This is a genomic window from Thermoanaerobacter sp. YS13, assembly GCF_000806225.2.
Classification (GTDB): Bacteria; Bacillota; Thermoanaerobacteria; order Thermoanaerobacterales; family Thermoanaerobacteraceae; genus Thermoanaerobacter; species Thermoanaerobacter uzonensis.
This window is the reverse complement of record NZ_JOOI01000001.1, coordinates 519,044-634,386: the sequence shown is the minus strand read 5'-3', so window position 1 is coordinate 634,386 and position 115,343 is coordinate 519,044. Positions and strand designations below refer to the sequence as shown.

Genomic DNA, 115,343 nt, shown 5'->3' with positions numbered 1-115,343 from the left:
ATAAAAATAGTGAATAACCCTCACGGTTTAGGAATAGGCGGCAGGCATATAACTATATCTACTTGTGGAATAGTTCCTAAAATTTATCAATTTGCAGATGAAAAACTACAGGTTAATTTATCTATTTCATTACATGCTCCTAATGATGAATTGAGAACTCAACTAATGCCAATAAATAAGGCTTATCCATTAGAGGAATTGATGAAAGCTTGTAAGTATTATGTAGAAAAAACAAGGCGCAGGATAACTTTTGAGTATTCGTTGATTGAAGGAGTAAATGATAAAAAAGAACATGCGTATCAATTGGTTGATTTAGTAAAAGGGATGTTGTGCCATGTCAATTTGATACCTATTAATTATGTAAAAGAAATAGGTTTTAAAAAAGCAAACAATGAAAAAGTCATGATGTTTAAAAAAATTGTTGACGATGCAGGGATATCTTGTACGGTTAGAAGGGAATTGGGAAGCGATATTGAAGCTGCCTGTGGACAGCTGAGGAGAAAGTATTTAAAGGAAAGGTAGGGTTTTTATGATTGTAGCTGCCCTAACTGATATTGGCAATGTGAGAGAAAAAAATGAAGATTATTATTATGCCTCAGAGGAAAAAGATTTGCCACTGTTTATTGTAGCAGATGGAATGGGAGGCCATAATGGGGGGGAAGTTGCAAGTAAGTCTTCAGTTGAAGCCATTGTTGATTATTTTAAAAAGAATTATTTTAAACTACATGATAAAGAAATTTTCTCTATAGAAGGTTTTATAGAGAAATCAATTAAATATGCTAATAAAGTTGTTTATTCTCAAGCCTGCTCAGAATGTGAATTAACTGGGATGGGTACTACCCTTACTTTGTTATTTTTTGAAAAAAATCATTTTTTTATAGGACATATTGGAGACAGTAGGGCTTATTTAATAAGAGATAACCACATAAAACAAATTACAGAAGACCATTCATTTGTAGAAGAACTTGTAAAAATGGGTAAAATAACTCATGAAGAAGCCCGAGTTCATCCTCAAAAAAATATAATAACCAGGGCTTTGGGAGTTGATGAGGATGTAAAAGTAGATATATTTCATGACACTGTTATGCCAGAAGATATTTTACTTTTATGCACAGATGGGCTTACTAATTTGGTGACAGACCAACAAATTTTGGATGAATTTACTAAGAATGAAGATATAAATACCTCTTGTGTTAATTTGGTAAATCTTGCAAAGGCTAACGGTGGATATGATAACATAACTCTTATTGCTGTTAAGGAGGTGACGTCATGATTGGACGTATATTAGGTAACCGCTATGAAATATTAGAGAAAATTGGCGAAGGCGGAATGGCTAAAGTTTACAAAGCAAAGTGTCATCTCCTTAACAGAATAGTGGCAATCAAGATTTTGAGGCCTGAATTTGCAGCAGATGAGGATTTTGTAAAAAAATTTAGAAGAGAATCTCAGGCAGCGGCAAGTCTTTCTCACCCTAATATAGTGAGTATATACGATGTTGGGCAAGAAGGGGATATTTACTACATTGTGATGGAATATGTAAAGGGACGTACTTTAAAAAAGCTTATAAGTGAAAATGGAGGGCCTTTAGAAATAGGCAGAGCAATAGAGATAACACAACAAGTTTGTAAAGCTCTAGATCATGCCCATAAAAATCGAATAATTCACAGAGATATAAAACCTCAAAATATTCTTGTTACTGATGACGATGTGGTGAAAGTTACTGATTTTGGAATTGCACGAGCTGCTAATGGTTCTACTATAACTTACACTGGAGATGTAGTAGGAACTGCTTATTATTTTTCCCCTGAACAGGCAAGGGGTGGAATAGTAGATGAAAGGACGGATATTTACTCTTTAGGAATCGTCCTTTATGAAATGTTAACAGGAAAAGTGCCTTTTGAGGGCGATAGTCCTATTTCTGTTGCTTTAAAACACATTCAAGAAGATATAATCCCCCCTTCAAAACTAAATGACAAAGTGCCGAAAGAATTAGATCAAATAGTTTTAAAAGCTACCCAAAAGGATGTAAATCTAAGGTATCAAACTGCAGCAGATTTTCTTAAGGACTTAGATACTTATTTGCGAAACCCGAAAGAACTAAATTTCAAAGAGGAAGAAATCACAAAAACACGGGTGATTCCTTCTAAAGATGTAGAAGAGTTAAAGAGAACTGCACAAAGGAAGGAAAAAGAAAAGAAAAGAAAAAATATCATAAAGAAAATAGCAACTGTTTTGTTAATTTTCTTGCTACTGACTTCTTTGGCTTATGGTACAATGTATGTCCTCAATAACTTTTTCAAAGTAAGCGATGTAGTAGTTCCAAATGTGGTAGGTTCGCCATTAAATCAGGCGAGTAAAATTTTGTCAGACCATAATTTAAAGATGGAGATAAGTGAAGAGCGGTATAGTGATAAACCTGAAAATACTGTTTTATCTCAAGACCCTTCACAAGGGAGTGTAGTAAAAGCAGGAAGTACGGTCTACGTGGTGATTAGTAAAGGTAAGCAGGTTGTTGTGGTGCCTAATGTGATAAATAAAGATTATTTAGAGGCTAAAAATATTCTTGAGAATATGGGCCTCAAAGCAAATATTATAGAACAATATAATGACCAGTTTCCTAAAGAGTATGTTTTTGACCAAAATCCAAGACAGGGAGTACAGGTAGAATATAACACAGTGATTGATCTGTATGTTAGCAAAGGTCCACAGCCTGCAATAATGCCTAACGTAGTTAATATGACATTGGAGGAAGCGACAACTGCCCTAGAAAATGCTGGTTTAAAATTAGGTAAAGTCATTTATAAAGAGACAACTAATGCACCAGAAAACATTGTGTTAGAGCAAAGTGTTCCTCCAAATAGTGAGGTTCAAAAGGGAAGTCCGATAGATTTAATTGTTAGCAAGATGCCTCAAGATTCTTTACAACAACAAACTAAAAATGTTATTATTAAATTGCCTGACAAACCAGGTACTATGAAAGTGGATGTGTATGTAATACAAAACGGACAAAAGAATCTAGTATATTCTGCCGAGCACACTTATCAAGACAGCCCTCTTACTGTTCCTGTAACGGCATATAAAGGAAAAGCTACAATTGAGGTGGATATAGATGGACAGGTATATAGTACAGTGGAGGCGAGATTTTAATTGACAAGGATTGAAGGAAGAATTGTACGAGGAATAGCTGGATTTTATTATGTAGCTACAGAGCACGGCATTATAGAATGCCGTGCTCGTGGAAAGTTTAGAAAAGATAATATTACTCCCTTAGTAGGTGACATTGTAGAAATTCAAATGATAAACGATAGTGAAGGGTATATTTTAAACATTCTACCCCGAAAAAATGAACTTACAAGGCCTCCAGTAGCTAACGTAGACCAGGCGATAATAGTATGTGCTATTGCCAGGCCAGAGCTTAACAGAGTTTTATTAGATAAAATGATTGTATTGGCAGAGAGCAATGATATTGAACCTGTAATTTGTATCAATAAGGTGGATTTAAAAGAGGATAGAGAAGCTTTTGATTTGGTGACTATTTATCAGAAAATAGGATATAAAGCAGTGGTTACTTCTACAGTTACAAAAGAAGGAATTGAGGAATTAAAATCTTATTTAAAGGACAAGGTTTCATTTTTTGCAGGCCCTTCTGGAGTTGGGAAATCCTCTTTGATTAATTCTATTCAGTCAAATATAAAACTACAGACAGGGGAGGTAAGTGAAAAGCTTCTAAGAGGTAGACACACAACAAGAAGTGTAGAACTTTTATCTCTTGATTTTGGAGGATATGTTTTAGATACGCCAGGTTTTACTGCTTTGACGTTGGATATTGATAAACAAGACCTTCGATACTATTTTAAAGAATTTTTAGAGCTTCAAAAGGGATGCAAGTTTTCTTCTTGCCTTCATGTAAATGAGCCAGATTGTAATGTTATAAAGGCTGTGGAAGAGGGATTAATAGATAAAAACAGATATTTGAGTTATCTTTTTCTGCTAAAAGAATTAAAGGAAAAAGAAAAGAGGAGGTACTAAAAATTGAAAATAGCTCCTTCAATATTATCTGCAAATTTTGCGAATTTATTAGAAGATATAAAAAAAATAGAAAAAGATGCTGACCTTTTACATATTGATGTAATGGATGGTCATTTTGTTCCAAACATCACCATTGGACCAGTAGTTGTAAAGTCACTTAGAAAATTTTTTTCTCTTCCTTTTGATGTCCATTTGATGATTGAAAATCCGGATTTGTACATAGAGGAGTTTGCAAATTCAGGAGCGGATATTATAACTGTCCACCAAGAGGCTTGTATACACTTGCATAGAACAATACAAAAAATAAAAGGCTACGGCAAAAAAGCTGGGGTTTCTTTAAATCCAGCTACCTCCTTAGAGACTTTAAAATATATATTGCAAGATGTTGATATGGTGTTGATTATGACAGTAAACCCCGGTTTTGGAGGACAAAAGTTTATAGATTCAATGCTTAAAAAGATTGAAGAATTAAGCAGTATAAGAGAAAATTTAAATTTAACTTTTGAAATTGAAGTAGACGGTGGAATTAATATTCATAATGTAAAGCAGGTTGTTGAGGCAGGGTGTGACATAATTGTAGCAGGTTCTGCAATTTTTGATTCTTCAAATCCTGCCCAAACTATAAAAGAATTTAGAGAGGCAATAGAAAAATGAAACTCTTAATTATTTCTAATGGAGATATAAAAGATTATAATTTTTATGAAAAGCTATTAAAGGATGTAGATATGATAATATGTGCAGATGGTGGAGCAAATCATGCCTACCGAATGAAACTAAAACCTCATTTAATAGTGGGAGATTTAGATTCAATAGAAAAAGAAGTTTTAGAATTTTATGAAAAAGAGGGGGTAAGGATAGAAAAATATCCCCCAATGAAGGATGAGACAGATACACAACTGGCAATGTTAAAAGCGATAGAATTAGGTGCAACAGACGTTACTTTTATAGGAGTGATTGGAGAAAGATTTGACCATTCTTATGCAAATCTTTCACTTTTACTCTATCTACTAAATCGCAATATTAAGGGTAAAATTGTAAATGAAATGAATGAAATATATTTGATTAATAAATTTATAGAAGTTGAAGGTAAAAAAGGAGAACTTTTATCTTTATTGCCTTATTCAAAGGAAGTAAAGGGAATCTACACTAAAGGTTTGTTTTATGGTCTTTCAGGTCAAAGTATGGATTTAGAGATGCCTTACGGTATAAGCAATGTTTTTACAGAGGATAAAGCCACTATAGAAATAGAAGAAGGACTTTTATTAGTGATAAAGCCAAGAGAATAGTTTCAAAATCCCCTTCCAATGAATAGTATATAGTAACTAAAAAGGGAAGGGGTGTTTTTATGGATAGATTTTTTTATAAGCTGAAACGATTAAATAGGCAATTGAATTATTCGCTGGGATATATATTGATGGCTTTGGGTGTATTGATATTTGTTATGTATATTCCTGCCTGGTTGTGGATGATTTTTCTAGGAATTTTTCTTGTAATAGCCGGTTATTATGTAAACATATATTTTAAGTGAAAAAATAAAAAAGCGTGCAAAAATGCACGTCTTTCTTTATAATGCTCTTTGTACTTTTCCTGCTTTTAAGCATTTTGTACATACATGAAGTCTAACAGGAGTACCATCTACTATAGCTCTTACTTTTTTTATGTTAGGTTTCCACTTTCTTATAGATTTTCTGTGGGAGTGGCTATATTGATAGCCTGCTAAAGGCCCTTTTCCACAAATATCGCATTTAAGCATAGTTGCACCTCCTTTGAAAGACAATAATATTTTATCAAAAAATAGTTACCTCCACAATAGATAAATTAACACAACGATATTATTTTATCATCATCTTTTGTAAATGTAAATACCTTTACAATAAAGCAGGTGTAAAATTTTAATAGGTGAGTAATATAGCAGACATTTTGCTTAAGCTTCTCCCGTGATATTGCAGGCTAGTTGATGTTATTGAAATATTCAGGTAAAATATAAATTAAGATTGATTTGGAGGGATATTAATGATTCAAATAAAAAACAAATATGGAGTAATAAATATCTCAAATGATGCAATTGCTGCTATAACCAGTAGAGCAGTAGCGGAGTGTTATGGGATAGTAGGCTTGGGGAGGAGAGGAGCAAATGGATTAATAGAAATATTTAAAACAGAAAATTCAGGAAGAGGAGTCAAAGTTTTAGCTACAGAAGATGGTGTAACACTGGAAGTTTATATAGTTGTCCTATACGGTGTAAATATAAAAACTGTTTCAGCGAATGCTATTGAAAAAGTGAAATATGCTGTCGAGAAATTTGTAGGAGTAAAAGTGGAAAATGTAATAATAAATGTTCAGGGAATTAAAGTTGATAATTGAGGAGGAAGTTATGTTGAAGTACTTAGATGGGAAAACTTTAAAGAACATGATGATTGCAAGCTCTAATTATCTTTTTAACAATAAAGGAGAAGTTGATAAACTTAATGTTTTTCCTGTTCCAGATGGTGATACTGGCTCTAATATGGCGTATACAATGCAATACGCTGCCAAAGAGTTAGAAAAATCACAAGATACGATAAAAGACGTTTTAGATGCTATTTCTAAAGGCACCTTGATGGGAGCAAAAGGTAATTCTGGAGTTATTTTGTCCCAGATTTTTAGAGGCTTTTCTAAACGACTTGGAGATACAAAAAAGATAACTCCTTGCGATTTTGCAGAAGGCTTGAAAGCTGGTGTGGAGGTAGCTTATAAAGCAGTTATGAGACCTGTAGAAGGTACTATTCTCACAGTATGTAGGGAAACTGCAGAAGAGGCTGAAAAAATATGTAAACAAGTTGAAAATTTTGAAGAATTCTTCACGAAGATTATTGAAGCTGCAGAAAAGTCCTTAGAAAACACTCCCAATCTCTTACCAGTTTTAAAAGATGCTGGAGTAGTTGATTCTGGTGGAATGGGATTTGTGTATGTATTAAAAGGGATGTTTGAAGGGTTTAAAGGAAACAAAATTGAGCCGATAGAAGTTTTAGAAGGGATAGTAACAAATAAACAAGTTGTGGAGGATTTAAGATTTTTATATTGTACAGAAATATTAGTCAAAACAAAAAAGACTTATGCAGAAGCTATTTTAAAAGAGAAATTTAGAAGATTTGGAAATAGTCTGGTGGTAGTTTCAGATGATGACATTTTAAAAGTCCATGTGCATACCAACAATCCTGGATTAGTATTAGAAGAAGGGCTTAAAATAGGTGAACTTATAAAAGTAAAAATTGACAATATGAAAATACAACATGAGAGTTTAGTAAGTGAAGAGAGAAAGCCTGAGAAAAAATATGGAGTTTTAGTTGTAGCTAATGGAGAAGGAATTAAAAATCTTTTTTCAGAGCTGGGCTGTGATGTTATTATAAATGGTGGGCAAACGATGAATCCTAGTACAAATGACATTTTAGATGGTATAAAAAAGATAAATGCGGAAAATATTTTAGTTTTTCCTAATAATAAAAATATAATAATGGCATGCGAACAAGCAAAAGCCTTATCAAATAAAAAAGTAGAAATAATCCCAACAAATAATTTTAATGAAGCTATAACTGCCATCGTAAATATTGATACTGAAAAAAGTTTAGAGGAAAATGTAGCTAGAATAAAAGAAATATTAAGTAATATAAAGACAATTGAAGTTACTTATTCAATAAGAGACACACAAATAAATGGTTTTGAAATCAAAAAAGGAGATGTGTTAGGTTTTATAAATGACAGTCTGGAATCAGTAGGAAAAGATTATAATAAAGTAGCACAAGAATTGATTTATAAAGCTTTAGATGAGGATTCTTCATTAGTCAGCATATATTATGGGGAGGAAGTTACAAAAGAAAAAGCGGAGGAATTGAAAAATTCTCTTTCCGTAGAGACAGATGTGGAAATTTATTTTGGAGGTCAGCCGCTTTACTATTATGTTATATCAATAGAGTAAAGGTGAAATGAAATGCCTTTAAATCTGGATATTCAGTACGTAAAAGGAGTTGGACCTAAAAGGGCAAAACTTCTTAAAAAATTGGGAATAAACACGGTAGAGGACTTATTATTCTATTTTCCCAAAGATTATGAGAATAGAAGCGATATTTTAAAGATTGAGGACCTAAAAGTTGGGGAAAAACAAACTTTTAGAGGTTATATTGCAGGTAGTCCCCGAGAAATAAAGACTTCAAAAGTCATCATAACTAAAGTGCCTGTAAAAGATGGGACAGGTGCAGTAGAATTAGTGTGGTATAATCAACCCTATATAAAGAATAATTTTAAAATTGGTGAAGAATATATAATAAACGGCAAATTACAATTTAAATATGGACAGTTAATAGTAGAAAACCCTGTTTTAGAAAAAAGTGAAGATTTTAGATTAAACACGGGAAGGATAGTTCCTATTTATGGGCTTACAGAAGGGTTGACGCAAAATGCTATTAGGAAGATAATGTTTAATGCCTTTAAGGATTATGTACAGGAAGTAGAAGAGTTTTTTGATGAGGAATTTCTATTTGAAAAAGGTTTAATGGACATAAAAAATGCACTAATTAATATAAATTTTCCCCAAAATGAAGCATATTTAGAGCAGGCAAAATACAGATTTAAATATCAAGAACTTTTTTTGCTGCAAATGGCCCTATTTTTAATGAAAAGGTCTGTTAAAGGGAAAAAGGGGATAAAATTTGAAAGAGTGGAGTTAAAACCTTTTCTCATGGGATTACCCTTTAAATTGACTTCGGCGCAGATAAAAGTTTTAAAAGAAATAATTGCAGATATGAATTCTCACAAAGTGATGAATCGCTTAGTGCAGGGAGATGTGGGCTCTGGTAAAACAGTTGTTGCAGCTTGCAGCATGTACATTGCTGTCAAGAATGGCTATCAAGTGGCAATGATGGCTCCAACGGAGATATTGGCAAAACAGCATTATTATACGTTAAAAGAGCTTTTTAGAAATACTGATATAAAAATTGGGCTTTTATCTGGCAGTATTTCACCTTCTAATAAAAAAGAAGTACTAGAAAAAATTAAAAATGGAGATTATGATATTGTAGTAGGGACACATGCACTAATAGAGGATGATGTGATTTTTAAAAATTTAGGACTTTGTATAACTGATGAGCAACACCGATTTGGTGTGAGACAAAGGGCGCTTTTGACACAAAAAGGTGAAAATCCTGATGTTTTGGTTATGACAGCTACACCAATTCCTCGTACATTGGCTCTCATTCTATATGGAGATTTGGATATATCAATAATTGACCAATTACCTCCCGGGAGAAAAAAAGTGAAAACCTACGTTATTTCTTCTTCTGTGAGAAAGAAAGCCTACGAGTTTGCAATGAAGGAAGTGAAGAACGGAAGGCAAGTTTACGTAGTTTGTCCCTTAATTGAAGAATCGGATAAAATAAATGCGATGTCTGCCGAAATAGTATATAGAGAAATTTATAAAGATGCTTTTAAGGAAGCTAAAGTAGGACTTTTACACGGTAAAATGGAGGACAGCGATAAAGAAAAGGTTATGGAAGAGTTTGCAAATGGAGAAATCGATATTTTAGTTTCGACTACAGTAATAGAGGTGGGAGTAAATGTACCTAATGCAACAGTGATGATTGTAGAAAATGCAGAAAGATTTGGACTTGCACAGCTTCATCAACTTAGAGGTAGAGTCGGCAGGTCAGAATTTCAGTCTTATTGTATTTTGATTAGTTATTCTAATTCTGACATAGCTAAAAAAAGACTGGGGGTTTTAGCTCAAACTTCTGATGGATTTAAAATTGCAGAAAAAGATTTAGAAATAAGAGGGCCAGGTGAATTTCTAGGATTAAGACAGCATGGACTTCCTGAATTTAAAATTGCTAACATTTTTGAAGACATAGATATTATAAAGACAGTGCAAAAAGATGTAGAAGAGTTACTGGAAAAAGACCCTAAACTTGAAAGCTATCCAAAGCTAAGAAGTATTTTGTTTAATCAATTTTATCAAAAATTAGAAGGAATAATATTAAATTAGAGAAGGAGAATAGTACTATGGAAAAGATAGCAATTGTTACAGATAGCTTGTCTGACATACCTGAGGATTTAGTGAAAACTTATAGGATATTTATAGTTCCTCTGACTATCAATATTGATGGTGCAAGTTATAAAGATGGGGTAGATATAACAAAAGAAGAATTCTATGAGCTTTTAAAAGAGGGGAAAATGCCTACAACTACTCAAGCTTCACCAGTAGAATTTATGGAAGTTTTTAAAGATTTGTTAAAAAGTTATGATTACATAATTGCCATAATTTTATCTTCAAAATTAAGTGGTACTTATCAATCAGCTGTGATTGCAAGAGATATGGTGGACTCAAAAAGAATTGAGATTATCGATTCAAGACATTATTCCTTAGGAAATGGTATGTTAGTTCTTCAAGCTGCTAAAATGGCAGTTGCAGGAGCTTCTAAGGAGGAAATTGTTAAAAAAGTGTATGATTTAATTCCTAAAATTAGGTATATAATGGTTTTTGATTCTTTGGACTATCTATATAGAGGAGGGCGTCTACCTAAATCACAGGCTTTTATAGGAAATATTTTGAATATAAAGCCTATTTTAATGAATGATGATGGGGAATTAAAAATAGTAGATAAGGTTAGAGGTCAAAAAAAGGTTATTCGCTGGATAATTGATTACATGAAAAATACAGGAATAGATTTTACAGATAGAGAAGTTGGATTAATTCATACGGATAAAGAAGAATTTTTAAATGAAATAGAAGCTGCTTTAAGAAGTGAGTTAGGAATAACTAAGTTTTTAAGGTCAAGAGCTGGCTGCGGAATAGGCACCCATGCAGGTCCTGATGCGGCAGGAGTGTTTTTTGAGGGAAAATAAATTTTTATTATTTGCCATTTCAATCACTTTTATACATTTTTGAAAACAATTTTATAGTTTATAAAAAAGCAATTTGGTTAAATTAATAATACAAACACAAATGGAGGTGATTAAAATGGCAGCAGGATCAGAAACCAAAAATCCTCTTGTGGTAAAAGAGGCAAAACAGGTTATGAGCCAATGGAAATATGAAATAGCAAGAGAATTAGGAATAACTCCTCCAGCTGATGGCTACTGGGGCAACCTTACATCAAGAGATTGCGGTGCTGTAGGTGGCCATATGGTAAAGAAAATGATACAAATGGCAGAAAGTCAGATGGCCAGCAAAGGAACTTGGAAATAAATCATATTATTAAATATAAAAAAAGGATATCCCTTTGGGATATCCTTTTTAATATCAAAAGGTATATATAGCAATTGTTTACAGGTATATAACCTAAATAGCGGGTTAAATTAATAATGGAACATGATTTAGGAGGTGATTAAAATGGCTGTAGGATCAGAAACTAAAAATCCTCTTGTTGTAAAAGAAGCCAAGCAAGTTATGAGCCAATGGAAGTATGAAATAGCTAATGAATTAGGGATAACTCCTCCAGCTGATGGTTACTGGGGCAACCTCACATCAAGAGATTGCGGTGCTGTAGGTGGCCATATGGTAAAGAAAATGATACAAATGGCAGAAAGCCAGATGGCCAGCAAAGGAACTTGGAAATAAAATATTTATAATAAAAAAGGGCAGTCCTTGTGATTGCCCTTTTAAAATTTTAATCCAGGTAGTTGCCTACCTGGACTGGGAGAGGAGAAATTGAAGGAAGAATTTTGGGGAAATTTCTGTTCCCATAAATATTATTTGCCATTTTGAAAAAATTTTATACATACTTTTTGTGATATTTTTAAAAAATATGCTAAAATAATTGTTGAAGTGGGGGTAATGTCTTTGAGAGTGATAGCAGGTAAGTTAAAGGGAAGAAAGGTAAAATCTTTAGAAGGCGATGAAGTGCGGCCAACTGCTGATAGAGTTAAAGAATCGCTGTTTAATATATTGATGAACAAAATAGAAGGGAGTATTTTTTTGGATTTATTTGCGGGTACAGGGAATATAGGTATCGAGGCATTAAGCAGAGGGGCCCAGTTTTGCTATTTTGTAGATAAAAGCTTAAAAAGCATAAAATGCATAAGGGAGAATGTAGCTGAATTAAATTTAATACCTTTTGCTAAAATACTTCACCGAGATGTGTTGAAAGTTATTGAAATATTAGACAAAAATAACACAAAGTTTGATATAATATTTTTAGATCCCCCTTATTATCAAAACCTTGCCGAAAAAACTCTTATAAAGCTTGGAGAGGCTAAAGTTTTAAAGGAAGACGGTATTATCATAGCAGAACACCATAAAAATGATAAAGTAAGAGAAAGGTATGAAAATTTAGTAAAGATAAGAGAAAATAAATATGGGGAGACAATATTATCATTTTATAAGGAGGAAATATGAAAACTGCAATTTATCCAGGGAGTTTTGATCCAGTTACCTATGGACACATTGATGTTATAAAAAGAGGAGCAAATTTGTTTGATAGGCTTATTGTAGCTGTGCTTTTAAACCCGTCGAAAAAGCCTTTATTTTCAGTGGAAGAAAGGGTAGAGCTTTTAAAAGCGGTAACTTATGATATTTCTAATGTAGAGATTGATTATTTTGATGGTTTGTTGGTGGATTATGCTAAAAAAGTCAATGCTAATGCTATAATAAAAGGCTTAAGAATGGTATCTGATTTTGAATATGAGTTTCAAATGGCGCTAATCAATAAAAAATTAAACCCTTCTGTTGAAACTATTTTTTTAATGACTAATGCAAAGTATGGATATTTAAGTTCCAGTGTAGTAAAAGAAATTGCACAATTTGGTGGTTGCCTTTCTGAGTTTGTGCCTGACATTGTGGCTCAAAAATTAAAAGAAAAATTTTCAAGATAATTAAAGGGGGTTTTATTTTTGTCAAATTTTGATGGTTTAGAGGTTCTTAATCTTTTAGAAGAATTAGAAGACATTATAGAAAACAGTTCTTCTATTCCTCTTTCTAACAAAGTTTTGATAAACAAAGAAGAAGTTTTGGACTTAATAAAACAAATCCGAATAAAATTGCCAGATGAATTTAAAAGGGCGGAATGGATCAAACAAGAAAGGCAAAGAATTCTTTTAGAGGCACAACAGGAAGCAGAAATGATAATAAAAGAAGCCGAACAAAAAATTAAGGAAATGGTGAGTGAAAGTGAGATAGTTAAAAAGGCGGAAAAGACGGCAGCAGAAATAATCTCTACTGCCCAAGCTAATGCAAAGGAAATAAGGTTAGGAAGTAGAGAATATGCTGATGAATTGCTCGCTAAAATTGAGTCCCAGGTGTCTGAAATATTGGAAACTATTAAGAGAAATAGAGAAGAATTAAAAGGCAACAAATAGTTAATGTTGTTGTAGATATTGTTTTATAGCTATTGCAAAAAGTAGGATAGTCAAAGTGATAATTATAAAAATTACTAAAGAAAATTGAAATAGGTCCCAGGGATTCTTGTAAGTATATGGGTTGAAAACGTGGGAAATTGCATTTTCTTCTTGAATTCTTATTACAGAGAGTAAACAATAGGAGTATAAAGCGGCAAGAAAAAATTGGATTGTTTTTGCAATAAAATAAGGAAGATATTTTATTTTTGTTTTTGCTATTACTCCTAACACTTGTCCATGTATCGATATTCCGCCCCATGCTATTATAGCGCTTACTAATACTACTTTTTGTTCTAAAGGTGCAGAAACTTGGCTTATTAAGTTTGAACCTACTGTTATTTCTAAGAAGCCACTTAAGAGAGCAGGTATTAGACTTTTGTCAAAACCTAATAATATGAATATAGGAGATATGAAGTAAGAAAGAAAATCCAAAATTTTATACAGTTTTAAAAATTCTATTACCACTGAAAAAAGTATAACATAACCTCCTATCATGATAATAGTATTTGTTGATTTAAAGACAGCTTCTGACAGGATAGTACTTAAGCTTTTTTTATTCTGCTCTCTTGTATAATACATTTTTTTGATGGCAGTATTTAAAAGGTTTTTTGTTGAGGGGAGCTTTTTATAAAAATTTTTTTTGTAGAGACGAAAGAGAAGTCCAGTGGTTATAGCTGCTAAGTAATTAGAAGCCATGATTATGTATCCGGCTTTTGAACTACCGAACATGCCGATTGCGACGGCCCCTAACATAAAAAGGGGGCCTGAATTATTGCAAAAGGACATGAGTCTTTCTGCTTCTTCTGTTGTACATAAATTTTCTTCCCAAAGTCTTGATATCACTTGAGCCCCCACGGGATAACCGGAAGTGTATCCTATTGCCATTGCAAAAGAGCCACTTCCAGGCACGTTAAATAAGGGTCTCATTATAGGTTCTAAGAAAGTGCCTAAAAAATGCACTACTCCTAATTGCAAAAGAAGCTCTGAACCTATGAAAAAAGGAAGTAGAGAAGGAGTAATAGTAAAAAGCCAAAGGTTTATACCGCCTCTGGCGGCTTCTAATACTTCTTTAGGGAAAAGTATTAAAGATAGTACCATTAAAATTAAAAAAGAAATAAAGATATTTAAAAAGGTATTTTTCAAGATTTATCCCCACCTTGTGTTGGTATCATTACTATATTATTTAGAAAATCCTTTAAAAATGAATGGTGGGGAATTTAAAGTTTTATTAAAGGATGTATGAAGTCTAAACCAGCGATAGAGGAGTTTTTATAAGCTAAAGTATAGACATCAGTAGCAAATAAATCTTTTTCAAACATTTTAGTATTAGATAGTTTGATTTTATATTGTGATACTTTTGTGATTATAGGAAGGGGAGATTTTTTCTTTATTTCTCTTAGCATTTCTTTGCCCTTTTCATTAAAACCTAAAACCCTTATATAATTAGGGCCATCAAATTCTTTAAAAATTTGTTTATCTATATTAAGTAATAAATGAATGAGTATATGTCTTATTCTGCTTTCTGTATATCGCTTTGATTTTACAAGTTTTATAAGTTCCTCAACATTATTAGTTTTATAAGAAGCTTTGTAAATTTTATTTTCTAAACCTTCTGAGACATCAAATATGTGATTGAGAGGAATATGATTTCTCAACAGATAAATTAAAATATTAGAAAATTCCTCTAAAGATATGGGCCCTTGTTTTTTTTCAAAAGAATTTTGCAAAATTTCTTTTGTAAAGTCCGGTATATATTTTTCTAAGCCTTCTAGTCCATTTTCAAAAATATGCTTTCTTATAGAAGAAGCACTGGCAAATTCTCCTTTTAGCTCTAACGAAGTATATAAAGAGCCTCTTCGCTTTATAGTAAAAGGTATAATAAAACTACCTATTTTCTTTAAAGCTTTAAGGTATTCTATTGCCAATATGTTATTGGATGTTTGTAAAATCTTTTCTATTTCATTATTATTTATAACTTTTTGTAATGCTAATTCTCTGGCTTTTGCAAAAGTTATGCCGCTTTTTAAAAATTCTTTTAATACCTTTTTGTAATAAATTGGTTCTTCTAAAAGCATTGCAGCAATTTTTGTGAGTTCATTTAAATCGCCTTTTTCACTCCCAAAAGAGATGCGATCTACTATTTTTAAAGAATCTAATAATTTCACTGCTCCATAAGCAAAATTTTCTGCAGTGGAAGTAGCGTATACTACTGGTAATTCAATGACTAAATCTATACCTGCTCTTAACGCCATCTCAGTTCGTTTCCACTTATCAACAATAGCTGGTTCCCCTCTTTGTACAAAGTTTCCACTCATTACTGCTATAGTATAATCGCATTTGGTTAATTTTTTTGAAGTTTGCAGATGATAAAGGTGGCCATTGTGAAAAGGATTATATTCGACAATAATTCCTAAAATCCCCATACAACTTCTTACCCTTTCAAAAAATTTTTTAAGATATACTTATTATTTTACATAAAATATGATAAAATGTAAAAGGGAGATCGTGTATACAATATTATAGTGATAAAATTGGAAAAGGAAGGGAGATTTTAAATGGCAGTAATGGATAGTATCATACAAAAAGCTAAAGCTAATAAAAAAAGAATTGTGCTTCCTGAGGGAAGTGAAGCGCGGACTTTAAAAGCTGCCGAAAGAGTTATCAAAGAAGGTATTGCCGATGTGGTTTTATTAGGGAAGGAAGAAGAGATAAAAGAAAAAGCAAAGGGATTGGATATCGCGAAAGCAGAAATTATAGACCCTGAAAAGTCGCCTCTTTTACAAAAATATGTTGAAGAATATTATAATTTGAGAAAAAACAAAGGAGTTACAGAAGAACAGGCATATCAAATTATGAAAGACCCTATGTATTATGGGTGCATGATGGTCAAATTAGACGATGTTGATGGTATGGTATCTGGGGCCATTCACGCTACTGCTGATGTTTTCAGACCGGCTTTTCAAATTGTAAAGACTGCTCCTAATGTGAAAGTAGTATCCAGTGCTTTTATTATGGAAGTGCCCAATTGTATTTATGGAAGTAATGGGGTATTTATTTTTGCTGATTGTGCGATAAACCCTAATCCTAATGAAGAGGAATTAGCAGCAATTGCCATTGCTTCTGCCCATACTGCAAAAGTCCTTGCTGGAATTGAGCCTAGAATTGCTATGCTGTCATTTTCTACTAAAGGAAGTGCAAACCATGAATTAGTAGATAAGGTGAAAAATGCGACTAAAATCGCAAAAGAATTGGCGCCTGATTTGCTAATTGATGGTGAGCTTCAATTAGATGCTGCGATTGTCAAAGAAGTAGGGGAGTTAAAGGCTCCAGGAAGTCCTGTAGCAGGAAATGCAAATGTGCTTATTTTCCCAGACTTGCAAGCTGGAAACATTGGGTATAAGCTAGTGCAAAGACTTGCTAAAGCTAATGCTATCGGACCAATTTCTCAAGGTCTTGCAAAACCTATCAATGACTTGTCAAGAGGTTGTAGTGTAGAAGATATTGTTAATGTTATAGCAATAACTTGTGTACAAGCTCAAGGGGTGCAAAAATAACTTTGAGGAGGCAGCGATTATGAAAATTTTAGTCATGAATTGTGGAAGTTCGTCATTAAAGTATCAATTATTGGATATGGATAATGGAAAAGTGTTAGCGAAAGGATTGGCGGAAAGAATAGGTATCAATGATTCTCTTTTAACTCATCAAGTAGAGGGCAAAGATAAAATAAAGATACAAAAAGATATGAAAAATCACAAAGAAGCTATACAAATTGTTTTAGAGGTTTTAGTAGATAAAGAAATCGGAATATTAAAGGATATGAAAGAAATAGATGCAGTAGGACATAGAGTTGTGCACGGGGGAGAGTTTTTTACTGATTCTGTATTGATTGACGATGAAGTAATCAAAAAATTAGAAGCATGTATTGACCTTGCACCTTTGCACAATCCTGCTAATATTGAGGGAATAAAAGCTTGTCAGCAGATAATGCCAGGGGTGCCAATGGTAGCAGTTTTTGATACGGCTTTCCATCAAACAATGCCAGATTATGCGTATATTTATCCCATTCCTTATGAATACTACGAGAAATACAGAATAAGAAGATATGGATTCCATGGCACATCCCATAAATATGTATCTTTAAGAGCTGCTGAAATATTAAATAGGCCTATTGAAGAGTTAAAAATTATTACTTGCCATTTAGGGAATGGGTCTAGTATCACTGCGGTTAAAGGCGGTAAGTCGATAGATACAAGTATGGGATTTACTCCATTAGAAGGGCTGGCTATGGGTACAAGGTCTGGGAATGTTGATCCTTCAATTATAACTTTCTTAATGGAAAAAGAAGGCTTGACTGCAGAACAGGTTATAGATATACTTAATAAGAAATCAGGTGTGTACGGAATTTCAGGAATAAGTAATGACTTTAGAGATATAGAAAATGCAGCTTTTAAAGAAGGGCATAAAAGAGCTATGTTGGCATTAAAAGTTTTCGCTTATAGGGTGAAAAAGACAATAGGTTCTTATACAGCTGCTATGGGTGGTGTTGATGTAATTGTGTTTACTGCTGGAGTTGGAGAAAATGGACCAGAAATGAGAGAGTTTATTTTAGAGGATCTAGAGTTTTTAGGTTTTAAACTGGACAAAGAGAAGAATAAGGTAAGAGGAAAAGAGGAAATTATATCTACAGAAGATTCAAAAGTTAAAGTTATGGTTATTCCTACAAATGAAGAATATATGATTGCTAAGGATACTGAAAAATTGGTAAAAGGTTTAAAGTAGATAATCTTGACAACAGGTTGTGGGGTTAGTATAATAGGTGATGTCAATTATTTTAAGGTGTGTGAAGAAAAATGAAAATCGATCTATTAAAAATCAAAGGACAGCTTGGCCGCAGCGTAAATATCGACTATGTAGAGGACATAGAGAGCATTGAATTTAAAGGGGAAGAATACAAAGTTGTAACTCCTCTACATGTAAAAGGTACTATTACCGCGCAAAAAGAAGGGCTTTTGGCAGAACTTGATATGACAGGTAGTATAAATGCCGTCTGCGACAGGTGTTTGGATGAGTTTGTTTATAATTTAGACCTTAAATTACGGGAATATGTAGAGGAGTCAGTAGACGAAGAAGTAGATGACAGTTTTTATGAAAATTTTGATTTAACTACTTTTGTAGTTCATTTTGTGATATTGTCATTGCCAATGAAATTTTTGTGCAAAGAAGATTGCAAAGGCCTGTGCCCTGTTTGCGGCACTAATTTAAACCACCAAACCTGTAGCTGCAAGCGGGAAGATATTGATCCGCGGCTTACCGTCCTTTCTAAATTACTGCAATAGATGTAGGAGGTGTTAAGATGCCAGTTCCAAAGAGGAGGACATCAAAGGCGAGAAGAGATACTAGAAGGAATAATAGTTATAAAATAGCTGCACCGGCTTACGTGTTGTGTCCAAGATGTCATGAGCCTAAACTACCTCATAGAGTATGTCCAAACTGCGGTTATTACAAAGATAGAGAGGTAATAAAAGTAGAAGAGTAACACAAAAAAGTAGTAATAGGAAAGGACCTATTACTACTTTTTTTAGTTGATTTTACAAAAAAAATAATTTATAATTTTGGGTAGGCCATAAAAACAACTAATATCTGGAGCTGGTAATATGGCTGTGCGAATGAGTAAAGTAGAAAGACAAAGACTTTTAAAAGAAAAAATAAATACTAACCCCTTTTATACTGATGACGAGTTAGCAGAAATGTTTGGAGTAAGTGTACAAACTATAAGACTTGACAGGATGGAATTAGGAATCCCTGAAGTTAGAGAGCGTATAAAAAGTGTTGCAGAAGAAAATTATCAAAAAGTGAGAACTATTACAGGTACTGAAGTAGTTGGAGAATTAATAGACTTAGAATTAGGAAAAAGGGGTATTTCGATTTTTGAGCCTACAGAGGATATGGTTTTTGTCAAGACAAAAATTGTGAAAGGGCAATACATTTATTCTCAAGCTGAGTCTTTAGCTATGTCTGTTATTGATGCCTCTGCTGCTTTAATTGGAGTTGCAAACATAAAGTACAAGTTTCCCGTTAAGGTAGGAGATAGACTTGTGGCGAAAGCCGAAGTGATACGTCAAAGAGGAAACAAATATTTTGTCTGGGTTAAGATAAAAGTTAAAGATAAGGAAGTATTCAGAGGTAAGTTCATTTTAGTAGCCATTGATGAGGATTTTCTAAAAAAAAGGAGTGACACTGTTGAGGTTAGCAATTGATGCTATGGGTGGTGACCATGCTCCAGAGGAGATAATTAAAGGCAGCTTAGAGGCACTAAATTATTTCAGAGATATGGAAATTATCCTTATTGGAAAAGAAGAAGTTTTACGCGGCCTCCAAGGAAAAGAGGAAAGGCTGAAGCTTGTTTATGCTTCAGAAGTTATTGAAAATGATGAAGCACCTGTTACGGCTGTTAGAAGGAAAAAGGATTCTTCAATGATAGTAGGTTTAGAACTTCTTAAAAAGGAAGAAGTGGATGCTTTTTTGTCAGCTGGCAATACAGGAGCTCTCATGGCAGGAGCATTGCTTAATTTAGGACGCATTAAAGGAATTGAGCGACCGGCTTTGGCTCCAATACTTCCTACTTTAAATGGGGCTACTGTGTTATTAGATGCAGGTTCTAATACTAATTGTGATGCTCAAAATTTGGTGCAATTTGCTGTCATGGGACATGTTTATGCACAAAAAATGTTTGGGATAGAAAGGCCAAGAGTAGGGCTTTTTAATATAGGAGTAGAAGAGGAAAAAGGTAATGAAGTAGTAAAAAAGGCTTTTGAAGAACTTAAAAAATCAAAACTAAATTTTATTGGGAATGTAGAAGGAAGAGATATTCCTTACGGCGTCTGTGAAGTTGTAGTCTGCGATGGGTTTGTGGGAAATGCGATATTAAAGTCTATGGAAGGAATTGCCTCTGTAATTTCACAACTTTTAAAGGAAGAGTTGACACGAAATATTTTTACTAAACTGGGTGCTCTTTTGATAATGGGGGGACTAAAAAGAATAACTAAAAAAATGGATTACACCGAATACGGAGGAGCTCCTCTTTTAGGAATTAAAAAGCCAGTCATAAAAGCCCATGGCAACTCAAAAGCAAAAGCTATTTTTAATGCGATAAAACAAACTAAAAATTTTGTAGATAATGATGTTTTAAATCATATAAAAGAAGAAATTGAATCAATGGGGGATGAGTTAAGTGTGTGAAAAGATTGCTGCAGGAATTTTAGGTACAGGAAGTTATGTTCCCGAAAAAGTTCTTACTAATTTTGATTTAGAAAAAATGGTGGATACTTCTGATGAATGGATTACTACAAGGACAGGAATTAAAGAAAGACGCATAGCAGATCCTTCACAAGCAGCTTCTGATTTAGGAACTGAAGCTGCAAGGAAAGCATTAGAAGATGCAAAGGTAGACCCATCAGAAATTGATATGATTATTGTTGCTACCATTACTCCAGATATGAATTTCCCATCTACTGCTTGCATAGTTCAAGCTAATTTGGGTGCAGCCAACGCAGCTGCTTTTGATATCTCCGTCGGATGTTCAGGCTTTATATACGGACTTGCTATTGCTCAACAATTTGTAGAGACTGGTATGTATAACAAAGTATTAGTTATTGGAGCAGAAACTTTGTCTAAGATTACTAATTGGAAAGACAGGAACACTTGTGTTCTCTTTGGAGATGGAGCAGGAGCAGCTGTGGTAGGAAGAGTAGAAAGTGGATATGGAATATTAAGTACTTATTTAGGATCTGATGGAACTGGAGGAAAATACTTGTACATGCCAGCAGGAGGTTCAAGAATGCCTGCTAGTGAAGAGACTGTAAAAAAGAATTTACATACTATTTTTATGGAGGGACAAGAAGTATTTAAATTTGCAGTAAAAGTAATGGATAGTGCTACTATTGAGGCTTTAAACAGATGTGGTTTAAAACCAGAAGACATAGATATGCTTATACCTCACCAAGCAAACACAAGGATAATTGAAGCGGCGAGGAAGAGGTTAAAACTCAGCAATGATAAAGTTTATATAAACCTTGATAAATATGGGAATACTTCTGCAGCCTCTGTTGCTATAGCTTTAGATGAAGCCTATAGAAAAGGACTGATAAAAAAAAGCGATGTCATACTAACTGTCGCTTTTGGTGCAGGTTTGACTTGGGCATCAAGTGTTATAAGATGGAGCAAGTAAGGGGTGAAAAATATGTTTAAAACGAAAATAGTAGAAATGCTCAATATAAAATATCCAATATTTCAGGGTGGAATGGCATGGGTCGCAACTGCAGAACTAGCTGCTGCAGTGTCAAATGCAGGAGGTTTAGGAATAATAGGAGCAGGTAATGCACCTGCCAGTTTTGTAAGGGAACAGATACGGAAGGCAAGAGAACTTACTGATAAACCTTTTGGCGTCAATGTAATGCTTTTGTCTCCTTTTGTTGATGAAGTTATGGAGGTTATTTTAGAAGAAAAAGTACAAGTTATAACTACTGGAGCAGGGAATCCAGGTAAGTACATACAAAGACTTAAAGAACGGGGTATTAAAGTTATTCCTGTCGTCCCTTCAGTAGCATTAGCAAAAAGAATGGAGGACATTGGGGTAGATGCTGTTATTGCTGAAGGAACAGAATCGGGAGGTCATATTGGAGAATTGACAACTTTGGCGTTGGTACCTCAAGTAGTAGATGCTGTTAAAATTCCAGTCATCGCTGCAGGAGGAATTGCTGACGGACGAGGTTTTGCTGCGGCTTTTTGTTTAGGTGCTTCGGGGGTTCAAATGGGAACTCGGTTTGTATGCTCTACTGAATGTACTGCTCATCCTCGTTACAAAGAATATATTGTAAAAGCAAAAGACAGAGATGCCGTTGTTACAGGGAGAAGCACAGGTCATCCAGTCAGGTCATTAAAAAACAAACTGACGAGAGAATTTGAAAAGTTAGAACAAATGGGTGCTCCTAAGGAACAATTAGAAAAATTAGGAGAAGGAAAATTAAGAGCAGCAGTAGTAGACGGTGATGTAGAATACGGGTCTGTTATGGCAGGGCAAATTGCGGGACTTATAAATGATATTAAACCTGTTAAAGAAATAATAGAGGACATAATAAAACAAGCGGAGGAAGTAATTGACAATTTGAATAAAATGAGGTGAAAAAATGAAAGTAGCTTTTATTTACCCCGGGCAAGGTGCCCAATATGCTGGAATGGGCAAAGAAATATACCAAAAATACCAAGAGGCAAGAGAAATTTTTGAAAGAGCAGATGAAGCTTTGGGGTTTAGCATATCTGAACTTTGTTTTGAAGGACCAGAAGAAGAACTTATGAAAACAGAAAATACTCAGCCGGCCATTTTAACGGTTTCTGTTGCTTTAACAAAGGTTTTGCAAAATAGAGGGATAAATGCTGAGGTTACTGCAGGATTGAGTTTAGGAGAGTATTCCTCTTTAGTATTGGCTGGAGCTTTGGATTTTGAAGATGCAGTTAGACTTGTGAAAAATAGAGGGAAATATATGCAGGAAGTGGTACCCCAAGGAGTGGGTACTATGGCAGCAATACTGGGACTTGAAAATGAAGTAGTAGAAGAGATTTGCCGTATTTCGTCACAAGTTGGAATAGTAGAACCTGCTAATTATAACTGCCCTGGACAATTAGTTATATCTGGAGAAGTAAAAGCTGTGGAAAAAGCTGTCGAGCTAGCTAAAGAAAAAGGTGCAAAAAGAGCAGTAGTATTGGCAGTAAGTGCCCCTTTCCACTGCAGCATGTTAAAAAAAGCAGGAGAACTTTTGAAAAAGGATTTAGAAAAAATAGAAATAAAAGAGTTGAAAGTTCCTGTAATATCAAATGTAACAGCTAACTATGTTACAAAGGAAGAAGTTAAAGATTTGCTCATAAAACAGGTGAGTCATCCTGTGCTATGGGAACAATCTGTAAAAAGAATGATTGAAGATGGAGTAGATACTTTCGTTGAGATAGGACCAGGAAAGACTCTTACAGGTTTTGTTAAAAAAATTGATAGAACCAAAGATGCTTATAATTTTGAAGATGAGGAGTCCCTTTTAAAGACTCTCTCTGCTTTGGGGGTATAAGTATGGAAACTGAAAGAAAAACTGCTTTTATAACAGGTGGCTCAAGAGGAATAGGACGAGCAATTGCTTTACGTTTAGCAAAAGATGGTTTTAATATTGTCGTCAACTATTCGAAAAGTGATAAAAGTGCTGAAGAGGTTGTAAAAAAAGCAAAAGAGTATGGGGTAGAGGCAATGGCTGTCAAATGTGACGTCTCTAAATACGATGAAGTGGAAAAAGCAATAGATAAAATTGTAGAAGAATTTGGTAGTATAGATGTTGTAGTAAATAATGCGGGAATTACAAAGGATAATTTAATTTTGAGAATGGATGAAAATGAGTGGGACCAGGTAATAGCTGTAAATTTAAAAGGTACATTTAATGTAATAAAATTTGCATCAAAGTATATGATAAAAAAGAGAAAAGGGAAAATAATAAATATTACATCAGTTGTTGGAATAATGGGAAATGCAGGTCAAGCTAATTATGCTGCTTCTAAAGCAGGAGTGATAGGACTTACTAAATCTGTTGCAAAAGAGTTAGCGAATCGTGGGATAACAGTAAATGCTGTAGCTCCTGGCTTCATTGAAACAGATATGACAAATGTGTTAAAAGATGAAATAAAAGAAAATATGTTAAATAGCATTCCTTTGAAAAGAGCTGGAAAACCGGAGGATGTAGCTGAATTAGTTGCTTTTTTAGCTAGTCCAGCTTCAGATTACATTACTGGGCAAGTAATAAATGTTGACGGAGGAATGGTTATGTAATATTATCATAATGTATAATTTTTGAGAGGAGGTGAAGAAGGTATGATTTTTGAAAAAGTAAGGGACATAATAGCCGAGCAACTCGGCATTGATCCAGAGGAAATAACGATGGAGTCATCTTTTATAGATGATTTAGGAGCAGACTCTTTGGACATAGTAGAGCTCATAATGGCTCTGGAAGAAGAGTTTGATATTGAAATTCCTGATGAAGATGCTGAAAAGATTAAGACAGTAGGTGATGTAGTAGAATATTTAAGCAATCTTGAATAATTGAGGTCCCGCGTTGCGGGACTTTATGCAATATAAAATTTTACTCTATTTTGGGGGTTTTAACTGATGAACAGAGTAGTTGTAACGGGAGTAGGAGTTATTACACCATTAGGTAATACTGTAGAAAAATTTTGGAATTCTTTAATAAGTGGTGAGTCTGGAATAGATACTGTTACTAAGTTTGATGTGTCGGAGTTTCCTACTAAGGTAGCAGCAGAAGTAAAAGATTTCGAACCCACTTTATATATAGATAAAAAAGAAGCAAGAAGAATGGATAGGTTTATCCAGTTTGCTGTTGCCAGTGCGAAATTGGCATTAGAGGATTCGCAAATTGACCTTTCTAAAGTTGATTTAAAAAGGTTTGGGGTCATTTACGGTACAGGCATAGGAGGAATTGAAACTTTTGAAAACCAGTTAAAAATTATGTATGAAAAAGGTCCTGGAAAAGTAAGTCCATTCTTCATCCCTATGATGATAGCAAATATGGCAGCAGGTCAAATTGCAATAACTTTTGGACTAAAAGGGATAAACGAGACTATAGTAAATGCCTGTGCTTCCAGTACTAATGCTATAGGAGAAGCTTTTAAAGCTATTCAAAGGGGAGATGCAGACCTTATACTTACAGGTGGTACTGAAGCAGCTATAACTCCTATGTCTTTCGCAGGTTTTTGTGCAATGAAAGCTATGTCCACAAATGAGGACCCTAAAAAAGCCTCTCGTCCTTTTGATTTGAATAGAGATGGTTTTGTAATGGGAGAAGGGTCTGCAAGCTTAATTTTAGAATCTTTAGAACATGCGCAAAAAAGAGGAGCTAAAATTTATGCAGAGATAATAGGTTATGGTGCCACAGATGATGCTTACCACATAACTGCTCCTGCGCCAGAAGGAGAAGGAGCTGCTCGTGCAATGGAAGCAGCTTTAAAGGACGGAAAAGTAAGTTTTGACATAATAGATTATATCAATGCTCATGGAACTTCCACTGAATATAACGACAAATTTGAAACAATGGCTATAAAGAAAGTCTTTAAAGACCATGCGTATAAACTCTATGTAAGTTCTATCAAGTCTATGATAGGTCATTTATTAGGAGCAGCAGGGGCAATAGAGGCTGTTGCTACTGTTTTGACTATAAAAAATGGCATTATACCTCCTACTATTAATTACGAAACTCCTGATCCAGAATGTGATTTGAACTATGTGCCTAACAAGGCTATAGAAAAAGAAGTAAATTATGCGATTTCTAATTCCTTTGGCTTTGGAGGACATAATGGGACTTTACTTTTTAAAAAATTTTAAAAGAGGTATGGAAGTGAAAAGAGGAAATTTGCCTGAATTAGAAAAGAGGATAAACTATAGTTTTAAAGATAAAAATTTGCTTATAGAGGCTTTAACTCACAGTTCATGGGCTCACGAAGGTAAAAATAGCAAGATTAGCAATGAAAGATTGGAGTTTTTAGGAGATTCTGTCCTAAGCCTTGTAATAAGCGAGTATTTGTATAAGAATAGAAAAGATTTAGAAGAAGGTTCTCTTTCTAAATATAGAGCTGAAATAGTTTGTGAGCCCTCCCTTGCCAGATGTGCAAGAGAAATAGAATTAGGCAACTTTTTGCGCATTGGCAAAGGAGAAGAACTGACGGGAGGAAGAGAAAGAGATTCTATTCTTGCAGATGCTATGGAAGCGATGCTGGCTGCTGTATATCTGGATGGAGGATTAGAAGTTGTTCGCAATGTAATTTTAGAATTGTTCAAAAATATCATTGAAGAAGTTTTGGAAGGGCTTATTTATCGCGACTATAAAACAAAGCTGCAAGAAGTTGTTCAAAGCATGGAAATAGGGAAAATTATCTATGAGTTAATAGAGGAAATAGGTCCTGACCATAATAAAACTTTTGTAACTCAAGTGCGGATTGGTGATGTAATATTAGGAAAGGGTTATGGTAAAAGTAAAAAAGAAGCTGAGCAAGCTGCGGCTATGGAAGCATTGATCAAATTGGGGATATTAAAATGAAAAAAAAGATGTATATAATACCACTTTTTATACCCCATTTAGGTTGCCCTTTTAAATGTGTTTTTTGCAATCAAAATTCAATAACAGGCCAACAGCAGGAGATAACAGAAGAATACGTAAGGCAAACTATAGAAACCCATTTAAAAACTCTTCCAAGGGATGCAGAAATAGAGGTATCTTTTTTTGGTGGCAGTTTTACTGGAATACCACAGGATATGCAAAATCTCTACTTGGGAATTGCGAAAGAATATTTGGACAAAGGCAAAATAGATGCTATTCGTTTGTCTACTCGTCCTGATTATATAGACACCGAAATTTTACAAAATCTTAAGAGATACAAAGTTTCAATAATAGAACTTGGAGTACAGTCAATGGATGAAGAAGTGCTTTTAAAAAGTAGAAGAGGTCATACAAGTGAGGATGTCGTAAAAGCTGTGAATCTAATTCGACAGTATGACTTTAAATTAGGATTACAAATAATGATAGGACTACCTGGAGATAACTTAGATAAATCTTTAAATACCGCTTATAAGATTGTGGAGTTGAAACCTGATTTTGTGAGGATTTATCCTACTTTGGTGATTAAAAATACTTATCTTGAGAGAATGTATAAAAAAGGAAGATTCTTCCCTCTGACTTTGCAAGAGGCGGTTGAAATTTCAAAGAAAATGTATATAATTTTTATTAAGAATAATATTGACGTCATTCGTATTGGACTTCAAACGACAGAAAATATTAATTACAATAAAGATATAGTAGCAGGTCCTTTTCATCCTGCGATGGGGCAATTAGTTGAGTCCAGTGTTATTCTTGACATTCTCCTAAAAGTATTTGAGGATAAAAATATAAGGGACACAAATGTTACAATTTTTTCTAATGAAAGACGGATTTCAACAATTATAGGGCAAAAAAAATTCAACAAGTTGTTTTTAGAAAAAAAATACAATGTAAAAATGGAATTTACAATATTAAATAGTCTGACTGACGACAAAGTAGTTGTTTGCATTGATAAAAAGATTATGCGTATTTCTATAACCGATTTTATAAAAAATAATTTTTAAAAAAATTTTATAAAAAAGAAGGAAATATTGGTTTTTTATCGAATATATAAATATATATCAAATGTATTCATTTTCACAATAATGTATGAAGGAGGTTATTTTACAGTGGAGGTTCTAAAAGTATCAGCTAAATCTAAACCTAAGTCTGTAGCAGGTGCATTAGCAGCCGTCTTAAGAGAAAAGTCTTCAGCAGAAATTCAGGCGGTTGGGGCAGGTGCAGTAAATCAGGCAGTTAAGGCTATTGCAATAGCGAGGGGATTTGTGGCGCCAAATGGCATAGACTTAATTGCGATTCCTGCCTTTTCAGAGATTGAGATAGACGGCGAAATGAGGACAGCGATAAAATTTATTGTAGAACCAAGATAATCTAAACCTGCTTTTTTAGCAGGTTTTATTTTTATATAGAGGTGATTTTAATGGAAGGCTTCGTTAAAATTTTAGTGTTGGAAAATGAAATAGAAGCGAAATTGATAGAAGGCATTTTAAAAGAAAAGGGGATACCACATTTTATAAGAAGTTATCATGATACGGCTTATGATGGATTGTTTCAAATGGTAACAGGATGGGGAGAGATACTAGCACCTTCTTCTTATAAGGAAGAAATAGAGGAGATTGTAGAAGAAATACGAAAAAATGAAGATGAAATTTAAATGTAGATGTGGTAAAATGGAAGGTGCATAAGGAGTGGTGGTATGTACCTTAAGAAACTTGAACTTCAAGGCTTTAAATCTTTTGCAGATAAAGTAACTCTTAATTTTGAAAAAGGTGTAACAGCAATTGTAGGTCCAAATGGAAGTGGCAAAAGTAATATTTCTGATGCTATTAGATTAGTTCTGGGAGAACAAAGTATCAAAAGTTTAAGAGGTTCTAAGTTAGAGGATGTAATTTTTGCAGGTAGCGAGAATAGAAAACCTTTAGGTTTTTGTGAAATAAATCTCACCCTTGATAATTCCGATGGTTATCTTCCTTTTGATTATACAGAAGTAGTTATTACCAGAAAAATTTTTAGATCTGGCGAAAGTGAGTTTTTTATAAATAAAACTCCTTGCCGTCTTAAGGACATATACGAGCTTTTTTTAGATACAGGAGTAGGAAAAGAAGGCTACTCAATAATAGGACAAGGGAGAATAGACGAAATCCTATCTTCAAGACCAGAAGACAGAAGGCAAATTTTTGAGGAAGCAATAGGTATTTCAAAGCACAGATATAAAAAAGAAGAAGCAGAAAGGAAACTCACAGCAGCTAATGATAATCTACTTCGTTTAAACGATATAGTTGTAGAACTAGAGAAGCAGCTTACTACTTTGGAAACACAAAAAAGCAAGGCAGAAGAGTTTTTAAAACTCCACAAGGAAAAAAGAAAAGCAGATATAAGTTTATATATTCAATTAGCAAAGAGGTCTATGAATCAGTACGATGCTTTAAAAGGAAAATATGAGAACTTAAAAAGTCAATTAGACGTAAAAAAAATACATAAAATCAATCAAGAGGAGAATTTGTTATATAAAGAAAAAGAAATTCATGACTTAAAACAGCAATTGGACAGTAAAAAAGAGGAATATCACAATAAGTTAAGAGAGATAGAGATAGTCTCAGGAAAAAGGGAATTAACAATAGAGAAGCTTAGAAATTTAGAAGAAACCACAGAGCTTTACAGGGATGAGTTAGAAAAGGCTGCAAAACGGGAAGAAGTTTTAAAAGAAGAACTTAAAAAGATAGAGTCTAATGTAGCCCTTTTACATGAAAACAAGGAAGAATTGGAAGAGAAGTTAAGACAATTTCAAGAAGAATATGTAAGTTTGCAAAAGAAACAAAAGAATGAGATAGAAGAAGTTGAAAAAGCTAAGGAAGATATAATTGAAATTTTAAATAGCATAGCAGATGTGAAAGGAAAATTGTCTTTGAACAATTCTCTAAAGGAAGAGGCAATAAGTAGGCAGAAAAATTTAAAAAAGCATATAGAGGAAATTCAAAATCGAATAGAAATTTTGGATAAAGAAAAAAATAAAATTGTTGAAGAATTACAAATTTTACAAAAAAAACTGGATAAAAAGAATCAGCAAAAGTTTATTAAACAGAAAGCTTTGCAAAAAATTGATAATGAGCTGATTTTGAGGGAAGATACTTTAAAAGTTATTAAAGAAGAAATTGAACGAAAAAGGTCACGACTTTCTATTTTAGAGGAAATGGATAAAAATTACGAAGGCTATAGTGGAACTGTGCGTAACTTGTTAAAACTCTCTGAAAATATTCCTTCTTTTAGAGAAAACATAATAGGAGTAGTGGGGGAACTTTTAGAGGTTGAAAATACGTATAGCACGGCAATTGAGGTAGCCTTAGGCTCAAGTATACAGAATATAGTTATAAAATCTTCTGAGGGAGTAGCGGAAATAATTGAAAGGTTAAAACAAAAAGATTTAGGAAGAGCTACTTTTTTGCCTCTTGATTTAATTCGTGGGAGGGGGCTTTCTCAACAGGAAAGCAATATTTTGATTGAGAAAGGCGTAATTGGAGTTGCTTCTAAGCTAATAAAGTATAACGATAATTTAGAAGAAATTTTTAATTTTTTGCTAGGCCGTGTTATTGTGGTAGAGACCATTGAAAATGCAGTGAGGTTATCTAAAAAATATAATCAAGCTTATAAAATTGTAACATTAGAAGGAGAAGTTATAAATCCAGGGGGTGCAATAACCGGTGGCAGTTTAAAACCTAAACTTCAAAGCATCTTTAAAAGAAAAGAAGAGATAACTAAACTGAAAAAAGAAATTGATAGTTTAAAAAATCGACAAGAAATATTAGGGGAAGAAATCGGTCAAAAAATAAATGATAAAATTCATGAAGAGGAGCAGATAGAATTATTGAACAAAGAAATTTCTGATATTAGTTACAATATAACTTCTAATGATCAAAGGAAGATTTCATTAGAAAAAGAAATAGGAAATTTATTAAATCAACTAGAAAATTATACTTTAGAAATTGATGAATTAAAGGGAAATGTTAGAAATTATCAACAAGAAATTGACCGGTTTTTAAAAGAGTTAAAAAGCTTAGAAAAAGAAAAAGAACGATTGGATGCTTTGATCAATGGCTTTAAAGAAAAAAATAATAAAGAAGAGGAAAATTTGGCAATTTTAGATAAAGAAATCACTGCTTTGAAAATTGAAATAGCTAAAATCGAACAAAAGCTCCAGAATGAACTTCATAACTTAAAAGATAAACGGCAAGAATTTGATAGAGAAAAAAACAATATAGTAGAGAAGGAAAAGAATATTAAAGAAATAGAAAGCGTAAAGGTCAATTTGAGTTCAGATAGGGAAAAGTTGCAGGGAGAAATATATAAATTACAGCAAGAAGTAGAAAAAATTCAAAAAGATATTTCTTCTTTAGAAGATAATATTTTCCAAGAAGAAGAGGATTTAAAAAAGCGTAAAGAAAAATTTTCGATTTTACAACAAGAATTTACTAATATAAATGAAGAATTTCATAAGATAGAAATGGAAATGCAAAGATTTCAGATGGAGATTGACAATATCAAAAATAGGCTTTGGGAAGAATATGAATTGACCTTAGACAGAGCTTTTGAAGAAGCTGAAGAAGGCGAGATTCCAAAATTACGACAAAGAGTAGATCATTTGGCAAAGGCTATAAAAGAATTAGGTAATGTGAATATGGATGCTATTGAAGAATATAAAGAAGTAAAGGAAAGGTATGATTTTTTAAAATCTCAGATTGAAGATATTATAAAGGCAAAGGAATCTTTGATTTCTGTAATCGAAGAAGCAAATAAAATTATCAAAACAAAATTTAAAGATGGTTTTGAAATCCTACAGATTCAATTTAAGGAGACGTTTAGGCGACTTTTTGGAGGGGGTAATGCAGAGTTAATACTTACTGATGAAGACAATCTTTTAGAAACAGGCATAGAAATTAAAGCACAGCCCCCAGGAAAGAAATTGCAAACCCTTTCTCTTCTTTCAGGAGGAGAAAAGGCATTAGTTGCTATTTCCCTTTTATTTGCAATGCTAAGTATAAAACCTACTCCTTTTTGTATATTGGATGAGATAGATGCAGCATTAGATGATGCAAATGTGGAGAGATTTGCTGAGTTTCTGAAAGAATTGTCAAAAGATACTCAGTTTATAGTTGTAAGCCACAGAAAAGGTACAATGATGGTAGCAGATGCGATATACGGTGTAACAATGCAAGAAAAAGGAGTTTCCAAATTGTTATCCCTTAAACTAAATACTGACGACAAAATAGGAGGCTTGATAAAACATGCTTAATTTTTTTGACAAATCTAAAAAAGAATCAGAAACTGCTGAAGAAAAAAAAGGTTTTTTTCAAAAGATTAAAGAAGGACTTTTAAAAACAAGGGAAAATTTGACTTCTAAAATAGATAGTATTGTTACAATAGGTAGAAAAATTGACGAAGAACTTTTGGAAGAATTAGAAGAGATTTTAATTTTAGCTGATATAGGTATTAGTACTACTTCTAAGATTATAGAAGGAATACGTCAAAAGGCAAAAGAAAGAAAGAATTATGATGCCTCTCAAATAAAAGAACTTTTAGCTGAAGAAGTTTATGAAATTTTGCAAAAGGATGTAGAACCTTTTACCTTGACTTCTCCTATGGTGATATTGGTAGTAGGAGTAAATGGAGTAGGAAAGACTACTACAATTGGAAAATTAGCTTATTTGTACAAAAAAGAAGGCAGAAAAGTTATGCTAGCAGCAGGTGATACTTTTAGAGCTGCAGCTATTGACCAGTTAGAAATATGGGCAGAGAGAATTAACTGTCCAATTATCAAACACCAAGAAGGCTCAGATCCAGCTTCTGTTATTTTTGATGGCATTCAAGCCTCAAAAGCCAGGGGAATAGATATACTTATTTGTGATACTGCAGGCAGACTGCATAATAAAAAGAATCTGATGGAGGAATTGAGGAAAATTCGCAGAGTTATAGATAGGGAATATCCTGAAGCGAGAGTAGAAACCTTTTTAGTTTTAGATGCTACAACTGGGCAAAATGCTCTTCAACAGGCGAAAATATTTAAAGAAGTTTCTGATATAACCGGGATTGTACTTACCAAATTAGATGGAACGGCAAAGGGTGGAATTGTGGTAGCTATAAAATCAGAATTAAATGTACCCATAAGATATATAGGAATTGGGGAAGGAATAGAGGATTTGCAAGCTTTTGATGCAAAATCTTTCGTTTCTGCTATTTTTCAGTAAATTAAATCGCAAAAAAATGAAAAAACACAGCTTGACAAAAAGCAGCCCTTCATATAAAATCTTAATGTAAAGGTTAGGACCTTAACGGGTGGGATTTTTGTGGATGATGATTTTTTATTTATGACTCTTTTGTATGATTTTTATGGTGCTTTGCTTACAGATAAGCAAAGGGAAATTTTTGAGATGTACTATTTAAATGATTATTCTCTTGGAGAAATTTCCGAACTTTTGGATATTTCACGACAGGGTGTTTATGACACTTTAAAAAGAGCAGAAAGCTCGTTAGAGTTTTTTGAGGAAAAATTAGGGTTAGTAAAAAGACATCAAGAAATAATGAATAGACTGGATAAGATAAAAAAGGGCATTGAAATAATACGGCAAAGAGAAAGAAACCCAGAAATTTTAAAAATTATTGAGGAGATAGCTCATGAAATAGAGGAGCTAAATCTGTAGGAGGTAAATTTTAATGGCTTTTGAAAGCCTATCTGAAAGGCTGCAGGAAATCTTTAAAAAGTTAAGAGGAAAAGGAAAACTCACAGAAAAAGATGTAAAAGAAGCTATGAGGGAAGTAAAAGTTGCCCTTTTAGAAGCAGATGTCAACTTTAAGATAGTAAAAGACTTTATAAACTCTGTTACAGAAAAAGCTTTGGGGCAAGAAGTGATGGAAAGCCTGACCCCGGGGCAACAGGTGATAAAGATAGTCAATGATGAGCTTATAGCTCTTATGGGGTCTACACAAAGCCGGTTAAATATAGGGAATAAAATTCCTGCAGTTATAATGATGGTTGGACTTCAAGGTTCTGGAAAGACAACTGCTTGTGGAAAATTGGCAAACTTATTAAAGAAACAGGGGAAAAATCCCCTCCTAGTAGCCTGTGACGTCGTCAGACCAGCTGCCATAAAGCAGTTACAGGTTGTAGGAGCTAATGTAAATGTACCAGTTTTTACAATGGGGGACAAAGCAAACCCTGTTGATATTGCAAAAGCTTCTATTGATTATGCAAGGTCTCATAACTCTGACGTAATTATCATAGATACTGCGGGTAGACTTCACATAGATGAAGAATTGATGGAGGAACTTGTAAATATAAAAAAGGCAGTACAACCAGATGAAATTTTGTTAGTAGTAGATGCTATGACAGGTCAAGACGCAGTAAACGTAGCGTCTTCCTTTAATGAAAGGTTAGATATAACAGGAGTTATATTGACAAAATTGGATGGAGATACGAGAGGTGGAGCAGCCCTTTCTATTAGGGCTGTTACACAAAAACCTATAAAATATGTGGGCACAGGCGAAAAGTTGACAGATTTAGAGCCTTTTTATCCTGATAGAATGGCCTCTCGTATTTTGGGAATGGGAGATGTTTTGACTTTAATTGAAAAGGCCCAAGCAGCAATTGATGAGAAAAAGGCACAAGAGTTAGGACAAAAGCTTTTAACAAAACAGTTTACACTGGAAGATTTTTTAGAACAATTGCAGAGTCTTAAAAATATGGGGCCTTTAGACCAACTTCTTAGTATGATTCCTGGAATGAACAAAAACCTGTTTAAAAATGTAGACATTTCAGAAAAAGACTTAAAGAGGATAGAAGCAATTATTCAATCTATGACTAAAGAAGAAAGGCAAAACCCTTCTATTATAAATGGCAGTAGAAAGAAAAGAATAGCTAAAGGCAGCGGTACCACCATCCAACAGGTAAATAGCCTCTTAAAACAGTTTGAAGAAACTAAAAAGATGATGAAGAAGTTTGCTGATATTGACAAAGACCTAAAGAAAGGTAAAATGAGGCTGCCTTTCTTTAGATGATATCGGAAGGTGGGCAACTTTTGAAGGAGGTGAGAAAGTGGCAGTCAGAATAAGATTAAAAAGGTTTGGGGCTAAGAAAAGACCTTTTTACAGGATAGTAGTAGCAGATTCAAAGTCACCAAGAGATGGAAGATTTATTGATGAGATAGGATATTACAATCCTATAGCCCAGCCTGCTGAAATAAAAATAGATGTTGAAAAGGCTAAAAAATGGCTTGGTGTTGGTGCCCAACCTTCAGATACTGTAAAGTCACTGTTTAAAAAAGAAGGTATAATTGGCAATAGTGCATCTCAATAATCCTCTCTTGTGAGGAGGTGTAATAATGGGAGAATTGGTTAAAACTATAGCTAAGGCGTTAGTTGACAATCCTGATGCAGTAGAAGTTAATGAAATTGAAGGACAGCAATCTGTTATTATAGAGCTTAAAGTTGCTCCCGAAGATATGGGAAAGATAATTGGGAAACAGGGAAGGATTGCTCAAGCAATTCGTACATTGGTTAAAGCTGCTGCCTTAAAAGAAAAGAAACGTGTGATTGTTGAGATAATCTAGGTGGTGGTATGGCTGATTACTATAATGTAGGGAAGGTTACTTCTGCCCATGGCATTAAGGGCGAAGTTAAAGTATATCCTCTTACCAATGTTCCCGAAAGGTTTTATGACTTTGAGCATGTATGGATTTTTGATGACCAGCAAAGGCCCCATAAATATGACATTGAATATGTCAAAATTATATCTAAAAGAGTTTGTGTAAAATTGAAAGGAATTGATACTAGAGACGATGCAGAAAAATTAAAAGGGGCCTTTTTAAAAGTTAACTCTCAAAATGCTTTGGAGTTAGAAGAAAATGAGTACTTCATCAAAGATTTAGTCGGGATGAAGGTGTATACAGAAGAAGGAAGTTTTTTGGGTACATTGGTAGAGGTACTTAAGACAGGTGCAAATGATGTGTATGTAATAAAAACTGAGAAGAGGGAAATACTAATTCCTGCTATAAAAGAAGTGGTCAAAAAAGTTGATGTTGACAATAAAGTAATGGTGGTCCACCTTCTGGAGGGGCTATGATGATTTTTGATGTTTTAACCCTATTTCCTGAAATGTTTGATAGTGTTTTATCCTATAGTATATTGAAAAGGGCTATTGAAAAAGGGAAAATAAAAGTTAATTTGATAAATATAAGAGATTTTTCAAAGGATAAACACAAAAGAGTAGATGATTATCCTTATGGAGGCGGGCCAGGAATGGTGATGATGCCTCAGCCTCTCTTTGACGCAATTGAATTTGTAAAAAGTCTAGGAAATATCCCTGTATATTACCTTGGCCCTAAAGGTAAAATTTTTAATCAGGAAATGGCGGTTAAGATGTCTAAATTAGAAAGGATAGCCTTTTTGTGTGGCCACTATGAAGGAATAGATGAAAGAGTCTATTCTGTCATCGATGAAGAAATTTCTTTAGGAGATTTTATATTGACAGGCGGAGAAATAGCCGCCATGGCTATCATTGACGTTGTAACAAGACTTATTGAAGGAGTACTTTCACACCCTCAAAGCGCTATAGAAGAATCCTTTGCTAATAATTTATTGGAATATCCACAGTATACAAGGCCAGAATTTTTTAGAGGTATGAAGGTGCCAGAAATTTTGCTAAGTGGTAATCATGCCGAAATAGCTAAATGGCGAAGGCAAAAGTCTTTAGAGATAACTCTTTTAAAACGGCCTGATTTGCTTAAAAAGGCTGTTTTGACTGAAGAAGATAAAAAGTTTTTAAGAGAAAAAGGGTTTGACATTTAGAAGGTGGAAGGAGGGAAAGATAATGGACCTAATAAAAGCAGTTGAAAGCCAGCAGATGAGAAAAGACTTAACTCCTTTTAATGTAGGAGATACTATAAGGGTACATTATAAGGTTATTGAAGGAGATAGGGAAAGAATTCAGCCTTTTGAAGGGATAGTAATTAAAAAGAGTGGATCAGGTTTAAAAGAGACTTTCACTGTAAGACGTGTATCTTATGGCGTTGGAGTTGAAAGGACTTTTCCACTTCACTCTCCAAGAATTGAAAAGATAGAGGTTATAAGGAGAGGTAAAGTCAGAAGAGCAAAATTGTATTATTTGAGAAAGAGAGTAGGAAAAGCTGCTACAAAGATAAAGGAATTAATGTAAAAAAGGGGTTAAACCCCTTTTTTAAATATGTGGAGGAATTGGACATGATACAGTGGTATCCTGGCCATATGGCAAAATCTAAAAAGGAGATAGTTTCTAACATTAAGTTAGTGGATGTAGTATATGAAATAGTAGATGCGAGAATACCTAAAAGCAGCAGAAACCCAGATATTGATGACATTGTAAAAAATAAAAAAAGGATCATTCTTCTCAATAAAGTTGATTTGGCTGATGATGTAATTACGGATTTATGGATAGAATATTTTAAGGAGAGGGAAATAGAAGCGGTAAAAGTTAACTCAATTACAGGATTTGGCCTTAAAGAGATAAATGAAGCAACTAACAGAGTTTGTCAAAACATTTTGGAGGAAAAAAAGCAAAAAGGAATGATTCCAAGGTTGAGAGGAATGATTGTAGGTGTTCCAAATGTAGGTAAATCTACTTTTATTAATAAATTAATTGGCAATAAAAGGGCAAAGACTGGCGATAAGCCGGGGGTGACAAGGGCTTTGCATTGGATAAAAACTCCTTATTTCGACCTTTTGGACACTCCTGGCATACTCTGGCCAAAATTTGACGATAAAAAAGTAGGAATTATGTTAGCAATTACTGGAGCTATAAAAGATGAAGTATTGGACATAGAAGAAATAGCATTAAATTTAGTAGCAATCTTAAAAAAGTATTATCCCAATTATTTGATGTCCCGCTATAAAATTGATAAAATAGTAGATAAGGATTTTGAACTTTTAAAAGAAATAGGTAAAAAAAGAGGTTGTTTACTTGCAGGGGGAGAAGTAGATACATTAAAAACTTCTCATATTTTGTTGGAGGATTTTCGAAAAGGGAAATTGGGGAGGATTTCTCTGGAAAGACCATAAGGGGGATTTTTATGCTTTCGAAAGTAAAAAGTATGGCAGTCTTGGGGTTAAATGCCTATGTTGTAGAGGTGGAAGTAGATTTATCAACTGGAATTCCTTCTTTTGATATTGTGGGCTTGGGCGATACAGAAGTTAAGGAAGCAAGAGACAGAGTAAGGTCTGCTATTAAAAACAGTGGTTTTGAATTTCCCCTCAAAAAAATTACTGTAAATTTGGCACCAGCTGATACTAAAAAAGAGGGTACTGCTTTTGATTTGCCTTTGGCAATAGGAATTTTAAAATGCACAGAGGAGATAAAAGAGGAAAAGGAAGATATAGCCTTTGTAGGTGAACTTTCTTTGGACGGAAGCCTAAGAGGTGTAAATGGTATACTGCCAATGGTAATAGGGGCAAAGGAAAAAGGTATATCTTCTATTGTTGTTCCTTATGAAAATGCCCATGAGGCAGCAGTTGTTGAGGGGATAAAAGTATATCCCATGAAAAATTTGAAAGAAGTAGTTGAATTTTTAAATGGAGATAGGGAAATAGAATCTTTTACTTTAGATATTAATAGTTTTTTTGATAATGTAGAATACGATATAGATTTTGCTGAAGTAAAGGGACAAGAAAATGCGAAAAGGGTACTTGAGATTGCCGCTGCCGGAGGCCACAATGTGCTAATGATTGGCCCTCCTGGAGCGGGTAAAACTATGCTGGCAAGGCGTTTTCCTACTATTCTTCCTCAGTTAAGTTTTGAAGAGGCTTTAGAAGTAAGCAAGATATACAGTATAGCAGGATTGCTTCCAAAAGGTACACCTCTTATCACTATTCGACCTTTTAGAGCTCCTCATCATACTATCTCTACAGTTGCTTTAGTTGGGGGAGGAAAATATCCTAAGCCTGGGGAAGTATCCCTTGCCCACTATGGAGTGTTATTTTTAGATGAGATTCCTGAATTTAAAAAAGATGCAATAGAAGTTTTAAGGCAGCCGTTAGAAGATGAAGTGGTTACAATTACCCGTGTAAATGGTAGCTTTAGTTATCCAAGTAAATTTATTTTAATTTTATCCATGAATCCTTGCCCTTGTGGCTATTATGGCGATGATACTCATGAGTGCCATTGTAGTGTAAATGAAATAAGAAGATACCAAAATAAAATTTCAGGACCTTTGTTAGATAGAATTGATTTACATGTGGAGGTAAAACCTCTTAAAAAAGATAAATATTTCGAAGAAGAAACGCCATCGGAAAGTTCCAAGAAAATTCGCGAACGAGTTATAAAAGCGAGAGAAATGCAACTTAAAAGGTATAAAGGTACTGGTATATACTTTAATTCACAATTAAAAGGGAATATGTTAAAAAAATATTGCAAACTTGATGAAGATACTAAAAAATTTTTAAATGAGGCTTTCGAGAAGTTTTATTTAAGTGCAAGAGGATATAATAAAATTTTAAAAGTTGCTCGTACAATTGCTGATTTAGAAGGTGCAGAAAATATTAAGTTTGAGCATGTAGCAGAAGCATTACAGTATAGAATAGTTGATAGCATATATTGGTATAAATAAAAATTACAATAAAAATTTTATGTTAAGTAACTAAGTTTCAAATGTAATAAGAAGGTGTTAGCTTTGGAGATAACAAGTTTTTTTAATAGGGAAAGTATAAAAAATATTTTCTTTATTCTTATAGGGACTCTACTATCTTCCATTGGTATTAACATGTTTATTGTTCATGCTAAACTTTTAAGTGGAGGAGTCTCTGGTATTGCACTTATTATACAGTATTTAACCAAGTTTCCTGCAGGATACACTATATTTTTGCTAAACATCCCACTTTTAATTTTGAGCTATAAAAAAGTAAATTTAAGATTTACAATTTTTACTATTATAGGTACTGTATCACTTTCTTTGTTTTTGGTACTTACTTATGCGATAAAAAATATATTACATATAAATGATCCATTACTTTTGAGTTTATACGGCGGAGTGTTAAATGGTTTAGGTATGGGAATAGTTTTTAGTAATCACGGGTCAACTGGCGGGTTAGATATAATTTCTGTAATTGTAAAAAAGAAATATGATAATTTTGAAATTGGGCATATTTCTTTTATTGTTAACTTTTTTATCGTAGCAATTGGAGCTATATTTTTTGGTTTGACCAGTGCTCTTTACACTCTTGTTTCGATGTACATTACTTCCTACATGGTGGATAAAACCATAAAAGGTTTTAATAGACAAAAAATGGTACTTATAGTTACTGACAAAGTAGAAGAAGTGAGTAAAGAGATAATGACCACATTAAAAAGGGGGGTTACTTTGTTACATGGAGAAGGAGCTTATACTAAGGAGAGTAAAAAGGTTTTATACTCTATTGTGTCTTTAACACAGCTTCCACAGCTTAAGCTTATTGTGCACCAAATAGATGAAAATGCCTTTATCTCTATATTAGATGTAGCCGAAGTCCATGGAAAAGGATTTATGAGGGAATTATTTTAAATTTCATTGCAAATTCTGAAATTTTCTCTTATAATTTTTTCTAAACGACATAAAATACTCAATTGAAAAGGAGTTGATAGCTTGAAAAGAGTTTTTTCAGGAGTACAACCCTCTGGAGACATTCACATAGGTAATTACTTGGGAGCAATGAGGCAATTTGTTGCGCTACAAGAAGACTATGAGTGTTTTTTTTGTGTAGTGGATTTGCATGCTTTGACAGTACCCCAAGATCCAATAAAATTAAAAGAAAACACTATTGAATTGGCGGGTCTTTACCTTGCAATAGGCTTAGATCCTAAGAAAGTTACCCTTTTTGTTCAATCTCATGTCTCTGCACATGCAGAATTAGCATGGCTTTTACAATGTATGACATATTTTGGTGAGCTAAGCAGAATGACTCAGTTTAAAGAAAAGAGCAAAGGAAAAGAAACAGTTTCTGTAGGACTTTTTACATACCCTGATTTAATGGCAGCAGATATACTTTTATATAATACCGATTATGTTCCTGTAGGAGAAGACCAAAAGCAGCATTTGGAACTGACAAGGGACATTGCACAGCGCTTTAATAACAGATTTGGTGAAACTTTTGTTGTGCCCGAGCCTATGATATTAAAATTTGGTGCGAGGATAATGAGCCTTACTGACCCTACTAAAAAAATGAGTAAAAGTGACAGTGACCAAAATAACAGAATTAATCTTTTAGATGAGCCTTCTACAATCAAAAAGAAAATAATGAGAGCAGTAACAGATTCTGAGACTGAAATAAGGCTTGATTGGGAAAATAAACCAGGAGTCAGCAACCTTTTGACTATTTACAGTTTATTTACAGGTATGGAAATAGAAGAAGTTGTAAATAAATTTAAAGGAGAAGGTTATGGCACTTTAAAGAAAGAATTAGCAGAAGTTGTAATAGATAAATTGACTGTTATACAAAAAAATTATAAAGACCTCAGTAGAGATTATGTTTTGAAGGTTTTAAAGGAAGGGGCAGAAAGAGCTCAAGCTGTTGCTGAAAAAACTTTGAAAGAAGTAAAAGAAAAGATGGGATTGATATTAAAAGATTGAAAAAGCGTTGGGGAAATGACTTAGTTTTTCAAAGGCTAATGTATCAGGATTTAAATAAACCTCAATTACGTCGAAGCGAGGCTGAAAATTTCGAAATTTTTCTGTTGAAGCCAAGTACAATTGGGCAATTTTCAATATTCTTTGTTGTTTATGAAAATTTACAGCTTCACTTCCAATTCCAAAAGAGGTAGAGGTTCTTGTTTTTACCTCTATAAAAACTATTTCTTTTTTGAATAGAGCTATTATATCTATTTCCCCAATTTTGCATTTAAAATTTTTCTCTAAAATTTTATAACCTGATTTTAATAGATATTGGGCAGCTATTTTTTCTCCTAAGCTGCCTATTGTTTTTTTGTTCAATGTTTTTCATCCTTTCAGAATTTTTTCGATGAAAGTCTTTCTGTGGATAGGACAGGGACCGTATTTTTTTAAAGCTTCAATATGTTCTTTTGTACCATAACCTTTGTTTTTTTCAAAATTATACTGAGGATAGATTTTGTGATATTCTTTCATCATTTTATCTCTTTCAACCTTTGCCAGTATAGAGGCGGCAGCTATAGAGATACTTTTTGAATCTCCTTTTACTATAGCTTTTTGATTTATCTCTATTTGAGGAATAGTAATAGCATCTATTAAAAGGTAATCAATTTTTTGTTGTATTTTTGAAATAGCAATCTGCATGGCTTTGTAGGTAGCATTTAATATGTTTATTTTATCAATTTCTTCACAATCAACTATTCCAATGGCATACGAGATAGCTACTTTTTTTATTACCTCTGACAATACTTCTCTTTTTGCTTCAGATAGTTTTTTCGAGTCATTTATCTCAGGGATGAAAACTTCTTTAGGAAGTATTACACAGGCGGCAACTACTGGTCCTACTAAAGGACCTCTTCCCGCCTCGTCTACTCCAGCGATGAAGTTTAAATTTAATTGATATAATTGGTTTTCATAGTATTTTAGGTTATTTATTCTTTCTATTTCTTTTTCAAGCCACTTTTTAGCTGCTTCATTTAAGCTGAGAGATTGAAAGTCACAAGAGGGATTTTGGTATAAATAGTTTTTTAGTTGGCGTAGGTTGTATAAGTTTGACATTGTATCACCTTTCTTTTTTCTTTATTTTATCACAGGTTATGTATTATAATAAAGATAATTAGGGAAAACGATGTTAAAGGGGAGCAATTATGGAAAGAGAAAAGATTTTCAAAATATGGTTAAGTACTGTCAAAGGAATAGGGTATAAAAGTTTTGTTCAATTGATGGAATTTTTCAAAACTGCGGAAGAGGTGTATAAAGCAAAAGAAATTGATATTTTTAAAGCAATAGGAAATAGAAAATTAGTACAAAATATAATAGAAGCTCAGAAGTTGAACCCTTTTGACTATATAGAAAGATTGCAAAATTTAAAAATGAGTGTATATACATTAGAAGAGGAGGAATATCCGAAAGAATTAAAAAATATTTATGACCCACCTCCTGTTTTATATTTGAAGGGGAATATAAATTTAAAAGATAATTTGTGCATTGCCATGGTGGGCTCAAGAAATGCTACTTTTTATGGGAAACAAGTGGCACAAAAATTAGCATATGAGCTATCAGAAAGAGGCATAACAGTTGTAAGTGGCATGGCAAGAGGAATTGATAGTTTTTCTCATATAGGAGCGTTGAAGGAAAGAGGAAAAACTATTGCTGTTTTGGGAAATGGCATAAACATAGTTTATCCAAGAGAAAATAAAAAGTTGATGGAGCAAATTAGTGAGGAGGGATTGCTGGTTTCAGAGCTTCCTCTTGATGCTCCTCCGCTGCCACAAAATTTTCCTCTGAGAAATAGAATCATAAGTGGGTTATCTCTTGGGGTAGTTGTGATAGAAGCAGGAATAAAAAGTGGATCTTTATTGACGGCTCAATTTGCTTTAGAACAAGGAAGAGAGGTTTTTGCGGTACCTGGGAATATAACGAGTGTTTATAGCAGAGGAACAAATGAGCTCATAAAACAAGGTGCGAAAATTGTAATTGGTGTTGAGGATATTTTAGAAGAATTTAATTTAAGAGAGGATGTACAACAAAAGATTGAGGAAAATCTTATGTCTTCTCTGACGGAGGAAGAGAAAGAAGTGTACGATTTTATTTGTGAAGCTCCAAGAGATATAGAAGAAATAGCAGGCTATGTGAAAATAAAAATCTCAAAAGTTAATGCAATTTTATCTTCTTTAATGTTAAAAGGTATGATTGAAAAACTTCCTGGCAATAAATATGAGAAAAAAATATTTTGATAATTGTCAAAAACTTTGATATAATTATAAATTGTTTTGGAGGTGTAGAAATGGCAAAATCTCTAGTTATTGTGGAATCTCCAGCTAAAGCTAAGACCATCTCTAAATTTTTAGGCAAAAATTTTAAAGTAGCAGCTTCCATGGGACATGTGAGGGATTTGCCTAAAAGTCAATTAGGTATCGATATTGAAAATAATTTTGCTCCTAAGTACATAACTATTCGTGGAAAAGGGACTATTATAGAGAATTTAAAAAAAGAAGCAAAGGATGCAGATAAAATTTTTTTGGCCACTGACCCTGACAGAGAAGGAGAAGCAATTTCCTGGCATATTGCCCAATTGTTAAATTTGAATATTGAGGAGCCTTGTCGCATAGAATTTCACGAGATCACAAAAAATGCAGTGCAAACTGCTCTTAAAAGCCCCCGCTCTATAGATTTAAATTTAGTAGATGCGCAACAAGCAAGGAGAATTCTTGATAGATTAGTAGGATATAAGATAAGTCCCCTTCTTTGGAAAAAAATAAAGAGGGGATTAAGTGCAGGCAGAGTTCAATCTGTAGCAGCTAGGCTTATCTGCGACAGAGAAAGAGAAATAGAAGCTTTTGTGCCAGAGGAGTATTGGAGTATTACCGCGATTTTCTCTGATGAGAAAAACTCTGGCAAATTTGAGGCAAAATTCTACGGTACCAAAGAGGATAAAGTTGAGTTAAAGACAAAAGAAGATGTAGACAAAATATTAGCAGCATTGTCTGAAGAATACATTATAGATAAAGTAAAAATAGGTGTCAAAAAGAGGAACCCTTCTCCACCTTTTATCACTAGTACTTTACAACAAGAGGCTTCGAGAAAATTGGGATTTACTGCAAAAAAAACTATGTTAATTGCACAACAATTATATGAGGGGGTAGAAATCAAAGGAGAAGGCAGCGTAGGTCTTATTACTTATATAAGAACTGATTCTACAAGAGTCGCAAATGAGGCTAAGGCTGAAGTCTATAAATACATAGTTGAAAAGTTTGGAAAAGAGTATTCTAATCCTGAAGCAAATTATGCGTCTAAAAGAGCCAATGTGCAGGATGCTCACGAGGCTATAAGACCTACTTCTATTTATAGGGATCCGGAAAGTATAAAAGATTCCCTAACACCAGACCAATATAAATTGTACAAACTAGTTTGGAGTAGATTCCTAGCAAGTCAAATGGCACCTGCAATTTACGATACTGTTTCTATGGACATAGTAAATAATGGATATGTTTTTAAAGCCTCTGGTTCTAGCATTAAATTTTTAGGTTTTATGACAGTGTATGTAGAAGGAACAGATATGCAAGAAGAGGAAGAAAAAACTGTACCTGTGCTTCAAGAAGGAACCAAATTGTTTTTAGAGGAATTAAAGCCAATGCAACATTTTACCCAGCCTCCGCCTCGATATACAGAAGCTTCTTTGATTAAAGAATTGGAAGAAAGAGGAATAGGTCGTCCTAGCACTTATGCTCCCACTATCTCTACTTTGTTAGAAAGAGGATATGTGGTAAAAGATAAAAAGAATTTAAAACCTACAGAATTAGGTTTTATTGTGACAGACGTATTAAAAGAGTTCTTTTCAAAAATTGTAGATGTAAAATTTACTGCTGAGATGGAAGAGCAGCTAGATAAGATTGAAGAAGGTCAAGCGAAATGGTATGAAGTGGTGGAAGAGTTTTATGAGGACTTTTATAAAACTTTGAAAATTGCTGAAGAGCAAATGGAAGAAATAGATGTTAAGGAAGAAGTAGAAGTAACCGACGTTAAGTGTGAACTTTGTGGGAGAAATATGGTGGTAAAGAAAGGCAGATATGGGAAATTTCTTGCTTGTTCTGGTTTTCCTGAATGCAAAAATACAAAACCCTTATACGAAAAGGTTGGTGTGAAATGTCCTAAATGTGGTGGAGAAATTGTAAAGAAAAAAAGTAAAAAAGGGCAAAATTATTACGCTTGCGAAAATGCACCTAATTGCGATTTTATATTGTGGGATAAACCTGTTGATGAAAAATGTCCTGTTTGTGGTAGCCTGTTAGTAGAAAAAAATACAAAGAATGGTCATATACTAAAATGCTCTAATCCAGAATGTGATTATCAAAAAGAAGTTAAATGAATTTAATAAAAATTTTGAATTAATTCTTGAAGCATTGTGAAAAATGTGTTAATATTAAACTATCTAAAGGGGTGTAAACATGTTTAAGGGTACTACCATAATTGCTGTGAGAAAAGGCGATAAAGTGTCAGTGGCTGGTGATGGACAAATTACCTTTGGAGAAAATACAATTTTAAAACATGGAGCAAAAAAAATTAGAAGGCTATATAATGGAGAAGTAATAGTAGGATTTGCTGGTTCGGTAGCTGATGCTTTGACTCTTTCGCAAAAATTTGAAGAAAAACTGGAACAATATGGTGGGAATTTAAAACGGGCTGCAGTAGAGTTGGCACAGGAATGGAGAAAAGATAAGATTTTAAGAAAGTTAGAGGCTCTTTTGATTGCGGTAAATAAAAAAGATACTTTACTTCTTTCTGGTACGGGTGAAGTTATAGAACCAGATGAGGATGTGATTGGGATAGGATCTGGAGGAAATTATGCTATGGCTGCAGCTTTGGCGCTACGGTATAATACTGATTTAGATACTGAAGATATAGCAAAAAAAGCTTTAGAGATAGCTTCGAAGATTTGTGTTTACACTAATAACAACATAACAGTTGAGACTTTATAGGGGGTGCTCTAAATGAAGAATTATACTCCCAAGGAGATTGTAGAGGAATTAGATAAATATATTGTAGGGCAAAAGGAAGCTAAAAAGTCAGTAGCGGTGGCTTTACGAAATAGATATAGGAGAAATCTTTTACCTGACGATTTTAAAGAAGAAGTGACCCCCAAAAATATAATTATGGTAGGCCCTACTGGAGTAGGAAAGACAGAGATTGCTCGAAGAATTGCGAAATTAGTAGAAGCTCCTTTTGTAAAAGTGGAGGCTACTAAGTTTACTGAGGTAGGATACGTAGGACGAGATGTAGATTCCATGGTGAGAGACCTTATAGAGGCTGCTGTAAGAATGGTAAAAGAGGAAAAATTAAAAAAAGTTACTGAAAAAGCGAAGAAAATTGCAGAAGATAGGCTAATTGATTACATAATTGGAAAAAGAAAAAAACAAACTAAAAATCCTTTTGAAGTATTGTTTAATTATCCTTCTGCCGAGAAAAGTGAAGAGACAGAAGAAGAAAGTATGCAATACAAAAGAGAAGAAATAAGGCAAAAGTTAAGAAATGGCGAGCTAGATAATTATGTAGTGGAAATAGAAGTAACAGATACATCTACACCAATGCTTGAGATGTATACTAATTTAGGGTCCGAAGAAATGAATATAAATTTGCAAGATATATTTGCTGATATTTTACCTAAAAAGAAAAAAATTAAAAAAGTTCCTGTTTATGAAGCAAAGAGAATTCTAGAGTCTGAAGAAGCTCAAAACCTTATAGATATGGATGAAGTAATCGAAGAGGCTATTAAAAGAGCAGAAGACGATGGGATAATCTTTATAGATGAAATTGACAAAATTGCCAGCAGCGGTTATACAGCAGGACCAGATGTATCAAGGGAAGGAGTTCAAAGGGATATTCTTCCTATAATTGAAGGTTGTACAGTAATGACAAAATACGGTCCTGTTAAGACAGACCATATATTGTTTATAGCAGCTGGTGCTTTTAATGTTGCAAAAGTGACTGATTTAATCCCTGAATTACAGGGAAGATTTCCTGTAAGAGTTAATTTAAAACCTCTCACAAAAGAGGACTTTATAAGAATATTAAAGGAGCCTAAAAATGCCCTTACAAAACAGTATCAGGAGCTTTTAAGAACAGAAGGAATAGAAGTTAAATACACTGATGAAGCAATTGAGGCTATTGCAGAAGTAGCATATCTTATAAATCAACAATCGGAAGATATCGGTGCAAGAAGATTACACACTGTCATGGAGAAGTTATTTGAAGAATTATCATTTAATGCGCCAGAATTAGGAGGGCAGCAAATAGTGATAACTGAAGAATATGTAAAAGAGCAATTAAAGGATAGTTTAAATAAATATGAAGTTAATAAATACATTTTATGATAATAAAAAATAAAAACATAGGAGGATTAGAAATATGAGCACACTATTAGAAAAAACCAGAAAAGTAAACCGAATTTTACAAAAAACAGGAATTCAACCAGTTGATTTTAATGAAATGGCTAGTATACTAAAAGATGTCATTGAAGCCAATGTATATATTTTGAGTAGAAAGGGTAAAGTATTGGGCTATAGTATATTAAGAGATTATGGAAATGACATTTTTACTCAAAGCAAAGTAATACCTGAAGAATATAATGACAAACTTTTGCGAGTGACTGAGACGCTGGCTAATGATAAAGGTAACCTTTTTAAAGAGGATAAAGTTTTATCAGATTTAATTTTGACTATAGTACCTGTCAATGGCGGTGGAGACAGGTTAGGAACTTTAGTTTTATCAAGAGGGGTAAAAGAATTTACTGACGATGACTTGATATTGGCAGAATACGGTGCTACAGTAGTTGGCCTTGAAATTTTAAGGTCAAAAAATGAAGAAATAGAGGATGAAGCGAGAAAAAGAGCAGTTGTTCAAATGGCACTAGGAACACTTTCTTACTCCGAATTAGAAGCTATAAAAAATATTTTTGAAGAGCTAAATGGAAAAGAAGGATTATTAGTTGCAAGTAAAATAGCAGATAAAGTAGGTATTACAAGGTCTGTAATTGTAAATGCACTTAGAAAGTTTGAAAGTGCTGGCATAATTGAGTCAAGGTCTTTAGGAATGAAAGGTACCCATATAAGGGTACTAAACGATAAATTATTAGAAGAGTTAGAGAAAATGAAAAGATAAATTTAAACCTTTATTGAAAAATATAAGTCTCCGCTTTTATGCATGGGGTTGTACTTTAGCATGAAAGTAGGAGACTTAATTTTATGTAAAAGAGTCCTATAAAAATAGGACTTTTAGTTTGTTGACAAAGTTAAAAAATATTCAAAGGAGATATTTTGCATCGTCACTCCAATGTTCCAAAGCGACAAAACTAAACTCGACCTTCGGGTTCCGGCAGGGTACCGGGCACATTCGACATCCTTGTCTTAGTGCCCGCCTCCGCCATCCGTGGCTACGGCCCTGCCTCCACCCTTGGTCTCGCTAAGTTTCCCGGCACTCAAGTAAGCATGCTTGTTTTTTCTATTTTTGTTTTATAAACTTTCTTGCTTGAGTGCCGGGCCGCTTTGTCACAAGTCGTTCCCTATGCAAAATATCTCCTTTACGAAAGTTTGTCTACAGTCTGAGAGTCCTATAAAAATAGGACTTTTTTCTTATGGTGTAAACTATTACGGCATGATATAATATTATTCGATAAAAATTGATATTATTTTACAAAAAAGGCAGTGTTAAAACAAAGTTAAATATTTATTTTTTGGCTTATTTTAGCAGGATTTTTGATTTTTTTGTCGAATTAAGTATATTGTGGTCGAATAAGAGGAGGCGAGAAAATGCTGGATTTAGGAATTGAAAATATAGATTTGCTACAAAAAGGATTATACGCAGCTACTGTAAGAAACAATGTGATTGCCAATAACATTGCTAATGTGGATACTCCTAATTTTAAAAGGTCTGAAGTCAAATTTGAGGATATTTTAAAAGATGCTATAAATGGTACAAAGTTAAAAGGTTATGTTACAAATCCTAAGCACATTCCTATTGGCCCACCTGCTATTGATTCCATACAACCGGAAATTGTTCAAGTAAATGACACTTCCATGAGGCTAGATGGAAATAATGTAGACATAGATGCTGAAATGGCAAATTTGGCTAAGAATCAGTTGTATTACTATGCCCTTGTTCAAAGAGTGAACGGAGAACTTAATTCTATCATGACTGCTGTAAAAGATGGGAGGTAATTTAAATGAATTTATTTAGCTCGATGGACATAAGCGCTTCAGGTTTAACTGCAGAACGAGTGAGGATGGATGTAATATCCCAAAATATAGCTAATGTAAATACTACAAGGACAAGTCAAGGAGGACCCTATAGGAGAAAATTAGTGGTTTTGAAAGAAATACAACCTGACAGTTTCGAAAGCATTCTTAATAAAGTTAAAGGCAAATACAGTGGCAAAGGTGTAGAAGTTGTCCAAATATCAGAAGATGTCCAAACTCCTTTGAGAAGAGTATACGATCCGGGTCATCCTGATGCTGACCAAAATGGATATGTGGAGTACCCAAATGTAAACATTGTTTCTGAAATGGTAGATATGATTTCTGCTACTCGTGCTTATGAAGCTAATGTAACAGCCTTTAATGCTTCAAAAGCCATGTTTCAAAAGTCTTTAGAAATTGGCAGGGGGTAGACGTTAATGGTTAATCAAATAACACCGGTTAATCCAGTAGCTTTGGATAGCACTTTAGAAGCAACACAAAATAGCAGTAAAATAGATACTTTTAGCGACTTTTTAAAAGAAGCTTTTAACAAGGTAAATGATTTACAGTTAACGGCAATGAAAAATGACCAAAAACTTGTAACTGGTGAAATTGATGATATAAATCAAGTGATGATAGATGCCGCAAAAGCTGATATTGCACTGCAGCTTACAATTCAAATAAAAAATAAAGTGCTGGAGGCCTATCAGGAAATAATGAGGATGCCATTGTAATGTCTTTAATTGAAATGAGGTGAATTAATGCCAGAGTTCATTGCCAATTTTAGAGAGCAACTGACAAACTTTTGGAATAAGTTTGATAAAAAACAAAAGATACAGTTAGGAATTATCGCTATTTTGCTTTTTATAGGCATTTCTTTATTAGTTTACATAGTTAATAGGCCTAATTATGTAGTTTTATATTCAGATTTAAGTATAAAAGATGCGGGAGCGGTAGTTGAAAAATTAAAAACTGAATTTAAGATTCCATATAAAATATCGAACGATGGGACGACAATTTTAGTACCTGCACAATATAAAGATGAAGTGAGAATGAAACTTGCGACAGAAGGAATCCCCCAAGGGGGATTTAGCTTTGAAGAGGCTATGAATAACTCTCTTGCCACAACAGACCAAGAGAGAAGACAAAAGTATCTGTATTTTCTTCAAAATGAAATACAAAATTCTCTAAAAACTATAGATGGAGTGCAGGATGCTATTGTCAACATCGTAGTACCTGATCAAAATGCCTTTGTACTTTCAAATACTACTAATCAAGCTACAGCAGCTGTGATGCTAACTTTAAAGCCAGGTGTAACTTTATCTTCTTCTCAAGTCAAAGGAATCATAGATTTTGTATCTAAAAGCGTAGAAGGTTTAAAACCTGAAAATGTTACTGTAATTGATAATAATGGTAAAATCCTTACTGCAGAAAGTGATACTACTGCTGAAAATACTAATACTCAATTTGCTCTTCAAAAAAAAGTTCAAGAAGATTTACAAAACAGTCTTCAAACTCTTTTAGAACAAATTTTTGGTCCTGGAAATGTTGTTGTTAGAGCTAACGTAACTTTAAATTTTGATAAAAAGACGGAAGACAAAATAGAGTATTTTCCTGTTCAAGGTAATGACAATAAAGGAATTGTAAGAAGCGTACAAGAACTTAAAGAAAAAGCTACAGGTACACAGGGGACAAATCCAACAGGTACTGCGTCAAATAATCCTCCTGTAACTTCAACAACTAGCAATAATACTTCTGATTACAATAAAACAGAAACTACTATAAACTACGAAATAAATCAGATTAAGACAAGTCTTGTTCAAGCGGAAGGTAAGATTGAAAGTATTTCTGTTGCGGTTGTTGTAAATCAAAATCTCAATAATTCTATGAAACAACAAATTGCTGACTTGGTTACAAAAGCTGCAGGTGGAGATTCTCTTGTAAAAGTATCGGTTCAAGGAATGCAATTTAATCAAGACCTGTTAAAGACAATGCAGCAGCAGGCAAAAGTTTCAAAGGGAGTACCAGCGTATGTATGGGCTATATTAGCAGCTTTAGTGTTAGGAGGCATGCTATTCCTTATTATGATGAAAAGGAAGAAAAAAGAAACCTCTTTAACTACAGCTAAGCAGGAGGTCTTAGCTACTGTAGAGTCTATCGAAGAAATAGATTTCTCGGAGAAGGACGAAAAGAAAAAACAGATAGAAAGACTTATAAAAGAAAAGCCAGAACTTGTGGTGCAGGTAATTAGAACATGGCTTAATGAAGAGTAGGTGGTGGTATTATGGCGAGAGGTGCACTTACAGGTAGGGAAAAAAGTGCAATGCTTTTGATTGCATTAGGGCCAGACCTTTCAGCTCAAATATATAAGCATTTAAGGGAAGATGAAATTGAACAATTAACTTTGGAAATAGCTAGTATACGAAATCTTTCTCCTGAAGAGAAGCAAAAAGTTATAGATGAATTTTATAACATGTGCGTAGCGCAAGAGTACATAATAGAAGGCGGAATAGAATATGCAAAAGCAGTTTTAGAAAAAGCTTTAGGTACTCAAGAAGCTTTTGAGGTTATAAATAAATTGACTTCTACTTTGAAAGTAAGACCTTTTGATTTTATAAGAAGAGCGGATCCATCGCAAGTTTTAAATTTTATACAAAATGAGCATCCTCAGACTATTGCGATGATTTTGTCCTATTTAAAACCTCAACAAGCAGGAGCAATTCTATCCTCATTGCCTGAAAATTTACAGGCAGAAGTAGCTATGCGAATAGCGACAATGGAGAGCACTTCTCCTGAAGTAGTAAAAGAAGTTGAGAGAATTTTAGAGAGAAAATTGTCTTCGTTAGTTACACAAGATTATACTTCTTCAGGTGGTATTCAAACAATTGTAGATATACTAAATTCTGTAGATAGAAGTACAGAGAAAAATATCTTGGATACTCTTGAGACTATAAACGTTGAGCTAGTAGAAGAAATTAAGAAGAGGATGTTTGTATTCGAAGATATTGTCACATTGGATTCCAGATCTATACAGAGAGTATTGAGAGAAGTAGACAATCACGATATTGCTCTTGCTCTTAAAGGTTCCAGTGAAGAAGTGCAAAAAGTTATTTATAGTAATATGTCTAAGAGACTTGCCGATATGATAAAAGAAGACATACAATATATGGGACCTGTAAGATTAAAAGATGTAGAAGAAGCACAGCAAAGAATTGTAAATATCATAAGAAAATTAGAAGATGCAGGGGAAATTGTAATATCAAGAGGAGGAGGGGACGAAATTATTGTATAGAGTATATAAACAACAAGAAATAAACCTTTCTTCTCCCATAGTTTTAAGAATTGTGGAAAATGGCAATTACAAAGAAAAAGTGGAGAAAGTAATTGAATTGAGTGAACAAAGAGAGGATATAAAAAAAGAAAGTGAGATTTTAGCAAAGCAAATAATAGAGAGGGCGAGACAAGTCCAGCAAGAGATACTTAGAAAGACTAAGGAAGACGTAGAAAAAATCTTAATAGAAGTAGAGAAAAAAGCGAAGAAGATTGAAGAAGAGTATAAAGAAAAGGGTTATCAAGCTGGATATACTGTAGGATATCAAGAAGGATACAAAAAAGGAGAAGAAGATGCTAAAGCTATAATAGAAGAAGCAAAGGCTATCAAAGAAGAGATTATTAGAGAAAAACAACGAATGTATAAAGAAGTAGAAAATGATATTGTAAGTGTAATTTTGCTGGCAGTAGAAAAAATTGTGGGTAAATATCTAGAAGAGGACAAAGATATAATATTAAATCTCATCAAAAAAGGAATGGAGAATTACAATGCTTTTGACAAAGTCACGGTAAGAGTTAGTGAAGAGGATTATGAACACTGTATTAAAAACAAAGATAAAATTCTTAAAGACATAGAGTTTTTAGATGATGTAAATATCCTAAAAGATTTATCATTAAAAAAAGGAGATTGTGTAATTGAAACAAATTCTGGAGTGATAAACTCTGGTGTTAGTACACAACTTAAAGCTTTAAAAAACTTATTTGTGGGTGTGCTAAATGAGTAATATTGTTTTGGATAAATATAGAAAGGCTCTTCAAGAAAAAAGGCTGATTCAATATTATGGAAAAGTTTCTCAAGTAATAGGATTGACAATCGAAAGCACAGGGCCACTTTCTAACATAGGAGAAATATGTAATATCAAGACTATTAATGGAAATACAATTTTGGCAGAAGTTGTAGGTTTTAAAGAAGAAAAAGTGTATCTTATGCCATTAGGAAATATGGAGGGAATAGGAGCAGGCAGTAAAGTTATAGCTACAGGTCAAACCCTTAGAGTTAATGTAGGAAATGAACTTTTGGGAAGGGTATTAGACGGTTTGGGCAATCCTATAGATGGCAAAGGAGCAATAAAATTCGAAAAATCTATTCCTATTAATAATGTGCCACCTGACCCTTTGGAAAGAAAGCGAATTAGAGAAGTTATGTCTCTTGGTATAAAAGCGATAGATGGACTACTTACCTGCGGCAAAGGGCAGAGAATTGGTATTTTTGCAGGAAGTGGTGTGGGAAAAAGCACGCTGTTAGGCATGATGGCAAGAAACGCGAAAGCTGATTTAAATGTAATAGCTCTCATTGGAGAAAGGGGAAGAGAAGTAAATGAATTTCTAGAAAAAGATTTGGGTGAAGAAGGCTTAAAAAAATCTGTAGTTGTAGTAGCTACCTCTGATACCCCAGCTCTTATAAGAGTAAAAGGCGCTATGACTGCAACTGCCATAGCTGAATATTTTAGAGACAAAGGGTTAGACGTCCTTTTGATGATGGATTCAGTAACTCGTTTTGCTATGGCGCAAAGAGAAGTAGGACTTTCTATAGGAGAAGCTCCTGTTTCACGAGGGTATACTCCTTCTGTCTTTTCAGTTTTACCTAAGCTTTTGGAACGCTCTGGATGTTCTAAAAAAGGTTCTATTACAGCCCTTTACACTGTGCTAGTAGATGGAGATGATTTAAATGAGCCAATTGCTGACGCAGTAAGGGGTATACTTGATGGGCACATAGTGTTGTCAAGGAAACTTGCTAATAAAAACCATTATCCTGCTATTGATGTGCTAGCAAGTGTTAGCAGGGTGATAAATGACATAATTACAGAAGAACACAACGAATTAATAGCGAGGTTTAAAGATATTTTAGCGACTTACACAGAAGCGGAAGATTTAATAAATATAGGAGCATATAATTTTGGCAGTAATCCTAAAATTGATGAGGCCATTGAACTAATTGACAAAATGAATAGTTTCTTAAGGCAGAGAATAGACGAATCTTATGACTTTGAAACTACGATGCAACTGTTATATGAATCTATTAAAAGGTGATAAAATATGAAAAAATTTGAATTTAATTTGCAGCCAATATTAAATTTAAAGCAACAATCAGAAAAAATAGAAAGAGAAAAATTATCCAAAATTATGGCAGAGATACATTTTCAAAAAGAGAAATTAAATGAACTTATTAATCACCTAAATGAGATTTTAGAAAAGAATAACAAAGCGATCAATGAGGGAACCACAGCCATTAAAATAGCGGAATATGATGCTTATGTTAAAAAAATACAACGAATAATTGAAGAGAAAAAGGAATTAATCAAAAAATTAGAGGAAGATGCTGATATTATAAAAGAAAATCTTTTGAAAATTTCAAAAGAAAAAAAGGCTTTGGAAAACCTCAAAGAAAAACAATATTCGGAATATCAGTATTTATTAAATTTAGAGCAGAACAAATTTATAGACGAACAAGTAAGCTTCAGAGTTGCCAAATCCTATTAGGAGGATATATATGCAAAATCAAGATACACAAGTGAAAAAACGGCCAAAAAGACTTTTAATAATTTTGATAGTATTACTATTGGTTATAAGTGGTGCAGTAGCAATAGTGTATTTTAATGTAGGAGGAAATCAAACGTATCTAACAAACCAGTTAGCTAAAATTCCAATTTTAAAGGGATTGGTATCTTCAAAACCTGTACTAAATAAAGATGAGGAAATAGCAAGACTTACCAATCAACTGAAATCGAAAGAGGAACAAATCGCAAGCTATGAAGCTAAGCTGAAAGAAAAAGAGGACCAAATTAAGACCTTGAAGGAAGAGTTTGACAAAGTGAAAAATGAAAATAGTATACTTAAGCAACAATCGCAAAATAGACAGACTAGCTTAAAAGACATAGCTAGTTATTATCAAAACATGGATCCACAAAATGCAGCACAAATACTCAATAATATGTCAGATGAAGATGTAATAAAAATATTGAGTTACATGAACAAAGATAGCGCTTCAAAAATATTAGAATCACTAAAAGCTGATAAGGCGGCAAGAATAACAAATATTTTATTGAAAAATGCTACAATGATTCCTTAGAAAGGAGGTGAAAAGAGTGATAGAAGTGTTACCGGATACTAATTTGTTACCATTTAACATACAACAGCCAAGGACTGACAGAAGCAAAACAGTTGCATCTTTCCAAAAAGATAATAAGTTAAATAAATTTTCAAAAATGTTACAGCAACAGGTGGCAATTAATGAAAATAATAAAGAAAATTCAACAGGAAAAGAAGTATCCGATAGCAGTGTTGAGTTAAATAGTCTTTTTTCAACAACACAATCACTGAAGGAAGAAAAAAATTTAAAATCATTCCAAACAGATGATTTATCGTTAGCAGACGTTTTCAATGCGTTGCAGCAGTTAATAAGTGCGTTAAACGTGGCAATTCAAAGTGATGATGGTAATCAGCTAATTGAAAAACAAAATTTTTATCTGGAAATGCAAAAAGAAGTACAAAGACTGATGCAAGATTTTTTAAATAATGGTGTTTTGGATGTTGATAAACTATCGCAAAAAATAAGCCAGTTATTAGAAGGAAAATTTGGTGTTAAATTACAACCAGATGCAATAGCTACAGCAATTAAAAGTAACAACTTTAAGGAAGTTTTAAAGGCCTATAAAGATGAAAATGTGGATATAAAAAACATGAATACTCAAAAAACAGACTCAAATGTATTTTTGCAACACATAATTAAAAAAGAAGTGAGAGAAAATTTAACTCCAACTACCAAAAATGAAGATTCATCTGTGATAGACAATCAGCATATCCCTGAGAGAAATAAAGAAGACATACCCAAAACAAAGGATTCACAACCCGAGTTAAATAACACGATTAAAGAAGAAAGGAATACTGGGGAAAATCAGCAATTACAACAAAATGATTTTACGTTTTTGAAAAATGATGGGAAGACTTTTGGAAACCAACTGATTAACCACCAAAATTCAAAATTAAAAGAGGTTCCAGAATCGCAAATTTTTGACCAAATAGTAAAGAGTATGAATTTTTCAAAAAACGACATATCTTCTACCATAAGTATACAATTAAAACCAGAATTTTTAGGAAAGCTTCAGATAAATCTTAAATCTATAGATGGAAATATTATCGCTACTATAATAACTGATAGCGAAAAATTGAAGCATCAAATTGAATCTAATATAGGAATTTTGAATACTCAATTAGATTTAAAGGGAATTAAAATAGACAGTTTTAATGTGACTGTGGATAAAAACATGCAGTTTACTTCTCAATACAATGGACAACAGCAAAGTTACAATGACAACTCCCAAGAACAAAATTTGCACAGAGCATATGGTGGATATTTACACTATGATTTGGCAGAAGCAGAAGAGACAGAAACTTTACAAAGAATTTACAATCTCTCACAAGAACATATAGATGTGAGGGCGTAGAAAGGAGGGAATTTTGTGAACGTAAATACCAATTATAGTTTCTCAAATATATACAATAACAGTAAAATTACTTCAAAAAATCAATTAGGTAAAGAGGATTTTTTGAAACTTTTGGTCACACAGTTAAAAAATCAAGACCCTTTAAGCCCAATGGATGACAAAGAGTTTATTGCACAGCTGGCTCAATTTTCAACCTTAGAACAAATGCAAAACATTAACAACAGTTTTAATGCGATAAGAGCTATAAATTTAATAGGAAAAAGTATTAATGCTAATATCAATGAAAATGGGAATGTTCGCACTGTAATGGGGAAAGTAGATGCTATATATAAGCAAAACGGCGAATATTTTTTGGAAGTTGGTAATGTGGACGTACCCTTGGATGCTGTCACAAGTGTTTCAGAATGAGGTGATAAAATGTCTGAGATAGTGAAAATCCCTCAAAATCTAAATGTTAATTATTTAGCTCAAAGGATAGCGAGTAACAATGGGACCTCTACGGCTTTTAAAGAGGTTTTAAATGAAAAAATTGACGAAATAAAATTTTCCAAACATTCTCTCATGAGGATGGAAATGAGAAACGTCAAAATTACTCAAGGTGAATATCAAAAACTATTAGAAGCAGTGAATAAAGCTTGTGAAAAGGGAATAAAAGATTCATTAATTATAATGAATAATAAGGCTTTTGTGGTTAATTTAAAAACTAAAACGGTCATAACGACGATGGATGGGGAAATGTTGCAAAACAGTGTTTTTACAAATATAGACGGTGCTGTAATAATTTAAGCCGGACCTTGACAGGGGGCTTATCGCTTTTGACTGACGGATAAAGCGAGCAGTACCGAAAATAAAGGGAGGAGAAAAAATGTTAAGGTCAATGTATTCTGCAGTTTCAGGGTTGAAAGCTCATCAAGCGAGGATGGATGTAATAGGAAATAACATAGCAAATGTCAACACTGTTGGATATAAAGCCAGCAGAATGACTTTTAAAGAAATATTTAGCCAGACGATAAAAGGGGCTTCTGCGCCTCAAGGAAATGGTGGTGGAACTAATCCTCAACAGATTGGTCTGGGAGTAGCTATAGCTTCAATTGACACATTGTTTACAAGAGGCGGTGCACAAAGGACAGATAATCCTACAGACCTTTCAATTGATGGAAACGGATTTTTCATAGTTTCCAATGGAGGAGCAAATTTGTATACAAGGGCAGGAAACTTTAGTTTTGACTCTCAAGGTGATTTAGTAACCCCTGATGGATATAAAGTTTTAGGTTGGATGTCAACAGATGGGAAAACAGTAAACACTGATACAGGAAATTTAGTACCAATAAGCCTCAAAAATTGGTCAAGTATAAATCCAGCAACGACTACGCAATTAGAAATAGGAGGAAATTTAAATGCTTCAACAGCAATCAATGGTACCATAAGTTATAACATATTAGTATATGATTCACAAGGAGGAAGCCACATAGCTACACTTACTTTTACGAGAACTGATGCTAGTACATGGAATTGGAGCGTATCTTCTTCAGATCCTGCTATTTCTTCTGTAACTGGTTCGGGTACACTTACTTTTGGTGCTGATGGAAAGATTGCACCTAATACAACTGCGACGGGTACACTTACTTTTAATATGAATACCACTGTAACAAATGCAAGTATTGGGCCAGTTTCTCTTGACCTTTCGCGTATTACTATGTTTTCAACTGAGACGGACCTAAGAGAGCTCAGCAAAAATGGAAATGAAGCAGGTTCTTTAGAGAGCATTAATATAGACAAATACGGAGTTGTCTCGGGTATTTATTCCAACGGTCGTAGGCAAATAATTGGACAGATTGCAATAGCTGATTTTCAAAACCCAATGGGTCTAGAAAAAATAGGAAATACAATGTTTATTAATACAGTAAACTCAGGAGACCCTATGATAGGAACTGCCGGAACTGCTACAAGGGGGGCAATAAATCCTGGAACTTTAGAAATGTCTAATGTAGATTTAGCCAATGAATTTGCTGATATGATTGTTACTGAAAGAGGTTTTCAAGCAAATGCTAAAGTTATAACTACTTCTGACGAAATATTGCAAGACCTTGTGAATATGAAGAGATAACTACGGTCTGCTGGGCTTTCGCCCAGTAGACTTGATGGAGGAGTATTATGATTTATGTTACGCGTCTTAATAATGAAGAATTTGTGGTGAACGCAGACTTAATTGAATTTATTGAAAAAACTCCTGACACTGTTATAAGTCTTACTACAGGTAAAAAGATAGTAGTAAAAGAAACACCTGAGGAAATTATAGAAAAAGTTATTGCTTACAAAAAGAAAATTTTCACAATAGTAAAAGACAAAGAGGTGTTAGAATGAATAACAAGACAATTTTAATAGTTATTGTTGCAGTGATTTTGTCTTTTGGTGTAGCTTTTTTGTATTTTAACAATTTTGCCTCTACTAATAGGCCTCAAGAAATCACTTATTATAATTACTCTCCTGGCGGAGAATTTATAACTAATTTAAAAGGAGATGGAAAATTTGTTAAAGCAACAATAGAATTGCAAGTTGCAGATAAAAACATTTTAAAAACCTTAGAAGAGCGAAATCCCCAGATTAGAGATTTGATAATCCAAATTTTAAGAGGGAAAACAGAACAAGATGTGGAAGGACCAGAAGGACAGGAGAAGTTAAAAAACGATATAAAAAATGGAATAAATAAAATAATAGGTGAAGGAAAAATTGTAAATGTATATTTTGATGAATTCATTGTTCAATAGGGAGGAGGGGATTTTTTGGCTGAAATATTATCACAAAGCGAGATAGATGAACTATTAAAAGCTTTTAGCTCTGGCGGATTAGATATCCAAGAAATTGAAAAAGTAGAAGAGACCAAAAGTAAAAAGATAAGAAATTACGATTTTAGAAGGCCTAATAAATTTTCAAAAGAACAACTGCGAACTCTTCAGATGATTTTTGAAAATTTGTCAAGGTCTTTGACTTCCTTTTTGTCAGGATATTTGAGAACGATAGTAGATGTTACAGTGGTCTCTGTTGACCAGCTAACTTATTATGAGTTTAGTAATTCTTTAAACAATCCAGTTTTCATTGCTATTATTGATGCAGCTCCTTTAGAAGGCCCTTTTCTCTTGGAATTTAATAATAATACTACTTATGCAATACTTGATAGAATTTTGGGAGGAATAGGAAAAGGCGAGCTTTTGGATAGAGATTATACTGAGATTGAAATCAGCCTTTTGACCAAGATTGTAAAGCAAATGCTTCCACTTTTCAAAGAACCATGGAGCAATATATTAACGATTAACCCCTCTTTAATAAGGGTGGAAACTAACTCTCAGTTTGCTCAAATAATATCTCCCAATGAGACAGTAGCCTTGTGTACTTTATCTATAAAAATCAATGAAACAGAAGGAATAATGAATTTTTGTATGCCTCATTTAACGTTAGAACCTATTGTGCCCAAATTAACGACAAAATTTTGGTTTTCTAGCATGAAAAAAGAAGAGAAAGTAAATCCTGAGCTTATAAAGAGTAAAATAAGCAAAACCTATATACCTCTTACTGCTCAACTTGGTTCTACCACCATTACTGTAAAAGAATTTTTGGAGTTTGAAATAGGAGATATAATCGTGTTGGATAAACATTTCAAAGAGCCTGCAGATATAATAATCGATAAAAAAGTCAAATTTCGAGGTATACCTGGAATCAAAAATAACAAATACAGTGTAAGAATAACAGAAGTTATTTACAAAGGAGATGAAGAAAGTGAATGACTTTTTATCACAAGAAGAAATAAATGCACTACTAAAAGGCTTAACTGAAGAATCTAAAGAAAATCAGTCCCAAAATGGAAAAGATTTAACAGAAGAAGAACAAGATATACTAGGGGAAATTGGGAATATAAGTTTTGGCACATCAGCCACTACTTTATATACGTTATTGAGAAACAAAGTTACTATTACTACTCCAAAAGTTTCAGTATTATCTTGGGAAGAGTTAAAAAAAGAATTTAATATTCCTTATATTGGAGTTGAAGTAGAGTATACGGAAGGACTAAAAGGTCATAACCTTCTTATTTTAAAAAAAGAAGATGTACTTAAAATGACAGATTTGATGATGGGGGGAGAAGGAAAAGTAGAAGATGGAGAAATTACTGAACTGCATTTAAGTGCAATAGGAGAAGCCATGAACCAAATGATAGGTTCTGCTGCTACTTCTCTTTCTACCCTTCTCAATAAAACTATAAATATTTCACCACCTAAAGCTTTTGTTGTTGATTTTACTGTTTCTTTACCAACAGATATTTCATTCCCGGAAGGCGATGTAGTAAAAATTGCCTTTAAAATGGAGGTAGGAGAAATAATTGATAGCGAAATCATGCAGCTTTTGCCTCTTGATTTTGCTAAAGAACTAGTGCGAAGCGTTTTGTCGAAAAATGAAGAAAAATCACCAGCGGTGACTTCCCAAGAAGAGAGCTCCAGTGCTATAATAGAAAGGGATGAAAAAAATGTCGAGACAGGTAACAATATCTCAACAGATGAGAAAGCTACCAAAAAGAAACAAAAAATTAACGCAAGTCCTGTAGTTTTTCAAAGTTTTGATGAAGAACCTTCATCTAAAAGCAAGGAAGAGAAGGGAAATTTAGAGCTGATCCTAGATGTGCCTCTTACGATTACTGTTGAACTAGGCAAGACTAAAAAACTTATAAAAGATATTTTAGAATTAGGTGAGGGTTCTATTATTGAATTGGACAAATTGGCAGGTGAGCCAGTAGATATTTTAGCAAATGGAAAGTACATAGCTAAAGGGGAAGTAGTGGTAATTGATGAGAATTTTGGGGTTAGAATTATAGATATTGTACACCAAAGCAAAAGAATTAGCAATATATAATAAAAATGAGGAGGAATCATTTGTGAGCAAAATAATGATAGTTGATGACGCTGCTTTTATGAGGATGATGATTAAAGATATTATTTCAAAAAATAATTTGGGGAGTGTGGTAGAAGCTGAGAATGGTGCTGTAGCAGTAGAAAAATATTCCCAAGAAAATCCAGATTTGGTCATTATGGATATTACTATGCCTGAAATGGATGGAATACAAGCAGTGAAAACAATCCGTGCAAAGGATCCCAATGCAAAAATAATAATGTGCTCTGCTATGGGACAGCAGGCTATGGTTATCGAGGCGATTCAAGCAGGAGCAAAAGACTTCATCGTAAAGCCTTTCCAACCTGATAGGGTGGTAGAAGCGATTAAAAAATTGTTGAAGTGAGGCGCTTAAAGTGTCTAATGGCACAGAATATGTTTTTCAATTGATATGGTATTTAATTGTCTTTCTTTTAGTAATTGGAGTGGCTTTTTACATAACTCGATTTATAGGACAAAGTACTTTAAGATATACTCGCTCTACTAATTTACAGGTGATAGATTACATCATTTTAGGTAGAGATAAAGGTCTATATATAGTAAAGGTAGGAGATAAATTTTTACTAATTGGTGTTAGCAACAGTAATATAACCTATCTTACAGAGATAAATAAAGAAGATATAAAAACTCTGAGCAATGATAAAGATTTTGTGACAAATTTGAATATTTCAATAGAACGATTAAAACAGCTAAAAAACAGATATTTGTCTAAAAAAGATGGTGAGCAAAAATGAATTTAGGAGATTTGGTTTCATCAGTGACAGCTCCTTCAAATATGGCTACAAGCCTGCAAATAGTTCTTCTGCTAACAGTTTTGACATTAGCTCCATCTATTTTAATAATGATGACTTCTTTTACTCGGATAGTGATTGTATTATCTTTTTTAAGAAATGCACTAGGACTACAGCAAATGCCTCCTAATCAAGTACTAATTGGTTTGGCATTGTTTCTCACTTTATTCATAATGGCACCTGTGGGACAAGATATCAACAATAATGCTATTAAACCTTATACAGAAGGAAAAATAACTCAACAGGAAGCGTATCAAAATGCTATCAAACCATTGAAAAATTTTATGCTGAAGCAAACAAGGCAAAATGATTTAAATCTTTTTGTAAGTTTAGCTAAAATTAAAGTAAATAATCCAGAAGACCTTCCTATGAAAGTGGTCATTCCTTCTTTTATCATCAGTGAATTAAAGACTGCTTTTGAAATTGGCTTTATAATTTATATTCCCTTTTTGATAATTGATATAGTAGTTGCCAGTGTTTTAATGTCAATGGGTATGTTTATGTTGCCACCTGTTTTGATATCTCTTCCTTTTAAAATTTTACTTTTTATTTTGGTAGATGGATGGAACTTGGTTGTCAAATCTTTGATTTTAGGTTTTAGATAGGAGGCAAAACAAGTTGAATACGGGAGTGGTTATAGATATAGGAAGAGAAGCTTTAACTGTTGCCTTAACAATCGCTACTCCATTATTAGCAATAGCATTAGGGGTAGGACTTTTAATTAGCATTTTTCAAGCCACTACACAAATTCAGGAACAAACCTTATCTTTTGTTCCTAAAATTGTCGCTATACTTATAAGTCTAATTCTATTTGGACCATGGATGCTTACTACGTTGGTCAACTACACTCAAAGATTGTTTTTAAATATTAATAATTTTATAAAGTGATGTAAAATGGATATAATTCAGTATTTACTTCAAAATGTTCAAATTTTTATATTACTTTTCGTCAGAATGCTGGGTATTTTTATACTTACGCCTTTTTTTGGTACAAAAAATGTTCCTACTATTTTTAAAATAGGTTTAGGTTTTTTTGCGGCAGTAATTGTTTTTGATACCATGGAACCGGTAGATTTGCAAACAAATAATGTTTTTGATTACTTTATCGTTGTCATCTCTGAGTTCATTGTAGGACTTGTGATAGGGCTGGCATCTATGATATCCTTTAGCGCTATACATTTAGCCGGTCAGCTGATTGATTATCAGTTGGGGTTTGGACTGGTAAACATTTTAGATATTCACAGCGAAACCCAGGTTCCTTTGATGGGAAATTTCATATATATTTTGACAATCCTTATCTTCATGCTTTTGAATGGTCATTATATATTATTTACAATGTTGGCTAAAAGTGTTGATATAATTCCTGTTGGGAAAGTTGTCTTTAATTTACCTGGTATGTCTCAAGTCTTAACAAAAATGGTTTCTGATATGTTTATATTAGGTTTTAGAATAAGTGCTCCTATAATTTTAACAACTCTTTTGACAGATTTAGTTTTGGGAATAATCTCCCGTACTATACCTCAGCTTAACGTCTTTATGATAGGAATGCCAGCTAAGATTTTTGTTGGAATCTTTACTTTGCTTATTATGTTGCCAATGTATTTGGCAATTATAGATTTTATGTTTAATGGAATGGATGCTGACATTTTTAGATTGATGAAATTTATGACAAGGTGATAGTTTTGAGTAAAATAAATTTACAATTGTTTGCTGAAGAAAAAACTGAACCAGCTACTCCTAAAAGGCGACAAGATGCAAGAAAAAAAGGGCAGGTCTTCCAAAGCAGAGAAATAACTTCTGCTTTAGTAATTGTAGCAGGTTTTTTGGCAGTAAATATACTTGCAATACCTTTTTTAGGAAAAATGATGGCTTTAACAAAGTATTTGCTTTATACCTATTCTGGAGCTAATGACGATGTTTTTAATATAGTAGGTATACAAAATCTGTTTACATATCTCTTGCAACAAGCAATATCAATAACTATGCCTATAATTTTATTGATTTTTATTGTTTCTCTTGCATCAACTTATCTCCAAGTAGGCTTTGTATTTACAATTGAGCCCCTTGCCTTTAAGTTGGAAAGATTAAATCCTGTGGAAGGCTTCAAGAGAATTTTTTCAAAAAGAGCATTGGTAGAATTAGCTAAATCTATTGCTAAAGTGGTAGTTATTTTCTATATAATGTACTCTTTTTTAGCTTCTCAATATAAAGGTATACCAATGCTTCTTGATATGTCAGTTCAAGATATATTAAAATACGCTTTAAACATACTTTTGGGAATTACTACTAGAATAGGAATTGTACTTATTTTTCTTGGAGTATTAGATTACTTCTTCCAGTGGAGAGAGTATGAAACAAGCCTTAAAATGAGTAAAGAGGATATAAAGGAAGAGTTTAAAGAGACGGAAGGAAACCCTCAGATAAAAGCAGAGATAAGAAGAAAACAGCGACAAGTTTCTATGAGAAGAATGATGCAAGACTTAAAAAAGGCGGATGTCGTAATAACAAACCCAACTCATCTTGCTGTTGCTCTTATGTACGATAGTAATGTAAATGACGCACCTGTAGTGATAGCTAAAGGGCAAGACATTATTGCCCTCAGAATAAAAGAAGAAGCTAAGAAGTTAAATATTCCCATAGTTGAGAATAAGCCATTAGCTCAGGCACTGTATAGGTCTACTGAAATAGGAGATATGATTCCACCAGAGCTTTATCAAGCTGTAGCTGAAGTTTTGGCTTATGTCTACAGCTTGAAGGGAGAATAGGAGGGATAATTTGAAATCCTCTGAGCTTACTGTAGCTCTTTTTGTAGTAGGAATAGTGTTACTCATAATAATTCCTGTATCACCCGTTATCATGGACTTTTTATTAATATTTAACATAACTTTGTCTATAATAATACTTTTGACTACTATGTATGTAAAAGATGCTTTAGATTTTTCTATATTTCCTTCTATATTATTAATAACTACTCTTTTGAGACTGGCTCTTAACATTTCGAGTACGAGACTTATTTTAAGCAATGCCTATGCAGGTGGCGTAATACAGGCCTTTGGAAGTTTTGTAATAAGTGGAAATCCAGTTGTCGGATTCATTATTTTCTTGATAATTGCAATTGTACAATTTATCGTCATAACCAGAGGAGCAGAGAGAGTATCTGAAGTGTCAGCAAGATTTACTTTGGATGCAATGCCAGGAAAGCAAATGGCAATAGATGCTGATTTAAACGCAGGCCTTATAACAGAAAAAGAAGCTAGAGAGAGAAGAATGGAAATACAGCAAGAGGCAAAATTTTATGGAGCAATGGATGGTGCTAGTAAATTTGTCAAAGGAGATGCAATTGTTTCTATAATTGTTATAATTATAAATATTGTGGCAGGTTTTACTATAGGTATGGTGATGAAAGGAATGGATGTAAATCAGGCTTTACATACTTATACCATACTGACAGTAGGCGAGGGTTTAGTAAATCAAATACCGGCACTTTTGATATCAACTGCTACTGGAATGATTGTTACTCGTTCAGCTTCTGAGTCAAATTTAGGAGGAGATGTAATAAAGCAGCTCTTCAATCAGCCTAGAATTTTAAAAATAGCAGCTGGATTGCTCTTTGCACTGGTATTAGTACCTCTTTTACCTAAACTTCCACTTATCTTAATGGGTTCATTGTTTGCATATCTTGGATTTGCAGGGACTCAAAAAGTAACAGTAAAAGAAGAAGAACAAGAAGAAAACATAAAAGAGTTAGAGAATATAAGAGATCCTAAGAAAGTATATGAATTATTGCAAATTGACCCTATTGAACTGGAATTTGGCTATGAATTGATTCCTCTTGCAAGTGGAGAATTATTAGATAGGATTGTTATGATAAGAAGACAAATTGCTCTTGATTTGGGTATTGTGGTCCCAATGATTCGTTTAAGAGATAATATTCAATTAAAGCCTAATGAATATGTTATAAAAATTAGAGGGAATGAAATTGCCAGAGGCAAGGTATATATTGATAGGTATATGGCTATGACAGCAGGAGAAATAGATGAAGATATTTCTGGAATTCGAGAAAGAGAACCAGCTTTTGGATTACCTGCAATTTGGATAGATGAAAACGAAAAGTCAAAAGCAGAAGCAAGGGGATATACAGTAGTAGATGTTCCTTCTGTTATTGCTACACACCTCACTCATATTATAAAACAGCATGCCCATGAACTTTTAGGAAGGCAAGAAGTACAGAGTTTAATTGACAATATAAAAGCGACGAATCCTGCATTAATAGAAGAATTAGTACCTAAGCTTTTAACAATAGGTGAAATAGAGAAAGTACTTTCTAACCTTTTAAGAGAGGGGTTATCTATCAGAGATTTAGTTACAATATTGGAGACTTTAGCAGATTATGCTCCTATTATCCGAGATACAGATGTTTTAACAGAGTATGTAAGACAGGCTTTAGCTCGTGCTATTTCCAGTAAATATGCTGCAGGTGGTAAGATTGAAGTTATAACGTTAGATCCAAGTGTTGAACAGTTAATATCCTCCAGTATAACTCAGACAGAACATGGTTCTTATTTAGCATTGGAGCCTTCTTTGGCGCAAAGGGTTTTAAAAAGTATCCATGAATTAGTAAAAAAGGTGACTTTAAAAGGTGGACAACCTGTAATTCTGACAGCGCCTGTAACTCGATTTTATCTCAGGAAGTTAGTAGAACAAATTTCTCCCGATATTGTTGTTTTGTCATATAATGAGCTTTTACCAAATATTGAAGTTACATCGGTGGGGACGGTGAGATTAAATGAAAGTTAAAAAATATATCGCTAATGACTATCAAGAAGCTTTACGAATGATAAAAGCGGAAATGGGAAGTAACGCTGTAATACTTCATCAGAACAGAATTAAAGAAAGAGGGATCATAGGACTTTTTAAGAAGAGTAAAGTGGAAGTAGTAGCAGCAGTAGAAGATTACCCACCGGTAATCCCTAAGGAAAATATTACAAAAAATGATATAAACGAACTTAAAAATTTAATTAAAACTATAACTATCAATAAAAATGGAACGGTTACAGAAGCTAGGGAGAAAAATTTAATTTCTAAATTAATAGATTATGGAATAGAAAAGGAAGTGTCTCAGTTATTGGGGGAAGGAATTGATGAACTTGATAATAAAGGAATAAAAATTTTGAAGGAACGACTAGAAACTTTTATGGGACCTCCTCAAAAATTGAATTCTGAAAAAAGCAAAAAAATTTTGTTCATTGGACCTACTGGAGTGGGGAAAACTACAACCATTGCAAAAATTGCTTCTAATTTGATATTGAATGGAGGTAAAAAAATAATGCTCGTTACAGCAGACATTTTCAGAATAGCGGCGGTAGACCAGTTGAAAACCTATGGAGAAATTTTAGGAGTGCCAGTAAGAGTAGTAAATAATATTTTTGAACTTCATAAACTTCAGCCAGAGTTTGAAAAGTACGATGTAGTTTTAATAGATACAGCTGGAAGAAGCCATAAAGATGAAAGGCGAATAAGTGAATTAAAAACTTTTATCAAATATGCAAACTGTGATGAAACTTTTTTATGCTTGAGTGCTACAACTAAATCGGAAGATTTAAAAGAAGTAATAGAAAGATATGAATTTGCAGGAAATTATAAGTTAATTTTTACTAAATTAGATGAAACTGATAATTATAGTTCTATTTTAAACGCTGTTTACTATTCAGGGCGACCAATTTCTTATTTTACAAATGGACAAATTGTTCCTGATGATATAACTTTAGCAGAAAGCGAAATTATCGTCTTAAGCATAGTAAAGGGGAATTAGTGTATGATGGACCAGGCTGAAAGTTTAAGAAAATTGGTTTCCCAAAAGAAGAAGATAAAAAAAAGCAGGGTTATTACAATTACAGGTGGAAAAGGCGGAATTGGTAAAACATGTATCTCAGTAAATCTTTCTTTGGGACTTAAAAAATTGGGCTATAATGTTACGATTATTGATGCAGATTTGGGATTTTCAAATGTTGAAATTGAATTAGGAGTTACTTCTAAGTATACTTTATTAGATGTTTTGTACAACAACAAAATGATAACAGAAGTTATAAATGAAGGGCCTTTAGGTGTAAAATACATATCTTCTGGTGGAGACTTCAACCTTATTAAAGAAGGAGTAGATTTAAGTCTTTTTCTAAACAACATTAAAATTTTAGACTATTATTCCGATTTTATTATTATAGATACGGGTGCAGGCCTCAATAACGTAGTTAGCAATTTTTTAAAAGCAACCGATGAAGTTTTACTGATAGTAACTCCTGAACCAACGTCTATTATGGATGCTTATACTCTCACTAAGTATTCGCTGGTAGGTGAAAGCAAAAAAATTAATGTAGTGATAAATAGAGTAAAAAATTTTAATGAATACAGAAAAATTTACGATAGGTTTGAAACAGTAGTTAAAAACTATTTAGGTGTATCTTTGATTGATTTAGGGTATTTAGAAAATGACGAAAAGATGATGGAGTGTATAATTGAGCAAAATCCCATTGTCCTTAAATATGAAAATAGTAAAACATCAAAAAAGATATTACAAATTGCAGCTCAAATTGCTAATCAACCTCCTCCTGTAGAAAATAAGGGGTTGTGGGGTATTTTTTCTAGACTTATCAATAGAGGAGGATTTAGATGAATGAAATAAATTTACTACCGGGGCAAAAATTGAGGATAGGTTTAAACAATGGTAAAACCATGTACTCATCTCAAGTACAAGATATTTCTAAAAATGGGACTATATTAATTGATACTCCAGTATACAGTGGTCATTTAGTTCCTGTGAGAATAGGTTCAATAGTTCAAGTAATTTATTTTACAAAACAAGGTTTGTTTACCTTTTATGCTAAGGTTCTAAATAGATTTTCTGGAAAACTTGCTCTTTTAGAGATAATGCCTATAAGCAATGTGGAAAGATTACAAAGGAGACAGTATTTTAGATTAGAGAAGGTGATTCCATTTACTTATACCATTAGTGAAGAAGAAGATAAAGTTTATAAAGGCCTTATTCAAGATATAAGTGGTGGAGGATTAAAATGTAAGGTAGATAAAAAATTAGAGGTAGGGACTATCATAAATTGTGTTTTTACATTAGATCAGGAGATAACAGTAAGCGGAAAAGTAGTGAGATATGATGAATCATTAGAAAAAGGATATGAAGTTGGTATTTGTTATGTGGACATTGATGAAAAAGTAAGAGAAAAGATTATAAGCTATATCTTTGAAGAACAGAGAAAAAGTAGACAAAAAGGGATTGAATGATTTATGAGAAATGATTGTCTTGTTATAATTGGGGCTTCTACTGGGGGGCCTAAAGCATTGCAATATATATTGACTAATTTGCCAAAGGACCTTTTTGCTTCAGTAGTTGTAGTACAACATATGCCAGAAAAGTTTACTAAAATGATGGCAGAAAGATTAGACCAAAATTGTAATCTCAAAGTAAAAGAAGCAGTAGATGGAGAGGAAATTTTGAAAAATGTAGCTTATATTGCACCTGGCGATAAAAATTTATTATTAATTGAAGAGAATGATAAAGTAAAAATTAAACTTTCTACTGATTTTGAATCTGTTTATAAACCTTCCATTGATGCTACTTTCATAAGTGCTTCCCAAATAAATGCTTGCATAATAGCTGTTATTTTGACAGGCATGGGAAGTGATGGTTCAAAAGGCCTCAAATATTTAAAAGAGAAAGGAAGCTTTATTATATGTCAGGATATTGATTCTTCTTTGGCAAAAGGAATGCCTTATAACGCTATAAAAACAGGATTTGTTGACAAAGTTCTTCCTTTGGATAAAATTCCAGTAGAAATAATCGAGAAGGTGAGGGAATTTTATGGAAAATAATCAATATATCGATATATTTATTGAAGAATCGCAAGAACATATAGAAAATTTAAATAGCAATTTATTGCTTTTGGAAAATGACCCTAAAAATAAGCAAATAATCGATGAAATTTTTAGATCTGCCCATACTTTAAAGGGTATGGCTGCTACTATGGGCTTTGAAAACATGAATAAATTAGCTCATAAAATGGAGGATGTATTACAAGAGGTAAAAAATGGCGAATTAAACATTTCTCATCCTATCATGGACATTCTCTTTAAGTGTGTAGATACTTTAAGTGAGATGCTGGATTCAATATCACAAACAGGAGAAGATAATGTACCTGTTGATGAGTTGATATTTTTACTTTCGGGTGTGAGTTCTAAATCTAAAAATAAAGAGGCTGTTGTAGAAAAAGAAGATAATATATCCAGTAGCGATACATTATTGAATGTATACGAAGAAGATATAATAAGAGAGGCAGCAAAAGATAATTACAAAGCCTATAAAATAACAGTACATATTGACAAAGGGTGTGTTATGAAATCAGCACGTGCTTTTATAATTTTTAATAATTTAGATGAAGTAGGAGACATAATAAATTCTTCTCCCTCTGTAGAAGATATTGAAGATGAAAAATTTGAGGATAGCTTCACTGTTCACATTATTACAAAAGAAGATAAAGAAAGTATTGAAGAAAGGTTATTGTCTATTGCTGAGGTTAACAAGGTGGAAGTGGAACCAATAAACATTGATTTAAATAAAGAAGGGGGAAGATTTGTCAAAGAGGTATCTTCTTCACAATCTCAAAGTTTTGAGAACATAAAGAAATCTCAAAGCAGTAATAAAACTTCAAAAAGTGTAAGAGTAGATATAGACAGATTGGATAATTTAATGAATTTAGTAAGTGAACTTATAATCATAAAAACCCGCCTTGAGGGATTAGAGGCAGATAACAGAAACTCTGAAACTGCAAGTGCTATTGAATATCTAGAAAGAATAACTACTAATTTACATGATGCTGTTATGAAGGTAAGAATGGTACCGGTTGAAAGAGTATTCAATAGGTTCCCAAGGATGGTAAGGGATTTATCTTACGAGTTAGGCAAAAAAATTATTCTCAATATGTATGGACAAGATACAGAAGTAGATAGAACTGTTATAGATGAAATTGGTGATCCTTTAGTTCACCTCATAAGAAATTCTATCGATCATGGTATCGAAATGCCACAAGAAAGGTTGCAAAAGGGGAAACCAGAACAAGGTACCATTAATTTGAGAGCTTATCATGAAGGTAATAATGTCATAATAGAAGTTAGTGATGATGGGAGAGGAATTGATATAGAAAAAGTCAAAGCAAAAGCAGTAGAGAAAGGTATTTACACCGCTGAGCAAGTAAATGAGCTTTCTAAAGATAAGATTTTAGACCTTTTATTTAGGCCAGGTTTTAGCACTGCTGACAAAGTTACAGATATTTCTGGCAGAGGCGTAGGATTAGATGTAGTAAAAAATAAAATCGAATCTTTAAACGGCTCAATTGAAATATTATCAGAAATAAATAAGGGAACAAAATTTATAATTAAACTTCCTCTTACTTTAGCAATTATACAAGCTTTATTAGTAAAAGTGGGAGATGAAAAATTTGCAATTCCCCTTAATTCAATTTCGGAAATAGTTCATAAAAAAGAGGATGAAATACACAATGTTCAAGGGAAGGAAGTAGTTCTTTTTAGAGGAAAGGTAATTCCAATAATAAGATTAAATGAAGTATTAGAAACCAAAAAGACTTCTGACAATGGAAATTTGGTGTGTGTAATTATCAAAAAAGGCGAAAATTTAGCATGTTGTACTGTAGATGAATTAATTGGTCAGCAAGAGATAGTCATAAAACCATTAGGGAAGTATCTTTCTAATGTCAAAGTTATTGCAGGAGCTACAATATTGGGAGATGGCCAAGTGGCCTTGATTGTCGATGCCAACAATTTGTTTTAATAAGGAGGGAGAACTTTGAGCCTATATGTTATCGCCAAAATTGATGAGGAAGAATATGCAATAAACATAGAAAAAGTGCAGACTATAGAAAAAGTAATGCCTATAACAAGAGTTCCTCAGACTGAAAGTCATGTAAAAGGCGTTATAAATTTAAGAGGCGAAATAATTCCTGTGATTTCTTTAAGAGTAAAATTGGGTTTAGTTGAAAAAGAGTATGATGAAGATACAAGAATTGTGGTTTTAAAGGCTTACGATATGTTAGTAGGCATGATTGTAGATAATGCTAATGAAGTGGTTGATATTGCGGAAGAAAATATTGATAACCTAGTTTTTAATGAGGCTTCTGATGAATTTGGAAAATTCGTCAGCAAAGTAGGAAAAATTAAAGATAAGGTATTTCTCATTTTAGATTTAAAAAAATTATTAGATGTCAGGGTGTGAGAAATGTGGATATTAGTCGATTAAATGAAATGTACTTAGACATTTTAAAAGAATTAGGAAATATTGGAGCAGGAAATGCTATAACTGCTCTTTCAACAATGATTGGCAAAAAAGTGGACATGCAAGTGCCAAAGGTAAAAATTCTAGATTTTCAAGAAGTATCAGATATATTTGGCTCTGCTGATACGATCATTGTTGGTATTTATTTCGATCTAGATGGAGATGTAAATGGTAATATTCTTTTTGCACTTGATATAAAAAGCGCTGCTTCTCTTATTTGGAGCCTCATGGGATTGGAAGTAAAAGAAGAATTTGATGAGTTAGAAAAATCCGCTTTAGAGGAAATAGGAAATATTATGGCAGGTAGCTATGTAGCCTCATTATCTACTCTTACTTCTTTAAATATGAAAATTTCACCTCCCGCAATAAGTATAGACATGGCAGGAGCAATTTTGAGTGTTCCGGCTATTAAATACGGAGAAATTTCTGATAAGATTTTGTTTATTGAGACCCAATTTATAGAGGGAGAAAAACTTATAAAAGGTGATTTCTTCTTAATACCAGATATTAACTCTTTTGATTTAATACTAAAAGCGCTTGGAGTTGAAGTGAATGGAAAATAAGATTTATAGGGTTGGAATGGCAGATGCAAAGGTCACACAAAGCCCAGGAATTCTTACAACCATTGGGCTGGGGTCTTGTGTCGGAATTGTTCTTTATGACCCAATTACAAAAATATCAGGTCTGGTACATATTATGTTACCTTATAGTAACAAAATATCTGATAATTCTAATAAACTTAAGTTTGCTGATACCGGTATCCAAGTTTTGATTGAAGAGATGGTAAAATTGGGCGCTAATCCTAAAAGGTTAATTAGTAAAATTGCTGGAGGAGCGCAAATGTTTTCTTCGAAGATAAATTCTGACATTATGAACATAGGAGAAAGAAATGCAGTTGCTACTAAAGAAGTACTAGGAAAACTTGGTATACCGGTCGTTGCGGAAGATATAGGTGGAAATTATGGACGAACTATTGAGTTTTATTCTGAGGATGGAAGACTATTAGTTAAAACTATTGGTTATGGAATAAAATATATTTAAAAATTGGGGGAATTTTGTATGGCATTAGTGGAGGAGGATATATGGAAAACTTATAATTCTAGTAAAGACCCAAATCTACGAAATGAAATAATAATCAAGTATATGCCCTTAGTCAAACATATTGTCAAAAAACTCATCATTTCTGATATTACTCAATCTGAGTATGAAGACTTGATAAATCAAGGAGTACTTGGCCTTATCGATGCAATTGAAAAATATCAGCCTAGTAAAGGTGTAAAATTTGAAACTTACGCTACTTTAAGAATAAGAGGAGAAATAATAGACTATTTGCGGAAAAAAGATTGGATGCCTCGAAGTCTCAAAAAAAAGTACAGAAAAATAGAAGAAACCGTAGAAACACTTCAACAAAAATATAATAGGGAACCTACAGTTGAAGAAATAACAGAAGCTTGTGGCTTAAATGAAATAGACGTTTTAAAAACTTTAAGTTATATCAATGTTTCTAATGTTAATTCTTTAGAGGAAGCTATTGAAAATAATTTTAAGTTACATGCTATTTCAGATGTCGAATTAAAAAACCCAGAAGAGGAAGTATTATACAAAGAACTGAAAAGAAAACTAGCAAATGCTATTAAAAATTTACCAGATAAAGAAAGATTGGTAATAACATTGTATTATTATGAAGATTTAAACTACAAAGACATAAGCAAAATTTTAAATTTAACAGAATCTAGAATATCACAAATTCATACAAAAGCTATCAAAAGGATAAGGGAGATATTAAGTGGATACTTTTAAAATGGGGGCTTTAAAATGGATGAAAAAAAGTACAAAGTACTTATTGACGTATCGAGAGATAAACAACAAGCCTATTTGACTTTAATTGAAGACCCCAATGGTATTAGTATTAATAAAGAGGTTTTATTACAAGAAATCTCGAAACATAATATAGTATATGGAGTAAAATTTGATGTTATAGATAATATTTGTAAAGATTTGAAAAATGCAAAAGGTGTATTAATTGCAGAAGATAAAAAGCCTATAAATGGAGAAGATGGAAAGATAATTTTTGAGATAGACATAGAAAAGGCTGCAACCCCAAAAATTTTGGAGGATGGAAGTGTAGATTATAAAAATTTAGACTTGTTTAAAAACGTTAAAAAAGGTCAAATAATAGCTCGAAAAATAAATCCTACTGCAGGACAACCAGGAATTAATGTTTTTGGACAAAAAGTTGATGCTCTAGGCGGGAAAGATGTAAGACTTCCTCTTGGGAAAAATACTTATATTGATGATGATAAGCTTGTAGCTTCTGTAGATGGTCATATCGTGGTTTTAAACAACAAAATAGAAGTACATACTCTTTTGGAAGTAAAAGAAGTCGACACTTCTGTAGGAAACATAAAAACGGTAGCAAGTGTAAAAATTACTGGAAATGTTAAATCAGGTTTTACTGTTGAAAGTGAAGGTAATATAGAAATTTTTGGAGTAGTGGAAGCAGCGACTATAATAGCAAAAGGAAATATCAGTATTCATAAAGGAGTACAGGGCGCTGGAAGGGCAAAAATTATTGCAGAAGGAAATATTACAGCAAAGTATTTACAAAACTGCAGTGTAGAAGCCGGAGAAGATATATACAGTGAAGCGATAATTTATTGCGATGTAAAAGCAGGAGGGAGTGTAAAACTTTTAGGAAATAAAAGCCAAATTATTGGCAGTAAAATTGTAGCTGCAAGAGAAATTTCAGCGGCAAATATTGGTTCAAAAATGGGAACGTATACAGAATTACAAGTAGGTATACTGCCTCAAAAGAGACTGAAAATAGCGGAATTAACTTCCCAAATGGAACAAAACAATGCCCAATTAGAAAAAATAGGAAAAATTCTTAAGTACATAGAAAAAATCGAAAACTTACCTCCTGATAAAGAAGAGATTTATCATAAAGCTAAAAAATCTTTCCAAGATTTAATTTCTCTAAATCATCGTCTAAGTGAGGAATTAAATTCTTTAAAGGAGGAAATAAAAAGTTCTAGTATTGGAATTATAAAAGTTTTTGATACAATATTTCCAGGAACTAAACTCGTTATTGATGACGTTACTTTAAAGATACAAGAACCTATTAAATATGCTATGTTTATAAAAAATGAGGAAGAAATAAAATTTTTTCCTCTAAAATAAGGAGATGAATTTTATGTCTTCCAATGTCCCTATTGACTTAAAATCTATTCTACCTCGTACTGTAGAGGTAGGAAACTTGAAACAAATTGATCTTCAAAAGCCTGTCATTTATTCTCAGCAAATAACAACCCTTTCTAATAGAGAAAATGAAATAAAGAAGACAAAGCCTAATGAACTCGAGAAAACAGAAAAAACTCTTATAAAAGATCGCCAAAACTCTGAACAAAAAAATAAGCAGGAAAAAGATAAAGATAAAAAAAGCAAAAAAACTATAGGGCATATAGACATAAAAGTGTGATAATATATTGACATTTAGCAAAATATATAATATAGTATTCATTGGCAGTCAATAACACACGCCTAATGATTGCAAAAAGGGTGCCTGAAAAGGTCTTTTTGCAAGATGATTTAGGCGGAGGAATAACCATAGGAGGTGGATGTATGTCGGTAATTTCAATGAAGCAGTTATTAGAAGCAGGGGTACATTTTGGTCATCAAACGAGAAGATGGAACCCTAAAATGGCTCCTTATATTTTTACAGAAAGAAATGGAATTTACATCATTGATTTACAACAAACAGTAGAAAAACTGGAACAAGCTTATGAATTTGTCAAAAAGTTGGCCATGGAAGGGGGCACTATTCTTTTTGTTGGGACCAAGAAACAGGCTCAGGATTCTATTAAGGAAGAAGCAGAAAGATGTGGTATGTTTTATGTAAATCAAAGGTGGTTAGGTGGAACCCTAACTAATTTTAAAACAATTAGAGGAAGAATTCAACGATTAAAAGAACTCAAAAAAATGGAAGAAGATGGAACTTTTGATGTTCTTCCTAAAAAAGAGGTAATAAAACTTAGAAAAGAAAAGGAAAGATTGCAGAAATTTTTAGGCGGAATAGAGAATATGCAGTCTCTGCCTTCCGCTTTATTCATCGTTGATCCCAAAAAAGAAGCTATCGCTGTGGCAGAAGCTCAAAGCTTGGAAATACCAATTGTAGCTATTGTAGACACTAATTGCGATCCTGAGCTAATCGATTATCCTATTCCGGGGAATGATGATGCTATAAGAGCTGTCAAGCTTATTACTTCCAAGATTGCAGATGCAGTGATTGAAGGCAATCAAGGCGAACAATTTGCTGCTTCAGAAGAGTGAAAATTTTTGTCTAGTGGTAAGGAAAAAGGCAATGCTCCTTACCACTATTGTATATCATTTATCAATCTAAGGAGGTTTTTCTAATGATATCAGCACAAGCTGTTAAAGAATTAAGAGAACGAACTGGCGCTGGAATGATGGATTGTAAAAAAGCTTTAATGGAAGCAAATGGAGATATGGAAAAGGCCATAGATATTTTAAGAGAAAAAGGATTGGCTGCTGCTGCTAAAAAAGCAGGTAGAGTTGCCAATGAAGGCTTAGTTGATGCCTACATACACAGTGGTGGAAGAATAGGGGTTTTAGTAGAAGTAAATTGTGAAACAGATTTTGTGGCGAATACTGATGAATTTAAAAATTTTGTTAAAGAAATATGTATGCAAATTGCTGCCGCAAATCCAAAGTATATTTCTCGTGAAGATGTGCCACAAACTGTTTTGGAAAAAGAAAGAGAAATTTTAAAAGCACAGGCGTTAAATGAAGGGAAACCACAAAATGTCGTAGATAGAATAGTTGAAGGACGTATTGAAAAATTTTACAAAGAGAATTGCTTGTTAGAACAAGAATACATTAGAGACCCAGAAAAAACAGTGAAAGATTTGTTAAATGAGACGATTGCAAAATTAGGAGAAAATATTGTGATAAGAAGATTTGTTAGATTTGAAAGAGGAGAAGGTATTGAAACTTCCTCAAATGAGTAATAAAATTAAATAGGCAACCACATAGGGACACGGTTGTGTCCCATTTTTATAAATTACTTAAAAGATTAAGAAGGATTTTCAAAATTTTTATAGAACTTATAAGAATGGGGTGTTATTGTGTCGTCAGTTGTTTACAAGCGAGTAGTTCTGAAAATCTCAGGAGAAGCTTTGGCAGGAAATAAGGGATTTGGAATCGATTTTGACACTGTTAATCGAATAGCAGACGAGATAAAAGAAGTGAAAGAAATGGGAGTTCAAATTGGTCTTGTAGTTGGCGGAGGAAATATATGGCGGGGAAGAGAAGGTATTGGGATGGACAGAACTACTGCAGACCACATGGGAATGCTCGCAACTGTAATTAATGCTCTTGCACTGCAAGATGCTTTAGAGCAACGGGAAGTTCCTACAAGAGTTCAGACCGCTATTGAGATGAGAGCAATTGCAGAACCCTATATACGCAGAAGAGCAATAAGACACTTAGAAAAAGGACGAGTTGTTATATTTGCTGCTGGGACAGGGAATCCCTTCTTTTCAACTGATACTGCTGCTTCATTAAGAGCAGCAGAAATAGATGCTGAGGTCATACTATTAGCTAAAAAAGTAGATGGAGTCTATGACAAAGACCCAAATAAATACAAAGACGCTGTAAAATTTAAAGAATTGTCTTATTTAGATGTTTTAAACAAAGGTTTAGGAGTAATGGATTCAACAGCAACGTCTTTATGCATGGACAATAAAATACCAATCATAGTTTTTGACCTTACTACCTACGGAAATATAAAGAAAGTAGTAACAGGAAAAGATATTGGTACAATAGTGAAGGAGGTTTAAGTATGAGTGATTATTTAAAAGCTAGCGAAGAAAAAATGCAAAAATCTTTGAGCGTTTTAAAAAACGAATTAGCTGCTATAAGAGCAGGTAGAGCAAATCCTGCACTACTTGACCGAATTATGGTAGATTATTATGGTACTCCAACTCCTCTTAACAGATTAGCCACCATTACAGCTCCAGAGCCAAGAGTACTAGTTGTACAACCGTGGGATGTTTCAAAAATAAGTGATATTGAAAAAGCAATACAGAAATCAGATTTAGGAATTAATCCAGTTTCTGACGGTAAAGTGTTAAGATTAGTTTTTCCTGAATTGACTGAAGAAAGAAGAAAAGAATTGGTAAAGTTAGTTCATAAAAAAGCAGAAGAGGCAAAAGTAGCAGTAAGGCAAATAAGAAGAGATGCTAATGATGCTGTAAAAAAAATGGAAAAAAACGGTGAAATTTCGGAAGATGAAAGAAAAAAGAGAGAAGAAGAAATTCAAAAATTAACTGACAAATATATTAAAGAGATAGACAAAGCAGTGGAAGCTAAAGAAAAGGAGATAATGGAAATTTGACAGATTATTATAATAATTTTATAGGGATGGATTTACATAAAATAATAGAAAAATTACCTAAGGACTTAAAATTTAACGTTGTAGAGACAAAATCTATTTTTAAATATGAGGGTTCTCGTTTAAAAGTTGCCAGGATAAAAGAACAAAATAACATTCTTGAAATTACTGTTATTAGAATTTAATCCCCCCTCTGACGAGGGGGCGCCCTTATAAAATGAGGAGGAAAATAAATGGTGTTTTTTGGACAAAAAAATAGAGACTTGAGTGACAAGATTGATAAAAATAAATTGCCTATTCATATAGGTATTATCATGGATGGAAATGGAAGATGGGCTCAAAAAAGAGGGATAATGAGATTTTATGGCCATAAAGCTGGTGTTAATGCTGTAAGAGAGGTTGTAAAAGCCTCTAGAGAATTAGGAATAAAATATTTAACTTTGTACGCTTTTTCAACCGAAAACTGGAAAAGACCTAAAGAAGAAGTAAATTTTTTAATGGATTTACTCGTTGAATTTCTCTCTAAAGAAGTAGATGAATTGAATAAAAATAATGTATTGATTAACTTCATAGGTGATATTTCCGTTTTACCACAGAAGTGTAAAATTGAAATAGAGCGGGCGCAAAATGTAACAAAAAACAACTCTGGCCTTGTACTTAATATTGCGTTAAATTATGGCGGAAGAGATGAAATAGTAAAGGCTGTGAAAAAAATTTGCGCAAAGATTTTAAATAAAGAATTGTCCATTGAGGAAATTACAGAACAAACTATAAGTGAAAATTTGTATACTAAAAACCAGCCAGATCCAGATCTTATAATAAGAACAAGTGGAGAAAAAAGATTAAGCAATTTCTTATTGTGGCAATCTGCTTATTCTGAGCTTTGGTTTACAGAGGTACTGTGGCCGGATTTTGGCAAAGAACATCTTATTGAAGCAATATTGTATTACCAAACTCGCCAAAGGAGATTTGGGGGAGTATAGTAAGACAAACGGTAAAATGTCAAGGGGGTAATTAAAAATTTTTTGAGACATTTAAAGGGCAAAAAGACAAAAAGATACCCTTCTTCCAATATACCAATAAATGGTATTGGAAGTTCCAGAACTAAATTCCTTATTAATTTTTAACAAAAAAGTATTTAAATACTAGCAACACCTCTTTCTTGATATATTTGACCTTTGCTGAGCATTGCAAAGATCAGAGGGATTAATCTTCTAGCAGTTAAGACGAGGGCACGTTTATGTTGGTGTTTAGGTACCTCGCGATACTTCTTGTTGTAGTAGTCTTTAAACCTCACTGTGTGCACCCTAACACAGTTAGCGGCTTCAACAAGATAGTATCGCAGGTACTGATCACCACACTTAACCAAAGAAGTATCCTGGGCATTGAAATTACCTGATTGGTATTTATTCCAGATGAGGCCAGCATATTTGGCAACAGCAGCCTCGTTATTAAACCTTTTAATATCACCAATTTCGGCGATGATACCAGCAGCAAGGACGTCTCCAATACCGGGGATAGTAGTTAGAGTTTGAGAAAAAGCTTTAAGCTGTCTTGATATCTCGCCGTCGAGCTTTTTAAGTTGAGATTCGAGGAAGCGAATATTTTCGAGTGTCATAGAAAGAGCTAAGTCGTTTGCTTCAGCAAGATCAGGGTGAAGCCTGTAAGCTCTGTTAGCAGCAGCTTTTAAAGTTTTGGCGATTTGAGTAGGGTCTGAGAGTCTGTTATTGCCGTTTTTCACAATAAAGTCGATCAGGTCATCAAGAGGCATGGAAGCAATATCATCAGGAGTAAAATTTTCAATGATAGCTAAGGAAGCCTTACCAAATATGTTGCTAAAAGGGCACTCTGAAGGATAGGTTGAGAACTTGAAAGAAATAAGGCTTAGGGCTCGATTTTTTTCACGGACCAAGCTGCGGACGATATGATAACGCATGCGAGTAAGTCTTTGCAGTGCAGCGTATCTCAAGTCTGGGAGAGGAGTTGGTTTGACCTGTCCAAATCTTACACATTCAGCAATAACAGCTGCATCAATGGAGTCTGTTTTAGGAAGATGTATATAAGCGCCTTTAAAAGATTTAATGATAGAAGGATTGATGACGTAAAATAGAGGATTAAAGGGAGCAAGTTCAGGAGAAGAAGCTAGGAAAGTATGCAAATGCCAGGCATAGTGTGAAGTAGCTTCCATGCCAAATTTAATGGATGAAATATTGTATTGTTGAGCAAGAGAGATAGTAAAGTTTAGAAGCTGCTGAGCGCCATCCAAATTATTAGGGAAGAAGAAAGTTTTTTTCACTAAGCGGTTGCCGGTCTCATCAATAAAAGAAGCAGCATTTAATTCACTTGAAATATCAATGCCAACGATAAGTGTAGAGCTCATGGTAGATTCACGCTCCTTTTTGTAAAAAGTTTTTTGAAGGTCCTTTGTCTCTGAGAGTTATTTGTAATACACCCTCGCCGTGATTAGTGCTCAGATTTAGCTTATAGGGTGCCTGACCATCGATGCTCAAGCGATGGACAGATAAGCTAAAGAGGCACAACAAACGAGTATGTATTACTCAAATAACTCCAGAGGTTCAGTCTTATTCGAGTGGTGATGCTGATTTACCAGCATGCCACAGGAGTGAGCCAAAAATACCTCAGTAAACATAAAAGGGACCTTCTACTTTTAAGTTTATCAGAGACAAAGGACCATTTAAATAAAAAATGAGAGATTTAATTATGAGATTGTTTTACCAGGGTAAAAATGGTTTTTAAGGATTTAATTTATGTGTTTATTATTAAATTTTTGATGTGAATTACAATCATATTATACGAGGAGTGGTAAATAAATATGCTAAAAACAAGAGTTATAAGTGCGATAGTAGGCTTGCCAATTTTATTTTTCATTTTAATAAAAGGGGGAGATATGCTTAAAATTGCATTAGTTTTAGTAAGCATATTAGGACTTAATGAATTTTATAATGCTACAAAAAATATTGGGATACGGCCTGTAAAAATTTTTGGATATTTGTCAGCAATCTTTTTATATTTTTTAGAAAGTAAAATCGCAAAAGTAGATGTATTAGTTATAATCACAATGATGCTTTTTTTGCTATTTTTGACTAATAAAAAATATAATCTCAAAGATTACGCTCTAACTTTAATGGGAATCATTTATATACCTCTTTTCTTTTTGTACATACAAAAACTTAGAGAAATGCCTGAAGGAATTTACATAGTATGGTTTGTTTTTATAGTCTCTTGGATGACAGATACTTTTGCCTATTTTACCGGTAGATTTTTTGGAAAGCACAAACTTGCTCCTACAATCAGTCCCAAAAAGACGATAGAAGGAGGAATTGGAGGAATCATAGGCTCTGTCATCAGTTGTGGTGTATTTGTTTGGTTATTCCCTCAATCGAATGTTACTATATATCTTTCTGTAATTATAGGCTTATTTGGAAGTATAATCGCTCAATGTGGAGATTTAATTGCTTCCTTTGTAAAAAGAAACTGCTACATTAAAGACTTTGGAAATATAATTCCTGGTCATGGAGGAATTTTAGATAGATTTGATAGTATTTTATTTGTTTCTCCTTTTATATACTTTATTTTTCAGTACTTAATTTAGAAAGGGATGTACTTCATGAAAAAGATAATAATTCTCGGCTCGACTGGTTCTATCGGTACACAAACATTAGAGGTAATAAAAAATTTCAAAGAAAATTTTGAAATAGTAGGACTTACAGCTTATAACAACATAGAACTTTTATCTAAACAAATTAAAGAATTTAATCCTAAAGTCGTAGCAGTTAAAGATGAAGATAAAGCTAACCAATTAAGGGAGAATCTAAAGAAAAATGTCGAAATTCTAACTGGCAACAAAGGGCTTCAAGAAATTGTAAAGTACGACGCAGATTTAGTGGTGGTAGCTGTAGAAGGAATTGCTGGCCTTATTCCAACAGTTACAGCTATCCAGATGGGAAAAGATATTGCTTTAGCGAATAAAGAAGTGCTTGTAACAGCTGGACAAATCGTAATGGATTTGGTAAAAAAGAAAGATATAAGTCTTTTACCTGTAGATAGTGAACACTCTGCTATACTCCAATGTTTAAGAGGAAATGACAAAAAACAAGTATCTCGATTGATTTTAACAGCCTCTGGAGGTCCTTTTAGGGGAAAGAAAAAAGAAGATTTGAGAAAAGTAACTGTAAATGAGGCTCTAAATCATCCTAATTGGAAAATGGGGAAAAAAATCACGATAGATTCTGCCACTTTGATGAATAAAGGGTTTGAAGTAATAGAAGCAAAATGGCTCTTTGACATTTCTGAAAATAAAATTGATGTGATTGTGCATCCCCAGAGTATAATTCACTCAATGGTAGAATATATAGATGGTAGTGTAATTGCACAATTGGCTGCTGCCGATATGAGGATACCTATTCAGTATGCATTAAATTATCCTACTCGCAATTACATAAATGGAATAAATTTTTTAGATTTTTTTCTTATAACTCAGCTAACTTTTGAAAAACCCGATTTAGAAACTTTTAAATGTTTGTCGTTAGCATATGAGGCTTTAAAAATTGGAGGAACTATGACTACCGTATTAAATGCAGCTGATGAAATAGCTGTATCTTTGTTTTTAAATAAAAAAATAGAATTTTTGCAAATAGCTGAAATCATAGAAGAGAGTATGAAAGAACATAATAATATACAAAATCCCACTTTAGATGATATAATAAATGTGGATAAAGAGGTTAAGGAGAAAATAGCAAAAAAATATATGAGGTGATACATTTTGACAATATTGATAAGTATAATTGTTTTAAGCGTTTTAGTAATGTTTCACGAATTTGGACATTTTATCGTCGCAAAACTTTCTGGAGCTAGAGTAAATGAATTTTCTATTGGCTTTGGTCCACGACTTTTTAAAAAGAAATACGGAGAAACAGAGTATTCTTTTAGAGCATTGCTATTCGGTGGTTATGTTGCTTTAGAAGGTGAAGATGAAAAATCTAATGACCCGCGTGCTATAGTAAATAAGCCTTGGCCTGTAAGGTTAGCTGTCTTTGCTGCAGGTCCTTTAATGAATATACTATTAGCTTTTTTATTGCTTTTTATTGTATTTTTTAATATAGGAAGTCCGATACCACAGGTAAAATCCGTAATGGAAGGATATCCCGCTGAAAAAGCAGGAATTTTGCCGAGGGACAAAATTGTAATGGTAAATAATACAAAAATAAATACATGGGAGGAGTTAGAGAAAGCCATAAGTTCTAATGGAGAGCGAGTATTGACAATTGAAATTCAAAGGGGAAATCGGATTTTACAAAAACAAGTAAAACCAATTTTTGATAAAAACGCTTCAAAGGTAATGATAGGAATTGTTCCAGACTATGAGCGTTCTATCTCTCTTGCCTTTAAAACTGCCATCAATCAGACAATATATTTTTCAAAACTTATTATTTTATTTTTTGTAATGTTAGTAACCGGAAAGGTCTCTGTCAATGATATTATGGGACCTGTGGGAATTGTTCAAGCTGTTGGAACAGTGGCTAAAACAGGTGTTATAAATTTACTAGCTTTTTCTGCTCTTATAAGCGTAAATTTAGGCATTTTTAATCTATTGCCACTACCGGCTTTAGACGGTGGAAGGATTTTGTTTGTGTTAGCAGAGGCAGTAAGAGGTAAAGCATTGCCACCTGAAAAAGAAGGCTATATTCATTATTTAGGGTTTTTACTGTTGATTGCTTTGTTGATTTTTATAACCTATAGAGATATTCTGCGTATTTTTTAAAAGGTGATAAAAATGAGAAAAATTACTCGCGAAGTCAAAATAGGCAATAAAAAAATTGGAGGAAATAATCCAATTTTGGTTCAGTCTATGACTAACACGGATACCCATGATATTGAAAAAACAATAGAGCAGATAAAAAGGCTAGAAGCTGAAGGCTGTGATATTATAAGAGTTGCTGTTCCGGATATGGAAGCAGCTGAAGCATTAAAAGAAATAAAGAAAAATATAAATATTCCTTTGGTAGCAGATATTCATTTTGATTATCGATTAGCTATAAAATCAATTGAAAATGGAGCAGACAAGATAAGAATTAATCCCGGAAACATAGGAAGAGAAGAGAATATCAAAAAAGTGGTAGAAATAGCAAAAGAAAAGGGTATTCCTATTAGAATAGGTGTAAATTCTGGTTCTTTAGAAAAAGAAATATTACATAAATACAAGGGAATAACTGCTGAAGCAGTTGTGGAAAGCGCTTTAAAAAATGTTTTAATTTTAGAAAAGTTAGGCTTTTATGATATAGTTATTTCACTTAAAACTACAAATGTACCACTTACTATAGAGGCTTATAAGCTAGCTTCTTCGAAAGTAGACTATCCATTGCACCTAGGCATAACAGAGGCAGGTACCATTGAAGCGGGCACTATAAAATCTGCTATAGGAATAGGAACATTGCTTTATTTAGGAATAGGAGACACAATAAGAGTTTCTTTAACGGGTGACCCAGTTCATGAGGTGAGAGTAGGAAAGCAGATTTTACGTTCTTTAGGTCTTTTAAAAGAAGGAGTCGAAGTCATTTCCTGTCCTACCTGCGGCAGAACAAAAATTAACTTAATAAAGTTAGCAGAAGAAGTAGAAAAAAAGACGAGGAATATTAAAAAGCCTTTAAAGGTCGCTGTTATGGGATGTGTTGTAAATGGGCCGGGGGAAGCAAAAGAAGCAGATATAGGAATAGCAGGGGGAGATGGAGAAGGAATCGTTTTTAAAAAAGGAAAAGTTTATAAAAAAGTTAAAGAAGAAGAGTTAGTAGAAGAATTGATGAAAGAAATTGAAAAATTACTTGAGGAGGATTCTTAATGATTTCTGTTGTAATCCCAGCTTTTAATGAAGGAAAAAATATTGGGAGAGTTTTGTCAGTCTTAGAAACAATAGACCTGATTGATGAAATCATAGTTGTAAATGATGGTTCTACTGATGATACAAAAGAACAAGCATCAAAATACAATGTGAAGCTTGTCAATTTAGAAAAAAATCAAGGAAAAGGAAAAGCATTAAAAGCAGGAATAGATAATTCTAAAGGTGATATTATTGTTATGTTAGATGCCGATTTGATTGGACTTACTGAAAAACATTTTGTAAATCTCGTATCTCCTGTATTAAAAAATGAAGCAGATATGACAATTGGAATTTTTTCTGGTGGAAGAAAATCTACAGATTTTGCACAAAAAATAGCACCTTTTTTGTCAGGACAAAGGGCAATAAAAAGGCAATTTTTAGAAAACATTGAAGAGATGGAAATCAGTAGATTCGGAGTAGAAATTGCTTTAAATAGACATGCTGAAAAGAATAAGTTAAGAGTGGTAAATGTGCCTCTTGAGAATATGAGTCATGTCATGAAAGAAGAAAAGCTGGGATTAGTTAAAGGCTTTTATGCGCGATTAAAAATGTATTTTGATATTCTGAAAATGTGGATTTAGAAAGAGGGATTTGATGATTCCAGCATTTTTCCTGCAGGAAATTGAAATAAAAAAAGTAAAACTATTAAAAAAAGAGAGAAAATTAATTGTAAGTGTATCCTCAAACAATCAAGCAAGTTCTCAGATAAAGAACTTCCGGGATTTTTTGCTTCATAAATTTCCTTTAATTAAGGAAGTAGAAGTCGTAATAGAACAAAAAGAAAAATTTAATAATCTTCAAGACATAGTAGATAATTTTGAAGAAATAATTTTAAAAATAAGCGAAGAATATCCCACTTCTCTTAGTTTTTTAAAAACCTGTGATGTAGTAACAGAAAATCAAAAGATAATAATTAAAGCTCCAAACGAAATAGTCTATCAATTTATAAAAAGCAATAAAATTGATTTTGTTCTTAAGAAATTTTTAAGGGATAAATATGGGTTTGAAGCAGAAATAAATTTAGTCCTTTTAGAAGAGTTTGAAGATACAATGGAAAAAATAATAATGGAAGAAGATATAAAAATTATTGAAGAAATCGCTAAAAGCGGGCAGAAGCAAGAAACTAGCAAAACGACAGAAAAAATTGAGGATAAAGAAGATTCCCAAGTACTTTTAGGAAAGGAAATAAAAGCTGAAGCAATATCCATTAAAAATATCACTGCAGAAACAGAAGAAGCAATAATAGAAGGTGAAATCTTTTCTCTCGAGTTTAAGGAATTAAAGTCCAAAATTTTAATGACTTTTGATATAACTGATTATACTTCATCAATACTTGTAAAAGCTTTTTTAACTGAGGAAAAGTATATTTATTTAAAAGAGAATATCCAAGTAGGCAGTTTTGTAAAATTAGGAGGGAAAGTTTTCTACGATAAATATGAAGGAGACTTAGTAATAAGTTTAAAAGACCTTCAGCTAACATCTCCAAAAGAAAGAAAGGACTTAAGTGAAGAAAAAAGAGTGGAACTTCACTTACACACGCAAATGAGTAGTATGGATGCAGTAGCCTCTGCAACAGAAGTGATTAAAAGAGCGGCAAAATGGGGACACAAAGCCATTGCTATAACAGACCATGCAGTTGTACAGGCATTTCCAGAAGCAATGGAAGCATCTTCTAAATACGGTGTAAAAGTCATATACGGTGTAGAAGGTTATTTGGTGGATGATGGTGTACCTATTGTAACAGGAGATACAGAAGCTACTTTAGAAGATGAATTTACTGTTTTTGATATAGAGACGACAGGTCTTTCCAATATAAATGATGAAATAATTGAAATTGGTGCAGTAAAAATAAAAGAAGGCAAAATAATAGATACTTTTGAAACTTTTGTTAATCCCCAAATCCCTATTTCTTCTTTTATTACAAAACTTACTGGAATTGACGGATCCATGGTTAAAGATGCTCCTTCTATAGAAGAAATATTACCTAAATTTTTAGAGTTTGCTTCTAACAGTGTTTTAGTAGCTCATAATGCAAATTTTGATGTGTCTTTTATAAAATCTAAAGCTAAAAAATTTAATTTAAATGTAAACAATGCGGTTTTAGATACCTTAGAACTAAGTAGGCATTTATATAAAGATTTGAAAAATTACAAGCTAGATACACTGTCTGAACACTTGCAGGTAAAATTGGAACATCACCACAGAGCAGTAGATGATGCTAGAGCTACAGCTGAAATATTTATAAAAACTATTGATAGATTAAAAGAATTAGGAGTAAAAAAAGTAAAAGATATAAATGCCATATTAAGAGAAAGTGAAGTTGACATACGGAAACTTCCTTCCTATCATGTTACAATTTTAGTAAAAGATCAAAAAGGACTGAGAAATTTATATGAAATAATTTCTAAGTCTAATTTGGAATATTTCCATAGGACACCTCGGATTCCAAAAAGTTTACTTATTAGTAGGAGAGAAGGCCTTCTCATTGGTTCTGCTTGTGAACAAGGGGAAGTTTTTAGGGCAATTGTATCTAACTTAGAAGAAAAGAAACTAGAGAATATTATTTCTTTTTACGATTATTTAGAAATACAGCCTGTTGGAAATAATGAGTTTTTAGTTGAAAAAGGAGAATTAAAAAGCGTAGAAGAATTAAAAGAAATTAATCGAAAAATTTATCTTTTAGGTAAAGAATACAATAAATTAGTAGTAGCAACAGGAGATGTGCACTTTTTAGATCCATGGGATAATATATACAGAAAAATTTTAATGGCAGGAAAAGGATATAAGGATGCAGATAGGCAACCACCTTTGTATTTTAAAACAACTGATGAGATGCTAAAAGAATTTGAATATTTAGGGGAAGAAGTAGCAAAAGAGATTGTAATCGATAATCCTAATAAAATTGCTGACCTTGTAGAAGAAGTAAAACCCATACCAGATGGAACATTTCCTCCCGTGATAGAAGGAGCTGAAGAAGAATTAAGAAGGCTTACTTTAGATAAGGCTCATGAAATATACGGGTACCCTTTGCCGGAAATAGTACAAAATCGCTTAGATAGAGAATTAAATTCTATAATTAACAATGGATATGCAGTCATGTATATTATAGCTCAAAAATTAGTATCTAAGTCTTTAAAAGATGGGTATTTGGTTGGTTCTAGAGGTTCTGTAGGTTCTTCTTTAGTAGCTACTATGAGCGGAATAACAGAAGTAAATCCTTTGCCACCTCATTATGTTTGCCCAAATTGTAAGTATTCCGAGTTTATAACTGATGGAAGCTATGGTTGTGGTGTGGACATGCCTGATAGGACTTGTCCTCACTGTGGCACTTTGATGAGGAAAGATGGTTTTGATATACCTTTTGAAGTGTTTTTAGGCTTTGAAGGAGATAAAGAACCAGATATAGACCTTAATTTTTCTGGAGAATATCAACCTATTGCTCATAAGTATACAGAGGAACTTTTCGGAAAAGGTCATGTTTTTAGAGCAGGCACTATTGGAACTTTAGCAGATAAAACTGCTTATGGATATGTAAAAAAATATTTTGAAGAACGCAATTTAATAGTTCATAAATCAGAAATCAAAAGACTCACTATAGGTTGTACAGGGGTAAAAAGAACTACAGGGCAACATCCAGGTGGAATAATGGTCGTGCCAAAAGACAAGAGCATTTATGACTTTACTCCAATACAGCATCCTGCTGATGCCGAAGACACTGATGTTATAACAACTCACTTTGATTACCATTCAATAAGTGGAAGACTTTTAAAACTAGATATTCTAGGACATGATGACCCTACAGTTATAAGAATGCTAGAGGATTTGACAGGAATTAATGCAAGAGAAATACCTTTAGACGATAAAAAAACTATGAGCTTATTTACCAGTGTAGAAGCATTGGGAATAGACCCTGAAGAGCTAAATACTCCTGTGGGTACTTTAGGATTACCCGAGTTTGGAACAAAGTTTGTAAGACAGATGCTTATTGACACTCGTCCTACTACTTTTTCAGAACTAGTACGCATAAGTGGACTTTCTCATGGCACTGATGTATGGCTCAACAATGCTCAGGACATAATAAGAGAAGGAATAGCTACATTAAAAGAAGTAATATCTACAAGAGATGACATAATGCTTTATTTGATAAGCAAAGGTATGGACAAAAAATTGTCTTTCAAAATAATGGAAAATGTAAGAAAAGGCAAAGGTGTGACACCAGAAGGAATAGAAGAAATGAAAAAACACGGTGTTCCAAATTGGTTTATTGAGTCTTGCCAAAAAATAAAATATATGTTTCCTAAGGCCCATGCCGTTGCATATGTAATAATGGCATTTCGAATTGCTTATTTTAAAGTTCATTATCCAGAAGCCTTTTATGCTACTTACTTTACTGTTAGAGCAGATGACTTTAATTTAGATATTGTATTAAAAGGGAAAGACAGAATAAAAAATGCTATAAAGGAGATAGAAGCTAAAGGAAATAATGCTAGTCCTAAAGAAAAAAATCTTTTGAGCGTATTAGAAGTAGCTTTAGAGATGTACTTAAGAGGATTTAAGTTTATAAATGTAGATTTATATAAATCTGATGCAGTCAAATTTTTGATTACTGAAAAAGGATTGCTACCACCTCTTAATTCTCTAGAAGGAGTAGGAATACAAGCAGCCAAAACAATTGCACAAGAAAGAGAAAATGGCAAATTTCTATCTATTGAAGATTTTAGAAACAGAACAAAGGTCAGTAAAACAGTTATAGAAATATTAAAACAGCATGGATGTTTAACCGATTTGCCAGAATCTAATCAATTAAGTTTATTTTAGTGTTGCGTTGGTAAAAGGTGTATGCTATAATTGTTATGTCAACATAGATTTTTTGCACAAAGAGTGGGTTTTCCCACTCTTTAGTTTATATAATGAAAAATAAAAGTTTTAGGAGGAGAAGGATATGTCCAAAATAGAACAAATTGCAAAGGATTTAGTAATGCCTATTTTAGAAAAAAATAATTTTGAACTGGTAGATGTAGAATACAAAAAGGAAGGAAGCCACTGGTATTTGAGAGTTTATATAGATAAAGAAGGAGGTATTACTTTAGATGATTGTCAACTGGTTAGCGAGTATTTAAGCGATAGATTAGATGAAGCAGACCCAATAGAACACAGTTATATTTTAGAAGTATCTTCTCCCGGTCTCGATAGACCTCTTAAAAAACCACGCGATTTTGAAAGAAATATAGGAAAAGAAATAGAAATATCCCTATATTCTCCTATTGATAAGAGAAAAAAGTTTGAAGGCGAACTTATAGAGTTTACAGGTGATAAAATAACTATTCTCTATAATGGAGAAAGAAAGGAATTTGATATGAAGAATGTAAGTCTTGTTAAACCAGTAATAAAGTTTTAAAATTAAGGAGGGAGGATAAAATAATGAATACAGAATTCATAGAAGCTTTAAATTCTATCTGTGAGGAAAAAGGCATTCCAAAAGATACAATGTTTGAAGCGATAGAAGCTGCTTTAGTTTCTGCCTACAAAAAAAATTATGGTTCTTCGCAAAATGCTAAAATTGTGATGGACAGAGAAACAGGTGATGTAAAAGTTTATGCACAAAAAACAGTAGTAGAAGAGGTCTACAATGACCTCTTAGAAATAAGTTTAGAAGAAGCGAGAAAAATAAATAAAAAATATCAGATAGGAGATATAGTTGATATAGAAGTAACGCCAAAAAATTTTGGCAGGATTGCAGCACAAACCGCAAAACAAGTTGTGATTCAACGGATTAGAGAAGCGGAAAGAAATGTGATTTATGAAGAATTTTTGAGTAAAGAAACAGAAGTAGTAACAGGAATTGTAACCAAGGTAGATAAAAAGAATGTACTCATTAATTTAGGTCGAGTTGAAGCTATATTAGGCCCGACAGAACAAATTCCAGGTGAAACTTTTGCACCAGGAGACAGAGTTAAGGTGTATATTGTGGAAGTAAAAAAGACTACTAAAGGACCTCAGATTTTAATTTCTCGTTCTCATCCAGGGCTTGTAAAAAGGTTATTTGAATTGGAATCCCCAGAAATTCAACAAGGAATAGTTGAAATACGGAGCATTGCTCGAGAAGCTGGTTCACGCACAAAAATGGCGGTTTTTAGCAGAGATGGAAATGTAGATCCTGTAGGGGCTTGTGTTGGATATAAAGGTGCGAGGGTACAAGCTGTTGTCAATGAACTAAAAGGAGAAAAAATAGATATAGTCAAATGGAGTTCAAAACCTCAAGAATTTATAATGAACGCTTTAAGCCCAGCAAAAGCGTTAAGTATAGAAATTTTAGATGAGAAAGAAAAAGTGGCAAGAATAATTGTACCTGATTATCAATTGTCTTTAGCAATTGGAAAAGAAGGTCAAAATGCGAGGCTGGCGGCAAAGCTCACAGGTTGGAAAATAGACATAAAAAGTGAATCAATGGTAAAAAGTTAAGTGAGGTGAAAAGATGAAAACCAAAAAGGTTCCAATGAGAATGTGCTTAGGCTGTCAGCAGATGAAACCGAAAAGGGAATTAATACGCATTGTAAGACGTGCAAAAGATTCAGTTGTACAAGTGGATTTAACAGGTAAAGTGCCGGGGAGAGGTTGCTATATTTGCAAAGATATAAATTGCCTTGAAAAAGCTTTTAAAAATAAAAGGTTAGAAAAAGCGCTAGAAGTACCAATTTCTGATGAAATTTACGAACAACTAAAGAGGGAGATAGAGGATGAAGAATGACAGATTTCATTCTATGCTCGGAATAAGCAAAAAAGCAGGTAAACTTGTCTCTGGCAATTATAGTGTGGATAAATACCTTAAACTTAAGAAAATCTTTTTAGTCGTATTGGCTACTGACGTGTCAAAAAATACTTTTAAAAAATTTGCTACAATGTGTGAACGAAATAAAGTCCCGTACATTGTATATTCCACAAAAGAGTTATTGGCAAAAGCTATAGGAAGAGAAATGGTCGGAGTAATTGGTATTACAGACGAAGGATTAGCAAATGTATTATTGGATGCTGCAAAGGAGGAAAATTATGGAGGTGAATAATATGTCTAAAACAAGAGTTTATGAATTAGCAAAAGAATTAAATTTATCTAGTAAAGACCTTATTTCTAAATTAAATGATTTAGATATAAAAGTAAAAAATCATATGAGCACATTGGAAGATGAAGAAGTAGAATTGATAATGGATTTATTAAGTGATAAACCACAACAAACAGAAGAGGTCGATCAACAAAAGGAAGAAGATATATTTGAGGACAATTTAGAAGACATAGAAAAAGAAAGAGTTTATAAGAAGAGCTTTAAAAAAGGTAACAAAAAAAATAAGAAGAATAACAAAAAAATGGTTTTAACAGAAGAAAAAGAAGAGGACGAAATTAAAATAATCACTATTCCAGAGTTTTTAACTGTAAAAGAGTTAGCAGAAAAAATGAAAGTCAATCCTACAGAAATAATTAAAAAGTTAATTGCTAAAGGAATAATGGTTACAGTAAATCAACAAATTGACTTTGAAAATGCAGCTAAAATTGCTGAAGAATATGGATTTTTAGTAGACAAAGAGGAAGTAAAAAATGAATTAGAAATGTTATTAGAAGAAACGCCCGATGATGAAAAAGATTTGCAACCTCGTCCTCCTATTGTTACTGTAATGGGACATGTGGACCACGGTAAAACTTCTTTATTAGACGCCATCAGAAATACAAATGTCACTATGAAAGAAATGGGAGGAATTACACAGCACATAGGAGCTTCTGTAGTTGAGATAAATGATAAAAAAATTGTCTTTTTAGATACACCCGGCCACGAAGCTTTTACTGCTATGAGAGCAAGAGGAGCCAGCATCACAGATATTGTCGTGCTAGTAGTAGCCGCAGATGACGGTGTTATGCCTCAAACTGTAGAAGCAATAAACCACGTGAAAGCCGCCAACGTACCCATGATTGTAGCTATAAACAAAATAGATTTGCCAACTGCAAATCCAGATAGGGTGAAAACAGAACTAAGTGAGTTAGGCTTAGTGCCAGAAGAATGGGGAGGAAATACAATTTGTGTACCTGTTTCTGCTAAGAAGAATATAGGTATAGATAATCTTTTAGAAATGATTTTGCTGGTTGCTGAAATGGAAGATTTAAAAGCTAATCCAAATAAGCCAGCAAGAGGTACTATAATAGAAGCAAAGCTAGAAAAAGGAAAGGGTCCTGTTGCAACTGTCATTGTGCAAAATGGAACTTTGCAAATAGGAGATGTTATTTTAGCAGGTACTGTTTATGGAAAAGTAAGGGCAATGTTTGACGATAAAGGTAAAAGGATTAAAAAAGCAGGACCTTCTATGCCCGTAGAGGTTTTGGGTTTTTCTGAAGTACCAGAAGCCGGAGATAAACTCATAGTAGTAGAGGACGAGAAAAAAGCAAGAGAATTAGCAGAAAGACGTAGAGAACTTCAAAAAGAAATGGAACTTAAACGCAAGCAAAAAGTTTCATTAGAGGACTTATTTAGTCAAATACAGGAAGGCAGTGTAAAAGAGTTAAATATTATCATCAAAGCGGATGTTCAAGGTTCAGTAGAAGCACTAAAAAAATCTATTGAAGACTTAAGCAACGAAGAAGTTAGAATAAAGGTAATACACGGAGCAGTAGGCGCAATAACTGAAACAGATGTTATGCTTGCATCAGCTTCTAATGCCATAATAATAGGTTTTAATGTAAGACCAGAGACTAACGCTAAAAATCTCGCAGAAAAAGAAAAGGTAGATATAAAGCTTTATCGAATTATATATGAGGCTATTGAAGATATCAAAGCGGCTATGAAAGGTCTGTTGGAGCCAAAATATAAAGAAGTAGAGTTAGGAAGAGCAGAAGTTAGAGCTGTTTTTAGAGTACCTGGTATAGGAAATGTAGCTGGATGCTATGTGTTAAGTGGCAAGATATTAAGGAATGCTGATATACGTGTAGTAAGGGATGGTATTGTAGTTTATGAAGGTAAAATTGCTTCTTTAAAGAGGTTTAAAGACGACGTAAGAGAGGTGCAACAAGGATTTGAATGTGGTATAGGTATAGATAGGTTCAATGACATTAAAGAGGGGGATATAATAGAAGCTTATCAAATGGAAGAAATTCCTCGTTGAAAGGATGAGTATAATGCAGTACAGGAATAGTCGACTTTCAGAAGAAATGAAAAGAGAAATAAGTAAGATGATTTTAGAAGAAATTAAAGACCCAAGAATTAAAGCAATGGTTAGTATAACTGATATAGAACTTACTAAAGACTTTAGATATGCTAAAGTTTATGTAAGTATTTACGGGAATGAAGAAGATAAACGTGAAACTTTTGAAGGGCTAAAAAGTGCAGCCAGCTACATCAGACACGAAATTGGAAGAAGAATAAAAATGAGATATACTCCTGAAATTATCTTTGAATTGGATCGATCTATAGAATACGGAGCTTATATTTCTGAAATATTAAAAGAACTAAACAAGCAAGAGGGTGATGGTAATTGATATTAATTGATGCAATTAATCACATAAAAGATGCTAAAAGTGTAATCGTAGCTTCTCACATTGCACCCGATGGAGATGCTATAGGCACTGTTACAGGAATGTATAAAGTATTAAAAAAAATGGGAAAAGAAGTAGATGTATTCATAGATGACGAAATCCCTGAAATGTACAATTTTGTCCCTAATGTTGATAAAATATCAAGACCATTTTATAAAGAGGCGGAGGTGGTTTTGATTTTTGACTGTGCTGATGAAGAAAGATTGGGCAGCACCAAAGAACTTTTAAAAACTTCTGCTGTAACTATTAATGTTGACCATCACATTTCAAATACTTTGTATGCCAAATTGAATTATGTAGATACTAACGCAGCAGCAACAGCAGAAATAGCTTATCAAATTGTTAAATTGTTAGGAGTAGGATTTGATGAAGAAATAGCTACAAGTTTTTATACAGCGATTTTGACAGATAGTGGCGGATTTATGTACGAATCAACTACTTCTATAACTCATCAAATAGCTGGGGACTTAATAAACAATGGCGCTAAATTTAAAGAAATAGGAGATAAAGTTTTTAATACTCTCAAGTTCAACAAAGCAAAACTTTTGGGAAGAGCCTTAAATAGCCTTACATTATATAAGGGCGGAAAAGTTGCTTATATGGAAATTTTAAAAAAGGACTTCCAAGAAACAAACACAAACCTTTCACATATAGAAAATATTATCACTTATGCTAGAAATATTGAAGGAGTAGAAGTAGCAGTACTATTAGTAGAAAAAGGAGAAGAGGCAAAAATTAGTTTAAGATCAAAAGAAAAAATAGATGTAAATAAAATTGCAAATATTTTTGGCGGTGGAGGACATGTAAGAGCTGCTGGATGTAGCATCAAAGGAAATATCCAAGAAGCCAAAGAAAAAATTTTACAGGCAATATTCAAAGAGTTAGAGGGATAAAAATTGGAAGGAGTACTCAATATTTTAAAGCCTCCTGGTATGACTTCCCATGATGTTGTAGATTTTATTAGGAAAATCTATAATATACGAAAAGTAGGCCATACAGGAACATTAGACCCGGATGCAGCAGGAGTACTGCCTGTTTGTATAGGAAATGCCACTAAATTTGTCTCTTATCTTCTTGAGCAGGATAAAAGATATAGATTTGAAATAACCTTTGGCTTTACTACAGACACTTTGGATAAAAGCGGCAAAATTGTAAAAAGCGGGCCTGTAAGGATTCTGAGAGAAGAAGAATTAAGGCAAGTTTTAAATAAATTTAAAGGGAGAATAAAACAAATTCCTCCAATGTATTCTGCAAAGAAAATAAAAGGAAAAAAGTTATACGAATATGCAAGAGAAGGTAAAAGAATTGATATTCCACCTATTGAAGTTACCATATACGATATTGGATTAGTTGAGTATGAACCACCTTATCGAGTATTAATAGATGTGAAATGTTCTAAAGGCACCTATGTGAGAGCTTTAGTAAGAGATATATGCGAAAAATTAAATATGCCGGGATATATGTCTATGTTGATAAGAACAGAGGTTAGTGCTTTTAAAATAGAAGATGCATATACTCTTGAAGAAATAAAAGAGAAGAAAGTATTGTTGCAGCCAATAGATAAGTTTATTAAATTACCTTCTGTACAATTAAATAAAATGGAAGCTGAAAAAATTTTAAAAGGCCAATTTATTCAAAGTAGATATCCTATTGAAACTTCACTTTTGAAGTTATATGATAATAATGGTAAATTTCTCGGCATTGGGATTTTAGAGCGAAATAAAATCCGTCCAAAAAGACTTCTTTGAGGGGGAAATGATAATTTGCAGATTGTTGATGAAAGCAATGTGTCAAAATACAAAGAGGCCAAAGTAATAGCTTTAGGCAATTTTGATGGAGTTCATATAGGTCACCAGGAATTAATTAAGCAAACAATAGCTCTTTCTAAAGAGAATAATTTAGCGAGCGCTGTTTTCACTTTTAAACAGCATACTTCAAAAATTTTAATCCCTGACAAGCAACCAGAGCTTATAACTACTTATCAAAAAAAGGTAGAAATTTTAAAGCAATTTAACCTTGATTATGGAATATTTTTTGACTTTACTGAAAGTTTTTCTAAATTAACTGCTGAAGAATTTATAAAAAAATTTTTAGTAGAGCTATTAAACATTAAAATAGCAGTGGTGGGACATAATTATAGATTTGGCTACAAAGCTTTAGGGAATGTAAATACATTAAAAAAATATTCCAAAATATATTCATATAAAGTTTATGTTATCCCACCAGTTATAAGGGAAGGTATTGTAGTAAGCAGCAGCTATATCAGGGAATTAATAAAATCCGGTAAAATTGAGAAAGCCAATGAGTTATTAGGACGTTTTTTCTCATTGCGAGGAAAAGTGATTCATGGACAAGAAATTGGGCGAAAATTAGGTTTCCCTACTGCTAATCTGCAAATATCAGAAGATTTGGTTTTGCCAAAAGCAGGAGTATATGTAACGCGAGTAATAATAGAAGACAAATTTTATATAGCTGTCACAAATGTTGGCTCTAAGCCTACTTTTGGTGGCAAAAACATTTCTGTCGAATCTTACATTTTAGATTACAATGAAAATTTATACGGCAAATATTTAGAAGTTGAATTTATAACAAGAATAAGAGATGAAATTAAATTTCAAAATTTAGAAGCCTTAAAAGAACAAGTTTTTAAAGATATTAATTATGCTAAAAACTTCAAAAATATTTTACAACAGAAATATTATGTGATAAAATAAAATAGCGAATTTACCTTATGCTTTGATATCCGTATCTCCAGCGGTATTCTATGCATAAGGCGTATTCTAAAAGATGGGGGTGAAAAAAGTGCTAGACAAAGAAAGAAAGGCAGAAATAATCAATAAGTTCAAGCTCCACGATACTGACACAGGTTCTCCAGAAGTTCAAATTGCCCTTTTAACTGAGAGAATAAATAACTTAAATGCTCATCTGCAAGTTCATAAAAAAGACCATCATTCAAGAAGAGGTCTTCTTAAAATGGTTGGGCAAAGGAGGGCACTGTTAAATTATTTAATGAAAACAGATATGGAAAGGTATCGTGCCATTATTGAAAAATTAGATTTAAGAAAATAGAGCGAGATACCTCGCTCTATTTTCTATAAAATTTTACGAAAGGAGGATAACATGGAAGAACGAACTTTTGAAATGGAACTAGCCGGGAGAAAGTTGTTAGTCCAGATAGGAAAAGTAGCTCAACAAGCAAATGGAGCAGCTTGGGTAAAATACGGGGATACTGTCGTTCTAGTTACCGCCTGTGCTTCCAAAGAACCCCGAGAAGGGATTGACTTTTTTCCTTTAACTGTTGAGTATGAAGAAAGACTGTACTCTGTTGGTAAAATTCCTGGTGGTTTCATAAAAAGAGAAGGAAAACCTAGTGAAAAGGCAATTCTCTCTGCTCGGTTAATTGACAGACCAATTAGGCCTTTATTTCCACATGGTTATAGAAATGACGTGCAAGTTATAGCTACAGTTTTATCTGTTGACCCTGATGTACAACCAGAAATAGTCGCAATGATTGGTTCCTCTGTTGCTCTTTCAATTTCTGATATTCCTTTTAATGGTCCTACAGGAGCGGTAGCAGTAGGATTAGTCGATGGGCAATTTATAATTAATCCTAACCATGAGCAAAGAGAAAAAAGCTTAATGCATTTGGTGGTTTCAGGAACAAAAGATGCTATTGTAATGGTGGAAGCAGGGGCAAAAGAGATCCCTGAAGAAACTATGCTAGATGCTATAATGTATGCTCACGAATATATCAAACAGATTGTAGAGTTTATAGAAGGAATAGTTAAAGAAGTAGGTATTCCGAAAAGCGAAGTAATTTTACATGAAATAGACAAAGAACTAGAGGAAAAAGTAAGAGCCTATGCAACAGAAAAAATATACAATGCGTTAAGAACAGCAGAAAAGAAAGAGAGAAATGATAACTTAGATAAAGTTGAACAAGAAGTTTTAGAGCACTTTAAAGAAGAATATCCTGATAATCTTGCTGATATAGATGAAGTACTTTATAATATAATGAAAGAACAAATGCGAAAAATGATAACAGAGGAAAGAATGAGAGTAGATGGCAGGGGCCTTGATGACATAAGACCAATATGGTGCGAAGTAGGAGTGCTACCCAGAACCCACGGTTCAGCGATTTTCACAAGAGGACAAACTCAAGTGCTTACAGTAGCAACATTAGGTGCATTAGGAGATATTCAGATTTTAGATGGCATAGGAGATGAAGAAGCAAAAAGATATATGCATCATTACAATTTTCCACCCTACAGTGTTGGAGAAGTAAGGCCTCTAAGAGGTCCCGGTAGAAGGGAAATTGGTCATGGAGCTTTAGCAGAAAGGGCTTTAGAACCGGTGATTCCTTCTGAAGAGGAATTTCCCTATACTATAAGATTAGTGTCAGAAGTTTTAAGTTCCAATGGTTCTACTTCTCAAGCTAGTGTTTGCGGAAGTACTTTAGCTTTAATGGATGCAGGAGTTCCAATAAAAGCTCCAGTTGCAGGAGTAGCTATGGGGCTTATCAAGGAAGGAGATGTAGTTTCTGTACTCACTGATATACAAGGAATTGAAGACTTTTTAGGGGATATGGACTTCAAAGTAGCAGGCACAGAATATGGGATCACAGCAATACAAATGGATATAAAAATTCCTGGAATTGACAAAGAAATTTTAAAAATGGCTTTAGAAAAGGCCCGAAATGGGAGACTATACATTCTTAGCAAAATGTTAGAAGTTATAAAAGAGCCAAGAAAACAGTTATCAGTATACGCACCTCGTGTTATAAGGATGGTAGTTGACCCTGAAAAAATTAGAGAAATAATCGGACCTGGTGGCAAAACCATAAGTAAAATTATTGCAGAAACGGGAGTAAAAATTGATATTGAAGAAGACGGTAGGTTATACATTACTGCTTCTGATTTGAGATCTGGCGAAAGAGCTAAGCAAATGATTGAGGCTATAACAAAAGATATAGCAGTAGGAGAAATTTATTTAGGAAAAGTGCTTAGAATAACACCCTTTGGAGCTTTTGTAGAAATTGCTCCTGGTAAAGAAGGACTTGTCCACATTTCTAAGCTATCAAAAAAACGGGTACAAAAAGTAGAAGATGTAGTAAAGGTTGGCGATGACATATTGGTAAAAGTCACAGAAATAGATAAACTAGGGAGAATAAGCCTTTCAAGAAAAGACGCATTGCCTGATGAAGAGGAAGAAGAAAGAAACTAAAGGCATAAACCGACCCACGGTTTATGTTTTTTATTTTTTAGTAATATATTCACCGCCTGTTTGAATAAAATTAAAGTGAGAATATCAACGGGTGGTGTTATAATGAAAATATTTTATATAAAATATCCTAAAAAAAGCTTTTGGATTATTTTTTCTTTAGTAATATTATTGCTCATCTTTTTAATTTACATAATTACACGCAGTGTTTCTGTTTTTAACAGCAATGAACCTATTTATAAAGGAGATACAAAGGAAAAAAAGATTGCCTTTGCTTGCAACGTCGCATGGGGAGATGAGTACATACCAAAAATGTTAGATATTTTTAAAGATAACAACATCCATATTACATTTTTTTTTGAAGGAAAATGGGCAGAAAAAAATCCTAATGTTGTAAAAGATATTTATCAAAAAGGCCATGAAATCGGAAGTCATGGATACACACATGTAAAATATACAAATTTAAGTAGGCAACAATATGAAGAAGATATTAAAAAAAGCGGTGAAATTTTAGAGAAAATTACAGGAACAAAGCCTACCCTTTTTGCACCACCGTATGGTGATTTCAATGATGAAGTAGTAAAAGTAGCAGAACAATTAGGATATAAAGTTATTCTATGGAGTTTGGACACTATAGATTGGAATAATCCAAGTCCTCAAACAATTGTAGATAGAGTTATGACTAAATATCACAATGGTGCTATTGTGTTAATGCACCCTACTCAAAATACCGTGGAAGCATTGCCCCAGATAATAAAACAACTTAAAGAAAAAGGTTATAAAATAACTAAAGTATCGGAGGTAATTGTAGATAACAATTAAATTTGCTATAATAATAATTAAATTTGCAAAGGAGGATAAAATGTACGAACAAAAGATTATTGAAGGAGTAAAAGTTGTAACTTGTAAGATTCCCCACGCATATTCTGTATACATAGGGATATGGATTAAAGCAGGCTCTATGTACGAACATAAAACTATAAATGGAATATCTCATTTTATAGAACACATGGTTTTTAAAGGTTCTAAGCTAAGAAGCGCAAAGCAAATTGCGGAAGAAACGGATAGTATTGGTGGGCAGTTAAACGGCTTTACTGAAAAAGAAAGTACCTGTTTTTATATAAAAGTCTTAAATACTCACGTAAAACAAGGTCTTGATATACTTTTTGATATGGTATTTAACCCTGCCTTTAAGGAAGAAGACATAGAAAAGGAAAAGCAAGTCATCTTTGAAGAAATATTGACAGAATTAGATTCTCCTGAAGACGTAGCTTACAACCTTTTAGCAAAAACAATATGGAAGGGACATCCCTTGTCTTTTCCTGTACTTGGTACTTTTTCTACTGTTAAAAAGCTAAACAAAAAACAAATTGTAGATTATTATAATTCTCATTATAACAAAGATAACATAGTCATCTCGATAGCTGGAAATTTTGACGATGATATCTATGAAATACTGCAAAAATATTTATCAAAAATTCAAAAAACTAATGTTATTTCTCAATTGACTTCTCCAATTTGGCATAAAAACAAAACTTTTTATGAAAAAGATTTTGAACAGGTAAATTTATGTATTGGTTTACCTGGGATAACTTACGACTTAAGGAAAGTATATGCTTTAGCCGTCATTAATAATGCTTTTGGCGGAGGAATGAGTTCAAGACTATTTCAAAAAATAAGAGAAGATAAGGGATTGGTTTACTCGATTTATTCTTATCCTTCTACCTATCACCATGCTGGGGTCTTTTCTATTTTTGCTAGTATGAACGCTAATAATTTTAAGAAGGTATATGACTTAATTTTAAAAGAAATGGAAGAAGTGCATTCAAAAGGTTTAGCAAAAGAAGAGATTGATAAATTTAAAGAACAACTTCGCATAAACGTGTTAATGGATTTGGACAGTATAAGCAGTAGAATGAGCACAATAGGGAAATCCATGCTTTTATTTAACAAAGTGTATACTGTAGAGGAAATACTTCAAACAATAGATAACTTAAATTACGAGGAAATAAATGACTTAGCTAAAAAAATTATATATCCTGATGACATAAGCATAGCCGTGGTTGGAAAATTAAACAAAAGAGATAAAGGGTGGTTAGAAAATGTCAATAATACTTAAGATTAAAAAAACTGATGATGCTAAAGACTTACCTTTGCCTACTTATATGAGTGAAGGAGCCGCTGGGATGGATTTATATGCTAATGTTAAAGAGGAAGTCATATTACAGCCTGGTCAAATAAAATTAATTCCAACAGGTATACAAATTGAACTTCCTCCAAATTTTGAGGCCCAAATAAGGCCAAGAAGTGGCCTAGCTTTAAACTATGGAATAACCCTTTTAAATACTCCTGGCACAATTGATTCTGATTACAGAGGAGAAATAAAATTGATAGTCATCAATTTAGGAAAAGAAGCAGTCAAAATCGCAAGGGGACAAAGGATTGCTCAAATGGTAATCAATCAGATAGTGAGACCAACAATAGTAGAGGCAGAAATCCTTTCAGAAACAAAAAGAGATGATGGAGGATTTGGCCATACCGGTATATAAGGAGGATTTTTATGAGGTTAAGCGAATTTGGAAATAAAGAAATTGTAAATTTAACAGATGGAAGAAGATGGGGATTAGTAGAAGATTCAGATTTAGTTATTGATGAAGAAACAGGAAGGATTCATTCAATAATAGTATATGAATCAAAGGGTTTATTTAGAGGAAAGACAAACTATATTGAAATAAGTTGGGACTCTATAAGAAAAATTGGTGACGACATGCTTATCGTGGAATTCGAAGAAAATAAAAGACGGTTTTATTAAAAATATTACTTTTCTTTATCACTTTAATGAAGTATAATAATATAAAATGTGTCAACATATAAAATGTGTCAACTTAGATACCTCAAAAGAAAGGATGAGAACGTGAAAATATTGGTACAAAAATTTGGTGGAACTTCTGTATCAACACCCGAGAGAAGAGAAAAGGCTACCTCAAAAGTAATTGAAGCAGTTAAAAACGGTTTTAGCGTTGTAGTAGTAGTTTCTGCAATGGGAAGAGATGGAGACCCTTATGCCACAGACACTCTAATAAACATGGTTAAATCAATAGATAGTAATATTTCAAAACGAGAATTAGATTTATTGATGAATTGTGGTGAAATAATTTCCAGTGTGACTTTTGCTGCAACCCTATCAAAGAAGGGTTATAAAGCAAAAGTATTTACCGGAGGACAAGCAGGCATTATAACAGATGATAATTTTGGCAATGCGGAAATTATAAAAGTAGAACCAACAAGGCTTTTAGAAAGTTTAAAAGAGGGAATTATTCCTGTAGTAGCAGGTTTTCAAGGTATCACAGAAGAAGGAGATTTAACTACGTTAGGACGAGGAGGCAGTGATACAACTGCTGCTCTTTTAGGTGAAGCTCTAAAAGCTTCCGCGGTAGAAATATATACAGATGTAGATGGAATAATGACAGCAGATCCTCGCATCGTTTCAAAAGCCCATATTTTGAAAAAAATAAGTTATAATGAAGTATTCCAATTTGCAGAACAAGGAGCAAAGGTAGTACATCCCAGAGCGGTAGAAATAGCAATGAGAGGTAATATACCCCTTGTTATAAAAAATACCATGTCAGACAGTCCAGGCACTATTATAACTCAATATAATGAGGCTTACGATAATATTTACGATATAGATAAATTAGTCACTGGAATTGCCAATATGGACCATAGAGTTCAAATCGTGCTAGAAAACAGTGAAAATACAGAAAGTATATTCGAAAAAATTGCAGAAGAAAAAATAAGCATTGACCTTATAAATATTTTTCCTGAAAAACAAGTTTTTACAATATCAGATATGGATTTTAAAAAGTTACAAAAACTTCTTGAAGAAAACAATATAAAATATTCCTACAGAACTAATTGCTCAAAAGTCTCTATAATTGGTAATAGAATAAGAGGCGTTCCAGGAGTAATGGCAAGAGTAATAAAGGCATTATCAAGCCATAATATAGAAATTTATCAAACAGCTGACTCTCATAATACTATTTCTTGCCTTGTAAGTCAAGATAAAGCTGAAGAAGCAGTTAGAGTTTTACATGACGAATTTAATCTTTAAAAGGGAAGCGCATACTATTGCGCTTTTTTTTTATACTAATTATTAGGAGCGTGATAAAGATGGGCAATTTTTTAAAAAATGAAGAAACAGAACAACCTCAGATTTTACCACCTGTTCAGGAGAATTTAAAAAATTTAGGCCAGACAAACGTACCTAATTTTGAAAGCAATATTCATTGTCTTACTATAATAGGGCAAATTGAAGGCCACATGATACTGCCTCCACAAAACAAAACCACAAAGTATGAACACATAATACCACAATTGGTAGCAATAGAAGAAAACCCTAATATAAAAGGAGTTTTAATTTTATTAAATACTGTAGGAGGAGATGTGGAAGCAGGCCTTGCTATCGCAGAAATGATAGCAAGCCTTTCTAAGCCTACTGTATCTATAGTATTAGGTGGAGGTCACAGTATCGGGGTTCCTTTAGCAGTTTCAGCAAATTATTCTTACATAGTTCCCAGTGCTACCATGACAATACACCCTATCAGAATGACAGGATTAATAGTAGGAGTTCCCCAAACTTTTGACTATTTTAACAAAATGCAAGATAGAATAGTGGAATTTATTGTGCGAAATTCAAAAATAAAAAGAGAAACTTTTATGGGGCTTATGCTTAAAACTGGAGAATTAGCCAACGATATAGGAACAATTTTAGTTGGAAAAGAAGCAGTAGATTACGGTTTGATTGACGAAATAGGGGGTATCAAAGAAGCTTTAAAGAGGTTACACAATATGATAGAAGAAAGAGAAAAAAAGAAAGGTGAAGAATAATGCTATATACAATAATTCCCTATGAATTAATTTTTGAAAAAAAAGAGGATATACCCACCAATTACATAGAATTAAAGATGGGGAATAAGCAGTTAGTATTAGAAAAACTCTCAAATGGAAATTATATAATTCAAAGAATGTATTCTACTAATCCTTTTGATTACCTAGATGTAAAATATACTCCAGGAAGCATGATAAGTATTTATTAGAAAAATTTTTGTGTTATAATAGATGTGTTTAAAAAATTAGCACATCTATTTTTTTGTTGCTATTTTACATAATTAATACTAAAATTTTTATAGAAGAAATTATAAATAGGTGGTATATATGATTGATAAAAAACAAAAGTCTCTCAAAAATGAAATCATTGGAATTATATTTTTGGCTTTTACACTTATTTCTTTTTTAAGTCTTTATACAGATACAACAGGTGCTATAGGTAAAAACATAAAAATTTTTTTAAAGGGTTCTTTTGGGATAGGTTCTTATGTTGTATCTGCTTTACTTTTAGTATTTGCATTGATGTTTCTCTTTAATAATCGAGATTTTATAAAATTACATAAAGCTGCAGCACTTTTTGGATTTTTTCTAACCATCATAAGTTTAGATCATTTGTATTATTTCCCTTCTAATGAGGGATTAAAAAATTATATTTCAGCCGCTTACACTCATGGTATAGACAATATGGGTGGAGGAGTTGTTGCTGCTTTACTGGTATATTTTTTAGTAAAACTTTTAGGTATCACAGGAAGCTACATATTATTGTTTTCTTCTTTGGCAATTTTTATAGTGCTTATTACAAATGTATCTATTGTAAACCTGATGGAATCTTCCTATCAGAAGTTTAAACAACGTAGAAAAAAGGTAAAAAAAACAGACCATGAGAAGGAAGTAATTTCTACCTCTACTTTTCAGGAAGATTTCACACCTTTAGCAGAAAATATAATAGAAAAAAATAGAACAATTGATATAATTGAACAACTAGAAGAAGAAAGAAAAATCTATGAAAAAGGTACAAAAGATAAAGAAGAGGATATAGAAAGCGAGTATCTTCCTCCTCCTATAACTCTTTTAAAAGAGGCAATTCCCCCACCAAAAATAAAAAATGAAGTGTTAATGGAAAAAGTAAAAAAAATAGAAGACACCCTTAAAAACTTCGGAGTTGATGCAAAAGTTATCCAAGTGACAAAAGGGCCTGCAATTACTCGTTTTGAATTGCAACCTAGTGCAGGAGTCAAAGTTAGCAGAATCGTAAGCCTAACGGATGACATTGCTTTAAGTCTAGCTGCACCTTCTGTGAGAATAGAAGCGCCTATTCCTGGTAAATCTGCTATTGGAATAGAAGTTCCAAATGATAAAATAGCACCAGTATATTTGAGAGAAGTAATAGATAGCAAAAAGTTTAGAAATTTTAAATCAGACTTAGCAATTGGTTTAGGAAAGGATATCGCAGGTAATATTGTCATAGCAGATTTGTCTAAAATGCCTCATTTACTCATAGCAGGTGCTACAGGTTCTGGTAAAAGTGTTTGCATAAATTCTCTTATAGTGAGTTTGCTATACAAAGCCTCTCCCCAACAGGTAAAAATGATATTGATAGATCCCAAAGTAGTAGAACTTAATATTTATAACGGTGTTCCTCATCTCTTAACTCCTGTTGTTACAGACCCTAAAAAAGCAGCAGGTGTCTTAAATTGGGCAGTACAAGAAATGACCAGACGTTACAACTTATTTGCCCAATATGGAGTTAGAGATATAGACAGCTATAACGAAAAATACAAAGAAAACAGCTTATATAAAATTGTAATCATAATTGATGAACTTTCTGACTTAATGGTAGCATCTCCTGCAGAAGTAGAGGAATATACATTTAGGTTAGCTCAAATGGCAAGAGCAGCTGGCATTCATTTGGTCATTGCTACCCAAAGACCTTCTGTTGATGTCATAACAGGAGTTATTAAAGCCAATATTCCTTCAAGGATTTCTTTTGCTGTATCTTCTCAAATTGACTCAAGAACAATCTTGGATATGGCAGGTGCAGAAAAACTTTTAGGAAAAGGCGATATGCTTTTTAACCCTATAGGAGCAGCAAAACCTATGCGAATTCAAGGGGCTTTTATCTCTGAAGAAGAAGTAGAAGCTGTAGTAACTTTTTTAAAAAATCATTCTAATCCTCAATACGAAGAAATAGAAATTGAGGAAAAGACAAATGGAAAAATTTTTGAGCAACAAGAGGATGAATTATTAGAAGATGCTATTTCTGTAATTTTAGAAACAGGGCAGGCTTCTATTTCAATGTTACAAAGAAGATTAAGGATTGGGTATGCAAGAGCTGCTCGAATTATAGATCAATTAGAGCAAAAAGGTATTATAAGCGGTTATGATGGTTCTAAGCCAAGGCAAATTCTTGTATCAAAAGAGGAAATAAAAAAAATATTAGAAGAATCTTAAAATAGAAAGGAAATGCAGATGAAAAATGTAGGTATTATATCCCTTGGATGTCCCAAAAACACAATTGATTCAGAAAAAATGTTAGCGATTTTAAAAGAAAAAGGTTATAACATAGTAAATGATGAACATAAAGCTGACATACTCATTATAAATACTTGTGGCTTTATAGAGGATGCAAAAAGAGAGTCGATAGAGTACATCATTGAGATGGGAAAACTTAAAAACTGCAGGCTAAAATACCTTATTGCAACTGGCTGTTTGTCTGAACGATATAATAAAGAATTATTAAAAGAACTTCCCGAATTAGATGCAGTAATTGGCACTGGAGATTTCCCCAAAATTGCAGAAGTAATAGAAAAAATAGAAAAAGGAAAAACTGTTTTAGAATATGGACACGCTAATTTACTAAATGATGAAGGAATACAGCGCATTTTAACTACGCCAAATTATTACGCTTATTTAAAAATCGCAGAAGGTTGCAGTAATGCCTGCTCTTTTTGCATAATTCCAAAGATTAGGGGAAGATACAGAAGTCGCAAAATGGAGGACATACTTAGAGAAGCCGAAGAACTCGTCAAAAAAGGTGCAAAAGAACTTATACTCATTGCTCAAGACACTACAAAATATGGAATAGACGTTTATAAAAAATTTATGCTGCCCCAACTTTTAAAAGAAATCTCTAAGATTGATGGTTTAAAGTGGATTAGGTTACTTTATGCATATCCTGATAGTGTAACAGAAGAACTTGTTGAAGAGATAAAAAACAATGAAAAAATAGTAAAATATATAGATATTCCCTTACAACATTCTCATGATGAAGTCCTAAAAAGAATGAATAGAAATACTAATAGACAAAAAATAGAAAAGGTTATAAGTAGGTTACGTAAAATTCCAAACATGGTAATACGTACCACTTTCATAGTAGGTTTTCCTGGAGAGACGGAAGAAGAATTTGAGGATTTAAAACAGTTCATAAAAGAAAAAAGATTTGAGAGAGTAGGAGTTTTCACATATTCTCGAGAAGAGGGAACTAAATCGTATTATATAAAGCCTCAAATTAAAAAGAGTGTCAAAATTAAAAGACAACAAGAGTTGATGGAGATACAAAAAGAAATTTCTTATCAACATAATCTTTCAAAAGTGGGGAAGCAGTTAGAGGTACTAATTGAAGGCTTTAAAGATGGAATATATTATGGCAGAAGTTATATGGATGCCCCTGAGATTGATGGTGTTGTTTATATAAAAAGCAACAAAAAACTCAAAGCTGGAGATTTTGTGGTAGCAACTATAACCGATGCCTATGAGTACGATTTGGTGGGGGAATATTAATGAATTTAGCAAACAAACTTACAATGTTAAGACTTTTTTTAATACCTATTTTTATGTTTTTTATGCTTGTCAGAGGTCCCTACAACGATTTTATAGCTGCAGGAATATTTTCACTTGCAGCATTGACCGACAAATTTGATGGATATGTGGCAAGAAGGTTTAATCAAATAACTAATTTCGGAAAATTTATGGACCCACTGGTAGACAAAATAATGGTTTCTTCCGCTCTAATAGCCTTAGTGCAAATGGAACGTATTCAAAGTTGGATTGTAGTAGTTATATTAGCAAGGGAATTTTTAATAACAGGTATTAGGACAGTTGCTGCTGATAAGGGAATTGTCATTGCTGCCAGCAATTACGGGAAATACAAAACTACTTTTCAAATGATAGCAGTAATTGCACTGATGCTTAATAATTACCCTTTTAGCCTTATAAATTTTCCTTTCGACACTATAATGGTGTATATAGCTTTAATTTTGACAATTTATTCGGGTGTAGATTATATTATAAAATCTAAAAATTTATTCAAAGATTAAAGAGGTGTTTTAATTGAGAGGAGAAATTATTTCTGTTGGCACAGAGCTTTTATTAGGACAAATTTTAAATACTAACGCTAAATATTTATCTGAAAAATTGGCTCTTTTGGGCATAGATATATATTTCCATACTAACGTTGGAGATAACGAAGAAAGATTAAAAGAATGTTTAAATATCGCTGTTAACCGCTCTGACCTTATAATAACAACAGGTGGATTAGGTCCTACTGTTGATGACATTACAAAAGAGACAGTGGCTTCTTTTTTAGGTCTTCCTCTTGTAGAAAATGCTGAAGCGAAAGAAGAGATAATAAGATTTTTTGAAAAAATAGGACAAACACCTACTATGAACAATTTCAAACAAGCTTTTTTCCCAGAAGGCGCAAAGATTATACCAAATAAAAATGGAACAGCTCCTGGCTGTATAATAGAAAAAGATAGCAAAATCATCATAATTTTGCCTGGTCCACCTTCGGAGCTAATTCCAATGTTTGAGGAATCTGTATATCCTTATCTTAAAAGCAAAACTAATGAAACTATAAAATCACGCGTAATCAAAATATTTGGCCTAGGTGAATCAAAAGTGGAAGAAATGGTAAGACCTCTTTTGTTTAATTCTAATCCTACTGTTGCTCCTTTAGTAGGTGATGGATATGTAATTTTGAGAATAACTGCAAAAGGACATGATGACAAAGAAATTTCAGAAATGATTGAGGATATGGAATCAAGGATTAAAGGTATCATAGGTGACTATATATACGCTGCAGATGAGGAAGAAATGGAAGAAGTCGTGGTAAAAATGCTGCAAAAAAACAAATTAACTCTTGCTGTCTCTGAATCTTGTACAGGTGGTTTATTGGCAAAAAAGATAACAGATGTATCAGGGGCTTCAAAAGTCTTTAATTTAAGTATTGTTTCTTACAGTAATGAAGCCAAAGAAAAAATTTTAGGAGTTAAAAAATCTACTTTAGAAATTTATGGAGCAGTAAGCCATGAGACAGCAAAAGAAATGGCAGAAAATGTAAGAAAATTGGCCAATGCTGATTTTGGTTTGTCTACTACTGGAATTGCAGGGCCTACAGGTGGAACACCTGAAAAGCCGGTAGGATTGGTCTATGTAGGATTTTCTACTTCAGAGAAAGTCTATGTAAAAAAACTAATGTTAAGTGGTGATAGAAGTAAAATAAGGACAAGGACAGTACTACATGCTTTAGACATTGTAAGAAGATATCTTCTGGGGATAAAAATTGACTAGTTGTGACCATTAATATATAATTAATTTAATACTATACCTTGTATTCTTGGGAGGTAAATAATAAATGATAGAAAAACAAAAGGCTTTAGAAATGGCTATAAGCCAGATAGAGAGGCAGTTTGGTAAGGGCTCTATCATGAGATTGGGAGATACTGCAAAATTGAACGTAGAAGTAATACCTACAGGTTCTCTTGAATTAGACATTGCTTTAGGTGTCGGAGGTGTCCCCAGAGGGAGGATCATAGAAATTTTTGGCCCTGAGTCTTCAGGAAAAACCACCTTAGCGCTACATATGATAGCAGAAGCACAAAAAATGGGAGGAACGGGTGCTTTTATAGATGCAGAACATGCTCTTGATCCTGTATATGCAAAAAATCTTGGGGTCAATATTGAGGACTTATTGGTGGCGCAGCCTGATACGGGTGAACAAGCCTTAGAAATTGCAGAAGCCCTTGTTAGAAGTGGTGCTGTTGACATAATTGTGATAGACTCTGTTGCTGCTTTAGTACCTAAGGCGGAGATTGATGGTGAAATGGGAGATAGCCATGTAGGGCTTCAAGCGAGACTTATGTCTCAAGCTTTGAGAAAATTAGCAGGGGTCACCAGTAAGTCTAAAACTATTGTGGTTTTTATAAACCAGCTTAGAGAAAAAGTAGGTGTTATGTTTGGAAATCCTGAAACAACCCCTGGAGGAAGAGCTCTGAAATTTTATGCTACAATAAGACTAGATGTGAGAAAAGTGGATGCAATAAAACAAGGAAATGAAATAATCGGAAATAGAACCCGTGTCAAAGTTGTAAAAAATAAAATTGCTCCGCCTTTTAAACAAGCAGAATTCGATATAATGTATGGAGAAGGTATTTCAAGAGAAGGAAGCATTTTGGATATTGGCGCAAGTATAGACATAATTGAAAAAAGTGGTGCTTGGTATTCATATGGAGATATACGATTAGGACAAGGAAGAGAAAACGCAAAGCAATTTTTAAAAGAAAACAAAGAAATTGCTGATGAAATTGAAAGAAAAATTAGAGAAAATTTCAATCTAGCTTATAATAAAATAAAATCCTCCTCTGATGCAGTAGAATGACCCCTTATTTCTGGGGTTATTTTATTACAAAAGGAGAAATAAACATGATAATCACTACTATAGAAAAACAGAAAAAAAATAAAACGCAATATAATGTTTACATAGACGAAGAATATGCCTTTAGTTGCAATTTAGAAGATTTAAGCCACTTAGGCATAGAGGAAGGAAGAGAAATAGATAGTAAACAGTATAATTATTATGTAAACTATATCGCAACAAGACAAGCGACTGACTGCGCATTTAAACTCTTATCAAGAAAAATGTTAACAGAAAAAGAACTTTCTCAAAAGCTTGAAATGAAAGGTTTTGAAGAGAATATTATAAAAAGTGTTATTGAAAAGCTGAAAAGCTATAACTATATTAATGACGAAGTTTATACCAAATTATTTATAGAACAAAAAATAAACCAATTGTATAGCAGGCGGAAAATTTATTACGAACTTGTAAAAAAAGGAATTAGCAAAGAATTGATCCAAGAAAGTTTAAACAATTTTTATCCTGAAGAAAAAGAGGTTGAAATAATAAAAAAAATAATTGAAAAAAAATTAAAATCCCAAGAACAAACTAAAAAGTTAAAAAACTATCTTTACAACAATGGTTTTCAAGTTGAGAACATTAGCGATGCCTTGAAAGAAAAGGATTTATAACTTGACATAATTTTGAAAAGGGTCTAAAATAAAATATGAATAACTACTAAGGAGGTGTAAGAGTATTAGCTATGTTCAATTGATAATCACAGCACTTATTGCAATAGTAGTCGGCTTTCTAATTGGTTATTTGTCAAGAAAGATTATTGCAGAATCCAAAATAAAAAGCGCAGAAGATTTAGCGCGAACCATATTAGAAAGTGCAAAAAGAGACGCTGAAAATAAAAAAAGAGAGCTCTTATTAGAAGCTAAAGAAGAAATTCACCGCATGCGAACCGATTTAGAAAAAGAAATAAGAGATCGCAGAGGTGAATTACAGCGTTTAGAAAAAAGACTTCTTCAAAAAGAAGAAACCCTGGATAAAAGAGCTGAAACTTTAGAACAAAAAGAAAATCTTCTAGAAGAAAAACAAAAAGAAATTCAACAATTGGAAGAACAGATTTATTTACTCCATCAAAAAGAAATAGAAGAATTAGAAAGGATTTCGGGACTAAGCCGTGAAGAAGCAAAAACCATTTTATTAGAAAGTGTTCAAAAAGATATACAACATGAAATGGCTGTAATGATTAAAGAAATGGAAAACAAAGCCAAAGAAGAAGCAGAAATGAAAGCAAGGGAAATAATTAGCAATGCCATTCAACGTTGTGCGGCTGACCATGCTGCAGAAACAACTGTGTCTGTTGTTACCCTTCCTAATGATGAAATGAAAGGTCGCATAATAGGTAGGGAAGGTAGAAATATAAGGACAATAGAGACATTGACAGGAATTGACCTTATAATAGATGATACTCCTGAGGCTGTTGTTATTTCAGGCTTTGACCCTATACGAAGAGAAGTTGCGCGGATTGCGTTGGAAAAATTAATCGAAGATGGGCGAATACATCCCGCAAGAATAGAGGAAATGGTAGAAAAGGCTAAAAAAGAAGTAGACAACATGATAATCAAAGCAGGAGAAGAAGCGGCTTTTGAAGTAGGAATTCACGGTTTGCATCCCGAGCTAATTAAGTTATTAGGAAGACTTAAATTTAGAACTAGTTACGGTCAAAATGTGTTGAAACACTCAATCGAAGTAGCTCATTTGGCAGGACTTATGGCTTATGAATTGGGTGCAGATGCCATAGTTGCTAAAAGAGCAGGACTTTTACACGATATAGGTAAGGCCGTAGACCATGAGGTGGAAGGCCCTCATGTCATGATAGGTGCAGAACTGGCTAAAAGATATCATGAATCTGATGCTGTTATTCATGCTATAATGGCTCATCATAATGATGTAGAGCCTCAGACTGTTGAAGCAGTATTAGTCCAAGCAGCAGATGCTATTTCTGCTGCAAGGCCAGGTGCAAGACGAGAAGCATTAGAGGCTTATATTAAGCGTTTAGATAAGTTAGAACAAATTGCTAATTCTTTTGAAGGTGTAGAAAAGTCTTACGCTATACAAGCAGGAAGAGAAATCAGAATAATGGTAAAACCTGAAATTGTCAATGATGATGATATTGTCATTTTAGCGCGAAACATAAGCAAAAAAATTGAAGAAGAAGTTGAATATCCAGGTCAAATCAAAGTGACTGTCATAAGAGAGACAGTAGCTGTAGATTATGCAAAATAAAGGATTGAAAAAAAGCGTGCGATGAGCACGCTTTAAAAGTTTCATTATAAATTTTCATTAGCTATTGTTTTAATACATAGGTTTGTGTAATAATAAGTTTAAGAAAATTATTTTTGGAG

Annotated in this window: 128 protein-coding genes (1 of these 128 cut by a window edge); 122 read left to right on the top strand and 6 right to left on the bottom strand. The window is 33.2% G+C overall.

Going from position 1 to position 115,343, the window contains the following annotated elements; translation table 11 throughout:
• The 7 genes in view from rlmN to THYS13_RS03285 are tightly spaced (at most 59 nt apart) and all read left to right on the top strand, a layout consistent with a single transcriptional unit that may run on beyond the window.
• On the top strand, positions 1-522 hold the 3' portion of the coding sequence (rlmN, locus tag THYS13_RS03315; protein WP_042833148.1) for a 23S rRNA (adenine(2503)-C(2))-methyltransferase RlmN. Its footprint begins 507 nt before the window's first position; 522 of the gene's 1,029 nt are visible here — the last part of the coding sequence; its start codon lies beyond the left edge, outside the window; its stop codon occupies positions 520-522.
• A 7-nt stretch (positions 523-529) separates the two neighbouring features.
• The gene (locus THYS13_RS03310; protein ID WP_042833147.1) at positions 530-1,273 is read left to right on the top strand and encodes a Stp1/IreP family PP2C-type Ser/Thr phosphatase; all 744 of its coding nucleotides are present in this window, start codon (positions 530-532) and stop codon (positions 1,271-1,273) included.
• Positions 1,270-3,147 (top strand): Stk1 family PASTA domain-containing Ser/Thr kinase, encoded by a 1,878-nt coding sequence (pknB, locus tag THYS13_RS03305; RefSeq protein WP_042833146.1) that lies wholly within the window; start codon positions 1,270-1,272, stop codon positions 3,145-3,147. Before THYS13_RS03310 ends, pknB begins: the two co-directional genes overlap by 4 nt.
• Entirely contained in the window at positions 3,148-4,029 is an 882-nt protein-coding gene (gene rsgA, locus THYS13_RS03300; RefSeq protein ID WP_042833145.1) for a ribosome small subunit-dependent GTPase A, read from the top strand.
• A 3-nt stretch (positions 4,030-4,032) separates the two neighbouring features.
• Complete coding sequence (gene rpe, locus THYS13_RS03295) at positions 4,033-4,683, top strand: ribulose-phosphate 3-epimerase (RefSeq protein ID WP_042833144.1); 651 nt, start codon at positions 4,033-4,035, stop codon at positions 4,681-4,683.
• A complete protein-coding gene (locus THYS13_RS03290) occupies positions 4,680-5,315 on the top strand; it encodes a thiamine diphosphokinase (RefSeq protein WP_042833143.1) in 636 nt (211 codons plus the stop codon). The genes rpe and THYS13_RS03290 overlap by 4 nt, the downstream gene beginning before the upstream one ends.
• Before the next feature lie 59 nt (positions 5,316-5,374).
• Positions 5,375-5,557, top strand: coding sequence for a hypothetical protein (locus THYS13_RS03285; protein WP_042833142.1), 183 nt, complete (start codon positions 5,375-5,377; stop codon positions 5,555-5,557).
• Positions 5,558-5,593: 36 nt separating this feature from the next.
• Here the strand turns inward: THYS13_RS03285 and rpmB are convergent, their stop codons facing one another.
• Entirely contained in the window at positions 5,594-5,782 is a 189-nt protein-coding gene (gene rpmB, locus THYS13_RS03280) for a 50S ribosomal protein L28 (RefSeq protein ID WP_003868220.1), read from the bottom strand.
• A gap of 260 nt (positions 5,783-6,042) precedes the next feature.
• Here rpmB and THYS13_RS03275 point away from each other — a divergent pair, with 260 nt between their 5' ends.
• The 9 genes from THYS13_RS03275 to THYS13_RS03235 all read left to right on the top strand — a co-directional run bounded on the left by THYS13_RS03275 (position 6,043) and on the right by THYS13_RS03235 (position 13,353).
• On the top strand, positions 6,043-6,393 hold the full coding sequence (locus THYS13_RS03275) for an Asp23/Gls24 family envelope stress response protein (protein WP_003868221.1): 351 nt from the start codon (positions 6,043-6,045) through the stop codon (positions 6,391-6,393).
• Between the two features lie 10 nt (positions 6,394-6,403).
• Positions 6,404-7,984 carry a DAK2 domain-containing protein gene (locus THYS13_RS03270; protein ID WP_042833141.1) on the top strand — a complete coding sequence of 527 codons (1,581 nt, stop codon included), beginning with the start codon at positions 6,404-6,406 and terminating at the stop codon, positions 7,982-7,984.
• A gap of 12 nt (positions 7,985-7,996) precedes the next feature.
• A complete protein-coding gene (recG, locus tag THYS13_RS03265) occupies positions 7,997-10,042 on the top strand; it encodes an ATP-dependent DNA helicase RecG (RefSeq protein ID WP_042833140.1) in 2,046 nt (681 codons plus the stop codon).
• Between the two features lie 17 nt (positions 10,043-10,059).
• The gene (locus THYS13_RS03260) at positions 10,060-10,902 is read left to right on the top strand and encodes a DegV family protein (protein ID WP_042833139.1); all 843 of its coding nucleotides are present in this window, start codon (positions 10,060-10,062) and stop codon (positions 10,900-10,902) included.
• Between the two features lie 115 nt (positions 10,903-11,017).
• A complete protein-coding gene (locus THYS13_RS03255) occupies positions 11,018-11,245 on the top strand; it encodes an alpha/beta-type small acid-soluble spore protein (protein ID WP_042833138.1) in 228 nt (75 codons plus the stop codon).
• A 144-nt stretch (positions 11,246-11,389) separates the two neighbouring features.
• The gene (locus tag THYS13_RS03250; protein ID WP_042833137.1) at positions 11,390-11,617 is read left to right on the top strand and encodes an alpha/beta-type small acid-soluble spore protein; all 228 of its coding nucleotides are present in this window, start codon (positions 11,390-11,392) and stop codon (positions 11,615-11,617) included.
• Positions 11,618-11,833: 216 nt separating this feature from the next.
• Positions 11,834-12,394, top strand: a complete 561-nt coding sequence (gene rsmD, locus THYS13_RS03245) for a 16S rRNA (guanine(966)-N(2))-methyltransferase RsmD (protein WP_255356284.1) — start codon at positions 11,834-11,836, stop codon at positions 12,392-12,394.
• Entirely contained in the window at positions 12,391-12,870 is a 480-nt protein-coding gene (gene coaD / locus THYS13_RS03240; RefSeq protein WP_042833135.1) for a pantetheine-phosphate adenylyltransferase, read from the top strand. The genes rsmD and coaD overlap by 4 nt, the downstream gene beginning before the upstream one ends.
• An 18-nt stretch (positions 12,871-12,888) precedes the next feature.
• Positions 12,889-13,353, top strand: a complete 465-nt coding sequence (locus THYS13_RS03235; RefSeq protein WP_042833134.1) for an ATPase — start codon at positions 12,889-12,891, stop codon at positions 13,351-13,353.
• Here the strand turns inward: THYS13_RS03235 and ylbJ are convergent, their stop codons facing one another.
• Positions 13,354-14,535, bottom strand: a complete 1,182-nt coding sequence (ylbJ, locus tag THYS13_RS03230) for a sporulation integral membrane protein YlbJ (RefSeq protein ID WP_042833133.1) — start codon at positions 14,533-14,535, stop codon at positions 13,354-13,356.
• A 74-nt stretch (positions 14,536-14,609) separates the two neighbouring features.
• Positions 14,610-15,815, bottom strand: coding sequence for a nucleotidyltransferase (locus tag THYS13_RS03225; RefSeq protein ID WP_042833132.1), 1,206 nt, complete (start codon positions 15,813-15,815; stop codon positions 14,610-14,612).
• A gap of 132 nt (positions 15,816-15,947) precedes the next feature.
• Between THYS13_RS03225 and pta the strand changes: the two genes are divergently transcribed.
• The 29 genes from pta to trpS all read left to right on the top strand — a co-directional run bounded on the left by pta (position 15,948) and on the right by trpS (position 41,206).
• Positions 15,948-16,946, top strand: a complete 999-nt coding sequence (gene pta, locus THYS13_RS03220; RefSeq protein WP_042833131.1) for a phosphate acetyltransferase — start codon at positions 15,948-15,950, stop codon at positions 16,944-16,946.
• A 19-nt stretch (positions 16,947-16,965) separates the two neighbouring features.
• On the top strand, positions 16,966-18,171 hold the full coding sequence (locus tag THYS13_RS03215) for an acetate kinase (protein ID WP_042833130.1): 1,206 nt from the start codon (positions 16,966-16,968) through the stop codon (positions 18,169-18,171).
• Between the two features lie 71 nt (positions 18,172-18,242).
• Positions 18,243-18,728, top strand: a complete 486-nt coding sequence (locus THYS13_RS03210; RefSeq protein WP_042833129.1) for a DUF177 domain-containing protein — start codon at positions 18,243-18,245, stop codon at positions 18,726-18,728.
• Positions 18,729-18,745: 17 nt separating this feature from the next.
• On the top strand, positions 18,746-18,928 hold the full coding sequence (gene rpmF, locus THYS13_RS03205; RefSeq protein ID WP_003868236.1) for a 50S ribosomal protein L32: 183 nt from the start codon (positions 18,746-18,748) through the stop codon (positions 18,926-18,928).
• A 118-nt stretch (positions 18,929-19,046) separates the two neighbouring features.
• Positions 19,047-19,649: a transcription factor FapR gene (gene fapR / locus THYS13_RS03200; RefSeq protein ID WP_003869201.1), complete on the top strand. Its 603-nt coding sequence runs from the start codon at positions 19,047-19,049 to the stop codon at positions 19,647-19,649.
• Positions 19,633-20,631, top strand: coding sequence for a phosphate acyltransferase PlsX (gene plsX, locus THYS13_RS03195; protein WP_042833128.1), 999 nt, complete (start codon positions 19,633-19,635; stop codon positions 20,629-20,631). Before fapR ends, plsX begins: the two co-directional genes overlap by 17 nt.
• Complete coding sequence (locus THYS13_RS03190) at positions 20,624-21,619, top strand: beta-ketoacyl-ACP synthase III (RefSeq protein ID WP_042833127.1); 996 nt, start codon at positions 20,624-20,626, stop codon at positions 21,617-21,619. The genes plsX and THYS13_RS03190 overlap by 8 nt, the downstream gene beginning before the upstream one ends.
• Before the next feature lie 12 nt (positions 21,620-21,631).
• Positions 21,632-22,573: an enoyl-[acyl-carrier-protein] reductase FabK gene (gene fabK / locus THYS13_RS03185; RefSeq protein WP_042833126.1), complete on the top strand. Its 942-nt coding sequence runs from the start codon at positions 21,632-21,634 to the stop codon at positions 22,571-22,573.
• 4 nt (positions 22,574-22,577) lie between these two features.
• Entirely contained in the window at positions 22,578-23,507 is a 930-nt protein-coding gene (fabD, locus tag THYS13_RS03180) for an ACP S-malonyltransferase (protein ID WP_042833125.1), read from the top strand.
• A gap of 2 nt (positions 23,508-23,509) precedes the next feature.
• Positions 23,510-24,253, top strand: a complete 744-nt coding sequence (gene fabG, locus THYS13_RS03175; RefSeq protein ID WP_042833124.1) for a 3-oxoacyl-[acyl-carrier-protein] reductase — start codon at positions 23,510-23,512, stop codon at positions 24,251-24,253.
• A gap of 42 nt (positions 24,254-24,295) precedes the next feature.
• A complete protein-coding gene (gene acpP / locus THYS13_RS03170) occupies positions 24,296-24,523 on the top strand; it encodes an acyl carrier protein (RefSeq protein WP_003866668.1) in 228 nt (75 codons plus the stop codon).
• Positions 24,524-24,589: 66 nt separating this feature from the next.
• Complete coding sequence (gene fabF / locus THYS13_RS03165; RefSeq protein WP_042833123.1) at positions 24,590-25,819, top strand: beta-ketoacyl-ACP synthase II; 1,230 nt, start codon at positions 24,590-24,592, stop codon at positions 25,817-25,819.
• Positions 25,791-26,531, top strand: coding sequence for a ribonuclease III (rnc, locus tag THYS13_RS03160; protein WP_042833122.1), 741 nt, complete (start codon positions 25,791-25,793; stop codon positions 26,529-26,531). The genes fabF and rnc overlap by 29 nt, the downstream gene beginning before the upstream one ends.
• A complete protein-coding gene (locus tag THYS13_RS03155) occupies positions 26,528-27,592 on the top strand; it encodes an elongator complex protein 3 (protein ID WP_042833121.1) in 1,065 nt (354 codons plus the stop codon). The genes rnc and THYS13_RS03155 overlap by 4 nt, the downstream gene beginning before the upstream one ends.
• A 105-nt stretch (positions 27,593-27,697) precedes the next feature.
• Positions 27,698-27,958, top strand: a complete 261-nt coding sequence (locus THYS13_RS03150; RefSeq protein ID WP_003869192.1) for a stage V sporulation protein S — start codon at positions 27,698-27,700, stop codon at positions 27,956-27,958.
• A 50-nt stretch (positions 27,959-28,008) separates the two neighbouring features.
• On the top strand, positions 28,009-28,242 hold the full coding sequence (locus THYS13_RS03145) for a DUF2007 domain-containing protein (protein ID WP_042833120.1): 234 nt from the start codon (positions 28,009-28,011) through the stop codon (positions 28,240-28,242).
• Positions 28,243-28,284: 42 nt separating this feature from the next.
• Positions 28,285-31,875: a chromosome segregation protein SMC gene (smc, locus tag THYS13_RS03140; protein WP_042833119.1), complete on the top strand. Its 3,591-nt coding sequence runs from the start codon at positions 28,285-28,287 to the stop codon at positions 31,873-31,875.
• On the top strand, positions 31,868-32,827 hold the full coding sequence (ftsY, locus tag THYS13_RS03135; RefSeq protein ID WP_042833118.1) for a signal recognition particle-docking protein FtsY: 960 nt from the start codon (positions 31,868-31,870) through the stop codon (positions 32,825-32,827). The genes smc and ftsY overlap by 8 nt, the downstream gene beginning before the upstream one ends.
• Positions 32,828-32,926: 99 nt before the next feature.
• Positions 32,927-33,280 (top strand): putative DNA-binding protein, encoded by a 354-nt coding sequence (locus THYS13_RS03130; RefSeq protein WP_042833117.1) that lies wholly within the window; start codon positions 32,927-32,929, stop codon positions 33,278-33,280.
• Positions 33,281-33,293: 13 nt separating this feature from the next.
• Positions 33,294-34,634, top strand: a complete 1,341-nt coding sequence (gene ffh, locus THYS13_RS03125) for a signal recognition particle protein (RefSeq protein ID WP_042833116.1) — start codon at positions 33,294-33,296, stop codon at positions 34,632-34,634.
• A gap of 37 nt (positions 34,635-34,671) precedes the next feature.
• Positions 34,672-34,932, top strand: a complete 261-nt coding sequence (gene rpsP, locus THYS13_RS03120) for a 30S ribosomal protein S16 (protein ID WP_042833115.1) — start codon at positions 34,672-34,674, stop codon at positions 34,930-34,932.
• Positions 34,933-34,957: 25 nt separating this feature from the next.
• Positions 34,958-35,185, top strand: coding sequence for a KH domain-containing protein (locus THYS13_RS03115; RefSeq protein ID WP_042833114.1), 228 nt, complete (start codon positions 34,958-34,960; stop codon positions 35,183-35,185).
• 8 nt (positions 35,186-35,193) lie between these two features.
• The gene (rimM, locus tag THYS13_RS03110) at positions 35,194-35,697 is read left to right on the top strand and encodes a ribosome maturation factor RimM (RefSeq protein ID WP_042833113.1); all 504 of its coding nucleotides are present in this window, start codon (positions 35,194-35,196) and stop codon (positions 35,695-35,697) included.
• Entirely contained in the window at positions 35,697-36,422 is a 726-nt protein-coding gene (trmD, locus tag THYS13_RS03105; RefSeq protein WP_042833112.1) for a tRNA (guanosine(37)-N1)-methyltransferase TrmD, read from the top strand. Before rimM ends, trmD begins: the two co-directional genes overlap by 1 nt.
• A 22-nt stretch (positions 36,423-36,444) precedes the next feature.
• A complete protein-coding gene (gene rplS, locus THYS13_RS03100) occupies positions 36,445-36,789 on the top strand; it encodes a 50S ribosomal protein L19 (RefSeq protein ID WP_042833111.1) in 345 nt (114 codons plus the stop codon).
• A gap of 44 nt (positions 36,790-36,833) precedes the next feature.
• Complete coding sequence (ylqF, locus tag THYS13_RS03095) at positions 36,834-37,667, top strand: ribosome biogenesis GTPase YlqF (RefSeq protein WP_042833110.1); 834 nt, start codon at positions 36,834-36,836, stop codon at positions 37,665-37,667.
• A gap of 11 nt (positions 37,668-37,678) precedes the next feature.
• The gene (locus THYS13_RS03090) at positions 37,679-39,211 is read left to right on the top strand and encodes a YifB family Mg chelatase-like AAA ATPase (RefSeq protein WP_042833109.1); all 1,533 of its coding nucleotides are present in this window, start codon (positions 37,679-37,681) and stop codon (positions 39,209-39,211) included.
• Between the two features lie 63 nt (positions 39,212-39,274).
• A complete protein-coding gene (locus THYS13_RS03085) occupies positions 39,275-40,141 on the top strand; it encodes a YitT family protein (RefSeq protein WP_042833108.1) in 867 nt (288 codons plus the stop codon).
• An 81-nt stretch (positions 40,142-40,222) separates the two neighbouring features.
• Complete coding sequence (trpS, locus tag THYS13_RS03080; RefSeq protein WP_042833107.1) at positions 40,223-41,206, top strand: tryptophan--tRNA ligase; 984 nt, start codon at positions 40,223-40,225, stop codon at positions 41,204-41,206.
• Here trpS and THYS13_RS03075 read toward each other — a convergent pair.
• Both THYS13_RS03075 and THYS13_RS03070 read right to left on the bottom strand, forming a co-directional pair.
• Positions 41,195-41,566: a YraN family protein gene (locus tag THYS13_RS03075; protein ID WP_042833106.1), complete on the bottom strand. Its 372-nt coding sequence runs from the start codon at positions 41,564-41,566 to the stop codon at positions 41,195-41,197. The two genes, trpS and THYS13_RS03075, sit on opposite strands and share 12 nt — an antisense overlap.
• A 6-nt stretch (positions 41,567-41,572) precedes the next feature.
• Positions 41,573-42,301 (bottom strand): ribonuclease HII, encoded by a 729-nt coding sequence (locus THYS13_RS03070; RefSeq protein WP_042833105.1) that lies wholly within the window; start codon positions 42,299-42,301, stop codon positions 41,573-41,575.
• 89 nt (positions 42,302-42,390) lie between these two features.
• Here THYS13_RS03070 and dprA point away from each other — a divergent pair, with 89 nt between their 5' ends.
• The 46 genes from dprA (at position 42,391) to THYS13_RS02840 (ending at position 80,723) form a co-directional block, all read left to right on the top strand.
• Positions 42,391-43,479, top strand: a complete 1,089-nt coding sequence (gene dprA, locus THYS13_RS03065; protein WP_042833104.1) for a DNA-processing protein DprA — start codon at positions 42,391-42,393, stop codon at positions 43,477-43,479.
• A gap of 50 nt (positions 43,480-43,529) precedes the next feature.
• Entirely contained in the window at positions 43,530-45,611 is a 2,082-nt protein-coding gene (topA, locus tag THYS13_RS03060) for a type I DNA topoisomerase (protein ID WP_042833103.1), read from the top strand.
• A 79-nt stretch (positions 45,612-45,690) separates the two neighbouring features.
• On the top strand, positions 45,691-46,221 hold the full coding sequence (gene hslV, locus THYS13_RS03055; RefSeq protein ID WP_042833102.1) for an ATP-dependent protease subunit HslV: 531 nt from the start codon (positions 45,691-45,693) through the stop codon (positions 46,219-46,221).
• 12 nt (positions 46,222-46,233) lie between these two features.
• On the top strand, positions 46,234-47,613 hold the full coding sequence (hslU, locus tag THYS13_RS03050; protein WP_042833101.1) for an ATP-dependent protease ATPase subunit HslU: 1,380 nt from the start codon (positions 46,234-46,236) through the stop codon (positions 47,611-47,613).
• A 34-nt stretch (positions 47,614-47,647) separates the two neighbouring features.
• Positions 47,648-48,400 carry a GTP-sensing pleiotropic transcriptional regulator CodY gene (gene codY / locus THYS13_RS03045; RefSeq protein ID WP_042833100.1) on the top strand — a complete coding sequence of 251 codons (753 nt, stop codon included), beginning with the start codon at positions 47,648-47,650 and terminating at the stop codon, positions 48,398-48,400.
• 647 nt (positions 48,401-49,047) lie between these two features.
• On the top strand, positions 49,048-49,455 hold the full coding sequence (gene flgB, locus THYS13_RS03040; protein WP_042833099.1) for a flagellar basal body rod protein FlgB: 408 nt from the start codon (positions 49,048-49,050) through the stop codon (positions 49,453-49,455).
• Between the two features lie 5 nt (positions 49,456-49,460).
• The gene (gene flgC, locus THYS13_RS03035) at positions 49,461-49,904 is read left to right on the top strand and encodes a flagellar basal body rod protein FlgC (protein ID WP_042833098.1); all 444 of its coding nucleotides are present in this window, start codon (positions 49,461-49,463) and stop codon (positions 49,902-49,904) included.
• 6 nt (positions 49,905-49,910) lie between these two features.
• Positions 49,911-50,207, top strand: coding sequence for a flagellar hook-basal body complex protein FliE (fliE, locus tag THYS13_RS03030; RefSeq protein ID WP_042833097.1), 297 nt, complete (start codon positions 49,911-49,913; stop codon positions 50,205-50,207).
• 27 nt (positions 50,208-50,234) lie between these two features.
• On the top strand, positions 50,235-51,746 hold the full coding sequence (gene fliF, locus THYS13_RS03025) for a flagellar basal-body MS-ring/collar protein FliF (protein WP_042833096.1): 1,512 nt from the start codon (positions 50,235-50,237) through the stop codon (positions 51,744-51,746).
• An 11-nt stretch (positions 51,747-51,757) separates the two neighbouring features.
• Entirely contained in the window at positions 51,758-52,765 is a 1,008-nt protein-coding gene (gene fliG / locus THYS13_RS03020) for a flagellar motor switch protein FliG (RefSeq protein ID WP_042833095.1), read from the top strand.
• Complete coding sequence (locus THYS13_RS03015; protein ID WP_042833094.1) at positions 52,758-53,528, top strand: FliH/SctL family protein; 771 nt, start codon at positions 52,758-52,760, stop codon at positions 53,526-53,528. Before fliG ends, THYS13_RS03015 begins: the two co-directional genes overlap by 8 nt.
• The gene (gene fliI / locus THYS13_RS03010) at positions 53,521-54,834 is read left to right on the top strand and encodes a flagellar protein export ATPase FliI (protein ID WP_042833093.1); all 1,314 of its coding nucleotides are present in this window, start codon (positions 53,521-53,523) and stop codon (positions 54,832-54,834) included. The genes THYS13_RS03015 and fliI overlap by 8 nt, the downstream gene beginning before the upstream one ends.
• A gap of 6 nt (positions 54,835-54,840) precedes the next feature.
• Positions 54,841-55,284, top strand: coding sequence for a flagellar export protein FliJ (gene fliJ / locus THYS13_RS03005; protein ID WP_042833092.1), 444 nt, complete (start codon positions 54,841-54,843; stop codon positions 55,282-55,284).
• A gap of 10 nt (positions 55,285-55,294) precedes the next feature.
• A complete protein-coding gene (locus THYS13_RS03000) occupies positions 55,295-55,873 on the top strand; it encodes a MotE family protein (RefSeq protein ID WP_042833091.1) in 579 nt (192 codons plus the stop codon).
• Positions 55,874-55,889: 16 nt separating this feature from the next.
• Positions 55,890-57,248: a flagellar hook-length control protein FliK gene (locus THYS13_RS02995; RefSeq protein WP_042833090.1), complete on the top strand. Its 1,359-nt coding sequence runs from the start codon at positions 55,890-55,892 to the stop codon at positions 57,246-57,248.
• A 15-nt stretch (positions 57,249-57,263) separates the two neighbouring features.
• Positions 57,264-57,656: a flagellar hook capping FlgD N-terminal domain-containing protein gene (locus THYS13_RS02990; RefSeq protein ID WP_042833089.1), complete on the top strand. Its 393-nt coding sequence runs from the start codon at positions 57,264-57,266 to the stop codon at positions 57,654-57,656.
• 9 nt (positions 57,657-57,665) lie between these two features.
• Positions 57,666-58,034 (top strand): TIGR02530 family flagellar biosynthesis protein, encoded by a 369-nt coding sequence (locus THYS13_RS02985; RefSeq protein ID WP_042833088.1) that lies wholly within the window; start codon positions 57,666-57,668, stop codon positions 58,032-58,034.
• A 79-nt stretch (positions 58,035-58,113) separates the two neighbouring features.
• Positions 58,114-59,355: a flagellar hook protein FlgE gene (locus tag THYS13_RS02980; protein WP_042833087.1), complete on the top strand. Its 1,242-nt coding sequence runs from the start codon at positions 58,114-58,116 to the stop codon at positions 59,353-59,355.
• 47 nt (positions 59,356-59,402) lie between these two features.
• Complete coding sequence (locus tag THYS13_RS02975) at positions 59,403-59,612, top strand: flagellar FlbD family protein (protein ID WP_029689040.1); 210 nt, start codon at positions 59,403-59,405, stop codon at positions 59,610-59,612.
• Positions 59,609-60,016 carry a flagellar basal body-associated protein FliL gene (fliL, locus tag THYS13_RS02970; RefSeq protein ID WP_029689041.1) on the top strand — a complete coding sequence of 136 codons (408 nt, stop codon included), beginning with the start codon at positions 59,609-59,611 and terminating at the stop codon, positions 60,014-60,016. The genes THYS13_RS02975 and fliL overlap by 4 nt, the downstream gene beginning before the upstream one ends.
• A 15-nt stretch (positions 60,017-60,031) precedes the next feature.
• Positions 60,032-61,030 carry a flagellar motor switch protein FliM gene (fliM, locus tag THYS13_RS02965; protein WP_042833086.1) on the top strand — a complete coding sequence of 333 codons (999 nt, stop codon included), beginning with the start codon at positions 60,032-60,034 and terminating at the stop codon, positions 61,028-61,030.
• Positions 61,023-62,147, top strand: coding sequence for a flagellar motor switch phosphatase FliY (fliY, locus tag THYS13_RS02960; RefSeq protein WP_042833085.1), 1,125 nt, complete (start codon positions 61,023-61,025; stop codon positions 62,145-62,147). Before fliM ends, fliY begins: the two co-directional genes overlap by 8 nt.
• Positions 62,148-62,169: 22 nt before the next feature.
• Positions 62,170-62,529, top strand: a complete 360-nt coding sequence (locus THYS13_RS02955) for a response regulator (RefSeq protein ID WP_042833084.1) — start codon at positions 62,170-62,172, stop codon at positions 62,527-62,529.
• Positions 62,530-62,539: 10 nt separating this feature from the next.
• A complete protein-coding gene (gene fliO, locus THYS13_RS02950; RefSeq protein ID WP_042833083.1) occupies positions 62,540-62,917 on the top strand; it encodes a flagellar biosynthetic protein FliO in 378 nt (125 codons plus the stop codon).
• On the top strand, positions 62,914-63,579 hold the full coding sequence (gene fliP, locus THYS13_RS02945; RefSeq protein ID WP_042833082.1) for a flagellar type III secretion system pore protein FliP: 666 nt from the start codon (positions 62,914-62,916) through the stop codon (positions 63,577-63,579). Before fliO ends, fliP begins: the two co-directional genes overlap by 4 nt.
• 13 nt (positions 63,580-63,592) lie before the next feature.
• The gene (gene fliQ / locus THYS13_RS02940) at positions 63,593-63,862 is read left to right on the top strand and encodes a flagellar biosynthesis protein FliQ (protein ID WP_029689048.1); all 270 of its coding nucleotides are present in this window, start codon (positions 63,593-63,595) and stop codon (positions 63,860-63,862) included.
• Between the two features lie 6 nt (positions 63,863-63,868).
• Positions 63,869-64,651, top strand: coding sequence for a flagellar biosynthetic protein FliR (fliR, locus tag THYS13_RS02935; protein ID WP_042833081.1), 783 nt, complete (start codon positions 63,869-63,871; stop codon positions 64,649-64,651).
• Positions 64,648-65,739 (top strand): flagellar biosynthesis protein FlhB, encoded by a 1,092-nt coding sequence (gene flhB, locus THYS13_RS02930; RefSeq protein ID WP_042833080.1) that lies wholly within the window; start codon positions 64,648-64,650, stop codon positions 65,737-65,739. Before fliR ends, flhB begins: the two co-directional genes overlap by 4 nt.
• Positions 65,740-65,749: 10 nt before the next feature.
• Entirely contained in the window at positions 65,750-67,771 is a 2,022-nt protein-coding gene (gene flhA / locus THYS13_RS02925; RefSeq protein ID WP_042833079.1) for a flagellar biosynthesis protein FlhA, read from the top strand.
• Positions 67,761-68,786: an AAA family ATPase gene (locus THYS13_RS02920; protein ID WP_042833078.1), complete on the top strand. Its 1,026-nt coding sequence runs from the start codon at positions 67,761-67,763 to the stop codon at positions 68,784-68,786. Before flhA ends, THYS13_RS02920 begins: the two co-directional genes overlap by 11 nt.
• A 3-nt stretch (positions 68,787-68,789) precedes the next feature.
• A complete protein-coding gene (locus THYS13_RS02915) occupies positions 68,790-69,644 on the top strand; it encodes an AAA family ATPase (protein WP_042833077.1) in 855 nt (284 codons plus the stop codon).
• Positions 69,641-70,267 carry a flagellar brake protein gene (locus THYS13_RS02910; protein ID WP_029689054.1) on the top strand — a complete coding sequence of 209 codons (627 nt, stop codon included), beginning with the start codon at positions 69,641-69,643 and terminating at the stop codon, positions 70,265-70,267. The genes THYS13_RS02915 and THYS13_RS02910 overlap by 4 nt, the downstream gene beginning before the upstream one ends.
• 3 nt (positions 70,268-70,270) lie before the next feature.
• Positions 70,271-70,855 carry a CheB methylesterase domain-containing protein gene (locus THYS13_RS02905; protein ID WP_042833076.1) on the top strand — a complete coding sequence of 195 codons (585 nt, stop codon included), beginning with the start codon at positions 70,271-70,273 and terminating at the stop codon, positions 70,853-70,855.
• Positions 70,845-72,827, top strand: coding sequence for a chemotaxis protein CheA (locus THYS13_RS02900; protein ID WP_042833075.1), 1,983 nt, complete (start codon positions 70,845-70,847; stop codon positions 72,825-72,827). The genes THYS13_RS02905 and THYS13_RS02900 overlap by 11 nt, the downstream gene beginning before the upstream one ends.
• Before the next feature lie 15 nt (positions 72,828-72,842).
• Entirely contained in the window at positions 72,843-73,268 is a 426-nt protein-coding gene (locus tag THYS13_RS02895) for a chemotaxis protein CheW (RefSeq protein WP_029689057.1), read from the top strand.
• 5 nt (positions 73,269-73,273) lie between these two features.
• The gene (locus THYS13_RS02890; RefSeq protein WP_042805366.1) at positions 73,274-73,891 is read left to right on the top strand and encodes a chemotaxis protein CheC; all 618 of its coding nucleotides are present in this window, start codon (positions 73,274-73,276) and stop codon (positions 73,889-73,891) included.
• Positions 73,881-74,369, top strand: coding sequence for a chemotaxis protein CheD (locus THYS13_RS02885; protein WP_029689059.1), 489 nt, complete (start codon positions 73,881-73,883; stop codon positions 74,367-74,369). Before THYS13_RS02890 ends, THYS13_RS02885 begins: the two co-directional genes overlap by 11 nt.
• An 18-nt stretch (positions 74,370-74,387) precedes the next feature.
• Positions 74,388-75,128: a FliA/WhiG family RNA polymerase sigma factor gene (locus THYS13_RS02880; protein ID WP_042833074.1), complete on the top strand. Its 741-nt coding sequence runs from the start codon at positions 74,388-74,390 to the stop codon at positions 75,126-75,128.
• Positions 75,129-75,143: 15 nt separating this feature from the next.
• Positions 75,144-76,508 carry a DUF342 domain-containing protein gene (locus tag THYS13_RS02875; RefSeq protein ID WP_042833073.1) on the top strand — a complete coding sequence of 455 codons (1,365 nt, stop codon included), beginning with the start codon at positions 75,144-75,146 and terminating at the stop codon, positions 76,506-76,508.
• A 13-nt stretch (positions 76,509-76,521) separates the two neighbouring features.
• The gene (locus THYS13_RS02870) at positions 76,522-76,806 is read left to right on the top strand and encodes a hypothetical protein (protein WP_042833072.1); all 285 of its coding nucleotides are present in this window, start codon (positions 76,522-76,524) and stop codon (positions 76,804-76,806) included.
• Positions 76,807-76,949: 143 nt separating this feature from the next.
• The gene (gene rpsB / locus THYS13_RS02865; RefSeq protein ID WP_042833071.1) at positions 76,950-77,657 is read left to right on the top strand and encodes a 30S ribosomal protein S2; all 708 of its coding nucleotides are present in this window, start codon (positions 76,950-76,952) and stop codon (positions 77,655-77,657) included.
• Between the two features lie 83 nt (positions 77,658-77,740).
• Positions 77,741-78,355 carry a translation elongation factor Ts gene (gene tsf / locus THYS13_RS02860; RefSeq protein WP_042833070.1) on the top strand — a complete coding sequence of 205 codons (615 nt, stop codon included), beginning with the start codon at positions 77,741-77,743 and terminating at the stop codon, positions 78,353-78,355.
• 117 nt (positions 78,356-78,472) lie between these two features.
• Positions 78,473-79,186 carry a UMP kinase gene (gene pyrH, locus THYS13_RS02855; protein WP_042833069.1) on the top strand — a complete coding sequence of 238 codons (714 nt, stop codon included), beginning with the start codon at positions 78,473-78,475 and terminating at the stop codon, positions 79,184-79,186.
• 2 nt (positions 79,187-79,188) lie between these two features.
• A complete protein-coding gene (gene frr, locus THYS13_RS02850; protein ID WP_003869144.1) occupies positions 79,189-79,743 on the top strand; it encodes a ribosome recycling factor in 555 nt (184 codons plus the stop codon).
• Positions 79,740-79,925, top strand: coding sequence for a hypothetical protein (locus THYS13_RS02845; protein ID WP_003866737.1), 186 nt, complete (start codon positions 79,740-79,742; stop codon positions 79,923-79,925). Before frr ends, THYS13_RS02845 begins: the two co-directional genes overlap by 4 nt.
• A 48-nt stretch (positions 79,926-79,973) precedes the next feature.
• Complete coding sequence (locus THYS13_RS02840) at positions 79,974-80,723, top strand: isoprenyl transferase (RefSeq protein WP_042833068.1); 750 nt, start codon at positions 79,974-79,976, stop codon at positions 80,721-80,723.
• 155 nt (positions 80,724-80,878) lie between these two features.
• On the opposite strand, the gene THYS13_RS02835 is transcribed toward THYS13_RS02840, so the two are convergent.
• Positions 80,879-82,120, bottom strand: coding sequence for an IS110 family transposase (locus THYS13_RS02835; protein ID WP_042833067.1), 1,242 nt, complete (start codon positions 82,118-82,120; stop codon positions 80,879-80,881).
• Between the two features lie 453 nt (positions 82,121-82,573).
• On the opposite strand from THYS13_RS02835, the gene THYS13_RS02830 reads away from it, so the two are divergent.
• From THYS13_RS02830 to rny, 31 genes are all read left to right on the top strand, one after another.
• Positions 82,574-83,353, top strand: coding sequence for a phosphatidate cytidylyltransferase (locus THYS13_RS02830; RefSeq protein WP_042833066.1), 780 nt, complete (start codon positions 82,574-82,576; stop codon positions 83,351-83,353).
• Between the two features lie 15 nt (positions 83,354-83,368).
• Positions 83,369-84,517: a 1-deoxy-D-xylulose-5-phosphate reductoisomerase gene (locus THYS13_RS02825; RefSeq protein ID WP_042833065.1), complete on the top strand. Its 1,149-nt coding sequence runs from the start codon at positions 83,369-83,371 to the stop codon at positions 84,515-84,517.
• Between the two features lie 6 nt (positions 84,518-84,523).
• Positions 84,524-85,522: an RIP metalloprotease RseP gene (gene rseP / locus THYS13_RS02820; RefSeq protein WP_042833064.1), complete on the top strand. Its 999-nt coding sequence runs from the start codon at positions 84,524-84,526 to the stop codon at positions 85,520-85,522.
• Positions 85,523-85,534: 12 nt separating this feature from the next.
• On the top strand, positions 85,535-86,596 hold the full coding sequence (gene ispG, locus THYS13_RS02815) for a flavodoxin-dependent (E)-4-hydroxy-3-methylbut-2-enyl-diphosphate synthase (protein ID WP_042833063.1): 1,062 nt from the start codon (positions 85,535-85,537) through the stop codon (positions 86,594-86,596).
• Positions 86,596-87,216 (top strand): glycosyltransferase family 2 protein, encoded by a 621-nt coding sequence (locus THYS13_RS02810; protein WP_029689066.1) that lies wholly within the window; start codon positions 86,596-86,598, stop codon positions 87,214-87,216. The genes ispG and THYS13_RS02810 overlap by 1 nt, the downstream gene beginning before the upstream one ends.
• Before the next feature lie 13 nt (positions 87,217-87,229).
• Complete coding sequence (locus THYS13_RS02805) at positions 87,230-91,453, top strand: PolC-type DNA polymerase III (RefSeq protein WP_042833062.1); 4,224 nt, start codon at positions 87,230-87,232, stop codon at positions 91,451-91,453.
• 124 nt (positions 91,454-91,577) lie between these two features.
• Entirely contained in the window at positions 91,578-92,033 is a 456-nt protein-coding gene (rimP, locus tag THYS13_RS02800; protein ID WP_042833061.1) for a ribosome maturation factor RimP, read from the top strand.
• 23 nt (positions 92,034-92,056) lie between these two features.
• The gene (gene nusA / locus THYS13_RS02795) at positions 92,057-93,097 is read left to right on the top strand and encodes a transcription termination factor NusA (RefSeq protein WP_042833060.1); all 1,041 of its coding nucleotides are present in this window, start codon (positions 92,057-92,059) and stop codon (positions 93,095-93,097) included.
• Positions 93,098-93,110: 13 nt separating this feature from the next.
• Positions 93,111-93,383, top strand: a complete 273-nt coding sequence (gene rnpM, locus THYS13_RS02790; protein WP_029689070.1) for an RNase P modulator RnpM — start codon at positions 93,111-93,113, stop codon at positions 93,381-93,383.
• Positions 93,373-93,696 carry a ribosomal L7Ae/L30e/S12e/Gadd45 family protein gene (locus THYS13_RS02785; protein WP_029689071.1) on the top strand — a complete coding sequence of 108 codons (324 nt, stop codon included), beginning with the start codon at positions 93,373-93,375 and terminating at the stop codon, positions 93,694-93,696. Before rnpM ends, THYS13_RS02785 begins: the two co-directional genes overlap by 11 nt.
• Positions 93,683-95,776 (top strand): translation initiation factor IF-2, encoded by a 2,094-nt coding sequence (gene infB, locus THYS13_RS02780; RefSeq protein ID WP_042833059.1) that lies wholly within the window; start codon positions 93,683-93,685, stop codon positions 95,774-95,776. The genes THYS13_RS02785 and infB overlap by 14 nt, the downstream gene beginning before the upstream one ends.
• A gap of 13 nt (positions 95,777-95,789) precedes the next feature.
• Positions 95,790-96,149, top strand: a complete 360-nt coding sequence (rbfA, locus tag THYS13_RS02775; RefSeq protein WP_042833058.1) for a 30S ribosome-binding factor RbfA — start codon at positions 95,790-95,792, stop codon at positions 96,147-96,149.
• Positions 96,146-97,099 (top strand): bifunctional oligoribonuclease/PAP phosphatase NrnA, encoded by a 954-nt coding sequence (locus tag THYS13_RS02770; protein ID WP_042833057.1) that lies wholly within the window; start codon positions 96,146-96,148, stop codon positions 97,097-97,099. The genes rbfA and THYS13_RS02770 overlap by 4 nt, the downstream gene beginning before the upstream one ends.
• A 3-nt stretch (positions 97,100-97,102) precedes the next feature.
• Positions 97,103-97,954 carry a tRNA pseudouridine(55) synthase TruB gene (gene truB / locus THYS13_RS02765; protein ID WP_042833056.1) on the top strand — a complete coding sequence of 284 codons (852 nt, stop codon included), beginning with the start codon at positions 97,103-97,105 and terminating at the stop codon, positions 97,952-97,954.
• Between the two features lie 15 nt (positions 97,955-97,969).
• On the top strand, positions 97,970-98,920 hold the full coding sequence (locus THYS13_RS02760; protein WP_042833055.1) for a bifunctional riboflavin kinase/FAD synthetase: 951 nt from the start codon (positions 97,970-97,972) through the stop codon (positions 98,918-98,920).
• A gap of 88 nt (positions 98,921-99,008) precedes the next feature.
• Complete coding sequence (rpsO, locus tag THYS13_RS02755) at positions 99,009-99,275, top strand: 30S ribosomal protein S15 (RefSeq protein WP_014062884.1); 267 nt, start codon at positions 99,009-99,011, stop codon at positions 99,273-99,275.
• A 51-nt stretch (positions 99,276-99,326) separates the two neighbouring features.
• Positions 99,327-101,429, top strand: a complete 2,103-nt coding sequence (locus THYS13_RS02750) for a polyribonucleotide nucleotidyltransferase (protein ID WP_042833054.1) — start codon at positions 99,327-99,329, stop codon at positions 101,427-101,429.
• Positions 101,430-101,531: 102 nt separating this feature from the next.
• Positions 101,532-102,248, top strand: a complete 717-nt coding sequence (locus THYS13_RS02745; RefSeq protein ID WP_042833053.1) for a polysaccharide deacetylase family protein — start codon at positions 101,532-101,534, stop codon at positions 102,246-102,248.
• A gap of 40 nt (positions 102,249-102,288) precedes the next feature.
• Positions 102,289-103,545, top strand: a complete 1,257-nt coding sequence (locus THYS13_RS02740) for a pitrilysin family protein (RefSeq protein ID WP_042833052.1) — start codon at positions 102,289-102,291, stop codon at positions 103,543-103,545.
• On the top strand, positions 103,529-103,975 hold the full coding sequence (dut, locus tag THYS13_RS02735) for a dUTP diphosphatase (RefSeq protein ID WP_042833051.1): 447 nt from the start codon (positions 103,529-103,531) through the stop codon (positions 103,973-103,975). Before THYS13_RS02740 ends, dut begins: the two co-directional genes overlap by 17 nt.
• An 11-nt stretch (positions 103,976-103,986) precedes the next feature.
• A complete protein-coding gene (locus THYS13_RS02730) occupies positions 103,987-104,238 on the top strand; it encodes a YlmC/YmxH family sporulation protein (RefSeq protein WP_042833050.1) in 252 nt (83 codons plus the stop codon).
• Positions 104,239-104,340: 102 nt separating this feature from the next.
• Positions 104,341-105,537 carry an aspartate kinase gene (dapG, locus tag THYS13_RS02725; protein WP_042833049.1) on the top strand — a complete coding sequence of 399 codons (1,197 nt, stop codon included), beginning with the start codon at positions 104,341-104,343 and terminating at the stop codon, positions 105,535-105,537.
• Between the two features lie 59 nt (positions 105,538-105,596).
• Positions 105,597-106,313, top strand: a complete 717-nt coding sequence (locus tag THYS13_RS02720; protein ID WP_042833048.1) for a ClpP family protease — start codon at positions 105,597-105,599, stop codon at positions 106,311-106,313.
• A complete protein-coding gene (locus tag THYS13_RS02715; protein WP_042833047.1) occupies positions 106,313-106,522 on the top strand; it encodes a YlzJ-like family protein in 210 nt (69 codons plus the stop codon). Before THYS13_RS02720 ends, THYS13_RS02715 begins: the two co-directional genes overlap by 1 nt.
• Before the next feature lie 118 nt (positions 106,523-106,640).
• Positions 106,641-108,764 (top strand): DNA translocase FtsK, encoded by a 2,124-nt coding sequence (locus THYS13_RS02710; protein ID WP_042833046.1) that lies wholly within the window; start codon positions 106,641-106,643, stop codon positions 108,762-108,764.
• Positions 108,765-108,782: 18 nt separating this feature from the next.
• Positions 108,783-110,093: a 30S ribosomal protein S12 methylthiotransferase RimO gene (gene rimO, locus THYS13_RS02705; protein WP_042833045.1), complete on the top strand. Its 1,311-nt coding sequence runs from the start codon at positions 108,783-108,785 to the stop codon at positions 110,091-110,093.
• The gene (gene pgsA, locus THYS13_RS02700; protein WP_042833044.1) at positions 110,093-110,629 is read left to right on the top strand and encodes a CDP-diacylglycerol--glycerol-3-phosphate 3-phosphatidyltransferase; all 537 of its coding nucleotides are present in this window, start codon (positions 110,093-110,095) and stop codon (positions 110,627-110,629) included. The genes rimO and pgsA overlap by 1 nt, the downstream gene beginning before the upstream one ends.
• Before the next feature lie 13 nt (positions 110,630-110,642).
• On the top strand, positions 110,643-111,884 hold the full coding sequence (locus THYS13_RS02695; RefSeq protein WP_042833043.1) for a competence/damage-inducible protein A: 1,242 nt from the start codon (positions 110,643-110,645) through the stop codon (positions 111,882-111,884).
• Between the two features lie 64 nt (positions 111,885-111,948).
• On the top strand, positions 111,949-112,971 hold the full coding sequence (recA, locus tag THYS13_RS02690; protein ID WP_042833042.1) for a recombinase RecA: 1,023 nt from the start codon (positions 111,949-111,951) through the stop codon (positions 112,969-112,971).
• 44 nt (positions 112,972-113,015) lie between these two features.
• On the top strand, positions 113,016-113,618 hold the full coding sequence (locus tag THYS13_RS02685; RefSeq protein WP_042833041.1) for a regulatory protein RecX: 603 nt from the start codon (positions 113,016-113,018) through the stop codon (positions 113,616-113,618).
• 79 nt (positions 113,619-113,697) lie between these two features.
• On the top strand, positions 113,698-115,224 hold the full coding sequence (gene rny, locus THYS13_RS02680) for a ribonuclease Y (RefSeq protein ID WP_042833040.1): 1,527 nt from the start codon (positions 113,698-113,700) through the stop codon (positions 115,222-115,224).
• Positions 115,225-115,343 lie beyond the last annotated feature (119 nt).

Bases quoted from the DNA above. Each gene is read 5' to 3' on its own strand.
- THYS13_RS03310 (WP_042833147.1), top strand. From the start codon at position 530: ATGATTGTAGCTGCCCTAACTGATATTGGCAATGTGAGAGAAAAAAAT.
- pknB (WP_042833146.1), top strand. From the start codon at position 1,270: ATGATTGGACGTATATTAGGTAACCGCTATGAAATATTAGAGAAAATT.
- THYS13_RS03290 (WP_042833143.1), top strand. From the start codon at position 4,680: ATGAAACTCTTAATTATTTCTAATGGAGATATAAAAGATTATAATTTT.
- THYS13_RS03285 (WP_042833142.1), top strand. From the start codon at position 5,375: ATGGATAGATTTTTTTATAAGCTGAAACGATTAAATAGGCAATTGAAT.
- rpmB (WP_003868220.1), bottom strand. From the start codon at position 5,782: ATGCTTAAATGCGATATTTGTGGAAAAGGGCCTTTAGCAGGCTATCAA.
- THYS13_RS03275 (WP_003868221.1), top strand. From the start codon at position 6,043: ATGATTCAAATAAAAAACAAATATGGAGTAATAAATATCTCAAATGAT.
- THYS13_RS03270 (WP_042833141.1), top strand. From the start codon at position 6,404: ATGTTGAAGTACTTAGATGGGAAAACTTTAAAGAACATGATGATTGCA.
- recG (WP_042833140.1), top strand. From the start codon at position 7,997: ATGCCTTTAAATCTGGATATTCAGTACGTAAAAGGAGTTGGACCTAAA.
- THYS13_RS03260 (WP_042833139.1), top strand. From the start codon at position 10,060: ATGGAAAAGATAGCAATTGTTACAGATAGCTTGTCTGACATACCTGAG.
- THYS13_RS03255 (WP_042833138.1), top strand. From the start codon at position 11,018: ATGGCAGCAGGATCAGAAACCAAAAATCCTCTTGTGGTAAAAGAGGCA.
- THYS13_RS03250 (WP_042833137.1), top strand. From the start codon at position 11,390: ATGGCTGTAGGATCAGAAACTAAAAATCCTCTTGTTGTAAAAGAAGCC.
- rsmD (WP_255356284.1), top strand. From the start codon at position 11,834: ATGTCTTTGAGAGTGATAGCAGGTAAGTTAAAGGGAAGAAAGGTAAAA.
- coaD (WP_042833135.1), top strand. From the start codon at position 12,391: ATGAAAACTGCAATTTATCCAGGGAGTTTTGATCCAGTTACCTATGGA.
- THYS13_RS03225 (WP_042833132.1), bottom strand. From the start codon at position 15,815: ATGGGGATTTTAGGAATTATTGTCGAATATAATCCTTTTCACAATGGC.
- pta (WP_042833131.1), top strand. From the start codon at position 15,948: ATGGCAGTAATGGATAGTATCATACAAAAAGCTAAAGCTAATAAAAAA.
- THYS13_RS03215 (WP_042833130.1), top strand. From the start codon at position 16,966: ATGAAAATTTTAGTCATGAATTGTGGAAGTTCGTCATTAAAGTATCAA.
- THYS13_RS03210 (WP_042833129.1), top strand. From the start codon at position 18,243: ATGAAAATCGATCTATTAAAAATCAAAGGACAGCTTGGCCGCAGCGTA.
- rpmF (WP_003868236.1), top strand. From the start codon at position 18,746: ATGCCAGTTCCAAAGAGGAGGACATCAAAGGCGAGAAGAGATACTAGA.
- fapR (WP_003869201.1), top strand. From the start codon at position 19,047: ATGGCTGTGCGAATGAGTAAAGTAGAAAGACAAAGACTTTTAAAAGAA.
- fabK (WP_042833126.1), top strand. From the start codon at position 21,632: ATGTTTAAAACGAAAATAGTAGAAATGCTCAATATAAAATATCCAATA.
- fabD (WP_042833125.1), top strand. From the start codon at position 22,578: ATGAAAGTAGCTTTTATTTACCCCGGGCAAGGTGCCCAATATGCTGGA.
- fabG (WP_042833124.1), top strand. From the start codon at position 23,510: ATGGAAACTGAAAGAAAAACTGCTTTTATAACAGGTGGCTCAAGAGGA.
- acpP (WP_003866668.1), top strand. From the start codon at position 24,296: ATGATTTTTGAAAAAGTAAGGGACATAATAGCCGAGCAACTCGGCATT.
- fabF (WP_042833123.1), top strand. From the start codon at position 24,590: ATGAACAGAGTAGTTGTAACGGGAGTAGGAGTTATTACACCATTAGGT.
- rnc (WP_042833122.1), top strand. From the start codon at position 25,791: ATGGGACTTTACTTTTTAAAAAATTTTAAAAGAGGTATGGAAGTGAAA.
- THYS13_RS03155 (WP_042833121.1), top strand. From the start codon at position 26,528: ATGAAAAAAAAGATGTATATAATACCACTTTTTATACCCCATTTAGGT.
- THYS13_RS03145 (WP_042833120.1), top strand. From the start codon at position 28,009: ATGGAAGGCTTCGTTAAAATTTTAGTGTTGGAAAATGAAATAGAAGCG.
- smc (WP_042833119.1), top strand. From the start codon at position 28,285: ATGTACCTTAAGAAACTTGAACTTCAAGGCTTTAAATCTTTTGCAGAT.
- ftsY (WP_042833118.1), top strand. From the start codon at position 31,868: ATGCTTAATTTTTTTGACAAATCTAAAAAAGAATCAGAAACTGCTGAA.
- ffh (WP_042833116.1), top strand. From the start codon at position 33,294: ATGGCTTTTGAAAGCCTATCTGAAAGGCTGCAGGAAATCTTTAAAAAG.
- THYS13_RS03115 (WP_042833114.1), top strand. From the start codon at position 34,958: ATGGGAGAATTGGTTAAAACTATAGCTAAGGCGTTAGTTGACAATCCT.
- rimM (WP_042833113.1), top strand. From the start codon at position 35,194: ATGGCTGATTACTATAATGTAGGGAAGGTTACTTCTGCCCATGGCATT.
- trmD (WP_042833112.1), top strand. From the start codon at position 35,697: ATGATTTTTGATGTTTTAACCCTATTTCCTGAAATGTTTGATAGTGTT.
- rplS (WP_042833111.1), top strand. From the start codon at position 36,445: ATGGACCTAATAAAAGCAGTTGAAAGCCAGCAGATGAGAAAAGACTTA.
- ylqF (WP_042833110.1), top strand. From the start codon at position 36,834: ATGATACAGTGGTATCCTGGCCATATGGCAAAATCTAAAAAGGAGATA.
- THYS13_RS03090 (WP_042833109.1), top strand. From the start codon at position 37,679: ATGCTTTCGAAAGTAAAAAGTATGGCAGTCTTGGGGTTAAATGCCTAT.
- THYS13_RS03070 (WP_042833105.1), bottom strand. From the start codon at position 42,301: ATGTCAAACTTATACAACCTACGCCAACTAAAAAACTATTTATACCAA.
- dprA (WP_042833104.1), top strand. From the start codon at position 42,391: ATGGAAAGAGAAAAGATTTTCAAAATATGGTTAAGTACTGTCAAAGGA.
- topA (WP_042833103.1), top strand. From the start codon at position 43,530: ATGGCAAAATCTCTAGTTATTGTGGAATCTCCAGCTAAAGCTAAGACC.
- hslV (WP_042833102.1), top strand. From the start codon at position 45,691: ATGTTTAAGGGTACTACCATAATTGCTGTGAGAAAAGGCGATAAAGTG.
- hslU (WP_042833101.1), top strand. From the start codon at position 46,234: ATGAAGAATTATACTCCCAAGGAGATTGTAGAGGAATTAGATAAATAT.
- codY (WP_042833100.1), top strand. From the start codon at position 47,648: ATGAGCACACTATTAGAAAAAACCAGAAAAGTAAACCGAATTTTACAA.
- flgB (WP_042833099.1), top strand. From the start codon at position 49,048: ATGCTGGATTTAGGAATTGAAAATATAGATTTGCTACAAAAAGGATTA.
- flgC (WP_042833098.1), top strand. From the start codon at position 49,461: ATGAATTTATTTAGCTCGATGGACATAAGCGCTTCAGGTTTAACTGCA.
- fliE (WP_042833097.1), top strand. From the start codon at position 49,911: ATGGTTAATCAAATAACACCGGTTAATCCAGTAGCTTTGGATAGCACT.
- fliF (WP_042833096.1), top strand. From the start codon at position 50,235: ATGCCAGAGTTCATTGCCAATTTTAGAGAGCAACTGACAAACTTTTGG.
- fliG (WP_042833095.1), top strand. From the start codon at position 51,758: ATGGCGAGAGGTGCACTTACAGGTAGGGAAAAAAGTGCAATGCTTTTG.
- fliI (WP_042833093.1), top strand. From the start codon at position 53,521: ATGAGTAATATTGTTTTGGATAAATATAGAAAGGCTCTTCAAGAAAAA.
- fliJ (WP_042833092.1), top strand. From the start codon at position 54,841: ATGAAAAAATTTGAATTTAATTTGCAGCCAATATTAAATTTAAAGCAA.
- THYS13_RS03000 (WP_042833091.1), top strand. From the start codon at position 55,295: ATGCAAAATCAAGATACACAAGTGAAAAAACGGCCAAAAAGACTTTTA.
- THYS13_RS02985 (WP_042833088.1), top strand. From the start codon at position 57,666: ATGTCTGAGATAGTGAAAATCCCTCAAAATCTAAATGTTAATTATTTA.
- THYS13_RS02980 (WP_042833087.1), top strand. From the start codon at position 58,114: ATGTTAAGGTCAATGTATTCTGCAGTTTCAGGGTTGAAAGCTCATCAA.
- THYS13_RS02975 (WP_029689040.1), top strand. From the start codon at position 59,403: ATGATTTATGTTACGCGTCTTAATAATGAAGAATTTGTGGTGAACGCA.
- fliL (WP_029689041.1), top strand. From the start codon at position 59,609: ATGAATAACAAGACAATTTTAATAGTTATTGTTGCAGTGATTTTGTCT.
- fliP (WP_042833082.1), top strand. From the start codon at position 62,914: ATGAATTTAGGAGATTTGGTTTCATCAGTGACAGCTCCTTCAAATATG.
- fliR (WP_042833081.1), top strand. From the start codon at position 63,869: ATGGATATAATTCAGTATTTACTTCAAAATGTTCAAATTTTTATATTA.
- THYS13_RS02920 (WP_042833078.1), top strand. From the start codon at position 67,761: ATGAAAGTTAAAAAATATATCGCTAATGACTATCAAGAAGCTTTACGA.
- THYS13_RS02915 (WP_042833077.1), top strand. From the start codon at position 68,790: ATGATGGACCAGGCTGAAAGTTTAAGAAAATTGGTTTCCCAAAAGAAG.
- THYS13_RS02910 (WP_029689054.1), top strand. From the start codon at position 69,641: ATGAATGAAATAAATTTACTACCGGGGCAAAAATTGAGGATAGGTTTA.
- THYS13_RS02905 (WP_042833076.1), top strand. From the start codon at position 70,271: ATGAGAAATGATTGTCTTGTTATAATTGGGGCTTCTACTGGGGGGCCT.
- THYS13_RS02900 (WP_042833075.1), top strand. From the start codon at position 70,845: ATGGAAAATAATCAATATATCGATATATTTATTGAAGAATCGCAAGAA.
- THYS13_RS02885 (WP_029689059.1), top strand. From the start codon at position 73,881: ATGGAAAATAAGATTTATAGGGTTGGAATGGCAGATGCAAAGGTCACA.
- THYS13_RS02880 (WP_042833074.1), top strand. From the start codon at position 74,388: ATGGCATTAGTGGAGGAGGATATATGGAAAACTTATAATTCTAGTAAA.
- THYS13_RS02875 (WP_042833073.1), top strand. From the start codon at position 75,144: ATGGATGAAAAAAAGTACAAAGTACTTATTGACGTATCGAGAGATAAA.
- THYS13_RS02870 (WP_042833072.1), top strand. From the start codon at position 76,522: ATGTCTTCCAATGTCCCTATTGACTTAAAATCTATTCTACCTCGTACT.
- rpsB (WP_042833071.1), top strand. From the start codon at position 76,950: ATGTCGGTAATTTCAATGAAGCAGTTATTAGAAGCAGGGGTACATTTT.
- tsf (WP_042833070.1), top strand. From the start codon at position 77,741: ATGATATCAGCACAAGCTGTTAAAGAATTAAGAGAACGAACTGGCGCT.
- frr (WP_003869144.1), top strand. From the start codon at position 79,189: ATGAGTGATTATTTAAAAGCTAGCGAAGAAAAAATGCAAAAATCTTTG.
- THYS13_RS02840 (WP_042833068.1), top strand. From the start codon at position 79,974: ATGGTGTTTTTTGGACAAAAAAATAGAGACTTGAGTGACAAGATTGAT.
- THYS13_RS02835 (WP_042833067.1), bottom strand. From the start codon at position 82,120: ATGAGCTCTACACTTATCGTTGGCATTGATATTTCAAGTGAATTAAAT.
- THYS13_RS02830 (WP_042833066.1), top strand. From the start codon at position 82,574: ATGCTAAAAACAAGAGTTATAAGTGCGATAGTAGGCTTGCCAATTTTA.
- THYS13_RS02825 (WP_042833065.1), top strand. From the start codon at position 83,369: ATGAAAAAGATAATAATTCTCGGCTCGACTGGTTCTATCGGTACACAA.
- ispG (WP_042833063.1), top strand. From the start codon at position 85,535: ATGAGAAAAATTACTCGCGAAGTCAAAATAGGCAATAAAAAAATTGGA.
- THYS13_RS02810 (WP_029689066.1), top strand. From the start codon at position 86,596: ATGATTTCTGTTGTAATCCCAGCTTTTAATGAAGGAAAAAATATTGGG.
- THYS13_RS02805 (WP_042833062.1), top strand. From the start codon at position 87,230: ATGATTCCAGCATTTTTCCTGCAGGAAATTGAAATAAAAAAAGTAAAA.
- rimP (WP_042833061.1), top strand. From the start codon at position 91,578: ATGTCCAAAATAGAACAAATTGCAAAGGATTTAGTAATGCCTATTTTA.
- nusA (WP_042833060.1), top strand. From the start codon at position 92,057: ATGAATACAGAATTCATAGAAGCTTTAAATTCTATCTGTGAGGAAAAA.
- rnpM (WP_029689070.1), top strand. From the start codon at position 93,111: ATGAAAACCAAAAAGGTTCCAATGAGAATGTGCTTAGGCTGTCAGCAG.
- THYS13_RS02785 (WP_029689071.1), top strand. From the start codon at position 93,373: ATGAAGAATGACAGATTTCATTCTATGCTCGGAATAAGCAAAAAAGCA.
- infB (WP_042833059.1), top strand. From the start codon at position 93,683: ATGGAGGTGAATAATATGTCTAAAACAAGAGTTTATGAATTAGCAAAA.
- rbfA (WP_042833058.1), top strand. From the start codon at position 95,790: ATGCAGTACAGGAATAGTCGACTTTCAGAAGAAATGAAAAGAGAAATA.
- THYS13_RS02750 (WP_042833054.1), top strand. From the start codon at position 99,327: ATGGAAGAACGAACTTTTGAAATGGAACTAGCCGGGAGAAAGTTGTTA.
- THYS13_RS02745 (WP_042833053.1), top strand. From the start codon at position 101,532: ATGAAAATATTTTATATAAAATATCCTAAAAAAAGCTTTTGGATTATT.
- THYS13_RS02740 (WP_042833052.1), top strand. From the start codon at position 102,289: ATGTACGAACAAAAGATTATTGAAGGAGTAAAAGTTGTAACTTGTAAG.
- dut (WP_042833051.1), top strand. From the start codon at position 103,529: ATGTCAATAATACTTAAGATTAAAAAAACTGATGATGCTAAAGACTTA.
- THYS13_RS02730 (WP_042833050.1), top strand. From the start codon at position 103,987: ATGAGGTTAAGCGAATTTGGAAATAAAGAAATTGTAAATTTAACAGAT.
- THYS13_RS02720 (WP_042833048.1), top strand. From the start codon at position 105,597: ATGGGCAATTTTTTAAAAAATGAAGAAACAGAACAACCTCAGATTTTA.
- THYS13_RS02715 (WP_042833047.1), top strand. From the start codon at position 106,313: ATGCTATATACAATAATTCCCTATGAATTAATTTTTGAAAAAAAAGAG.
- THYS13_RS02710 (WP_042833046.1), top strand. From the start codon at position 106,641: ATGATTGATAAAAAACAAAAGTCTCTCAAAAATGAAATCATTGGAATT.
- rimO (WP_042833045.1), top strand. From the start codon at position 108,783: ATGAAAAATGTAGGTATTATATCCCTTGGATGTCCCAAAAACACAATT.
- pgsA (WP_042833044.1), top strand. From the start codon at position 110,093: ATGAATTTAGCAAACAAACTTACAATGTTAAGACTTTTTTTAATACCT.
- recA (WP_042833042.1), top strand. From the start codon at position 111,949: ATGATAGAAAAACAAAAGGCTTTAGAAATGGCTATAAGCCAGATAGAG.
- THYS13_RS02685 (WP_042833041.1), top strand. From the start codon at position 113,016: ATGATAATCACTACTATAGAAAAACAGAAAAAAAATAAAACGCAATAT.